Below are 115,343 nucleotides of genomic sequence, written 5' to 3' on the forward strand. Positions count from 1 at the left end.
CTGGCCGCCGCCGCCGTAATAGAAGATCGCGTCGCCGCCGTGGGTGTCGCGGACCGCGGCCAGGCGCGCGGCGACCTCGCGGATCGCGGTGTCCCAGTCGATCTCCTCGAACGTGCCGTCGGCCCGGCGCCGCAGCGGCGCGGTCACGCGATCGCGCCCGTGCTGGTAGTGGTCGAGGCGGTGGGCCTTCTCGCACGCGTAGCCCTGCGAGCCGGGGTGGCGGCGGTCGCCGCGCAGCTTGACCAGGTGGCGGCCGTCGTCGCCGCCGAGCTCGACCTCGAGCCCGCAGTTGCACTCGCACAAGATGCACGCGGTCGGCGTCCAGGTCATGGCGCCCAGTGTGCCCGGGTTGGGCCCGGCGCGCACGACCGGGGCTCCGACGGTTCCGGCTCCGGTTCCGGCGGTTCCGGCTCCGGTTCCTCCGGCTCCGACTCCGGTTCCGACGGTTCCGGCTCCGGTTCCGACTCCGGTTCCGACTCCGGTTCCGACTCCGGTTCCGACTCCGGTTCCGGTTCCGGCTCCGGTTCCGACTCCGGTTCCGACTCCGGATCCGGCTCCGGTTCCGACTCCGGTTCCGACTCCGGTTCCGACTCCGGTTCCGGCTGGCACCTCAGCGGCGGCTGGGGCGCGCCTCGAAGCCGAGGTCGGCGTCGACCTGGCACCGCAGCACGTCCTCGTCGCGATCGCGCGCCAGCAGGCACGGCGCCGCGTCGTCGCCGGTGTCGAGCTTGGGCAGGCGCAGCTCGATGCCGGCGCCGGTGATCGCCCAGGTGCCGCGGAACGTGATCTTGTCGCGCATGCCCTGACACGCCGAGCGCAGCACGATCGTGACCTTGCGATCGCGCCGCAAGGTCAGCTTGATCTCGGGCTGATCGCACGGCACCAGCGCCTGCTCCCACTCGCCGCCGAGCCCCATGATCCGCTCGTACGGATCGGTGCCGGCGCGGTCGAGCCCGACCGCGGTCCGGAACCGCGGCTCACCGACCAGCTTGCCGAACGCCTTGTCGAAGCGCGCCTCGACCAGCCACTCGATCGCGTCGGGCGCCGGCGCGCGGGCCAGGGCCTCCAGCCGGTCGAGCGCCTGGGCGGTGCGCTTGCCGGCGACGTCGAGCGCGGCCAGGCGGTACAGCGCCTCGGGATGATCGGGCGCGAGCGTGAGCACGATGCCCCAGCCCTTGACCGCGGTCTTGCCGCGCGCCTTGCGCGCCGCGGTGACGACGCGGGCCAGCCCCGGATCGTCGGCGACCGGCGGCGGCGCGACCCGCGGCGGCGGCTCGGTCGACGGCGGCGGATCGGCGCCGAGCGTGCGGCCGACGCCGACGTCGAAGCCGATCACGTCGTGCAGCTCGCGCCCGGCCCGGCGCACCACGTACTCGACCACGATCAGCCGGTCGGTCGGCGAGCGCCAGACGTCGACGATCGAGGTGACGGTGTCGCCGCTGTTCCACGCCACCAGCGGCACCCCAGCGGCGGTGGCCACGCGGATCGTGCGGCCGGCGGCGGTGGCGACGACCTCGGCCTTGGCCCCGCGCTGCGGGCTCGGCAGCCGGGTCGACAGCGCGGCGACCTCGGCGGTGTCCGCGGTCCGGCACGCGGCCGCGCCCCGGGCCTCGCCGCCGGTCACGGCCAGCGGCGCGCACACCCGGCTGGCCCCGACCACGTAGCTCTTCTCGTTGGCGGCGATGCCGCCGAGCGAATCGGCCTCGGCCAGGCCGGCGACCAGGACCATCCAGACGGCGACGGCCGCCGCGCTGCGCGGAGCGATCATGATCTGGGAATAGCACGCCGACCGATGCCGCGCCGCGGCGTTCGTTGTACGGTCGCCCGGTGATCCGCGACGTGGTGCGCGCTGTGACCCGGGCCTCGGCCGCCCTCGACCGCGGGGTCGTGCGGGTGATGGAGCGGCGCATGGCGGGCCCGTCCGCCCGGCGCGAGGCGGCGATCCCCGAGGACGCCCACCGCCGCCTGGTCGACCTGGCCGGCCGCTACCGCGACGACACGCTCGGCACGCCCAGCCGGTTCTTCCCGGCGCCGCCGCGGCCCGACGTCCGGGCCGAGGTCGTCGGCGAGGCCTGGGGCGGCACCGTCGAGCACCTGACCTGGGCCTCCGCCTACCGGCCGTTCCTGGCCAGCTACCGCGACGAGCACCACCGCTGGACCGAGAACCACACCGTCCACGCCCGGCGCTACGCCCGGCCCGGCGGGCCGCGGCCGACGCTGGTGCTGCTGCACGGCTGGGGTGGCGGCGCCTGGTGGCTGGAGGAGCGCGCGTTCGTGGTCGGCTACTGGATGGCCCGCGGCTTCGACGTGGTCGTCTTCCAGCTGCCGTTCCACGGCGAGCGCGCGCCCGGCGCCGTCGGGCGCGGCCCGCGCTCGGGCGCGCTGTTCCCGTCGGCCAACGTGGTCCGCACCAACGAGGCCTTCGGCCAGGCCATCTGGGAGCTGCGCGGCCTCGGCCAGCACCTGCGCGACCGCGGCGCCACCGCGGTCGGGGCGATGGGCATGAGCCTGGGCGGCTACACCACCGCGCTGTGGTCGACGATCGACCCCGCGCTCGCGTTCGCGGTCGCGATGATCCCCGCGGTCGACATGAGCGAGCTGATGTGGCGCCACGGCGAGGACAGCCCGGCCCGCCGACGCGCCGCCGCCGCCGGGGTGTCGTCGACGCTCCTGGCCGAGGTGTTCGCGGTGCACGCGCCGACCACGCGCCCGTGCCTGGTGCCGCACGGCCACCGCATGATCGTCGCCGGCCACGGCGATCGCATCACGCCGCCCGATCAGGCCGAGCGCCTGCGCGCCCACTGGGGCGACTGCGCGATCCACTGGTTCCCGGGCGGTCACCTGGCGCAGATCGGCCGCGGCGACGCGTTCCGCGCGGTCCGCCGTCACCTCGCCGCCGCCGGCTTCGGCGCGGCGCCGCGGAGCTCGCGATGAAGCCGTTCCTCCACGCCCTGGCCGAGGGGCCGATCCTGTTCGACGGCGCGATGGGCTCGCTGCTCTACGATCGCGGCGTCCTGCACACCCGCAGCTACGACGAGCTGGTCACCGCGCAGCCCGAGCTGATCGCCCGGGTCCACCGCGACTACCTCGACGCCGGCGCCCAGGTGATCGAGACCGACACCTTCGGCGCCAACCGGATCGCGCTGGCCCGCCACGGCCTCGCCGATCAGATGGTCACGCTCAACAAGACCGCGGTGAAGGTGGCGCGCGAGGCCGTCGCGGGCCGCGCCTACGTCGCGGGCGCCGTCGGCCCGACCGGGGTCCGGTTCGCGATCGCGTCCGAGGCCGAGCGCCGGCGCGCGCGCATGGCCCTGGCCGAGCAGATCGACACGCTCGTGGTCGCCGGCGTCGACCTGATCCTGCTCGAGACGTTCTCGTCGATCCTCGAGCTCGAGCTGGCGATCGCGGTGTCGAAGGAGCGCGGGCCCAAGGTGCCGGTGGTGGCGCAGCACGTCTTCGACATGGCCTGCAAGGGCGACGGCGGCCTGGCCCCGGCCGAGGTCGCCGAGCGGCTGGTCAGCGCCGGCGCCGACGTGATCGGCGCCAACTGCGGCGTCGGCCCGGCCGAGCTGTACACCGTCGCCACCGGCATGATCGGCCGCGGCAAGCCGGTCATCGTCCAGCCCAACGCCGGCATGCCGGCCGCGGTCGAGGGCCGCACGATCTACGTCGCCAACCCCGAGCACTTCGGCGTGTTCGCGCGCCGGCTGCTCAAGAGCGGGGTCCGCGCCATCGGCGGCTGCTGCGGCACGACGCCCGCGCACATCCAGGCCATGCTCGGCGCGTTCCGCATGCTCGGCGGCGCCCGGCTCGACGACGCGCCCAGCCAGGTGCCGTCGACGCCGTCGATCGTCAGCGGCGGCCCCGGCTCGACCCCGGGCCCGGCGGTGGTGCCGCTGGCCGAGCGCAGCCGCCTGGGCGCGCGCATCGCCGCGGGCGAGTTCGCGGTCTCGGTCGAGCTGACCGCGCCGGCCGGCAGCGATCTCACGCGCACCAAGGCCCAGGTCGCCGAGCTGCTCGCCGCCGGCGTCGACATCGTCAACATCGCCGACGGCCCGCGCGCCTCGGCGCGGATGGGCAACCTCGCGGTGTGCGCGCGGCTCGTCGCCGAGACCGCCGTCGAGCCGATCCTCCACGTCTGCACGCGCGATCGCAACTTCCTCGGGCTGGTCGCGCACCTGCTCGGGGCCCAGGCCCTGGGCCTGCGCGACCTGGTGATCATCACCGGCGACCCGCCCAAGATGGGCGACTACCCGTTCGCGACGCCGGTCTACGACGTCGACTCGGTCGGCCTCTTGCGCATGGCCGCGGGCCTCAACGCCGGCGTCGATCCCGCCGGCAAGCCGGCGCCGCCGACCTCGTTCGTGCTGGCCACCGGCGCCGAGCCGGGCGCCGCCGACTACGACCGCGAGCTGCGCCGGCTCGAGGAGAAGAAGGCCGCCGGCGCCGAGCTGGTGATGACCCAGCCGGTCTACGACCCGCGCACGCTCGAGCGCTTCCTCGACGACACCGCCGGCCTCGGCCTGCCGATGATGGTCGGCATCCTGCCGCTGGCCTCGGCCAAGAACGCCGAGTTCCTGCACAACGAGGTGCCGGGCATGGCCATCCCCGCCGACATCCGCGCCCGCATGGCCAAGGCCGGCGCCGGCGCCGAGGGCCGGGCCGAGGGCCTGCGCATCGCGCAGGAGGCGCTGGCCGCGGTCAAGCACCGGGTCGCCGGCGCGTACATCATGCCGCCGTTCAACCGGGTCGAGGCCGCGATCGCGGTGCTCGAGGTCGTGCGCGATCGCTGGCGGCCGGCCGGAGGCGCGGCGTGACCGCGATCCTCGACGGCGCCCCCGGCGCGATGACCCCGGTCGAGGCCCGGGCCTTCCACGGCGAGGCCACGGTCACCGACCTGCACGCCGACACCGCCAAGCTGATGGACAAGCTCGACTTCGAGCTGGCCGATCGCCACGACCGGCCCCTGCCCGGCCGGCTCAACTACGTCGGCCACGTCGATCTGCCGCGGCTGCGCGACGGCGGCGTCGCCGCGCAGGTGTTCGGGCTGTGGACCGTCCCCTACCCCGAGCGCGGCTGCAAGCACGCGGTCGACACCCAGCTCGACGCGCTCGATCGCGCGATCGCCAAGCACCCCGACCAGATCGCCTGGGCGCTCACCGCCGACGAGGTCGCCGCGTGCAAGGCCCGCGGGCAGCTGGCCGCGATGGGCGGCATCGAGGGCGGCCAGGCGCTCGAGGCCGATCCGGCCAACGTCGCGTACTTCGCGCGCCGGGGCGTGCGCGCGATCGGCCTGATGCACTTCTCGGCCAACGCGCTCGGGGCGCCGGCCAAGGGCCGCGGGGCCGATCCCGATCGCGGGCTCACGGCGATCGGCCGGGACGTCGTGCGCGAGATGAACCGGTGCGGCGTGATCGTCGATCTCGCGCACATCAACCGCAAGGGCTTCTTCGAGGCGCTCGCCCTGACCACCGCGCCGCCGATGGTGACCCACACCGGCGTCAGCGGCGTCCACGCCCACTGGCGCAACATCGACGACGCGCAGCTGCGCGCGGTCGCCGATCACGGCGGCTGCGTCGGCATCATCTTCGCGCGCCGGTTCCTGGGCGGCGCCGACGTCGAGGCGGTGGTCGATCACCTGCTGCACATCGTCGACGTGGCCGGGCCCGACGTGCCGGCGCTCGGCTCGGACTTCGACGGCTTCGTCGTGCCGCCGGTCGGCCTCGAGGACGTCGCGTGCCTGCCCAACCTGACCGCGGCCCTGTCGCGCCGCGGCGTCCCCCCCGAGACGCTCGCCAAGATCCTCGGCGGTAACGCCCAGCGCGTGCTGGCCGACGTGCCCCCAACCTGCTACCTGGCCCACCGCGCCCATGCCTGAGCTACCTCCGGGGCTCGTCCCGCCCGCGCGCGCCGTCGCGCTCGCCACGCTGCTCCTCGCCGTCGGGGCCTGCCCGTCGAAGTCCTCGGACAAGCGCGGGGCCGGCGTGATCGCGGCCAGCGACGCCCGCACCGTCGACGCGGTCCCGCGCGGGCCCGACGGCGAGGTGGTGCTGCCGCCGCCGCCGCCGGTGCCGCCGACGCCGGCGGGGCTGCCGCCGCTGCCCGGCGACGTCGCGCCGACCGCGGCCGAGGTCGCGCTCGGCGAGCTGTTGTTCCGCGAGCCGCACCTGGGCGCCGACGGCACCACCGCGTGCGCGAGCTGCCACGATCCGGCCCACGGCTACAGCGGCACCGAGCCACACCCGCGCACCGCCGCCGGGCGACCGAGCCTGCGCCGAGCCGCGGCGCTGGTGAACCTCGCGTGGTCGCCGGAGCTGGGCTGGGACGGGCGCGGCGCCAGCCTGACCAGCTGGCTGCCCAACCACGCGCGCGCGCAGCTCAACCAGACGCTCGACGACGCCGCCCTCGATCTCGCCGCCAGCCCGACCTACGCCGCGCACCTGGCCCGGGCCGGCCACGGCCGCACCGCCGGCGACACCGTGCTCGCGGCGCTGGCGGCGTTCGTGGTGACGCGCTTCGTCGGCGGCAGCCCCTGGGACGCCCACGAGGCCGGCGTCGCCGGCGCGGTGTCCGACGACACCGTCGCCGGCTACCAGCTGTTCAGCGGCAAGGCGCTGTGCGGGAGCTGCCACCCGCCGCCGCTGTACACCGACCACGGCTACCACCGGCTCGGGCTGATCACGTCGCGCGACGACGGGCGCGGCCGGGTCGACGCCGCGCTCGGCGGCGCCTTCAAGACCCCGGGCCTGCGCGGCGCCGCGGCCCGGACGCGGTTCTTCCACGACGGCAGCGCGACCTCGCTCGACGCCGCGATCGACTGGCACCTGGCGGGCGGCCGCGGCCAGGGCGCGGACCCGAGCGTGATCGATCCCGGGCTGCCGCCGGTGACCTTGACCGCGGCCGAGCGTGCGCAGCTCGGGGCGTTCGTCGCGGCGCTGACCGCCGCCGGCGCCCCGGTCCTGGCGCCGCTGCCGACGGACGTTCCGTGACCACGCTGGCCCACCGGCTCGAGATCCAGCTCGGCGGGGTGCAGCTGCGCGCGCTCGAGCGCGGGCTCCGGGCCGCGGCCGGGCTGCGCCGGCGGACGCTCGCCGTCGGCGACCTCACGCTCGCCGCCCTCGAGCGACCCGGCGTCGGCACGCCGCTGGTGATGATCCACGGCTTCGGCGGCGACAAGGAGACCTGGCTCCTGATGGCGCCGTGGGTGCGCCAGCGGCCGCTGCTGATCATCGACCTGCCCGGCCACGGCGCCTCGACGCTGATCGACCGCGGCCGCGCGACCCCGGCGGCGATGGGCGCGGCCATCGTCGGCGCCCTCGACGCCGCGGGCGTCGCCCGCGCGCACCTGTGCGGCAACTCGATGGGCGGCGGCATCGCGCTGTGGATCGCGCGCAACCACCCGGCCCGGGTCGCGTCGCTGGTGCTGGTCGCATCGGCCGCGCCCGAGCTGGCCGAGAGCGAGCTGACCCGGGCCCTGGCCCGCGGCGAGAACCTGCTCATCCCCGGCGCCGAGGACAGCGACCGCTTCATGCGCATGGTCGTCGAGAAGCCGCCGAAGGTGCCGCGCGCGATCCAGCGCTACGTGGCCGCGCGCCGGGCCGCGGCCCGGACCGAGCTCGAGGAGATGTTCCGGGGCTGGGTCGAGGCCACGCCCGCGACCGGGCTGCCGCGCGACCTCGACGCGATCGATCAGCCGACCTTGATCGTCCACGGCCGCTGCGATCGGATCATCCACGTCGACACCGCGCGCAAGGTCGCCGCGGCCGTGCCCCACAGCCGGCTGCGGGTGCTCGACGGCATCGGCCACGTGCCCCAGCTCGAGGCGCCGCGCGCGGTCGCCGAGCTGGTGCGCGATCACCTCGCGCGCGTGCCGCCGTGACGGTGCGCCCGTCGACGGTGTGGCGGCGGGTGCGCTGGGCCCTGGCGTTCGTGGCGCTGTGCACGCTCGCCACCTGCCCGGCCGCGATCCAGCGCTGCTCGGTCGAGCAGACCGCCGACGAGGCCCCGACGCTCCTGCGCTACCTGGTCGGCCAGATCCGCGCCTACGTCACCGAGCACGGCGAGCTGCCGGCGATCGACGTCGGCCCGACGCCGGCGATCGGCACCTGCTGCGCGACCCGGCGGGTGTGCGCGCCCGACGCCGACCTGTGGCTCGAGCCGGGCTGGCGCGCGCTCAAGTTCTCGATCGACGGCCGCCACCGCTTCTCGTACCAGGTGGCGCGGGCGGGCAAGGCCCTCGTCCTCACCGCCACCGGCGATCAGGACTGCGATCAGGTGCGCGCCACGATCACCGTCACGCTCACGCTCGACGGCGGCAACCTGGTCGAGGCCTGGGCGCAGGCGGGCCGGGCCACGCGCTGAGTGGGCCGCGGCGGTCGCGGGGGCGGCGGTGGCCGCGCGCCACCGGCCGGCGCACCACGGCGCGAGGGCGCCGGCCCCGGCCGCGCCCGGGGCGGCGACCCCCGCGCCGCGCCCGCGCCTGGTGCCGGGGCCTGCTGCCCCGGCCGCCGCGCGCCTGGCGCGCCGGCCTGCGCGGGCCTCGCGGCCGAGGACCGGACGGCATCGCGCGGGCCCGGGGCGGCCGGCCGGACCGACCCGGGGCGGCTCTCGGCGCCCGCTACGACGCGTACCAGCGGGCGGACCGGGGGCGCACCTCGCTCGCCCGCCGCGGTGAGCGGGGGGCCGCCGGGGCGCGGCTGATCGGCGACGTAGGGCCGCGGCTCGATGTCGGCGGGGATCTCGGTGGTCAGCGGCGCGCCGGGCTTGGCGAGATCGCCGGCCAGCAGGCCGTCGAGGGTGTCGTCGTCGAGGCCGGTCGCCGCGTACAGGTCCTGCTTGTACGCGGCCTCGGTGGCGGCGATGAGCTGGCGGCGCTCGTCCTCGGACGCGCCCCGGGCCACGGCCTCGTGCATCGCGTCCTTGAAGCCGCCGTTGTGCTTCTGCATGAGCTCGGCGATCTGGCCGCGCTCGGTCTCGGTGAACGTGCGCCCGACGATCTCCTCGACCTCGCCGAGCCGCTGCGTCGCCATCACCAGGTAGCCGAGGTAGGTCAGCTCCTCGACCTCGGCCACGGTGATGCCCTCCTTGGCGGCCTGGGCCTTCGCGAACTCGGCGTTGTACTCGATGAACGCGTGGATCATCGCGCGGAACGCGGCCTCGCCGGGCGGCGTGCCCGCGGCCTTGGCCCGCTCGTAGGCCACGCGCGCGACCGCGTCGACGTCGCGCGGCATCTCGGGCGACGGCACCCGCGTCCGCGGCGTCCCGGGCGCGGGCGGGTGCGCGGGCTTGTTCGGCGCGGTCACGAGCGCCGGATCCGCGGCGGGCGCCGGGCTGGGCGCGCTGCGGGCGTCGCTGCGGCTGCGCAGCAGCAGCACCGCGATCACCACCAGCGCGACGAGCGCGGCGCCTCCGATCGCGCGGCGCGCTACTTGTCGCACGAGATGCCGTTGACCGACGACACCGGCGGCGAGCCCCAGCACCCGCTCGCGGTGTCGACCGTCCAGCCCTGCCGCGAGGAGAAGTTCTCCATCCAGCAGTCGCTGTTGCAGTCCGACAGCACGTTGTAGCTGCAGACGTTCGAGCGGTCCTGGTAGCTGGGCGTGGCGTAGCAGGTGTTGGCCTGGCCGCCGTAGCCGTCGAGGCTGGCCTTGGCCGCCGACACCGTCGAGCCCGCCACGTAGTTCCAGTCGAACCACTCGCCCGACGGCACCGAGTTCGAGCTGGTGCCGGTGCGGCAGTAGTCGTACGTCGTGAAGCCGTCGTACTCCTGCGTGCTCTGGATGGTGGTCCAGTCGGTCAGACAGCCGACCCGGTGGTACGCGAGCCCCAGGAACAGGTTGTCCCGGTAGTACTCGACGTAGTACGCGCTGGCGGTGGTGGGGACCGCGGCGAGGGCGGCGAAGGCGAGAACGACAGCAGCAAGACGGCGCATGGGACCTCCGGGTTCGTCGCCCAGGGGTGAACGCAGGTTGCGTGCCAGACTCGCAATTACTGAGATCCAGGTTACATAGATTGCGACGCCACTGATCCGGCGTCAGAATATCGACCACTTTGTTTACATACAGTAAACATATTATACATACTGACTAAATCGAGTACGGTCTCGATCCAGCCGCGATCGAGATTTCCGACCTGGGCGAAACTCTGATCATCCTTGGCGAGGAGCCGCGGTGGCGCAGCCGCTCACGCCGCTCTGGCACAGCCGCTCACGCCGCGGTGGCGCAGCCGCTCACGCCGCGGTGGCGCAGCCGCTCACGCCGCGCTGGCGCAGGCGCTCACGCCGCGCTGGCGCAGGCGCTCACGCCGCTCTGGCGCAGCCGCTCACGCCGCCTTCCGCAGGCCCCAGTCGCGCGCGGCGTAGTCGGTCAGCTCGCCCTCGAGCTGCCGGCGGGCGCGGAACAGCCGCGACATCACCGTGCCGATCGGCACCGCCAGATCGTCGGCGATGTCCTTGTAGCGCTGCCCGGACAGGTCCGCGCGGGCGACCACCTCGAGGTAGTCGGGCCCCAGGCCGGCCAGCGCGGCCTTGACCTCGTCGGAGAGCTGGTCGGCGGTGAGCGCCTCGGTCGGGTCGGCGGCGTGGTCGTCGGCGGTCCCGTAGACCGCCATGCGGGTGTCGCCGGGCCGCTCGGTGGCGAAGCGCTGGTGGCGGCGGCGCTTGCGGTAGATGTTGATGAAGCTGTTGGTGAGGATGCGGTAGAGCCACGCGCGGACGTTGGTCCCCTCCTCGAAGCGGCCCCACGCCACCATCGCGCGGAGCAGCGTCTCCTGCACCAGATCGCGGGCGTCGTCGGGGTTGCGGGTCAGCCGAAGCGCCGCGGCGTACAGCTCGCCGGACATCGGCAGACACGCCACCTCGTAGGTCGGGTGGGCCGGGCAGCGCAGGCTGCGCGGCGCCGCCTCGGGCCGGCGGCGGATCTCGGAGCGGGCGGGGACAGCGGCAGGCTTGGTGGCGGGGGTGCGCGGCATGAGGAGCGTTAAGAGCAACCCCGATGCCACTCGCAAGATATCGGAACATAAAGAGATTGGATCGCGCGGCGCCCAGGAGACACACGCCGCGTCTCAATCGAGACGCGGCGACATCCGGCCCGCGCCCGCCGATCGGCTGACACCCGACCCGCGCGCCGGCTCCCGATCGGCTGACACCCGACGCCCGCGCCGGCTCCCGATCGGCTGACACCCGACGCCCGCGCCGGCGCCCGATCGGCTGACACCCGGCGCCCGCGCCGGCTCCCGATCGGCTGACACCCGGCGCCCGCGCCGGCGCCCGATCGGCTGACACCCGACCCGCGCGCCGGCTCCCGATCGGGCCGGCTCCCGATCGGCTGACCCCCGGCGCCCGCGCCGGCTCCCGATCGGCTGACACCCGACCCCCGCGCCGGCTCCCGATCGGCTGACACCCGACCCGCGCGCCGGCTCCCGATCGGGCCGGCTCCCGATCGGCTGACACCCGACGCCCGCGCCGGCTCCCGATCGGCTGACACCCGACCCGCGCGCCGGCTCCCGATCGGCTGACACCCGACCCGCGCGCCGGCTCCCGATCCTGATCGACCCGGCGTCGCCGGATCCCCACATCACCCGGGGTCAGCCAGCGCCGCCGCGATCGCCTCGGGCAGATCCGACGCCACCCCCCCCAGGCCCAGCCGGAGCGCGAGGGCGTCGCCGGCGGCGCCGTGGACATAGGCGCCAAGCGACGCCGCCACCCGCGGCGGGTGACCGGCCGCGAGCAGCGCGGCGATGACCCCGGTGAGCACATCGCCCGAGCCCGCGGTGGCGAGCGCCGGGCCGCCGGTCGGGTTGATCGCGATCGTGTCGCCACCTGCGGCGCCGTCGCACACCAGCGTGCGCGGGCCCTTGAGCAGGACGACCGCGCGCGTCGCCGCCGCCAGCGCGCGCACCGCCGCCGGACGATCGGCCTCGATCTCGCGCGGGGTCACGCCCAGCAGGCGCGCCGCCTCGCCCGGGTGCGGCGTCAGCACCACCGGCCCGCGCGCCTGCGCCACGACCTCGAGGCGACCGACCAGGTGCCCCAGGCCGCTCGCGTCGATCACGCACGGCACCGCCGCCGCCAGCGCCGCGTCGAGCCAGGCCCGGCCGCGGGCGTCGTCGAGCATGCCCGGGCCGATCGCCAGCGCCTGCTTCCCCGCCGCCAGGGCCGCGACGTCGGCCGCGGTGGTCGGCGTCGCGGTCATGATCGGATCGGGCGCCGCCAGCTCACCGTCGCCGGGCCCGGCCAGGGTCACCACCCCGGCGCCGGCGCGCAGCGCGGCGATCGCGGTCAGGCGGCCGGCCCCGCGCTTGCCCGGCGAGCCCGCGACGACCAGCACGTGGCCGCGCCGGTTCTTGTGCGCCAGCGGATCGACCGCGCGCCGCCAGCCGGCGACGTCGCTCGGCTCGACCAGCGCGGCCCGCGGCGCCAGGGCCGCCAGCACCGTCGGCGGCACGCCCACGTCGACGGTGATCACCCGCCCGGCCGCGGCGCAGCCCGGCGCGATCGCCAGCCCGAGCTTGGGCGCGGCCATCGTCACGGTGACGTCGGCCTGCACCGCGACGCCGCGGGCGTGGCCGGTGTCGGCGTCGAGGCCGCTCGGCACGTCGATCGCGATCCGCCGACCCGGCGCGGCGTTGATCGCCTCGATCACCGCGGCCAGGTGGCCCTCGATCGGCCGGGTCACGCCGGTACCGAACACCGCGTCGACCACGATCGCGGCCCGGGCCAGCGCGGCGGTCAACGTCGCCAGCCCGGCGCCGTCGAGCGCGTCGAGCGCGACGCCGGCCGAGCCCAGGTACGCGCCCAGGTGCACCGCCGCGTCGCCGCCGATGCGCGCCCGCGGGACCACGACGTACGCGACCGCGTCGACGCCGGCCGCGCGCAGCACCCGGGCCACGACGAAGCCATCGCCGCCGTTGCCGCCGCCGCCGCATACGACCGCCACCGGCCCCGGGCGGCGCGCGGCCTCGTCGGCCACCACCGCCGCGACGCCCCGCCCCGCCGCCTCCATCATGACCACGCCCGGCAGCCCGACCTCGCCCATCGTGGCGGCGTCGAGCGCCCGGGCCTCGGCCGCGGTGATCACTGGTTGCATCGCGACGACGATCGCGCCTGGTGCCCACGCCGTCAACCCGGCGCGCCGACCGCCCCCGACCGACCTCGCGCGACATCCTCGCGCGCTGCCCCGATCACCTCATGCAGCTCGACGACACCGACCTGCGGGCTCAGCGGGTGCCGAGGTGGCCGCTGACCAGCGCGAGCACGCGCGCGGCCAGCTCCGGCGTCGGGGCCGCAGCGCCGTCGAGGCGCGCGTAGTACGAGCGGGCCGCCTCGGCGCTGAGCTGGAGCGAGAGGTGATCACCGAGCGCCCACGCGCGCGCGGCCGACCCGCCCGCGATCCAGTCGCCGCGGCCGCCGCCGCCGATCTCGTACAGCTGGGTGTGGGCCGCGAAGCCGGCCAGCTGCACGCCGGGCACGCCGCGGCGGGCCTCGAGCGTGGCGGCCAGCCGATCCTCGATCGCGAGCGCGCCGTCGACGGTGGGGTAGGCGTCGCGGGTGTAGCTCGCGCTCCACGTGAAGTCGTCGCGGTGCTGCGCCGCCGACACCGTCCCCCGCGGCGTGAACACGTCGCGCTCCTCGTGCAGCTCGTCCATGCCGTCGGCGCCCGCGGTGCGCCGCACGATGCTGCCCATCGCCAGGCCGAACTGGAAGCTCATCGAGACGCCGGCCCCGACGCGCAGGTTGTCGAGGCGCCCGAAGTCGAGGCCGCCGACGGTGAGCTCGTGCTCGCCGGCGGAGGCCGTGCGCAGGAACAGGCCCAGGATGGCGAGCTCGTCGGCCGGGATGTGGACCACGGCGTCGGGCCGGCGCGGATCACCGGTGATGATGGTCTCGGGGGACGTGATGCGCACGCCCTCGACCGAGAAGCCCCACGTGGTCTGGTGGGCGTCGCCCTGCGCGGTCGCGTCGACGTCGACGTGGTACGGGAACAGCGCCGACGCGTACGGCAGCGTCGCGTCGCGCCCCTCGAAGATCGAGCCGTCGATGCGCACGCTCTGGCCGGTGTAGTGGCGGCGCAGCAGGGTGCGGCGCGCCGCCAGCGACGGCTGCACGTCGTAGGCGACGTGGTGTTCGATCGCGAGGCCGGGCGCGGCCACGTCGACGACGTCGTTGCGGAACAGGCACACCGAGGTGGTGACGTCGGCGCTGCGGTGGCGGGCGTCGCCGTCGGCGACGGCGTAGACCGCGCCGCGCGCGCGCAGGTAGCGGCAGCGCTCCGAGATGCCGGGCGTGGCCAGCTGGCCGCCGACCATCACGGTCTGGGCGCGGCCGCCGCGCTCGGCGGCGGCGGCCGCGCTCGCGAACCCGCCCGCGCTCCAGCCGGTGTGGGGCGCCAGCGCCGCCATCGTGGCCCGGGTCAGCTCGACCTCGTACGACATCGGCGGCAGCGGCGGCGCCGCCGCCGGTGTCGAAGGTTCGACGGGTTCGTCGGCGAGCGCCGCGCGGGCGAGCGCGATCACGAGGACATGGACGGGCCAGGAGCGCATCGGATCCCGGTGGAGCAATGGTCGTACCAGGGCCGACGCCGCTGTGAGGCCGCGCTTCTGCCCGACGTTCACCACCCGCCCCTTCGAAGCGCGGCCCAGGATGCCGCCCCCGCGCGGCGTCGCCAGGAAGGCGCACACCACGTCGAGCTCCTCGAGCGAGATCGCGCCACCCTCGCCCTGGCCGAGGTCGTCGCGGTCCGGCTTCGCGGCTTCGAGATCGGGGTAGGCTCAAGCGATGGTGGCATCGCGGGTCGTCTGCGGACTCGTCCTCGGCGCGGTCGGATGTGGAACCAGATCGACGCGCCCCACCGCCGCCGACCGAGCGCTGACCAGCGTCGACGCCGGCGGTGACTCGGGGCGCCGCGCCGTCCTCGATGATCGCCGCGACGCTGCCGCGGAGCCCGCCGATCTGCCCACCGGCTCGGTCGAGATTCCTACGGGGCTGCCCGCGTGCCTGTGGCCGCGGCCGGCGTGGTACGGCTCGCTCAGCGTCACCCGCGACGGCGCGCCGTTCGCGATGGTCCTCGAAGAGGACGCCGATCTGCTCGCGCCAGCCATCGCCGGTGGCATGGTGGCGCGCCTCGCCCGCTCGCACCTGCACGTCACGGCGTGGGTCCACCAGCCATCGCTCTACCTGGCGCGCGCCACCCCGTTGGTGGAGGTGGTGTATCCGCGCTCCGATGCGCGGCTGGGGTGGCGCGGGCTCGGGCGGACCGGCGGGCTCGAGGTGTCGCTCGATGTGAGCGCGACCTTGGCAGCGCCGACCGAGGTCACGGCCGAGCTCCCGTGCGATCGCCTCTCGCCCACCGCGGTCCACTTCGCGCCGCCCGTCGCGCCGCGCGCGGCCGCGCCGCGCCTGATCACCAGCGTCCCCGCGCCGCTCTCCGCCAAACCCCGTGGGGCCGTGGTCGCGACGCTGCGCGCCGACATCGCCGTCGCGACCGGGCGCCGTCGCGGCAGCTACACGCAGGTGTTCGCCGACGGGATCGATCACCTGGTGACCGGGTGGATCCCCTCGCTCATGTTGTCGTCGGGTGTTGTCGGATCCGGCTACGGCATCCACGGCGAGCCCGGACGGTACGGCGCCAAGGTCACCGTGCCTGCACCGCACCGCGGGAGCTGCGCGCGCGCCGTGCCGATCTTCGTCGAGCACGCCGGCGCCCGCACCGAGATCGGCGAGCTCGCCGCTGGCGCCGTCCTCCCCGAGCGCATCGGCGACGCCGACCGCAACGGCGTCGTTGCGATCGAGCCCTACGGGCGACAATGGCTCAAGCTCGAAGATGGCGCGCGGCTGGTGGCGCGCGTCGTCGACCTCGACGCGTGTGTCCGCCCCTGACCCACCCGTCGCGCGCACCGCGGCAGGCTCGGCCGTCGCTGATCGTCAGTGCGCATGTTGTGGCCTGACCTCGGCGTCCAGCGCGCGCTCGCTCAGCTGTGGGCCCCGGCGGCCGCGCGCTGATCACCGGCAGCCACGACGTCAACAGGTACGACGAGCACACCCACGTCCACCTCGGCGGGCTCGCCGAGTCCGGATTCTCGATCGGCGCCGCCAACTTCTCCGGCGGGCTCGCCGATCTGAACACGCTGCTCGGGTCGGTCGACGAAGCCGCGGTGTTCGATCGCGCGCTGCGGGGCGCCGAGCTCGCTTCCCGGCTCGGGACAATAGCCAGCCCCCCTCGGCTGGACCAAGCTCGAGGGCATGGCGCTCACGGCGGCTCGGTGGAAGACGCTGCGGCGGAAGACCGTGACCCGCGACGTCGAGGTCGAGGACCTCCTCGAGGTCGCGCGCCTCGGGAGCCGCGCCGATGCCGCGGGGCTGCGCGCGCTGGCCGCCGAGCACCGCTGGTCGCGCGGCCGCGGTGGCCACGGGCGGCGCCCGCCGCTGGGGCGCTGGGCGGACGTCGTCTGCGCCTTTCTCGAGCGCGGCGCTCCGGGGCTCGACGCCATGCGCCGACGGCCCGGCGGGCTCGCCTTCTGCTGCGGCCTGCTCGCGCGGGTCCAGACGCCGGCGAGCGTGGCGTGGCTGGCCCGCGCCGGCGCGCGCGCCGCGACGCGGGCCGACGCGCGCGCGATCGCGGACGCGCTGAACCTGATCTGCTCCTTCAAGGCCGCGCCGGTGCTTCCCCCCGCCGCCGCTGCGCTCGCCCGGCGCTTCCTCCACCGTCAGCTGACCCGCGACCCGTCGCCGCACGCGCGGGCGTCGGCGATCTGCGCGCTGCGGGGCATCGGCGACCACACGTCGCTCCCGCTCATCGCGGCGGCGCCGCCGCTGCCCGCGATCTATCGCGGCGTCGACCGACTCGCCGTCCGCGCGATCACGAAGCGGAGCCGCCGCTGAGCGGGCGCGGCGACGATTGCGCTCAGCTCGCCCCGCCGGCGTGACGCGCAGGCCACGTGGGATCGTGGTGAGGGATGGCTGCACGTCTCCGGCCGGGCCGACGCCCTGGCAGCGCAGCAGCCAGGCCCGGCGTCCGCATCCGCGCTGCCAGCCCGCGTTCATCGGTCTCGCGCGCCGGCGCAGGTCCGGCGGTCAGGCCCGGCAGGCCGCGACCAGCGCGTCGGCGATGCTGTGGGCCTGGACGCGGATGGCGTCCTCGTCGGGGCCCTCGATCATCACCCGGGCCTTGGCCTCGGTGCCGCTGTAGCGCACCAGCACCCGGCCGTCGTCGCCGAGGTCGCGCTCGACCGCCCGGATCAGGTCGCCGACCGCGGCCAGCTCCTCGAGCGGGCGCTTGCGATCGACCTTGACGTTGACCAGCACCTGCGGCGACCGGGTCATCACCTGCGCCAGCTCCGACAGCGGCTTGCCCTCGCGCACCATCACCGCGAGCACGCGTAGCGCCGCGATGATGCCGTCGCCGGTCGTGGCGTGGTCGAGGAACACCAGGTGGCCCGACTGCTCGCCGCCGAGGTTGTAGCCGTGCCGGCGCATCTCCTCGACCACGTAGCGATCGCCGACCTGGGTCCGCACGACCTTGCCGCCGGCGGCCTTGACCGCGCGCTCGAGGCCGAGGTTCGACATGACGGTGGTGACCAGCGTGCCCTTGGCCAGCCGGCCCTCGGCCAGCATCCGGGTCGCGCACAGCGCCATGACCGCGTCGCCGTCGACCACCGCGCCGTGCTCGTCGCACAGCACCAGGCGATCGGCGTCGCCGTCGAGCGCGACGCCGACGTGGGCGCCGTGCTCGCGCACCGCCCGGCTCATGTCCTCGGGGTGCAGCGCGCCGGCCTTCTCGTTGATGTTCTTGCCGTCGGGCTTGGTGTTGATCGCGATGACCTTGGCGCCGAGCTCCTCGAACACCGCCGGGCCGACGCGGTAGCCGGCGCCGTGGGCCCCGTCGACGACGACGGTCAGGCCGTCGAGCGTCAGGTCGGCCGGGAACGTGGCCTTGCAGTAGACGACGTAGCGACCGCGCGAGTCCTCGATCTTGCGGCTGTAGCCGACGTCCGAGGACCCGGCCCGCTGGCCGTCGAGCTCGGGCGACTCCATCAGCGCCTCGATCTCGGCCTCGACGTGATCGGGCAGCTTGAACCCGTCGCGGGCGAACAGCTTGATGCCGTTGTCCTCGAACGGGTTGTGCGAGGCGCTGATGACCACGCCGGCGTCGCACCGCATCGACGAGGTGATGAACGCGATGCCGGGCGTCGGCAGCGGCCCGGTGACCCAGACGTCGGCGCCCATCGACACGATGCCGGCCGCGAGCGCGCTCTCGAACATGTAGCCCGACAGCCGGGTGTCCTTGCCGATGACGATCCGGGTGTGCCGACCGGGCTGGCGCAGCCGCGCCGCCACCGCCATCCCCAGCCGCATCACCGTGGCGCCGGTCATGGGCTCGAGGTTGGCGACCCCACGGACGCCGTCGGTTCCAAACAGCCTGCGTTGTGCCATGGCCGTGCGTAGCACGACGCCCCGCCCCGACGGAACCCGGCCGCGCCCGACGCTCACTTGGTCCGGGTGACCCGGACCTCGGCACGCCGTCGACCGCGCCCGCGACCGCGACCACGTCGCCGGCGCTCGCCTGCGCGGCACGGGCCCCGGGCGCGCCCGACGCTCACTTGGTCCGGGTGACCCGGACCTCGGTCGGCCGCACCACCACCTGCACGCCCGATGGCACGCCGTCGACCGCGACCTCGACCACGTCGCCGGCGCTCGGCTTCTCGGCCACGCGGGCGGTCGGGTGCACGCCCGCGGTCAGCAGGCGATCGATCGCGTCGCGGGGCCCGGTCAACTCGACCTCGACCAGGGCCGGGCTGAGCGCGAGCTTGGTCGGATCGAGCGGCTCGCCGACCGCGATCACCCGGGCCTGACCGGTCCAGCGGCCGGTGATCGGCACCGCCACGGCGACCGTGCCCTTCCAGTCGATCTCGACCCAGCGCGGCGGGATCAGCGCGGCCTCGGTCTGGAACGTCCGGCTGCGGCCGTCGATCGGCAGATCCTGGGTCCGCACCTGGCTCATCGCCGAGATCACGCCCTCGGGGCCGCGCACCTTGACCCGGCTGGGCTCGACCCGGACCTCGCCGGCGAACACCGCGTAGCCGAGCTCGGGGCGACCGACCAGGCTCGGCGCCACGTCGACCTCGCGCTCGATCCGGTTCTCGAACGCGACCAGCACCGCCTGGGGCGTGACCGACGTCACGACCAGCCCATCCGGCGCGTCGATCAGGTCCGGCGTGATCGGCACCTCGCCGCCGCGGACCTTGGTGACGTCGAGCGTGACCCGATCGAGCTCGCGCTCGTCGAAGCGCTTGATCCGCCGCCACGGCCCCTTGATCGTCACCTTGACCTCGTCGATCCGCTCCGACACCAGCACCTTGCCCTCGGGCAGCACGTACGCGACCCCGACCCGCGCGGTGATCTCGCGCTGCTCGTCGGAGCCGACCAGCAGGAACACGGTCGCGGTCAAGAGCGCCGCCAGCACCTTCACGCCGAGGTGCTCGACGAACATCGACCGCAGCCAGCCCATGCGGGCCGGCGGGCGCTCGGCCTCGCGCGGGGTCACGGGCCCCCCAGGGCGCGCTCGCGTTGCCCCAGCGACGCCACCGCCGACCCGATCTCGGCCGCCGCGACCACCTCGTGCGCGCCCGCGCTGAGCAGCTCGTGCAGGGCCCGGCGCAGGGTCGCGGGATCGAGATCCCGGGCGATGTGGCCGCGGTAACAGATCGACACCTGGCCGCGCTCCTCGGACACCACCACCGCGATCGCGTCGGTGTCCTCGGTGATGCCCAGGGCCGCGCGGTGGCGGGTGCCGAGCTCGGGGCCCAGCTCCGCCGCGCGCGACAGCGGCAGGAGCGCCCGCGCCAGCTCGATGCGCCGGCTCTTGCCGATCACGACCGCGCCGTCGTGGAGCTCGTTGTCGGCCGCGGGCACGAACAGGGTCACGAGCAGCTGCCGCGACAGCCGGGCGTCGAGCCGGGTGGCGTCGTCGACGAAGTTGGCCACGTCGCCCTCGCGCTCGATCACGATGATCGCGCCGCGCCGGGCCCGGGCCAGCTGCGCCACCGCGGCGGTGACCTCGTCGACCAGCTCGCCGGCGTTGTCGCCCTTGCCGCGCGGGATGACGCCCTGCCCGATCCGCCCGAGCGCGCGGCGGATGTCGGCCTGGAACACGACGATGACGATCAGGATCAGGTAGTTGATGACGTTGTCGAGCAGCCACGACACCGCGGTCAGCTCGAGCCGGCGGGCGGCGTAGAAGCCGGCGCCCACGAGGACGATGCCGACGACCATCTGCGCGGCGCGGGTGCCGCGGATCGTCAGGAGCGCCCGGTAGATCAGGAAGTAGACCAGGGCCAGATCGATCACGGTCACCCACGCGGGGCGCGAGCCGAGGCGATCGAGGATCGAGGTCAGGGGTCCAGTCATGACGCGCGGCGCTCGGCGCCTTTTACGTTGCTACACGCGCGCGCCGACCATGGCAACGAAACAGTGCCGCGACGGTGCGTTGATCGCAGGTGCGCACGCGGCGACGCGCCGGTGGCGAGGCGGCGACGCGGTGGCGAGGCGGCGGCGAGGCGGCGACGGGGTGGCGCGCCGGCGGCGCGGCGGCGGGCGGGGGGGGGGGGGGGGGGGGGGGGGGGGGGGGGGGGGGGGGGGGGGGGGGGGGGGGGGGGGGGGGGGGGGGGGGGGGGGGGGGGGGGGGGGGGGGGGGGGGGGGGGGGGGGGGGGGGGGGGGGGGGGGGGGGGGGGGGGGGGGGGGGGGGGGGGGGGGGGGGGGGGGGGGGGGGGGGGGGGGGGGGGGGGGGGGGGGGGGGGGGGGGGGGGGGGGGGGGGGGGGGGGGGGGGGGGGGGGGGGGGGGGGGGGGGGGGGGGGGGGGGGGGGGGGGGGGGGGGGGGGGGGGGGGGGGGGGGGGGGGGGGGGGGGGGGGGGGGGGGGGGGGGGGGGGCGATGGTGACGCGGCTCACCCGCCCGCGACCGCGCGGAAGGCGGTCAGCGCGGCCCGCACCCGGCCGACGGCGTGGACCCGGACGACGTGGGCGCCGGCGGCCACCGCCGCGAGGCAGGCCCCGATCGTGGCGTCGTCGAGCGCCGCCTGCCGCGCCGCCGGCTCGGTCGGCAGCGACGCCTCGCCCAGCACCCGGGCCAGGAACCGCTTGCGCGACGGGCCGACGACGATCGGGCGGCCCAGCGCCGCGGCCAGGTCGCCGGCGCGCGCCAGCAGCGCCAGGTTGGTCGCGGCGTCGGCGCCCTTGCCGACGCCGATGCCCGGATCGACCATCGTGCGCCGCGCCAGGCTGGCGGGCAGCGCCGCGAGCCGGGCGCCGAGCTCGTCGCGGACCTCGGTCCAGGCGGCCGGCGCCTCGGCCGCGAACACCTCGGCCAGAGTGCGCCCGCGCAGGTGCCCGAGCACGTAGCCGACCCCGGCGTCATCGGCGACCGTGACGATGTCGGGGTCGAACAGCCCGCCCGAGACGTCGTTGACCAGGTCGGCGCCGGCGGCGATCGCGGCCCGCGCGACCTCGGCCTTGGTGGTGTCGATCGACAGGAGGGCGCCGGTCGTCGCGGCCAGCCCCATCAGCACCGGCACCACCCGCGCCAGCTCGACCGCCGCGGTGACCGGCTGGGCCCGCCAGTTTGTGGCCTCGCCGCCGACGTCGAGGATGTCGGCGCCCGCGTGCCACAGCGCCTGGCCGTGGGCGATCGCGGCCGCGGCGTCGGCCAGCTGGCCGCCGTCAGAGAACGAGTCGGGTGTGACGTTGACCACGCCCATGATCAGCGGCTCGTCGAGCGCGATCGTCCGCGCGCCGCACGGGTTGCCGCGGGCGCGGATCGCGAACGGCGGCAGGCTCATCGGCCACCCCGCGGACCGGCGCCCCGCCCCACCTCGCCCAGCGCGGCCAGGGTGACGCCCGGCGGCTCGGCCTCGCCCGCTGGCGGCTGCGCGCGCACCCGGCCCGGCGCTAGACCGGCTCGGCGGCCACCGGCGGCATCACCGCCGGGCGCTTGTCGTCGCTGTCCTTGGGCGGCGGGGCGTCGGCCGGCTTCTTGCGCGACACCGGCAGCGGCCGGGTCATCGCCTTGCCCGACAGCAGCACGTCGATGTCGTCGCCGTCGATGGTCTCGTAGTCGAGCAGCGCGTCGCTGACCCGCTCGAGCTCGCCGCGGTGGTGGGTCAGGATCTCGGTGGCCCGCTTGTACTGGTGCATGACGATGCGCCGGATCTCGGCGTCGATGCGCTGCGACGTGTCCTCGCTGTGGCGCTCGCCCGAGGCGAAGTCGCGGCCCAGGAACACCTCCTGCTTGCCGCCGGCGAAGTTGAGCGGCCCGAACTCGTCGGACATGCCCCACTCGGTGACCATCGACCGCGCCAGCTCGGTGGCCCGCTCGATGTCGTTGCCGGCGCCGGTGGTCTTCTGGCCGAAGATGATCTCCTCGGCGACCCGGCCGCCCATCAGGATGCAGATCGTGTTCTGCGCGAACTCGCGGGTCATGCTCAGCCGGTCCTCGACCGGCAGCTGCTGGGTCAGGCCCAGGGCCCGGCCGCGCGGGATGATCGTGACCTTGTGCACCGGGTCGGCCTCGGCGCCGACGAACCGCGCCACCAGCGCGTGGCCGGCCTCGTGGACGGCGGTGGTCCGCTTCTCCTTGTCGGAGATGATCATCGAGCGGCGCTCGGCGCCCATCAGCACCTTGTCCTTCGCCTCCTCGAAGTCGACCATGTCGACCTTGTCCTTGTCGCGGCGCGCGGCGATCAGCGCCGCCTCATTGACCAGGCTCTCGAGATCGGCGCCCGAGAACCCGGGCGTGCCGCGGGCGATGACCTCGAGGTCGACCGACGCCGACAGCGGCACCCGGCGGACGTGGACGTTGAGGATGCCGATCCGGCCGCGCAGATCCGGCCGCGGCACGACGATCCGGCGGTCGAAGCGGCCCGGGCGCAAGAGCGCCGGGTCGAGCACGTCGGGGCGGTTGGTCGCGGCGATGATGATCACGCCGTCGTTGGACTCGAAGCCGTCCATCTCGACGAGCAGCTGGTTGAGCGTCTGCTCGCGCTCGTCGTGGCCGCCGCCGAGGCCGGCGCCGCGGTGGCGGCCGACCGCGTCGATCTCGTCGATGAAGATGATGCAGGGCGCGTTCTTCTTGCCCTGCTCGAACAGGTCGCGGACGCGGCTGGCGCCGACGCCGACGAACATCTCGACGAAGTCCGAGCCCGAGATCGAGAAGAACGGCACGCCGGCCTCGCCGGCGATCGCCCGGGCCAGGAGCGTCTTGCCGGTGCCGGGCGAGCCCATCATCAGCACGCCCTTGGGGATGCGGCCGCCGAGCTTGGTGAACTTCTTGGGGTCCTTGAGGAACGCGATGATCTCCTCGACCTCCTCCTTGGCCTCCTCGACGCCGGCCACGTCCTTGAACGTGATGCGGTTCTGGCTGTCGGTCAGGAGCCGGGCCTTGGACTTGCCGAAGCTCATCGCCTTGCCACCGCCCGACTGCAGCTGCCGCATGAAGAAGAAGAAGATCGCGATCAAGAGCAGCATCGGCAGCCACGACAGCAGCAGCTGCGGCCAGACCGAGCCCTCCTCGCGCTTCTCGATCTTGTAGGGGATGCCCGAGGCCTTGAGCGCGGCGATGTCCTGCTCGCTCCAGGTGCCCTGGACCACGGCCTTCTCGGTCTGGGTGCGGTAGGTGATGACGAACTTGGCGTCCTGGTGCTCGCCCGGGGTGACCCGGATCAGCTCGATCGCCGAGTCGGCGTCGGGCTGGCCGGCGGCCTTGCGATCGGCCCGGGCCTTGGCCTCGTCGGTGAGGATCGCGTTGAAGGTCCTGGCGTCGATCGTCTTCTTGCTGCTCGAGGAGTCGGTGAACATCGAGTAGACGCTCACGAACACGACGATCAGGATCAGCCAGATGAGGATGGTCTTGGTGGACTGGCGCAAGGGACGAACCGCCTAGGCGTCGGGACGACGCTCGTGGGCGAGTATACCCGGCCAGCCCTCCCCGACCACCCACGGATCGTCGAAAGGACCTGACTATTCGGGCAGGTCGGCGCGCACGACGATCGTCGTCTGCCACGCCGGCCCGACGTGCTCGGCCCAGGCGATCGCCCCGCTGGCCGCGATCACGACCCGGGCCCCGGCGCGGAGCCCGCGCGCCACCTTGAGGTCGCCGTACAGATCGGACAGCTTGCGCGAGCCGCCGCGCAGCCGGGCCGGCCGCATGCGATCCCCGGGCTGCCACGGACGGATCTGGTAGGGCCCGTCGGGGCCGAGCGCGCGCAGCGGCGGGGCCGCGGCCGCGGGCCCGGCGATCACCAGCGCGTCGTAGATCCGCTCGACCCGGCCGCCCGGGAGGTCGAGGCCGCGGGTGCCGGCGGTCGGCGCCCGGGCCAGCTCGAGCACCGCGACCACGGCCGCGTGCTCGTAGCTGCGGCCGTGCCGGGCCAGCCACCCCGCGATCACCCGCCGGGCCAGGGCCGCCGGCGCCGCGGCCAGCGGCGCGCACCCCAGGCGATCGTCGGCGTCGACCACCGCGGCCTCCACCGCCGCCACGGCCGGCGCCAGGGCGACGCGATCGTCGGCGGCCTGGGCCGCGAGCTGGGCCAGCGCCCGCTCGATCTGCGGGTTGCGCGCCGCCAGCGCCGGCACGATCTGCTGCCGCAGCCAGACCCGCGTGAACGCCGGATCGTCGTTCATCGGATCGTGCCAGGGCGCGAGCCCGAGCGCGTCGACGTAGGCGCGGATCGCCGCGCGCGGGTGCACCAGCAGCGGCCGGATGAACGGCCCGCGCCGGGGCGCGATCGCCGCGAGCCCGTCGGGGCCGGTGCCGCGCACCAGCCGCAGGAGCACGGTCTCGGCCTGATCGCTGGCGGTGTGGCCGGTGGCGATCAGCTCGTCGCCGGCCAGCGCCACCAGCGCCTGGTCGCGGGCGCCCCGGGCCTGGGCCTCCCACGACGGCCCAGGCGGCACCTCGATCGCGACCACCGCCAGCGCCAGGCCCCGGGCCGCGGCCCAGGCCCGGACGTGCGCGACCGCCGCGGCGCTGGCCGCCGCGCCGTGATCGACATGCAGCAGCCGGACCGCGCTCGCGCCCAGGTGGGCGACCGCGGCGTCGGCCAGCACCGACGAGTCGGGGCCTCCGGAGAACGCGACGTCGAGCCGGCGCCGGCCGTGGCGCGCCAGCTCGGCGGCGACGGTGGCACGGATCGCCGCGACCTCGGGAGCGCTCACCCGGCCAGGATACAGGCGCCGCCGGCGAGTTGCGCTGGGCCCGGCGCGCCACTACGTTGCGCCGACGTGACAAGACCCGACGACGCTGGCCCCCTCGCCTCCCTGCGCGCGCAACTGACCGGGCCCCGCGGTCGGGCGCGGGTCGAGGCGCTGCTCGAGGCCGACGATCCGGCCGCCGCGGTCGCGGCGCTGGCGCCCAACGCGATCCACGAGCTCGTCGTCGACGTCGGCCTGGCCGAGGCCGGCGAGCTGCTGGCGCTGGCGACCCCGGCGCAGATCCAGGGCTGCTTCGACCTCGAGGTCTGGGATCGCGATCGGGTCGACGTGGCCCAGGCCCGGCCCTGGCTCGCGGCGATCCTCGACCTCGGCTTCGAGAAGGTCGGGGAGGTCTGGCACGGGCTCGATCCCGAGTGGCGGGCCCTGTTCATCGCCGCGCACACGATCATCTACGACCTGACCGGCGGCGAGGATCCCGATCACGACTACGAGTACGCCGACGATCCCGATCCGCCCCCGGTCTGGTTCACGCCCGACGGCGCGTTCGCGATCCGGCTGCTCGGCGGCGACGATCAGGCGCGGCTGATCATGGCGCTGGTCGACGATCTGTACCGGGCCGACATGGCCCTGGCGCGGCACACGCTGCTCGCGGCGCGGTCCGAGCCGGCGGCGTCGCTCGAGGAGACCAGCTACCGCTGGCGCTCCGGCCGGATGGCCGACCTCGGCTACGTCGACTTCTACGAGGCGCTCGAGCTGTTCGCGCCGCTGGCGGTCGAGCAGTTCGCCGCCGAGGCCCCGGCCACGACCGAGGTCCTCGACGACGCGCTCGCGCTGCCGCTGGCGGTGATCGAGCAGCTGGTCGCCAAGACCTTCCTGGCCCAGGTCTGGGATCGGGCGGCGACCGACGCGCCGGCGGTCCACGCCCGCCTGCAGCAGGCGCTGGTCACGCTGGTCAACAAGGTGCTGTCGGCGGCGCGGGTCAAGCCCGGCGACGCGACCGCGCTGGCCGGCGCCGCCGAGTACGCGACCGCGACCGTGTCGCTCGGCCTCGAGTCGGTGGCGCGCGGCGACGTCGCGCGCGCGGTCGCGCTCTTGCCGACGGCGTCGCTGACCCGCCTGCACCGGGTCGGCTACACCGTGACCTTGCGCCTGGCCAAGGTCGCCGCGGCGCTGGCGCCCCGGGCCGCGACCGCCGACGACGTCGCCCAGGCGATGGTCACCGCGCTCAACGGGCCGCGGCCGTGGTTCGCGCGCGCCGCCGACCAGCCGCCGGGCGTCGGCGTGCGCCCGTTCGAGTCGACCGCCGATCTGCGGCGCGCGGCCGAGGTGCTGGCGGTGCTGGCGCTGCGGATCGCCGTCGCGGAGCGGCTCGGGATCGTGCTGACCGGCGGCGCCCGCGCCGAGGACCGGCCCCCGCTCGACGCCTACGCCCGGACCGCGCTCGCGCGCTGGCTGGCCGCGGGCGCGCTCGCGCCGCAGGCGCTGTCGATGGCCGAGCTGCGGGCCGCCCGGGCCGCCCTGGTCGCGGGGGTCGATCGCGCCGCCGCGATCGCCGCGGTCCAGGCGCTGCTCGGCGACGATGGCGGCCTGTCGCCGAAGCTGGCCGAGGTCGTCGACGGCTGGCTGGCCGACCTGGCCGAGACCGTGCTCGCCCTCGACCTCGACGACGCGGTCGACGGCCGCTTCGTCGACGGCGTGCTGATCGCGACCGAGGCGTGACCCCCGGGCGCACGGGCGCGCGTGAGGTCGAGCGGGGCGCGGCGCCCCACGGTCGTGCCGTCGGCGCGCGCCGCTGGATCGCCCCGGCGCGGGGGCGCCACGGCGCACGCGCCGCCACGCGTCGACGCGGCGGGAGCGCTGACGCTACGGTGTGCCGGCGCCCTTGCCCTCGAGCTTGAACGCGGCCGCGGCCGCCGCGTTCTGATCGGCGGCCTTCTTCGAGGTGCCCTCGGCCCGCGCGTACAGCTCGTCGCCGATCCACACCTCGACCACGAACTGCTTGGCGTGATCGGGCCCGATCTCGGCCACGACCTTGTAGACCGGCGGGCGCTTGAGCCGGGCCAGCGCCATCTCTTGCAGTCGGGTCTTGAAGTCGTAGAAGCCGGTGTGCTCGACGTTCTCGATCCGGTGGGCCAGCAGCCGCTCGACCATCTCGGCCGCGGCCGAGTAGCCGCCGTCGAGGTAGACCGCCGCGATCACCGCCTCGAACGCGTCGGCCAGGATCGAGCGCTTGGTGCGGCCGCCGCTCTTGTCCTCGCCCTTGCCCAGGCGCAGCCACGTGCCGAGGCTGAGCGACGCCGCGACCTCGGCCAGGCCGGCCTCGCTCACGACCTGGGCCCGGGTCACCGACAGCTCGCCCTCGCGCAGCTGCGGGAACCGGGTCATGAGCCGGTGGCCGACCACCAGATCGAGCACGGCGTCGCCGAGGAACTCGAGCCGCTCGTTGTCGCCGCCGACGGCCTCGGCGTGCTCGTTGAGCCACGAGCTGTGGCGCAGCGCGACGTCGAGCGTGGCGCGGTTGCCGAAGTGATAGCCGAGCACGACCTCGAGCGCGCTGAGATCGGAGGGGTCGGACACGCGCGCACCATAGCAAAGCCCGGGCGCCGGCCGCGCCGCCGCGCACACGCCGATCGCGCCCGGGCGCCGGCTCCGGTAGACTCCCGCCCGTGGAGGCGCCCACTCGCATCGGCCGCTATCATGTGCTCGCGCCGATCGCGCGCGGCGGCATGGCCGAGGTGTTCCGCGTCAAGACCGTGGGCCTGGCCGGGTTCGAGAAGGTCCAGGCGCTCAAGCGGATCGCCCGGGCCCAGGCCCGCGAGCCGCGGTTCATCCGGTCGTTCATCGACGAGGCCCGGATCGCCGCCGAGCTCAGCCACAAGAACGTGGTGCAGGTGTTCGACTTCGGCGAGGTCGACGGCGACCTGTACCTGACGATGGAGCTGGTCGATGGCCTCGACCTCAAGACCGCGCTCGACCGGGCCCGGGCCAGCGGCCGGACGCTGCCGTCGACGCTGGCGTGCCACGTGATCGCCGAGGTCGCGGCCGGCCTCGACTACGCCCACCGGCGCACCGACGCCGCCGGCCACCCGCTCGGCATCGTCCACTGCGACGTGTCGCCGGCCAACGTCATGCTGTCGTCCGAGGGCCACGTGAAGATCCTCGATTTCGGCATCGCCCGGGCCAGCTTCGCCCACGCGGTCGAGCGCCGGCGCCTGCGCGGCAAGCCGCGCTACATGGCGCCCGAGCAGACCCGCGGCGAGCGCCCGACCACCGCGACCGACGTGTTCGCGCTCGCGACGGTGGCGTGGGAGCTCCTGACCGGGCGGCTGCTGTTCGACGGCGCCGACGTCGCGGCCACGCTCGCGGCGGTGCGCGGCCAGCCGATCCCGCCGATCGATCGGGTCTGCCCCGAGGTGCCGATGGCGGTCGCGCGCGCGCTCGACCGGGCGCTCGATCGCGAGCCGGCGCGCCGGGCCAGCGCGCTCGAGGTCGCCCGGGCCGCGACCCTCGGCGCCGCTGGCGCCACCGCGCGCACGCTCGCGGCGTGGCTCGACGACGTCATCGCCCACGCCGGCCCGCCCGCGCCGCCGCAGTTCGCGGCCGCCACCGCCGACACCCTCGCGCGCGAGCCGGTGCCCGAGCCGACCTCGGCCGCGGTGACGGCGCCCATGCGCCCCGGCGCGGCCGCGATCCCGACCTGGACGCCGGGCACCTCGTCGGACACCACGACGCGCCCGTTCGGTGACGACGCCGAGCCCACCAGCACCGACGGGCCGGGCTACGCCTGGCTCGACGAGGAGACCGAGCTCGGGGGCCCGGCGATCGGCACGCTCGACGTGGCCGACCTGCTCGACGCCGCCGATGGCGCCGACCTGGCCGACGCCACGATCGATCAGCCGCTCGACCTCGCGACCCACCCGCCGCCGACGACGCGGTCGCCGTCGTAGATCACCGCGGCCTGGCCCGGCGCCGCGATCAGCGGCTCGGCCAGCGCGACCTGCACCCGCGGCCCGACGGTGATCCGCGCCGGCACCCGGGGCCCGCGGTGCCGGACCTGGACCTGGACCTCGGCCGCGAGCGGCCCGAGCCAGCGCGGCTCGTCGAGCACGAACCCGGCGGTGGCGGCGTCGGCGCGGGCCCCGACCGTGACCGTGCCGGCGACCGGATCGATCGCGGTGACGAACCGGCGATCGTCGGGGCCGAGGCCGCGCAGGTTGCCGAGGCCCTTGTGCTGGCCGATCGTGAACCGGTGGACGCCGTCGTGGCGGCCCAGCGCGACGCCGCGGTCGTCGACGATCGCGCCCGCGGTCGGCAGCGTCCGGCCCCGGGTCAGCGCCGCCGCGGCCACGAACCCGGCGTGGTCGCCGTCGGGCACGAAGCAGATCTCCTGCGACTCGGGCTTGGCGGCGTTGGGCAGGCCGAGCTCGGCGGCGAGCGCGCGCACCGCCGGCTTGGTCAGCTCGCCCAGCGGGAACCAGACCTCGGCCAGCGCGGCGGGCGGCATCGAGAACAGGAAGTACGACTGATCCTTGTCGGGGTCGCGCGCCCGCCACAGCGCCGGCGCGCCGTCGGGACCGGGCGCGATCCGGCCGTAGTGGCCGGTGGCCAGCACGTCGGCGCCGATCGCCCGGGCCCGGGCCAGGAGCGGCGCGAACTTGACGTGCTGGTTGCAGCGCACGCACGGGTTGGGGGTCTTGCCGTCGAGGTAGGTCGTGACGAAGTCGTCGACGACGGTGCGCGCGAACTCGGCCTCGAGGTCGAGCACGTAGAACGGGATGTCGAGGTGCTCGGCGACCCGGCGCGCGTCCTCGACGTCGCGCGGCCCGCAGCAGCGCCCGCGCGCGGTGCCGGTGGTGCGGGCGTCGTAGAGCCGCATGGTCATGCCGATGACGCGGTGGCCGGCGCGCACCAGCAGCCCGGCGGCGGTGGCCGAGTCGACGCCGCCCGACAGCGCCACCACGACGGTGCGCGCGGGCGCGGGGGGGACGGGCGCGGTCATGGCGTGCTACCCATGCCAGAGATGTCAGCCCCCGGCAAGCCGTCCGCGATCGAGGTCTCCGCCACCGATCTCGACGACGACGGCGCCGGGGTCGCCACCGTCGACGGCCGCACGCTCCACGTGGCCGACCTGCTCCCGGGCGAGCGGGCCCGGGTGGCGTGGATCCACCAGAGCAAGCAGCGGCCCGAGGCCTGGGGTCGGATCGTCACCCGCACGTCGCCGCCGTCGCCCGACCGGGTCAAGCCGCCGTGTCCGGCGTTCGGACGCTGCGGCGGGTGCCCGTGGCAGCACCTCGCCTACCCGGCCCAGCTCGCGGCCAAGCACCGCCAGGTCGCCCGCGCGCTCGGCGATCAGGTGACCCCGGCCGCGGTGGTGCCGGCGCCGCACCAGCTCCACTACCGCGCCAAGGGCAAGTACGTGGCCGGGCGCACCGACGGCCACCTCGCGCTCGGCGCCTGGGCCCGCGATCGCCACCAGTTCGTCGACACCGCCGGCTGTCAGGTCGTGACCCGCGCGATCGATCGCGTGCGCGGCGCGGTGATCGCCGCGGCCGCGGGCGCGCGGCTGGCGCCGTTCGACGAGCAGCGCGGCACCGGCCAGCTCCGCTACGCGATCATCCGCCAGGCCCGCGACGGCCGGCTGCTGGTGGCGCTGGTGGTGCGCAGCAACACGCCCGCGGTCGCGGTCGCCGCGGCCGGGCGCGCGCTGATCGAGGACCCGACGATCGTCGGCGTGGTCCGGATCGACAACGACCGCACCGACGGCGCGCTCGCGGCGTCGCCGCCGGTGCTGGTGGCCGGCGACGCCACGCTGCCCGATCGGATCGCCGGGGTCGACGTCGCGCTCGGCGCCACCGAGTTCGCCCAGGTCAACCCGGTCGCGACCGACGCGCTCTACGCCCACGTCGCGGCCCAGGTCGCGCTGGCGCCGGGCGAGCGCGCGGCCGACGTCTACGCCGGCCTCGGCGGCATCAGCTTCGCGCTGGCCCGCGCCGGCGCCACCGTCACCGCGATCGAGCGCGACGCCAGCGCGATCGCCGCGCTCACCGCCGCCGCGACCGCGGCCGGCCTGGCGATCACCGGGGTCGTCGGCGACGCCGAGGTCCTGGCCGAGCGCGGCGCCGATCTGGCGGCGATCGTCGTCAACCCGCCGCGCAAGGGCTGCTCGGCGGCGACCCTGGCGGCGGCCACGGCGTCGACCGCCGGCCGGCTGGTCTACGTCAGCTGCGGCCCCGACGCGCTCGGCCGCGATCTGCGGGCGCTGACCGGCAGCGGCTGGCGCATCGATCACGCGCAGCCGTTCGACCTGATGCCCGGGACCGCGCAGGTCGAGACGGTCGTGCGCCTGGTGCGCTGAGCGGGCAACGGTCAGGGCCGCTTGGGCTTGCGCATGAACGACTCGCGCGAGGTCTCGATCAGCTTGACCGAGCAGGTCGCGCGCACCGGGCGACCGCCCGGCATGAACATCGTGTACTTGGTGCTGACCGACTCGACCACGCCCACGAACTTGGGCAGATCGTCGCCCCACAGGATCATCACCCGCGGCGGCCGACGCCGGTCCTCGTCGCCGGCCTCGTCCATCACCAGCATCATCTTCTGGAGCGGCTCGACGTACTGCTTGTGAACGTCGAACGGCGCGCCCCCCGGCCCGACCGTCTCGAAGGTGTCGAAGAACAGCTCGAGCTGGAGCGTGCGCGCGTTGGACGTGGTGAACGTCAACTCGGGGTGATCGCCCTTGCTGGTGGCGCTCGGGCTCCACGACGCCGACTTGTCGACCTGGATCTCCTTCGGGTTGTACTGCGCCCAGAGCCCCTCGTTCGACTTGTCGAGGTTGGCGATCACCAACTTCTTGAGCACCCGATCTGCGTCCTGTGGGCTGTGCCGGCTCGCCAGCGGGTAGGTCGGTCGCGTGGGCAGGGTCGGAAGGTCGTCGGCGCTCATGGTTGCCCCTGTTCTCGACCGCGCGCGTGCGCGGTTGCGTGATCGGCCGAAAATTTGGACCGCGCCCGGGCCGGGCCTACGGTTTCGGGCATGTGGCGCCTGGCCTTGGTCGTGACGGTGGCGGCGTGCGGCGCCCGGGCGCCGCTGTCGACCCACCGGACCGCGCCGGCGCCGGGCGTGCTGACCGCCCCGCCCGGGGAGGCCCCGCCGGCCGCGGCGGGCCCGGTCACCGAGGCCCTGGCGCCGACGTACCCCCGCGCCGCCGACGGCGGCGTCGTGCTGTCGCGGCTGCCCAGCCCGCACCGCGAGCGCCCGGCGCCGACCCCGCCGATCGACCGCATCGACGACGCCCGCGCGCTGGTCGGCCGCCGCGACCCGCGTCCGCCCCTGGTCGCCGCGCTGGCGTGGTCCAGCCAGCTGGTCGGGCGCCCCGCGCCCCCGGTCGACGACGCCGCCGGGCTGATCGCCTGGGCCCAGGCCGCCGCGGCCTGGCGCTCCGTCCCCGCGCTCGCGCCCGGCGATCTGATCGTGTTCGATCGCGCGGTCGGCGGCGCCCCGGCGTCGCTGGTCGCGGTCGCGCTCGGCGCCGACGATCGCGGCGTCGTCGAGATGATCTACCTCGGCGCCGGGATCGTGCGGCGCGGCTTCCTCGACGTGACCCGCCCGCGGCTGCGGCGCGATCGGGCCGGGCGCGTGGTCAACACCGCGCTCCGCCACAACCGCGATCAGCCGCCCAAGGGCACGCGGTTCATGGCCGGCGAGCTGTTCGCCGGCGTGATCTCGACCGCGCCCGCGCGGTAGGCTGCGCCCGCTGCCCGGGTGGTGGAACGGTAGACACACGGGACTTAAAATCCTGCGAGCGCAAGCTCATGCCGGTTCGAGTCCGGCCCCGGGCACCGCTTCCCTCGCGCCGCCGCGCGCGCGCTACAAGCCGGCATGGCCGAACGCGTCCACCTCCCGGTCGTGCAGCCTCCGGCCGCGGCGCCGGCCGCCGCCGACGCGCCGCCCCGCCGCCGCCACCCCGAGTGGATCCGGGTGCCGCTGCCGACCAAGCCGACCTTCTTCGAGGTCAAGCAGCGGGTCGGCGAGCTCAAGCTCCACACCGTGTGCGAGAGCGCGAGCTGCCCCAACATCGGCGAGTGCTGGAGCCGGCGCGCCCTGACCATCATGATCATGGGGGACATCTGCACCCGCTCGTGCCGGTTCTGCGACGTCACGACCGGCCGGCCGCTGCCGCTCGACCCCGACGAGCCCGGCCGGGTCGCGACCATGCTCGGCGAGCTCGACCTCGAGCACACCGTGATCACCTGCGTCGACCGCGACGACCTGCCCGACTTCGGCGGCGCCCACTGGGCCGCCACGATCCGCGCGGTCAAGGCCGCGTGCCCGACGATGACCCTCGAGGTCCTCGTCGGCGACTTCAAGGGCCGCACCGATCACGCCGACATCGTCCTCGACGCCGAGCCCGACGTGTTCGCGCACAACCTCGAGACCGTGCCGCGGCTGTCGCGCGAGGTCCGGGTCCAGGCCAGCTACCCGCGCAGCTACAAGATCCTCGAGCACGCCCGGGCCCGCGGCGCGGTCACCAAGACCGGCCTGATGATGGGGCTGGGCGAGACCCAGGCCGAGGTGATCGAGGTGCTGCGGGAGATCGCCGGCCTCGGCGTCGACATCCTCACGCTCGGCCAGTACCTGTCGCCGTCGAAGTCGCACCTGCCGATCGTGCGCTACCTGCCGCCGACCGAGTTCGCCGAGCTCGGCCAGATCGCCCGGGACCTCGGCATCGCCCACGTCGAGAGCGGCCCGCTGGTGCGGTCGAGCTACCACGCCGACGGCCAGGCCGCGCTGGTGCGCGGGCTGCGGGCCCAGGCCCAGACGCGCTGAGCGCGGGGGGCGGCGCGCGTCGCGGGGCTCACACGTCGAACACCATCGCGGGCGGCGCTGGCTCGTCGCCGACGGGACGGGCGGGCGCGAAATCCGTCGCGGCGGGCGCCGCGTCTCGGCCAGCGAGATCCGTCGCGGCCAGCGCCGCGGGCGATCGGCCGAGGCGCGCGGGGCCAGCGGCGACCGCGACGCTGGCGAGCGCCGCGAGCGCCGCGAGCGAAATCCGTCGCGGCGGGCGCCGCCGGGCCAGCCCCGTGATCGGCCCCGCCCGCACGCCTGGCTGCTCGCGGTCGGCTGGCGCCGCGGCGGCGGCCTCATCGACGTCGACGACGTCCCCGGGCCGGCCCCGTGAGCCGGGTCCGCGGGGATTCTTGGACAGGGGTGCGGCGACTCCCGAGAATACGTCACGGACGTGTCGATCCACGCGGGGCTGGATTGACGACACCATGCCAGGCCAACTTCGGCCGGCTCAGGAGAGACCCATGCGATTCATGATGCTCATCAAAGCGACCCCCGAGAGCGAGGCCGGCGCGCCGCCCTCACCCAAGCTCATGGAGGTCAGCCACGCGGCGGCCGCCCAGCTCACCCAGGCCGGGATCATGCTGTTCACCGGCGGCCTGTTGCCCAGCTCCGACGGCGTCCGGCTGCGGGTCGCCGACGGCAAGCTGACCCAGATCGACGGCCCGTTCGCCGAGGCCACCGAGCTGGTCGGCGGCTTCGCGGTGTTCGAGGTGAAGTCGAAGGACGAGGCCATCCAGCACGGCCGACGCTACATGGCGATGATCCAGGAGGTGGCCGGGCCGGGCCACGTGGCCGAGATGGAGATCCGTCAGATCTTCGGCCCGAGCGATCTCCCGCAGCCGTAGCCGATGGCGCAGGGCGCGCAGCGAGGTGCCGCCCTTGGCACGGCGGCGGCGCGGTGGTCCCATCGGCCGGTGGCCGACAGCGCGACTCACCGAGCCATCGCCGCGGCGTACCGCATCGAGGCGCCGCGGCTGATCGCCAGCCTGGCGCGCATCGTGCGCGACGTCGGCGTGGCCGAGCAGCTGGCGCAGGACGCGCTGGTGGCGGCGCTGCGGCAGTGGCCCGCCGCCGGGGTGCCGGCCAACCCCGGCGCGTGGCTGATGGCCACCGCCAAGCACCACGCCATCAACCACGTCCGCCGCGACCGGATGCGCGCGCGCAAGCACGATGAGCTCGGCCAGCTCAGCCCCGGCTCGCACCAACCCGTCGACGAGCCCGATCCGGTGGGCGACGATCTGCTGCGGCTCGTGTTCGTCGCCTGCCACCCGGTGCTGCCGGTCGAGGCCCAGGTGGCCCTGACCCTGCGCCTGCTCGGAGGCCTGACCACCGACGAGATCGCCCGGGCGTTCCTGGTCGCCGAGCCGACCGTCGCCCAGCGGATCGTGCGCGCCAAGCGGGCGCTGGCCGACGCGCGGGTGCCGTTCGAGGTGCCGCGCGGCGACGCGCTCGGCGCCCGGCTGGCGTCGGTGCTGGCGGTGGTCTACCTGATCTTCAACGAGGGCTACGCCGCCACCGCCGGCGACGACTGGATGCGCCCGGCGCTGTGCGGCGACGCCATCCGCCTCGGCCGCGTCCTGGCCGAGCTGATGCCGCGCGAGCCCGAGGTCCACGGGCTCGTGGCGCTGATGGAGCTACACGGCGCCCGGGCCGCCGCCCGCGTCGACGCCGACGGCGCGCCCGTGCTGCTGCTCGATCAAGATCGTGGTCGCTGGGATCGCTTGCTGATCGTGCACGGGCTCGAGGCCCTGGCCCGGGCCGAGGCGCTCGGCGGCGCCCGGGGGCCATACGCGCTCCAGGCCGCGCTCTCCGCCTGCCACGCCCGGGCCGCCACCGCCGACGCCACCGACTGGGCGCGCATCGTCGCGCTGTACGGCGCGCTGGCCGAGGTCGCGCCGTCGCCGGTGGTCGAGCTCAACCGCGCGGTCGCGATCGGCATGGCCCACGGCCCGGCCGCCGGCCTGGCCTGGGTCGACCGCCTGGACGCCGAGCCCGCGCTGGCGCGCTACCACCGCCTGCCGAGCGTGCGCGGCGATCTGCTGGTCCGGCTCGGCCGCCTCGACGAGGCCAAGGTCGAGTTCGAGCGCGCCGCGGCGCTGACTCGCAACGGCCGCGAGCAGGCGTTCCTGCGCGCCCGGGCCGCGGCCTGCGCCCGCTGAGCTTCGGCGGGCCAGCGCCAAGGCCCAGGCAGGTGCAGGGGCAAGCCCCGAAGGCCCCGCACACTCACGACGCGAACCTCCGGGCGCGTGGATCAGGTTCCGATCGAGGTTTGTCAGCCCTGAGGGCCGAGGATCGGGATCGGGATCGGGATCGGGATCGGGATCGGGATCGGGATCGGGATCGGGATCGGGATCGGGATCGGATCGGGGACCGGATCGGGATCGGATCAGGTCGGATCGGCATGGATCGGGATCAGGGGATCCGGATCAGGACCGGATCGACGGATCGGTCGGATCGGGGTGATCACTCCGGATCCGGCTCCGGTTTCCCGGCTCCCCCGGTCATCGCGGGTCGCGAGGTAGGTCGCGACCACGGCGGCGACGGATCGGAGCACCAGCGGACAGGAGCGCAGCGCCTGCTGTGGCCGCGGGCGCGACCCCACGGACGCGGCCTCGAGCGGATCGCGGCGACGGCGCCCCGCCGCTCGGTGCGCCGCTCGGCCTCACGCCGGTCGGCCGCGAGCTTGCGGGTGTCCAGCAGCCTCGTGGGATCGTCGTCGCCGACGCGGCCGGCGCCGCGGGCCTCGATCACCGGCGGCATCGGGCGCGACAGCTTGGCGGCGCGCAGCGACACCTCGCGCCCGGCCGGGGGCGGATCGCGCCGGGTCGTGACCTGCCCGACGTCGCTGTCGTCGGCGCCGCCCGCGACCGCCGTGGCCTCGTCGTCGGGCTCGAGGTCCTCGGTCGAGAGCGGCTTGGCCGGCGCGGTCGCCGCCGGCCGCGCGGTCACCGACGCGTGCATGCCGCCGTGGACCCGCTCGTGCGGCACCTCGTCGCCGGCCAGCGCCATCGGCGCCACCAGCGCCTCGCGCAGGCACTTCTCCCAGGCGCCGCGCAGCGCGGCCTCGGCCTCGGCGCCGTCCTTGTAGCGCCGCTGCGGCGACGGATCGAGCGCGACCATGCACACCTCGGCCAGGGGCTGCGGCACCGACGCGTCGTGGTGGGTCGGCGGCAGCGCGTCGCCCTTGCAGACGAAGCCGTTGGTGGTCTTGGTGTCGGGGCCCTCGTAGGGGATGCGCCCGCATAGAAGCTCATATAGAAGCGCGCCCCACGCGAACACGTCGGCGCCGGCGGTGTAGCGGCCCTCGCGGATCGCCTCGGGCGGGGCGTAGCCGGGCGTGCCCATGAAGATGCCGACCTGGGTCAGGTCGCTGTCGGGCATGCGCGCGATGCCGAAGTCGGCGAGCTTCCAGCGCTGCTCGCCGGCGTGGAGCACGTTGGCCGGCTTGACGTCGCGGTGGACGATGCGCTGGCGGTGCGCGAACGCCAGCGCGCTCGCCAGATCGAGCGCGATGTTGACGCCGCGCCCGAGCGGCATCCGGACCCGGTCGAGGCGGTCGGCCAGCGACTCGCCCGGCAGGTACTCGAGCACCATGAACGGCGCCCCCGAGTCGTCGTCGACGCCGACGTCGAAGATGGTCACGATCGCCGGGTGCGGCATCTTGGCCGCGGCCTTGGCCTCGCGCTGGAACCGCTCGAGGTAGGCCGAGCGGATGCGCTTGCCCGAGCCCTGGGGCGACACGATCGTCTTGACCGCGACCGTGCGGTCGAGCAGCGGGTCGCGGGCCTTGTAGACCACGCCCATCGCGCCCTTGCCGAGGACCTTGACGATCTCGTAGCGGCCGATCGTCTTGTGGGCCTCGCCGCCGTCGACCTCCATCCCGGGCGGCGCCACGAACCGGTGGCGCGACACCGTGCGGGGACGGGCGGCGGAGTCTTCTCTCACGGCGGCGTCAGCCTAGCACGCGCGTCGGTGCTCCCGGCGGCGGCGCGACCGCCGATCGCCTGCGCGCGCGGTCACCCCGGACCGACGGCCGACGGCTCGCGGCGCGTGTGCGCGCCCGCGACGAGCGCGCCCCGGGGCACGCTGGCGGTGACCCAGGCGTTGCCGCCGATCACCGAGCCGGCGCCGATCACGGTCTGGCCGCCGAGGATCGTCGCGCCGGCGTAGATCACGACGTCGTCCTCGATCGTCGGGTGGCGCCGGCTGCCGGTGACCGGCCGGTCCTCGGTCCGGGGCACGCTCAGCGCGCCGAGCGTGACCCCCTGGTAGATGCGCACGCGCTCGCCGATCAGCGAGGTCTCGCCGATCACCACGCCGGTGCCGTGATCGATGAAGAACGACCGGCCGATCGTCGCGCCCGGGTGGATGTCGATGCCGGTCTTCTCGTGCGCCAGCTCGGTCATCATCCGCGGCACGATCAGCGCGCCCTCGCGCAGGAGCGCGTGGGCGATGCGGTACACGACGATCGCGTAGAAGCCGGGGTAGCACACGACGATCTCGTCGAGGCCGGTCGCCGCCGGGTCGCCCTCGAACGAGGCCCGGACGTCGGTGGCCAGGACCTCGCGCAGGGCCGGCAGGCGATCGAGGAACCGGGCGACGATGACCTGGGCCCGCCCCGCGCAGTCGGCGCAGTCGACGTCGCGGCGGCCGGCGGCGAGCTGGGCCCGGTGGTTGAGCGCCCGGTACACCTGCCGGCGCAGCGTGACCTCGAGGTCGCCGACCCGCTCGCGGACCAGCTCGCGCAGCTCGCTCGGCGGCAGCAGGGTCGCGCCGCCGGTGAACCCGGGCAGGAGCAGGCCGCGGCACTGATCGACCGCGCGCGCGATCTCCGACGGCGACGGCAGCTCGGCGCCCGAAAGGTGCAGGTCGTCGCCGTCGCGCAGGTAGCTGTCGACCAGACGATCGGCGAGATCAACGACGTCGGAGTCGGCGGCCATGGCCGGGTCTTAGCACGCGATCAGTCGGGCGCGTCGACGGCGGCGGCGGTCGGGGTCGGCGGCGGCGCGTCGTTGATCACGCGCAGCGCCTCGACGAACCGGGTCTCGGGCACGGTCACCCGGGTCGGCATGCCGCCGCCCAGCGCCAGCAGCCGCACGAAGTCCCAGCCCGACCCGAACGCCGCGGCGATCGTCAGCTGGCCCGAGTCCTTGACCATCGACACCGGCGCCCGGGCCTGGCCGGCCAGGAGCAGATCGGTCTTGTCGAACGCCGCGGCCCCGGCGGTGTCGACCCAGGCGACCCGCCCGCGGATCGCGTACCGCTCGGCCAGCGCGGCGGTGCCCTCGGCCCGGACCGCGAACTCGCGCGCGGCGTCGGCGATGATGTCGGACTGGGCGCCCGGGCCGAGGCCGCCGACCAGGAAGCCGATGACCGCGCGCTTGACCGCGTCGTCGCGGAAGCGGGCGCGCAGCGCGTGATCGATCCGGGCGCCGATCGGGCCGGGCGCGCCGATGCGGGTGTCGACCGCTTGGGCGTCGTCGTCGGCGCCGGGGTACGGCTCGTGACCGCCGAGGATCCACTTGGCCGCGGCGTACAGGCCGTCGAGATCGACGTGGGTCATGATCGTGTCGATCGGGCCGACCTCGCGCACCAGCTCGGGCGTGACCATCTCGGGACACGCGCCGTGCTCGGCCTTGGTCGCGAGCACGAACCGGCGATCGTCCTTGTAGTCGGCGTGGCGCTCGTGGTCGTGGTGATCGACCCACGCCGCCAGGCGATCGCCCAGGCCGGTGATCAGCGGCAGCGTGACCTTGTCGAACGACACGGTCGTGCCGACGGTGGCGGCGAAGGCGACGTCGGTGACGACCACCCGCCCCGCCAGCGCGGTCGGCCGCGGCAGCGACCGCGGCGCGGTGAAGTACAGGTGCGGGAGGGCCATCGCCCGCGACCGTAACACGGGCCCCGCGGCCGGCTCGGCGACGCCGACGGCGCTCAATCGTCGGCGGCGCGCGCCGCCAGGCCACCGACGCCGAGGTCGGGATCGGCGAAGGCGGCTCCGTCGGGCGTCGCGCGCAGGACCCCGCTCACCGAGCTGGCCGCGATCGCCTCGAGCTGCGCCGCGCGCGCCCGCACCGACGGAGCCAGCGGCTCGGCCGGCGGCAGGGGCAGGAGCGCGATCGGCACGGGCCGGCCGATCGACGCGGGCGCCGGCGCCGCGCCGCGATCGGATTCGCGCGCGGCCGGCCACGCGACCACCAGCCCGGCCACGCCCGCCGCCACCGCGGCGCCGACCCCGGCCAGCCGACGCGCCAGCGCCCGCCTCACCCCGCGCGCGTCGACGCAGTCAGCGGTGATCACCGAGCCATCGGGCCGTCGGTACAGCCGGCCGCACGCGCGCCCGCCCTCGACCACCCGGGCCAGGAGCGCCTCGACCTCGGCGGTGGTCATCGCCAGGGTGTTGAACACCTGCTGATCGCACACCCGACAGTGGCGCACGCGCGCGTCGCCGACCATCGCCGCCCACGGCTCGGCGCACGGCGTCGCCACCGTCACGCGATCGAGCAGCGGCAGGTGCGCGCCGCGCCGCGGGGCCGCGAGCTCGGGCGGATCGTCGCGGTAGGCCATGCACCCTCGACACCGACGCGCCCCCAGGCGTTGCAGAAATCGTCGTCCCCGACGTCACGGCGCTCGAGCGGCGTGCGTTACTGCCGGCATGCACCGGCTCTCCGTGTTCGCGCTCGCGGCGGTGGTCGCGGGCTGCTCATCGTCGACGCGGGCCCCGCGCGCGGGCGCCGGCTCCGGATCCGGATCCGGCTCGGCCGCCAGCGGCGCGGGGTCGAGCGTCGTCGTCGCGCACATCGGCGACGCGTGCGCGCCCGATCGCGCCAGCCCCCAGTCGACCTGCCCCGACGGCGCGCTGTGCGCCCCGATGCCAGGCGGGTACTGCACCGCGCAGTGCCTCGTCACCGACTGTCCCGGCGGCAGCGTGTGCGTGCCGACCGGCCGCATGGGCGACCTGTGCGCGGCCGCGTGCGCCAGCGACGCCGACTGCCGCGCCGCCGAGGGGTACACGTGCGACCCGGGCCGCCACGCCTGCCTGCTGCCGTTCCAGGCCTCGCCCAGCCTCGCCGCCTGCGCGCCCGAGGCGGCGACCGGGCCGCGCCTGCCGCGCGCCGAGTTCGGGCCGATCGAGGTGCTCACCTCGGCGTCGTCCCCGGGCGCGTACCAGTTCGAGCCCTCGGCCGCGGTCACGCCCGCGGGCGATCTGGTCATCCTCTACACCGGCGGCGGCGCCTCGTTCTTCGAGCCGAGCTTCCTCGGCGTCGTCCGCGTGCCGCTGACCGGGCCCGCGGTCGAGCAGCCGCTGCCGACCAGCAAGCGCATGCACTTCGATCCGTGGCTGACCGCCGACAGCCGCGGGCACCTGCACGCGGTGTGGCTGGGCCACGACGGCGGCGGCGTCGACGCCAACGCCGAGATCGGCTACGCCCGCTCGACCGACGGCGGCGCCACCTGGTCGACGCCGGTCGCGGTCCACGACCCGGCCGACTGCCCGCCCGACACGCCGTTCTGCCTCGACAAGCCGATGATCGCCGCCGGCCCGGCGCCGGGCGCGCGCGGCAAGGCCCCGGTCGCGCTGCGGGTGTTCTACGCCGCCGGCGACGCCGGCCTGCGCATGCGGACCTCGCTCGACGACGGCGCCACGTTCGATCCCGCGGTGCCGGTGGTCGACGGCGCGTACGGCGACGTCGCGATCGACGCCACCGGCGCGGTCCACGTCGTCGCGGCCGCGGGCGCGCCGGCCGGCCCGGCCGCGTGGGGCTCGCCCGACAACACGATCGTCTATACCCGCGCCAGCGACGGCCACACGTTCAGCGCGCCGGTCGTGGTCAGCGGGCCCGGCGAGCCGGTGCCGTTCTTCTTCGTCAACCCCAGCCTGGTGACCGACCCGACCGGCAAGCTGGTCAGCGTCGCCTACGCCGCCGGCGGGCCCCGACGGCGCCTGGAACATCATGCTGGCGTCGTCGACCGACCGCGGCGCCACCTGGACCCGCCAGCGCATCGCCGGCACCGACCCCGCCTGCGCCAACCACGCCGTGCCCGAGCTGGCGCGGCGGCGGTCGGGCAAGCTCGCGCTGACCTGGTTCGAGTTCGTCGACGGCGCCGGCTACCGGGCGTACACCGTGTGCAAGGCCGACGGGACCGGCTGCAAGATCCCGATGCCGATCGGCCCGCCGATGGCGACCTACGAGCTGGTGCGCCACTCGCCGCGCTGGCTGGGCGAGTACGCGGCGCTCGTGCCCGACGAGGCCCACCGCCGCCTCCACGCGGTCTGGACCCAGGTGCTCGGCGACAGCCCGCGCGGCACCGCCCGGATCGTCCACACCGTCGCGCCAGGGCGCTGAGCCGCGCCGCGATCAGCGCCCGCGTCACTTGTCGCGCGGGCAGCGCATCTGCAGCGCCCAGCCGTCGTAGATCTGGACCTCGCGGACCGTGCCGCGATCACCGCAGGTCGCCCGCCCCGGCTGCGGCAGCAGGCACAGCGTCCGGCGTCCAGACGGCGCGACGATCGGGCTCTGCTCGCGCGCGAGCACGTCGCCGACCCAGTCGCCGTCGACGTAGACCGAGACCGGCTCGGCGCACTCGCGGTTGTCGACGACGAACGTCGCGGCCACCGGCGCCAGCTCGGTGCGCACCGGCGGCGGCGCCGACGGGTCGCCCGCCTCGGGGATGCGGTAGAGCCCGGGCTCGGCCGCGGCCGCCGCGAGCAGATCGGCCGTGCAGTGGCGCCGCGTCAGCTCGCGCCCGACCTGGTTGTCGATCGCGACCTTGAGCTCGAGCACGTCCTTGCGCGCCGCCAGGTAGCCCGCGAGCGCGGCCTCGACCCGGCGCCGATCGATCGGCGAGCCGCCGTCGGTCTCGCCGAACCGATCGTAGGTGAAGATGATCCGGTGCGCGTCCTCGAGCTCGACCCCCGCGGCGATGAACTGATCGCGCGCGGCGCCGGCCAGCGCCCAGCGGGTCGCGACCGCGTCGATCGGACATGGCTGGTTGCCGCGGGCCCGGGCCCCCGCGAGATCCTTGCTGGGGCCCTCGCCCAGGGACGTCAGGATCGCCAGCAGGTGGGCCTCGATCTGGCTGCGCAGCGCCGCCATCGTCGCCTGGGCGGTCGCGAACCGATCGAGCGCGGCCACCAGCGCCGCGCGATCGCCGAACGGCAGGTCGATGCGCGGCCGGCCCTCGAACCTCATCGGCCGCCCGCGCCCGAGCGCCGCCAGGTTGGCGCGGGCGTCGGCGTGGGCGGGGTCGCGGTGGGTCGCGAGCAAGAACTCGGCGCGCGCGGCCTCGAGCTCGCCGGCGCGCACGTGCATCACGCCGCGCAGGTACGCGACGTCGGCGTCCTCGGGCAGGAGCTGCTCGACCACGCCGAGCTGGACCCGGGCCGGGCCAGATCGCCCGTCGCCGACGCGGCCAGCGCCAGATCGTAGCGGATCGCCGCGCTGCGCGGCCGCACCAGCGCCGCCCGACGCCAGTAGATCAGCGCCTCGGCGAACTTGCTCTCGAGGTACGCGGCCGCGCCCAGCGCGGTCCACGTGCCGGCCTGGTACTCGGCGAAGCGCTGGGCCCGCGCCAGCACCTCGCGGGCCGGGCGGTAGCGCCCGGCGTCGAGCAAGGTCACGCCCGCGAGCAAGAGCGGCCGCGGATCGTTGGGCGCCAGGCGCGCCGCCGCGTCGTACCAGCGCACCGCCTGATCGACGTCGCCGCGGCGGCGGTACAGGTCGCCGACGCGCTTGTGGGCGTTGGCGTCGTCGGGGCGGGCGCCGGCCACCCGCTCGGCCCACGCGGTGGCGTCCACGAGTCGACCGCTCTCGGCGTAGGCCGCGGCCAGCTCGATCTGCGCGCCGACGTCGGTCGGCGCCAGGCGCGCGACGATCTCGAGCTCGCTGACCCGGGTCGGCAGCTCGCCGCGGGCGCCCGCGATCTCGGCCAGGACGCGGTGCGCGGCGAGATCGTCGGGCCGGCGCGCCACCACCCGCCCCAGCTCGGCCAGGGCCAGCGCGCCGTCGCCGCTGCGCCACGCCGCCCGGCCCAGGGCGACGCGGGCGTCGAGATCCCACGGGCGCGCGCGCACCAGCGCGGCGTTGCCCGCCGCCGCCGCCGCCCACTCGCCCCGGGCGGCGGCCCGCTCGGCGACCGCGCGCACCGCCGCCGGATAGCCGGGATCGAGATCGGCCGCGTACGCGAACTTGCCGGCGGCCTTCTTGGCGATCGCCGGATCCGGATCGGTCGCCCACAGCAGGCCGAGCAACCGCTGGCCCGCGCCCAGCGTGGGATCGATGAACACCGCGCGCGTCAGATCGCGGCCCGCGGCCGCGCGATCGGCGGCGCGATCGCCGGCGACGCGCTCCGCCGCCGCGAGGTTGCCGAGGGCGCGCGCCAGGCCGCGCCCGAGCAAGGTCAGCGCGTACGGATCGGCGCTGATCGGGGCGGCGAGCACCTCGGCCGCGCCGGCGGGCAGCCGCCAGCCGGCGTCCGCGAGCGCGCCGGTGACCGTGGTCCCGACCAGCAGGTGCGGCGCCTCGATCGGCCCCACCGCCTCGCGCTCGCCGGCGACGATCGCGACGTCGCCGTCGACCTTCCAGACCGCGACGTGCAGGCGCAGCTGCCAGTCGGGGCGCTCGACCCAGCCGGTGATGACCCACCGCGCCGACCGCGCCCGGGCGAACGCCGCCACCGCGGTCGGCGTCGCTGGCACCACCGGCCCGGCCGGCACCACCCAGGCGTCGTAGGCCGGGGCCAGGCCGCTGGTCCGCTCGAGCTTCTCGGCGATCACCAGCGGCAGCCCGGCGATCGCCCAGTCGAGCACGTGCACGCCCGAGCGGTTCTCGAACGCCATCGGCGCGAACCGCTCGGGGATCTGCGCCGGCACGTCGGGCAAGGTCGTCGCGGGCACGACCGCGCTCGACGCTGCGCGCGGCGCCTCGACCACGGGCGCCTGGGCGTGCGCCAGCCCCGCGATCACGGCCGCGGCGCAGACCGCGCCGAGGCGCGACCGCTGCCGGCCGGGAGCCGAGGCGCGCATCGCGGCCGATCGTACCGCAACCCGGACGCGACCGCCCACGCGATCACGGGGTGCGCTACGCTGTCCGGTGCGTGTCGAGCGCTGCGCCAGTCGCCCGCCCCCGCCGTCGCCGCATCCGGGCGTTCTCGATCGTGCGGCTCGTGCTGCTGCTGATCCTGTACGGGGCCGCCGCCGGCGCCGGCGCGCTCTACCTGGCGGTGGCCACGATCAACCGCGATCTGCCGACCGACCTCACGGCCGCGTTCGACTACCAGCCCAACCGCAAGAGCCTGGTGCTGGCCGCCGACGGCCAGGAGATCGGCGCGTTCTACGTCGAGAACCGCCAGGTGGTCCGGCTCGATCGGATCCCGTCGCACGTGATCGCCGCGTTCCTGGCGGCCGAGGACAGCCGGTTCTGGGACCACCCCGGCTTCGACGCGGTCGGCATCGTCCGCGCGGCCTGGAAGAACTTCACGACCGGCGGCGTCAAGCAGGGCGCGTCGACGATCACCCAGCAGGTGACCAAGATGCTCCTGCTCGACAGCGAGCGCACCTACACCCGCAAGGCCAAGGAGCTGATCCTGGCGGTCCGCATCGAGCGCGAGCTGTCCAAGCAGGAGATCCTGTCGATCTACTTGAACCACGTCTTCCTCGGCAACAACGCCTACGGCGTGGCCGCCGCCGCCGAGACCTACTTCGGCAAGCAGATCGAGAACGTCACGATCGCCGAGGCCGCGCTGCTGGCCGGGCTGGTGGCGGCGCCGTCGGAGTACGCCCCGCACCGGCACTTCGATCGCGCGCGCACCCGGCAGGTCTACGTGCTCGGGCGCATGCGCGAGGACGGCTACGTCAGCGACAGCGAGGTCGCGGCCGCGCTCGACGAGCCGATCGCGATCCTGGGCGAGGTCGCCGAGAACGATCTCGCGGCGCCGTACTTCGTCGAGCAGATCCGCCAGCGCCTGGTGACCGCGATCGGCGAGCGCCGCGTCCTCAACGGCGGCCTGCGGATCTACAGCACGCTCGATCCGCGCATGCAGGCCGCGGCCGAGCTGGCCCTGCGCCACGGCCTCGAGACCCTCGACCGCCGCCTGGGCTTCCGCGGTCCGGTCGCGCGGCTCGCGCCCGAGGCCCGGGCGAGGTTCGCCGACGGGCCGCCCCAGCGGGTCCGCGCCGGCGCCCTCGAGCCGGTGCTGGGCGAGCTGGTGCCCGAGACCCGGTACGGCGGCCTCGTGGTCGAGCTGCCCAGGAAGGGGGACCTCACCCTCGACCTGGGCCCGCGGCGGCTGCCGCTGGGCGGCAAGGACGCCGCCGACGCCCGGGCCTGGCGCGGCGACGACGGCGCGCGCCTCGCGGTCGGCGACGTGGTCCCGGTCAAGCTGTCCGCCGACGGCGCCGCCGCGGTGATCGATCAGGCGCCGCTGATCCAGGGCGCGCTGGTGGCGATCGAGCCCGGCACCGGCCGGATCCGGGCGCTGGTCGGCGGCTACGACTGGCGCGACAACAAGTTCGATCGCGCCAGCCAGGGCCACCGCCAGGTCGGCTCGTCGATCAAGCCGTTCATCTACGGCTCGGCGCTCGCGGCCGGCTACACCGTCGTGTCGCGCGTGCTCGACGGGCCGGTCGCGGTGCCGACCGCCACCGGCGTGTGGACGCCGTCCAACTACGACAACCGCTACAACGGCGTCGTCACGCTCCGCACCGCGCTGGCCAAGAGCCTCAACACCATCTCGGTCCGGCTCATGCTCGACGTCGGCGTCGATCGCGTCATCGACGTGCTGCGCGGGTTCGGCATCACCAGCGACATCCCGCGCCACATCTCGATCGCCCTGGGCACGCCCGATCTGACCTTGCTCGAGCTGGCCGGCGGCTACGCCGGGATCGCGTCGGGCGGCCGCCGGGTCACGCCGCGGCTGTGGGACGTGGTCATGGACGGCCGCGGCGCGCCGCTGCTCGATCACCGCGCCGATCCGCCCGGGCCCCAGGTCTGGCCGCCCGAGGTCGACTACGCGCTGGTCGATCTCATGCGCGGCGTGGTCGCGCGCGGCACCGCCAAGCGGGCGCTCGAGCTGGGCCGGCCCGCCGCGGGCAAGACCGGCACCAGCGCCAACTTCAAGGACGTGTGGTTCATCGGCTTCACGACCGACCTCCTGTGCGGCGTGTGGATCGGCCGCGACGACTCGACGCCGATCGGCGACAAGATCACCGGCGGCGGCGCCGCCGTGCCGATCTGGGTCGAGTTCATGAAGGCCGCGCACCCGCCGACGCCGATCCGCGACTTCCCGGTGCCGGCCGGGGTCGTGTTCGCGCGGGCCGAGCCCTGGGGCGGCTCGCCGGTGGGCCCATCGGCCAGCGCGGTCTGGGTCCCGTTTGTGCGCGGCACCGTGCCGGCGGCGTTCGGGGCCGGCGGCGCCGGCAAGCCGTTCTCGGCGCTGGTGCCGCCGCTGCCGCCGCCGTGATCGCCGCCGCGCCCAGCCCGCGGGGCCTCGTGGTAGCGTCACGGGCCATGGCCCGCCGTACCCTCGCCATCGCCGCCCTGCTCGCCGCCGCCTGCGACCTCAACAACGCTCCCGGCGCCGACGCCGGCCCCGACGCGATCTCGCCGACCTGCCTGGAGGCGACCACGCACAGCGACCTGACCTGGATCCAGGACAAGGTGTTCCAGCCGTCGTGCGCCGGGTTCCGCGACTGTCACCAGGGCGCGGCGGTCGACGCCGCCCACCTGTCGCTCGAGCGCGGCCAGAGCCAGCCGCAGATGGTCGGGATCGACTCCGAGCTGTTCCCCCAGCTCAAGCGCGTCATCGCGGGCGATCCCGCCAACAGCTACCTGATGATGATCATCGGCAGCTACGTCGGGCCGCTCAAGGACGGCGTCGGCACGATGCCGTACAACAGCGCGCTCCTGTGCAAGGAGAAGCGCGACGCGGTCGAGCGCTGGATCGCGGACGGCGCGCTGCCCGAGATGTAGCGGCCGTCACCCCGGCCGTGATCGCCAGAAATCTCGCCCCGTCGACAGCGGTTAGACAACGGTTAAGTCATCTAATTGGCAACGGAATCCACGGCGGCCAGCTTGACGCGCCCGGATGGCGCTCGGTACAACCGAGTGAGGACACGCCGGGTCCGGAACTCCCGAAGGACGATACATCATGGATTGGCTAAGCGATGTTTTTCAGAAGGGCGGGCCGTTCTTCATCGTCAACACGTTCTTCCTGGCGATCGTCATCGCGCTGATCGTCGAGCGATCGATGTACTTCCTCGGGAAGGGGCACCTCAATGCCAAGGCGTTCCTCGAGCAGATCAAGCGCCTGCTGGCGGCGAACAACGTGGATCGCGCCAAGAAGCTGTGCGAGGCCACGACCGCGCCGGTGGCGCGCGTCGCCAAGGCCGGCCTCAACCGGCTCCACCGCGGCGAGGCGGCGGTCGCGCAGGCCATGGAAGAGACCATGACCGACGCGCTGCCCGAGGTGAAGACCCGCATCGGCGCGCTGTGGTCGATGGCGAACATCGTGACCCTGACCGGTCTGCTCGGGACCATCACGGGCCTCATCAACACCTTCTCGGCCCTCAAGAACTCCAACCCGTCGGAGAAGGACGAGAAGCTGTCGGCCGGTATCGCCGAGGCCATGTACAACACCGCGTTCGGCCTGTCGATCGCGCTCGTCTGCATGATCGCCCACCTGCTGCTCTCGGCGGCGATGAAGCGCGTCGTGTCCGACCTCGAGGCGTTCTCGCTCCGGTTCGAGAACCTGCTCGCCGAGGGCGGCGCCGCCGCGGCTCGCACCGCAGGCGCCGCGCCCGCGCTCGACGGCGACGCCGTCACCACCGATCTGGGCGAGCGCGCGTAGGCCTTCGCCGTGCTCTCCGCGCAGCGGGTCCGACTGAAGCAGCGCAGCGCCGTCGCGCGGCGCGAGGGGCAGATCGAGGACGACGAGCTCGAGTCGGGGGAGATCAACCTCATCCCGTACCTCGACATCGTCACCAACCTGATGCTGTTCATCCTGGCGTCGGTGGCGGCCAACGTCATCTTCGGCCAGATCAACACCACCCTGCCCGACCAGGGCGCGCCGCCCACGGCGCAGCAGAACGACCCCAACAAGCCACCCGACGAGCAGCCGCTCGGCCTCGCGGTGGCCGTGACCCGCGACGAGATCCTGGTGTTCTCGTTCTCGGGCCTCGAGGGCACGCTGGCGGCCCCCAAGGCGCGGATCCCCCGCACCGGCAAGCCCGACGACCAGTGCGACGCCGCGTACCAGTGCGAGACCAACAAGTGCGGCGCCAACCAGCGGTGCGTGCTCGACACCACCGCGGACGTCACGCCGGTGTTCAACTACCGCCAGCTCAACGACGCGCTGGCCGAGATCGCCACCCGGCGCTGGACCGGGCCGAACAAGCCGCCGCGGCGCAAGCTCGAGACCTACCAGGCGGTGCTCATGGCCGACCCGTCGATCCCGTACGGGACGCTGGTGTCGGTGATCAGCTCGATGCGCTGCCGGATGGGCCCGTTCGGCAAGACCACCGAGCCGTGCCTGATGCCGACCGGTGACGAGACGCTCAAGACCGCCAAGGATCCGGTCGACCAGGTCGCCCGGCTGTTCGATCCCGAGCGCGTCGACTACGATCCCACCCAGCACGCCCTGTTCTCGGACGTGGTGTTCTCGACGGGGTTCCGCTGATGTTCACGCTCGCACAAGCCCGCTCGATGGTCCGCAAGGCGGTCAAGCGCGTCCCCGAGGGCGAGGAGATCCGGCACCTGAACATCATGCCGATGATGGACATGATGACGATCTTGCTCGTCGCCTTCGTCGCCCAGATCGCGGTCGCGTCCAACGCCGCGATGGCGAACTCGGTCGTGCTGCCCGCGACGTTCGGCGAGCAGCCGATGCCCGAGACCTCGGCCCTGCTGATCATCACCAAGACCGCGATCGTGGTCGAGGGTGAGGAGATCGTCGCGGTCCGCAACGGCGACGTCGACCCCTCGCAGAAGGAGGGCGGCGCCGACGGTCGCAAGATCCCGCGCCTGTCGAACTTCCTCGGCACGCTCCGGAGCCTCCAGGACCAGGCCCTGCAGAAGCAGGGCAAGCCGATCGCGGCCGTGCCGGAGCTGATGATCGTCGCGGACCGCTCGATCCCCTACGGCCTGCTGATCAACGTGATGTTCTCGGCCAAGCAGAAGGAAGCCGGCTTCAAGCGCTTCCGGCTGATCGTCCAGAAGAGCCACGCGGTCGGCCAGTAGCGGCCTGGGCCAGGTCGGCGGGTCGGGCCCCGCGGCGGGACCGAGCGCGAGAACCGATGGGCTCGGGTCCCGGTTCGGCGCGGCCGAGCGCGAGAACCGATGGGCTCGGGTCCCGGTTCGGCGTGGCGCGACCGAGCCGTGGGCGCGGGTCCCGGCTCGGCGTGGCGCGAGAACCGATGGTCTCGGGTCCCGCCTCGGGTATACTGGTGGCATGAAGGCACTCGTTGGCGAACGTCGTGCGATGGCGGCCGCCGTCCTCTCGTTCTACGGGTTCATCTACGTCCTGCTCGGCTGGTCCGCGCCCCCCGAGTGGTCGGCGCTCCTGACCGCGATCGCCGGCCTGTACGCGGTGGCGTTCGTCGGCGTCGTCGCCGGGTGGTTCTGGGGCCGCTGGTTCGCGCAGGGCCTCGGCTACTGGGGCGTGGTCAGCGGCGTGCTCGGCATGTGGCAGATCGGGCCGGAGCCGGTGCTGGTGTTCCTGACCGCCAGCCACGCGGTGGTCAGCGTGCTGCTCGCGGGCGAGGCGATGGCCGCGGGCTTCGACGGTCGGGCCGAGTGGCGCGCGCGGTTCCACCTCGACGACGGCGGCGTCCACCGCCTCGGCAAGTCGGTCGTGCGCGCGGCGATGAGCCTCCCCATCCTGATCATGTGGGCCCTCGCCCCGAGCCAGCCGAGCTCGCTGGTCGCCAGCGCCGATCTCATGGCGCTGCTGCCGGCCGGCCTGGCCGTCGTCGGCCTGGTGGCGCTGGTGCGGATGCGCACCTGGGGCCTGTTCGCCCTCGCGGGCGCGGGCGTGGCGATGGTGGCCCTGGCGGGCGTCGGCCTGGTGGCGATGATCGCGGCGGCGCTGCTCGCGGCCGCCGTGGCGCCGTTCGCGCGGCCGATGGCCCGCGCGCTCACTGCCTGAGAGCGTCGACCGATCCTCCTCGGGATCGGTCCGCAGAGTCCGGGCTCCGGCTCCGGTTCCGGCTCCGGCTCCGGTTCCGGCTCCGGTTCCGGTTCCGGCTCCGGCTCCGGCTCCGGCTCCGGTTCCGGCTCCGGTTCCGGTTCCGGTTCCGGCTCCGGCTCCGGCTCCGGCTCCGGCTCCGGTTCGGCTCCGCCGGGCGGCGATCGCCCCGTGATCGAGTGAGGTTGCCGTAGCCTGGGTTTGACCGCTCGCGTCCGCAGCGGTAGGTTTCGGGCATGACGTTTCGTCGGGGATTCGCATTCGTGCGCGCGATCGGTCTGGGTGTGGCGCTGGCGGTGGCGGCGTCCGCGGGCGGCTGCTCGGGGCCGTACGCCGGCTCGCCCGAGAAGCTCAAGCGCCCCTCCAAGAAGCCGGAGCCCGAGGAGGTGCCGGTCGACGCCGTCGAGATCAAGATGGTGATGGAGTGCCAGGCCAAGTTCCAGGAGGAGCCGAAGGACGCGCTCAAGATGCACAAGCGCAACGCGACGGCGTCGAGCCGGCTGGTCGATCAGGCCGACACGCTCCTCGACGACGCCCGCGGCGCGACCGACGACAAGGCCCGCGCCGCCCAGACCGTCGAGGCGATCAACAAGCTGCGCAAGGCGCTGCTCGACGCCCCGTACCACGCCGAGGCCACCTACAAGCTGGCCCACGCCTACGCGCTGACCCGACGCCAGGGCTGCGCGGTCGCGCTGCTCAAGCGCCTCAACGACCTGCAGCGCTACGGTGACTTCGCGGCTGAGGCCAAGCGCAAGATCGACGAGGCCGAGGGCGACAGCGTGTTCCAGCCGTTCCGCAAGCAGGCCAACGAGGCGATCAACCGGTGAGCGCGGCTCCCGTAGCTTCTCTATCCGCCCTGCGCTCGCCGCTCCGCTCTGGCAAGAGGTCCTCGCGATGATCACCACTGCTCGCCTCGTCTGTCTCGGCACCCTGACGACCCTGGCCGCGGCTTGCGGCGGTGGCCAGAAGGTCACGCCCCCGCCGGCGCCGTTTCGGCCCGAGCCCATCGAGGTGATGGCGCCGCGCCCGACCCGCACCGATTGCGATCCGCCCGACCCGTCGCTGGCGCGGGACGCGATGACCTACCGCGAGCGCGCGCCGTCGATCGGCGAGGCCGAGCAGCTCGCCGCCGATGGCTTCGCCGAGCTGTCCGCCGCCGAGGGGGGCGCCCTCGACCCACAGACCCGCGAGGACAAGATCACGCACGCCGTCGAGGACTTCCTGTCGGCGCTCGGCGCGGATCCGTACAACGTCCACGCGACCTACAACCTCGCCGCCGCCTACGCGCGCATCGGCCGCAAGCAGTGCTCGCTCAACTTCCTGGTCCGGCTGATCGCGATGAAGGACCACTCGAGCCGCAAGGACGAGGTCTCCAAGAAGATCGATCGCCTGCTCGGCCGCAACAACACGCCGATCGATCCCGACTTCCGCGACATGCGCGACGACGAGCGGTTCCGGTGCGTGATCGCCAACATCGGCGCCACCGCCCCGACCGAGTGCTTCCCGGCCCGCTGAGTTCCAGAGGGTTCGTCGCCGAACCCAGGCAGGTGCAGGGGGGCTCCGACGTCCGAGGTCTCATCCAGACCAGGTCGGTACATCGGGGGCAAGCCCCGATGAGGGCCCCCACCCAGGACGCGAAACTCCCGGCGCGGGGACCGGTGCTCGACCGAAGAACTTACGAGCTCTGAGTTTCAGGGGGCCAGGTCGCCAGGCCCTCCCCCGTCGGGGGCGAGCCCCGATAGGGCCCGCACCCAGGACGCGCTCCCGGCGCGTCGACCGGCGCTCAACCAAAAAAAATAACCAGGCAGGTGCAGGGGACGCCGACGTCCGAGGTCACGCCCGGACCAGGTCGGCGCGTCGCGGGGCCAGCCCCGACAGGACCCCCACCCAAGGGGACGACGACGTCCGAGGTCACGCTCGGACCAGGTCGGCGCGTCGAGCCGACGCGAGGACCGGTGGGTCGATGCCCGCCACCGCCGACGGCCTCCGCGTCGCAAGCGCCGCGACGAGGCGGCAGCAGGTCAGGCCGCGCCAGCGGTTAGCCGCTTGTGCCGGGCGTCCGCCTACCGTACAACCGGGGCCGTGATGCGCCGAGCCGTGCTGTCCTCCGTCGTGACCGTCGCCGCCCTCGCTGCCGCCGCCGCCTCGGTCGCGGCCCAGCCCCGCGGCCAGGCCAAGGTGCCGCGCGCGTGCGGCGCCTCGGCCATCCCGCTGTCGGTCGGCAACGAGTGGACCTACGACATGGCCGGGGTCCCCGCCGAGCGGCAGCTGTCCGAGGCGCAGACCAAGGCGCTGCCGCCGCCGCCCAAGAAGGTCGTCATCAAGGTCACCGCCATCGACACCAAGGACGGCGTCACGACCGTGTCGCTGTCCGAGGATCTCGACGGCCGCGTCCACGCCACGTCGATCACCTGCACCAACGCCGGCGGCTTCCAGATCGGCCCGACGTCGCTGTGGTTCAACGGCGAGGCCGGCGACGTCGTCGGGATCGAGATCAGCGACATCGTGCGCACCGGCAAGACGCTCGATCTGGTCGGCGGCAAGCTCACGGCGCTGGCCGACTGGCACGACGACCTCACCGCCAGGTGGGCCCACGTCGCGGTCGGCAAGGTCTTCCCGAAGCTGCGCAAGGGCACGCTGTCGCTGTCGCGCCACGTCGCGACCCAGCCGAGCGAGATCGTCGCGACCAAGGCCGGCACCTGGAAGGCCGCCAAACTCGGCATCAAAACCACGACGGTGATCACGATCAAACCGCCGACCGAGAATCCGCTGCGCGACGTGCCGCTGCTGGTGAACTTCCTGTATCTGGCCGACGGCGTCGGCGTGGTCCAGACCCTCAACAGCACCGCGCAGTACCTGCTGGTCGACTACAAGGTCCAGTGACCCTGGCCGCGGACGGCGCGCCGTGACCCGGCCCCGACTCCGCCTGCTGCCCGCCCACGCCGCTCGGGTCGCCCGCGCCGTCGCGCTCGGGCACCCGTGGATCTACGACCGCGCGCTGCCGCCGGTCGCGGTGGCCGCCGGCACCGTCGCGGCCATCGACGCGGGCCCCGACCTCGGGGCGATCGGCTGTGGCTTCGTCGATCCCGACGCGCCGATCCGCGTGCGCGTGCTCGCCCGCGATCCCGACCAGGCCATCGACGACGACTTCTGCCGCGCCCGCGCCGAGCGCGCCGCCCGGCGACGGATCGGGGTGCCGGCCCTGGCCGGCACCGACGCCGTGCGCGCGATCCACGGCGAGAACGACGGCCTGCCCGGCCTGACCGTCGACCTCTACGCCGGCACCGCCGTGGTGGTGTTCGACGGCGGCGCGGCCGCCGCCCTGTGGCGACCGCGCCTACCGGCGATCCTGGCCGGCCTCGCCGACGGCGGCCTGATCGTCCGCGCGCGCTGGGTCCGCGGGGTCCGCGGGGTCAAGGGCGGCGGCGAGGGCGACGGCGGCCCCGAGGTCGAGATCCGGGAGCACGGCGCGCGGTTCGTCGTCGACGTCCGCGCCGGCCAGAAGACCGGCTTCTTCCTCGACCAGCGCGGCAACCGCGCCTACGTGGCGGCGCTCGCCGGCGGCGCCCGGGTGCTCAACCTGTTCGCGTACACCGGCGGCTTCTCGATCGCCTGCGGCCGCGCGCGCGCGCGCTCGGTGACCAGCGTCGACATCGCCCCGGCGGCGATCGCCGCCGCCGAGCGCCACTGGCGCGCCAACGGGCTCCCGCCCGACCGCCACCAGGCGGTGACCGCCGACTGCTTCGAGTTCCTGGCCCAGGCGGCGGCAGCCGGGCGGCGCTGGGACGTGGTCGTCGTCGACCCGCCGAGCTTCGCCGCGAGCGAGGCCGCCCGACCGGCCGCGCTGGCGGCCTACCAGCGTCTGAACCTCGCGGCGGCCGCCGTGGTCGCAGACGGTGGGGTGCTCGTCGCAGCGTCGTGCTCGAGCCACGTCACCGAGGCCGACCTGCGGGGCGTGCTGGCCGCCGTGGCGCGCGACGGCCGGTGCGCGCTGCCCATCATCGTGCCCGCGGCGCGGATCCAGATCACCCCACCCTTCCCGGATTCCCCGAAGGACGATATCTCAAGGCGTTGGTCGCCGCGGTCGAGCATCACCCGATCCCTCGCCGTACCGAACGTGCGATCCCCTACACCCCGCGCCGGCCGCCTGGCCGTCCTAGGTAATTCACGGTTGACCACCTCCGCCCACCTCCGCTACGAAGCCACATGCGCCTGATTCGCTTCGTGCAGAGACCGATCCTCGCCCTGATCGTGGTGGGCTGGGGGATCGCCCTGTCGTCCTGTTCTGGTGGTAACAGCGGCCTTGGCCTGCCTGAGTGTGAGGACGGGCGCGACAACGACGGCGACCTGCTCATCGATGAGCTCGACCCCGCCTGCATCGCCGGCTTCGATCGCGAGTCCGAGGATCCCATCAAGCTGTGCGCCGACGGCCTCGACAACGACGGCGACGGCCTGATCGACACCGCCGATCCGGGCTGCACCGACGCGAACGACAACGACGAGTACAACGCCGGCCCGCCGGCCTGCTCCGACAGGGTCGACAACGACGGCGACGGCAAGACCGACTTCCCGTTCGACCCTGGCTGCCTCAACGCCAACCAGGACAGCGAGACCGACAACTGCAACGACGGCGACCCCAGCAACTACTGCCCGCAGTGCGGCGACGGCGCCGACAATGACCGCGACGGCTCGACCGACTACCCCGCCGACAGCGGCTGCCAGAACGCGGCCGACAACGACGAGTTCGTGCTCGACACCAGCGCCTGCGGCGTCGGCACCCAGATCGGCTTCCTGCCGGCCTCGGGCATGGCCATGGGCACCGCCGGCTCCGGCATCTCCAACCTGATCTCGCCGACCTGCCAGGGCCGCGGGCAGGAGACCGTCTACGTGGTCCAGGTCGACCACTCGGTGACGATGGTGGCGTCGACCGACAGCGCCGCGACCAACTTCAACACCGTCCTGTACATCCGCGAGAGCTGCCGCGATGACGCCACCGAGCTGGCCTGCGCCGACGACATCAGCGCGACCAACACCCGGTCCGAGCTGACCGTCGACCTCACGCCCGGCGTGTACTTCCTGGTCGTCGACGCCCGCGACCTGGCGTCGTCGGGCAACTTCGCCCTGACCGTCAACTTCTACAGCGGCCCCGGCGAGGACTGCGTCGGCCCGATGGACTGCGCGCCCGGCTACGTGTGCCGCGCGGTCGCGCCGTCGACCCAGACCACGTGTGAGCACCCGGTGTGCAGCGACGGCCGCGACGACGACGCCGACGGCCACACCGACTTCCCCAACGATCCGGGCTGCACCGACGCCGACGACGGCGACGAGACCGACACCTGCCCGGCCGGCCCCGGCTGCCCGGAGTGCGGCGACGGCATCGACAACGACGGCGACGGCGACATCGACTACCCGAACGACATCGGCTGCCGCTCGGCCAACGGCGCGACCGAGCTCGACTGCTCGAGCGAGATCGACCCGCTGATCGTGATCGACGCGCCGACCTACAACGGCACGACCGTGGGCGCGTCGAACGATCAGCGCCCGACCTGCGGCTCGACCACGACCTTCACCGCCCCCGATCGGGTCCACTTCCTCGACCTGCGGGTGCCGGTCCAGACCCTGACGGTGACGATCACGCCGTCGTTCGACTCGGCGATCTCGTTCGTCGACTCGACCTGCACCACCTCGCTGGCCTGCGCCGATCCCAACACCCTGACGCGCACCGCGGTGCCCCCGGGCGCGTACGGCATCGTCGTCGACGGCTGGTCGAGCGGCAGCGGCACCTACTCGCTCAACGTCCGCGGCGACCTGACCATCGGCGCGGCCTGCAACGACCCGCTGGTCGCCGCCGGCGTGCTGGTGTGCCCCGACGGCTACGCCTGCACCGGCGCGGCCGGGTCGGAGACCTGCCAGCCGGCCGAGTGCAACGACATGATCGACCAGGACGGCGACGGCTTCAACGGCTTCCCGACCGACCCGGGCTGCGCGAGCATCTCCGACGGCGACGAGTCCGACGACTGCCCGGCGGGCCCGACCTGCCCGGCCTGCTCGAACGCGCTCGACGACGACGGCGACGGCATCACCGACTACCCGCTCGATCCCGGCTGCCAGTCGGCCGGCGGCGTCACCGAGATCGATTGCTCGACCGAGACCGACCCGCTGATCCTGGTGACCGGGCCGACCTACAGCGGCACCACCGTCGGCGCCACCAACGATCTGAGCACGACCTGCGACTCGACCACCGCGGCCGCGCCCGACCGCGTGCACTACCTGACCCTGGCGGTGCCGGTCGCGTCGCTGACCGTGACGACCGTCGCCGGGTTCGACGCCGTGACCTCGTTCACCGACGCCACCTGCTCTGCGGTGCAGCAGTGCCAGGACTTCAACCCGATCACGATGGCCAACCTGAGCCCGGGCGGCTACGGCATCGTCATGGACGGCTGGTCGGCCGGCAGCGGCACCTACTCGCTCGACATCCGCGGCACCCTCCTGCCCAACGGCGCCTGTAACGATCCGCTGGTCGCCACGGGCCTCTTGAGCTGCCCGGTCGGGTACTCGTGCGGCGGGACGCCCGGCATGGAGACCTGCCAGCCGGCCGCGTGCAACGACGCGATCGATCAGGACGGCGACGGCTTCGTCGGCTACCCGACCGACCCGGGCTGCACCAGCCCCTCGGACTCCGACGAGACCGACGACTGCCCCACCGGCCCGATGTGCCCGGTGTGCTCGAACACGCTCGACGACGACAGCGACGGCCAGGCCGACTACCCGGCCGACTTCGGCTGCGCCTCGGCCGCCGGCGCCACCGAGGTCGCGTGCGCGATCGAGACCGACCCGGTCCTCCCGATCACCGGCCCGGCCACGAGCGGCACCACGGTCGGCGCGTCCAACAGCCTGCAGCCGACCTGCGGCTCGACCGGCACCACCACCGCGCCCGAGCGCGTCCACCTGCTCAACCTGCGGGTGCCGGTCGCCAACCTGGCGGTCAACCTGGTGTCGAGCTTCGACGCCGCGACCTCGATCCGCGACGCCACGTGCGGCACCACGCTGCAGTGCTCGGACCCCAACGTGTTCGCGCGCGCCAACATGGCGCCCGGGGCCTACTCGATCGTCGTCGACGGCTGGTCGAGCGGCAGCGGCACGTACACGCTGAACCTGCGCGGCGACCTGCTCGCGGGCGGCGCCTGCAACGATCCGCTGGTCGCCGCCGGCGTGCTGTTCTGCCCCAGCGGCTACGCCTGCGGCGGCGCCGTCGGCATGGAGACGTGCCAGCCGGCCGCGTGCAACGACGCGATCGACGCTGACGGCGACGGCTTCCCGGGCTACCCGACCGACCCGGGCTGCACCAGCATCTCGGACGGCGACGAGACCGACGACTGCCCGAGCGGCCCGATGTGCCCGCAGTGCGGCAACGGGATCGACGACGACGGCGACGGCCAGAACGACTACCCGGCCGACAACGGCTGCATCTCGGCGTCCGACGCCAACGAGGTCGGCTGCGGGGCCGAGACCGACGACGTCATCATCATCACCGCCGGGGCCACGATGGGCACGACGGTCGGCGCCTCGAACAGCCTGACCCCGACCTGCGGCTCGACGTCGCACACCGCCCCCGAGCGCGTGCACCTGCTGACCCTGCCGGTGCCGGTCACGACCCTGAGCGTCAACCTGACGTCCAGCTTCGACGCCGCGACCTCGCTGCTCGACAACACCTGCGGCGCGACCTTGCAGTGCTCGGACCCCAACGCGTTCACGCGCACCAACGTGGCCGCCGGGACCTACGCCATCTCGGTCGACGGCTGGTCGACCGGCAGCGGCACGTACACCCTGAACGTCGTCGGCGACGTGGCGCTCAGCGCCCGGTGCGACCCGGCCATGGTCACCGCGGGCCTGCTGCGGTGCCCCGCCGGCGCGGCCTGCGCCGGCGCCGCCGGCGCCGAGATCTGCGTCCCGGCGGCGTGCAACGACGCCATCGACGCCGACGGCGACGGCTTCCCGGGCTACCCGACCGACCCCGGCTGCGCCAGCACCGCCGACAACGACGAGACCGACGACTGCCCGAGCGGCCCGATGTGCCCCGTGTGCGCGAATGGCCTCGACGACGACGGCGACGGGCAGATCGACTATCCGATGGACACCGGCTGCTCGGCGGCGTCGGGCACCACCGAGCTGGCGTGCGCCACCGAGGCCGATCCGATCACGACGGTGATCGGCCCGCTGACCACCGGCACCACCGTCGGCGCCGCCAACAACTTCACGCCCACGTGCCAGTCGAGCTCGCTCGGCGATCGCGTCCACATCCTGAGCCTGTCGGTGCCGGTCGCGACCTTGCGCGTCGACACCGAAAACTCGACGCTCAACGACACCGTGCTGATGGTCATGGACGCCACCTGCGGCACGGTCCTGGCTTGCGACGACGACGGCGGCCTCACGCCGGCGCTGTCGTCGCTGATCAACCTGACCAGCGTCGCGGCCGGCAACTACGCGATCGTGGTCGACACCTACGGGTTCTCGACCGAGGCGGCGTACAACCTGAACGTCCACGGCACGATCGCGTCGGGCAGCTCGTGCAACGATCCGCTGGTCGCGGCCGGCGCGCTGACGTGCGCCGTCGGCACCACCTGCCAGGCTGGCGTCTGCAGCCCGTGATCGGTAGCGCGATCGGCCCGCGCGGTCGTTGAAGGGTGGGATGACGACCGGGATGCAGGGCGGGGTGACGGGCGGGACGAGGGTCGGGACGAGGGTCGTCCTGGGCCTCGCCGTGACCGCGCTCATCGGGTGCGCGATCGGGGAGCGCCCGCTGGTGGCCCCGCGCAACGATCAGGCGACGGTGCTGCTGATCACCGGTGGCCTCGGTCGCCCGATCGAGGCCATCGCCCGGCACCCGTGGTTCGCGGTGCGGCCGGCCGGCGCCACCCAGTGGCAGATCTGGGAGGTGCGCGGCGGCGGCACCCAGGACGACCCGTTCGATCACCCGCCGTACCTCGAGCCGATCCTCCACGGGGTCTGGCGCGGCGCCGAGGCCGAGGCCGCGATCGCGTGTCTGGCCCGCGAGGCGCCGCCGTGGCTGGCCGCCCTGCGACTACCGCGGCTGGCCCGGCCCCAACAGCAACACCTTCGGCGACGTCATGCTCCGGCGCTGCGGGCTGCACGCCAGCCTGCCGGCGACCGCGATCGGCAAGGACTGGCGCGGCTGGGTCGGCGCGTCGTGGACCACCGAGGGCACGGGCTTCCAGATCGAGGCCGCGGGGTTCGGCCTGCGGCTGGGCCTGCGCGAGGGCGTCGAGGTCCACGTGCTCGGCCTGGCGTTCGGCGTCGAGCTGTGGCCGCCGGCGTTGATCGTCCCGCTGGCCGGCGGCCGGCTGGGGTTCGCCGACCGATGATCCGCGGCGCGCTGATCGCCCTGACGCTCGCGGTCACGGCCGGCTCGGCCGCGGCCCGGCCGGGCGTGCCCGGGGGCGCGGCCTGGCTGCACTACGAGGCCAGCTACGCGCACCGGCTCGACCGCGAGCAGCCGGCGCGGGCCGGCCGCGGCGTGGCGATGGCCGGGGTCCGGCTCGACGCGCTGCTCGGCGGCGGGCGCCTGGCCTACGTGGTCGGGGTCGACCTCGCCGCCGGCGCGACGGTGCCGGCCGGGTTCGCGTACCAGACGGACGTGTACCTCGGCGGGGTCGCGGTCCGGATCGGCGCGACCGGCGCGATCGGCGTCGCCGGCGGCGTCGGGGCCTCGGGCGCGGTCGGCACGCTCGACGACGGCCTCGACCTCCCGGTGACCGCGCTGCTCGAGCTGCCGCTCGGCGCGCGCCTGCGGCTGATCGGCCGCGGCCGCGCCACCTGGCTGGTCGGCGCCCCGGGCCGCGCCGGCGGCGCGGTCACCGCGCCCTGGACCGACGAGGTCGACGCGTGGCTCGGGCTGCGCTGGGGGCGGCGCTACCACGGCCTCGGCTTCCCGTCCGGCAACGGCACCTTCGTCGCGGTCAGCTATCGCGAGCGCGAAGGCGCCCGGATGGTCGGGGTCGTGCTGGGGTACTCGGTCGACCTCGGCGCGCCCCGGAGGTGACGAGCGGGGTACGCGGTGCGGCGCCGGCGCCGCCGCGCGTTATGCTGCGCCCGTCGATGCGGACCTGCGTTGTGTGCCGAGCCCCGGCCGAGACCAACCTGTGCGAGGCGTGCGCCGACGACCTCGACACGCCGACCGCGTTCGCGGCCGAGCAGATCCTGTCGACGACCGTGCGCCCCGCCGACGCCGCGCTGATCGACCGCTGGGGCCGCGTGCACCGGCTCGAGGCCACGACCGCGCTCGGGCGGGTGCCGACCGCGCGCGGGATCGCGATCATGCACGGGGTCGTGTCGCGCCAGCACGCCCAGCTCGAGCGCGACGACGGCGGCGCCTGGACCGTGCGCGATCGCGAGTCGTCCAACGGCACCCGCCGCAACGATCAACCGGTGGTCGAGCCGACCGCGCTGACCTCGGGCGACCGCCTGACCTTCGGCGGCGTCGGGCTGTACTTCGTGCGCGACGACGGCCAGCTCGCCGACGCGACGCCCGACGAGATCGCCTCGGTCACGGTGCGGCCCGAGGCCGGCCAGCCGGCGCTCGCGCTCGAGCCCGACGCGCGCGCCCCCGACGACGACACCTTCTCGGGCATGCCCTCGGTCGAGCTGCGCTTCCTCGAGGCGCCGTCGGGCGGCGGTGGCTACCTCGAGGTGCGCGCGCGCCGGGTCCAGCTCACCGACACCCAGTTCGCGATGCTCCTGATGATGGCCCAGCGGATGGCGACCGAGGCCGCCGTCCCCGAGGTCGTGCGCGGGTTCGTGCCGACCGGCCAGCTGATCGCCGATCTGCCGTGGGACACGCACGCGCCGTCGGAGAACCACCTGAAACAGCTGGTGCGGCGCGTGCGCAAGGCGCTCGACCTGGCCGGCATCGGCAACCTGGTCGAGTCGCGGCGCGGCTTCGGCTACCGGCTGCGCGTCATGCCGACCGGCCCGCTGCCGCCGTCGTCGTAGCGCCGCCGCCGATCGCGCCGCCACCGACGGTCGAGTCGCCGCGCGGCATCGACCGCGGGTCCGCGGCCGCCGTCGTCGGCGCGCCGCCGCCGATCGCGCCGCTACAGATCGTGCGGCATCGCCCGCCGCGGCGCGCGGAAGTAGCGCAGCGGCGAGTACGACAGGAAGTTCGACACCCGCGACGTGTACAGGTCGGCGTAGTCGCCGACCTGCTCGCCGAAGCGCGAGTTCTCGTTGCCCTCGCGCAGCACCGACCCCCACGACGGGTTGTACGCCCGCTCGGTGGCGTCCTCGAGCGCCTCGACCTCCTCGGCCATGAGCCGCGCGCGGTCGCGCAGGCGGTCGAGGGTGTCCTTGATCTGGGCCTTGAGCTCGTCGAGCCGGGCCACGATGTCCGGCGCGATCGTCAGCAGCTCGCCACCGCGGCTGTCGTCGGCGCCCTGCCCCGGCGCCGGCCCGGGCAGGCCGAACGAGCCCGGGCTGGCCCCGGCCGCCCGCTCGGCGTGGGCCTGGCTGGCGGCGAGCGCCGCCGCGGCGAGGCCGGGGCCGGCGGTGCCGACCGAGACCGAGGCGCCGGCCGCGACCGCGCCGACCCGCGGCACGCCCGGGCTGATCACCGCGGCCGCGTGCAGGGCCTGGGCGTCCTCGTGCAGGCGCTGGACCCGCTTGAGGCGCAGGGCCTGGAAGTCGATCTCGGACTCGAGGTTGCGGCGGCGGCGATCGAGCAGATCGAGATCGTTGATCTGGTTCTCGAGCCGGTCGGCCACCGCGATCTCGCGATCGAGCTCCTGGATGATCATCGCCGTGCGCCACATGTGCTGCTTGCGCAGCCGCAGGATGTCGCCGTAGATGTGATCGCCGATGTAGAGCGCGTTCTCGCCGTGGACGCCGGTCAGCTCCTCGAACCTGACGACGTTGCCGCCCTGGTAGACCTTGTCGCGCGCGAAGTGCTTGACCTCGCCGGGCAGGGCCCGGCCGCTGACCGGATCGAGCGCGACGAACGGATGGTGCTCGTTGAAGAACCCCGGCTTGGCGCCGCCGACGATGACCACGTCGAAGTACTGGCGCCAGCCCGGGTACGGCAGCGCGCTGCCCTCGAGCAGGAACCGCATGACCGCGTCGGTGTAGTCGTAGAGCGAGTTGGTCAGCAGGAACAGCTTCTTGCCCGAGCTGCGCAGCTTGTGCAGCGTCTCGGGCAGCTCGGGGTCCTTGACGATGTACGCCGCCAGGTCGGCCTTGATCACCGACTTGAGCGTGTCGTCGCGGTGGGCCTCGTCGATCGAGATCCGGATGTCGCCGAAGAGCTTGTCGGGGTCGACGCTGGCGCCCCCGGCCGCGGCGCGCCGCTCGAACCAGTCGATCAAGGTCAGGTACATGACCGCCTCGGGCAGCCCGAACAGCGTGTCGATCCACTCGTAGCGCGCGCTCGACAGGTCGATCTTGGCGTTGCGGTACAGCGCCCGACGCTCGTCCGAGCGCAGCAGCCGGAAGCCGTGGAAGCAGCGCCCGACGTGGCTGTGGCGATCCATCTTGAAGACGTTGCCGAGCTTGCGGTCGACCATCAGCCCGCGGATGGCGCGGTCGGGCTGGTAGGTCAGCGCCCGGATCTCGTCGGGGTAGCCGTGCTTGTCGCACAGCTTGCCCAGGGTCAGCTCGATCGACAGCTGCTCGAGCTTGTCCTGGTGGTACAGCGCCAGCGTGTAGTCCATGTCGAAGCCGATCAGCTCGACCTGGTCCATGCGCAGGTTGCGGTTGCAGAAGACCCGCCGGCGGCGCGGGACGTCGATCTCGGTCGGGGCCTCGGCGACCACGGCGCGGAGCTGAGCCTCGAGGTCATGCGGCACTGACATCCGCGCGCGATTCTAGCGTGGATCGCGCGGGGGCGCCGACCGATGCGCTACCATCGTCGCCATGGCGCCGCCGCCCTTCCCCGCCTGGAACCGCCCCGAGGACCCGTTCGTCGAGCTGATCTCGGCCGACGCGATCGCCGCCCGCGTGGCCGAGCTGGGCCGGACGATCACGGCCGACTACGTCGACGCCGGCGCCACCGATGACGTCGTCGTCCTGGGCGTGCTCAAGGGCTCGGTGCTGTTCATGGCCGACCTGATCCGGCACCTGGCCCTGCCGCTCACCGTCGAGTTCATCGGGGTCGCCAGCTACGGCGACGCGACCGCGTCGTCGGGCGTGGTCCAGATCACCCAGGACCTGACCAAGCCCATCGCCGGCAAGCACGTGCTGGTGGTCGAGGACATCGTCGACACCGGCCACACGCTGTCGTACCTGCTGTCGAACCTGGCGACCCGCGGGCCGGCCAGCCTGAAGCTGTGCTCGCTGTTGCACAAGCCCGACCGCTCGGAGCGGCCGGTCACGATCGACTACCTCGGCTTCACGATCCCCAACAAGTTCGTCGTCGGCTACGGCCTCGACGTCGCCCAGCGCTACCGCAACCTGCCGTTCATCGGGTACGTCGCGGGCACATGAGCGACGCGCCGCCCGATCCGTCGGCGCCGGCCGACGACGGCGCGCCCGGCGACGCGCCGGCCTTGGGTGCGCCGGCCGACTCCGACGCCGCGCCGGTCGACGGCGGCGCCCTCGACGCGGCCCCCGTCGACGCGGCCCCGGTCGGCGGCGACGACGATGCTCCGGCGCTGGCCGCGGCGCCGCCGGCGACGCTCGCGACCTTGCAGGCCGCCGTGGCCGAGCCGGCGCCCGCGCGCCCGGCCGCGCCGCACCACCGCCCGCGCCCGACCACGCGCGACGACGACGACCGCCCCCGGCGCCGACGCTGGCCGCTGGTCGCCGCCGGCGTCGGCACGGTCGCCGCGGCCATCGCGCTGATGGTCGTCTTGGGCCAGGTCCACAGCCAGCGCTACGCGCTGCGCTGCCACGCCAAGGACATCACCGCCGAGCGCGGCCGCAGCTTCCCGCCCTGGGGCTTCGAGCGCCTGGGCGGGCCGGCGTGGAAGCCGATCGGCATCCCGCCCGGCGCCGAGTGCACCGCGCGCGAGACCGACGATCTGGTCCAGCTCGAGGGCTGGTTCCTCGAGTACCTGACCGAGCAGGCCACGGCCAAGCTCAGCGGCGATCACGTCGGCGATCTCGATCGGGCCGAGGCCGAGCTCGAGCAGGCGCTCCTGCTGTCGCGCTCGCCCGAGCGACGGGACGCGCGCAAGGAGCTCGAGCGCCTCCGCGGCGACGTCACCTACTGGCGCGCCGCCGCCAAGGTCAAGGTGGCGGCGGCGACGCTGACCGACGCCGCCAAGGCCTTCGACGACGCAGCGGCCCAGCGGCCGCGCCACGCCAGCGACCCGGCGCGCTGGGGCGTGTTCGTGCGCCGCCTGGCCGCGGACCTGGCGGCCGGCCCCGACGGCAGCGGCGCCCCGCCCCCGAACCCGTCCGGCCCGGCGCGACCGCTGGCGCCGCCGGGCGTCGCGCTGCCGGTCGAGCCGCCGGCCCCCGAGGCCGCCGGGGACGCCGGGGTCGAGCCCGACGCGAGCCGCCGCGATCTGCCGACCGGCGGCGTGCTGATGTGATCGCGCGGCCGCGCACGGCGGCCGACCGAGGTGCTAGCCCGCGGTCTCGTTGAGCGCGCGCTCGACCTTGAGCTTGATGTCGACGAAGCGCCGCAGGAAGTCGTAGTGCTTCTCGCGGAAGTTCTGGGTGTAGCGGCGCTCGCGGGTCTTGGCGCGGAACGCCTCGGCCAGCTCGTCGAGCCGGCTGCCCAGCTCGCCCGCGTCGGCGAACGGCTGCAGGATCGGGCGCTGGCCGGCGACCTCGACCAGGTTGACGTAGCCGCCCGGCCCGGGCCGCGGAACGCCAGCGGCACGGTCTCGGGGCTCTGGCTGCGCACCGTCTGGATCACCATCGACGCCGGCAGGTCCGAGAGCTCCTCGGAGATCAGCGCGTAGTGGAACTTGTCGCTCGAGATCCGATCGAGCGCCTCGCCGCCGCTCATCGCGTGGGCGAACCGGAACCCGGGCAGGCCCACCTGCTTGAGCTCGTCGACCAGCGAGTCGACCTCGTCGACGACCAGCACCGCGAACGCGTCGAGCTCGAGCGAGCGCCCGGGGTCCTTGCCGGCGACCCGATCGGTGGCGTCGAGCGCGCGCCGCTCGGCGTCCATGAACCGCTGCAGGAACTCCTCGTGGACCGCGCGCACGTCGACCAGCACGGTGTCGACCTCGCGCCGCCCGACCGAGCGGCTGGCGGCGTCGAGCACCCGATCCTTCAGGTACGCGACCGACTCCGGCGACTTGAGGATGAGATCGATGGCCCCGGCGCGGATCGCCGCGACGGCGTCGTCGAACGAGCGCCGCGGCGTCAGGCCGATCACCATCGACGTCGGCGACGCCGCCCGGACCGTGCGGATGATCTCGAGGCCCGCGCCCGGGCTCGGCGTGTCGAGGTCGACCAGGACCACCGAGTAGAAGTGGCGGCCGAGCTCGACGACGGCGGCCTCGGGGTCCTTGACGCAGGTGACGTGCAGGCTGGCCGCGGTCAGCAGGTCGGTGACCCCGGCGTGGATGCGCTCGTCGCCGTCGACGACGAGCACCTGGGCCCCGACCAGATCACGGGTCGGCGTGGCCGACCGCGAGCCCGACAGATCGCGCCGCGTGGTCACTGGGCCGGTCCGAACCTGAAGACGCGGGAGAACTGCAGCGGTCCAGCGCCGTCATGAGGGGAGAAGGTCCACGAGCGCACCACGCCGAGGGCGCAGTCCGCCAGGGTCTGGGAGCCGGTAGTGTTGCCTTGGATCCGCACGTTGTCGGTCTGTCCAGTAGGCATGACCGACAGCGCGATGTCCACTTCCCCGACCAGCGGCTGGTCGTCCGGCAAGGCCTTGGTCGCGGTCTGGTAGCAGCGCCCGAAGCGCGACTCGGAGGTGACCGCCAGGTGGGTGAACTCGGCCTGGATCTGGTTGGCCCCGACCTCGTCGCTGGCCGCGGCGTCGATCGGCGGCGGCGTCACGCTCGCGGCGTCGATCAGCGGCGGGGGGGCCGCGGGCGCGGCGTCGAGGGCGGGCGCGACCACCGGCGTCGCAGCGTCAGGCGCCGGAGGCGTCGGCGCCGCGGGCGCGTCGGTGAGCCGGTCGTCGATCGAGCGAGCGTCGATGGCGTCGCCGGTGCTGCCGCTTCCGCTGCTGCCACCGCCAGGGCTGCCGCTGCCGCTGCCCGTGCTGGCTGTGCTGCCGCCGCCGGTGCCGCCGACGCCCGTGCTGGTGGGGTTGCCACCGCCCCCCGTGTTGCCGCCGCCGTGGCCGCCCCCGCCGGTGCTCGAACCACCACCGACCGTCGGCGCGTCGACATCGCCGCTGGCGCCGCCGCTCCCCGTCGCGACCGAGTCCGAGCCGCCCTGCGCGGTCGTCGTCGCCGGCGCCTTGGCCGGTTGGGTCCACAGCGCGACCCCGGCGACCACCAGCCCGAGGTCGAGGCCCAGCACCAGGGCGAGCCGGGCGCCGCGTCCCGAGGCCGGCACCGGCGCCAGGCTGGCCCCGCTGGGCTCGTACCGGACCGGCGCCGCGGGCATCCGCGCCACGGTCGGCGTGGTCGCCGAGGCCGCCGGCGCCCGGCCGCCGCTGACCGGGACCGCCGCCTCGATCCGCGCGCCACAGGCGCCGCAGAACTTCGCGCCGTCGACATTGGCGGCACCACAGCCCGGGCAGAACATGCCGCGACAGGGTATCGCGGAAGCCCGCGACGCGCCACGCACCGCACCGCGTGTCGCGGTCCGCCGGACCGATCGCGATGGGCCGTGTTACGCTGCCCAGACGCGATGAGCCAGATCCTCGACCGGGTGCTGAACGCCGCGCGCCAGCTCGGTGCTTCGGATGTCCACCTGAAGGCCGGGCTGCCGCCCATCTTTCGCATCAAGGGCGAGCTGCGCACCGTCCGTGACGTGCCGGCCCTGACCCGTGAGGCGATCGCCGGGTTCGCCGCGCACATGATGAGCGACAAGCAGCGCGCCGTGTTCGAGGAGCAGCTCGATCTCGACCTCGCCTACGGCACCCCCGACGGGGTCCGCTACCGCGCCAACGTGTTCCAGCAGCGCGGCTCGGTCGGCATGGTGCTGCGCCTGATCCCGCCGGAGGTGCCGCCGTTCGATCGGCTCAACCTGCCCAAGACCGTGCTCGACCTGACCGAGCACTCGCGCGGGGTCATCCTGGTGACCGGGGTCACCGGCTCGGGCAAGTCGACCACGCTGGCGGCGATGGTCGACTACATCAACACCCAGAACGCCTACCACATCGTCACGATCGAGGACCCGATCGAGTACACGTTCCGCGACAAGCGCTCGGTCGTGAACCAGCGCGAGATCGGGTTCGACACCCAGTCGTTCGGGCGGGCCCTGCGCGCCGCCCTGCGCCAGGATCCCGACGTGGTGCTGGTCGGCGAGATGCGCGACACCGAGACCGCGTCGATCGCGATGACCGCGGCCGAGACCGGTCACCTGGTGCTGTCGACGCTGCACACCTCCGACGCCACCGAGACGGTCAACCGGATCATCTCGATGTACCCCGCCCACCAGCAGGGCCAGGCGCGGCTGACCCTGGCGTCGGTCCTGCGCGGCGTGATCTCGCAACGCTTGCTGCCGCGGGCCGACGGCAAGGGCATGGTCCCGGCGCTCGAGATCCTGGTCAACACCGAGCGGGTCCGCGAGCTGATCGAGGATCCGATGCGCACCCGCGAGATCCGCGACGCCATCGCCCAGGGGCTCCACCCCTACGGCATGGTGACGTTCGACCAGAGCCTGGCCGAGCTGGTCAAGCAGCGGCTGGTGACGTACGAGGAAGCGGTCAAACACTCGAGCAGCCCGTCCGACTTCGCGCTCCTGTTCCGGGGCGTCTCGGGCGGCACGACCGGCGGCAACACCGTCGACGCCACCGGAGGAGCCAATGACGAGTTCGCGATCGATCGGTTCGGCAAGTAGGACCGCCCTGGCGGCGCTGATCGCCGCGGTCGCCGCGCTGGTGATCGCGTGGCCCGGCGTCGCCCACGCGCGCAAGCGCGTCGTCGTGCTCGAGTTCACCGGCCCCAAGGCCGAGGAGTTCCAGCGCGATCTCGAGAAGATCCTGAAGAAGAAGCACTCGGTGGTCCCGCGCAGCAAGTGGGAGGACGCCGCCGACGATCTCGGCGCCACCAAGGTCACCGACGCCAACGTCAAGCGCATCGCCGCCAAGCTCAACGTCGACGGCGTGATCGTCGGCAAGACCGAGAAGCGCGGCTCGCGCTACTACCTGCACCTCAAGCTCCGGGCCGGCGCGTCGGGCAAGGTCCTGGCCTCGCCCGAGGTGATCGAGCGCTCGCCCGGGCTGGGCGCGGACGGCCGCGAGACCATCGACGACAGCCTGCTGCCGGTGATCGACGACCTGCCGGCGCTCGGGCGCGGCGACGCGACGACGACGACGACGACGCGGACGACGACGACCGCCGCTCGACCGGCAGGGCAAGCCCACCGGCAAGGGCAAGGGCAAGCTCGCGGACGACGACGACGACGACGACGACGACGATGATGACGATGACGATCACCCGGGCTGGGGCCGCGGGAGCCGCGACGACGACGACGACGCGGACGACGACCGCCGGACCACCGGCAAGGCCAAGCCCACCGGCAAGGGCAAGGGCAAGGCGACGGGCAAGGGCAAGCGCACCGACAACGATGACATCGACGACGACGACGACGACGACCGTCGCGCGAGCAGCAAGGGCAAGGGCAAGGCGACGGGCAAGGGCAAGCCCACCGACGATGACGATGACGATGACGATAGCGGCGACCGCGACCGCGACCGCGACCGCGACGACGGATGATGATGATGATGACGACCGGGTCGCGATGCGCGACGACCGCGACGACGACGACGACGACGACCGCGACCGCCGCCGCGACCGCGACGACCGCGACGACGGCGAGGACGACGACCGCGCCCCCGATCCGCGCCCGGCCGCGGACATCGCCGCCGGGTTGTCGTTCACCGGCCGCAAGCTCGGGTTCACGACCAACCTGGTGCAGAACGCGCCGCAGGGCTACAGCGGCGCGCCGGTGCCGGGCCTCCGCATCACCGCGGACGTCTTCCCGCTGGCCTTCGACAAGAAGAACCGCTCGTTCACGCGCAACCTCGGCGTGACCGGGCTGTTCGATCGCGCGCTCAAGATCTCGAGCGAGCTCAAGACCCCGGCGATGACCTACACCTTGCCGACCGTCGAGCAGCACCTCGCGTTCGGCGTGATCTACCGGCACCCGCTGTCCCCGACCCTCACGATCGACGCGTCGGTCCGCTACAACAAGCGCAAGTTCGTGATCGACAAGGCCGGCGCGCCGATGGACGCGGTCGACATCCCCAACACCGACTACTCCTACGTCGACCCCGGCCTGGGCATCCACTACGTGCTCGGGCCCAAGGCGGCGCTGTCGGGGGACGCGCGGTTCCTGCTCATCACCGACACCGGCGAGATGCAGTCGCCCGATCAGTACGGCGCCTCGACCGTGACCGGCGTCGACCTGTCGATCGCCGTCGACTACCGGGTCGCGCCCAAGATCGTCGTGCGGGCGATGGCCGGCCTGGCGACGATCGGCTACGCGTTCAAGGGCAACGGCGCCCTGACCAACAACCGCGACGGCCAGCCTGGCACGATCGACGTGTCCGGCGCCCGCGACACGTACTTCGGCGGCTCCGCCGGCGCCGCCTACCAGTTCTGACCGCGGCGGCCGTGACCGACCGCACCGAAGGCGGGCGGCCCCGGGCCGCCCAGCTTGCGTCGCCCCCGGCGCCGGGCGACCGTCGGGGCGTGCGCTCCTCCAGCTCCGCCCTCGTCCCCACCGCCCTCGCCCTCGCCCTCGCCGCCCCGCTCGTCGCCGCCTGCGTCGAGACGCCCGCGGTCGACGACCGCGCCCTGCCGGTCATCGGCGGGAGCCGCACCGCCGACGGCGCCTTCCCTGGCGTCGGCGCCCTGCTCTACGATTTCGGAGGCGGCCAGATCGGCGCCGGCTGCACCGGCACGCTGATCGCGCCCGACGTGGTCCTGACCGCGGCCCACTGCCTCGACCCGCAGCTCACCGGCGTCCCCAAGCCGGCGGCGTTCACCCTCGCCCACGACACCCTGTCGGGCACGCCGACCCAGCACCCGGTCGACCACACGCTCCGCCACCCACAGTTCGACATCAACGCCGCCATCGGCGGCGGGCTCGCGCAGTTCTTCGACATCGGCCTGGTGTTCCTCGGCGCGCCGGTCACGGACGTGGCGCCGATCAAGATGCCGACGCCCGACGAGGCGACGGCGCTGGCCGTCGACACCGACCTGACGATCGTCGGCTACGGCCAGATCGCCGACACCAACCCGGTGGTCGGCGTCATGTACGACGCGACCACCGCGATCCGCGAGCTGGCCGCCGCCGAGATGCGGGTCTCGCGCGGCGGCGCCGACCCGCAGAACTGCCACGGCGACTCCGGCGGCCCGGCCCTGACGACGATCGGCGGCGGCGAGCGGGTGGTCGGCGTGGTGTCGCGCAGCTACCAGAGCAACCAGTGCGACAACGGCGGCATCGACACCCGCGTCGACGCCTACCTCGACTGGATCCACGCCAACGTCCCCGCCGGCATCCCGTGCGGCTCGGGCCTGGCCGAGGCCTGCCCGGTCGAGGACGACGCCGGCGGCTGCTGCTCGACCGGCGGGCCCGCGCCCAGCTCGATCGCGCTCGGCGGGCTCGCCGCGGCGCTGGCGCTGCGGCGTCGGCGGCGCTGACTACTTCGAGGTCGCGACCGTGTGGCAGCCGGTGCAGCCGAAGCCCTGCTGCGTCGCGGGATCGTAGGGCTCCTCGCCGAGCAGGTGCGCCATCTCGGGCACGACCACGTCGTGCATCCAGCCCGCGACCTTCTGCTCGTGCTCGTCGAGCTTGTCCATGTTGGCGAAGTCGAGCGGCTTGATGTCGGGGTTGGGCATCTCGAACGACCCGTCCTCGGCGCCGGCGCCGTGGCAGGTCTTGCAGTTCATCTCGCCGAAGTCCGCGGCGTCGAACTCGACGAACTTCGCCTTCATCGTCGGCAGGACCGTCTCCTTCATGAACGCGTGGCGCTGATCGGCGTTCATGTCCTTCCAGGCCAGGTCGGTCGGCGTCGGGGTGTCGACGCCGGGCTTGGACTTCGAGCCGCACGCGGCGGCGGTGACCAGGGCGAGGCAGACGAGCGGGAGCTTCATGCGGCGGACTCTACTCACGGCGGCCGCCCGACGCCAGCTTCGCGGTCCGGCACCGCCCGGCGGCCGCTCCGGACCTGGAATCTTTGCTAGGTTCCGCCGGTCATGAAGGCCGCCGCTGTTCGCTCCGCGTTCCTCGACTTCTTCGCCGCCCGCGGTCACGCGCGCGTGGCCTCGAGCGCGCTGGTGCCCGCCAACGATCCGACGCTGCTGTTCACCGTGGCCGGCATGGTCCAGTTCAAGGACGTGTTCACCGGCAAGGAGGACCCTGGCTACACCCGGGCCACGACCAGCCAGAAGTGCGTGCGGGCCGGCGGCAAGCAGAACGATCTCGACGAGGTCGGCAAGACCCCGCGCCACCACACGTTCTTCGAGATGCTCGGCAACTTCTCGTTCGGCGACTACTTCAAGGACGACGCGATCGCCTGGGCCTGGGAGCTGCTCACCGACGTCTACAAGATCGATCCCGACCGCCTGGTGATCACGGTGTTCGGCGGCGAGGGCAAGCTCGGCGCCGACGACGAGGCCCGCGCCATCTGGAAGCGGGTCACCGGGTTCGGCGACGAGCGCATCATCGGCCTGGGCAAGAAGGACAACTTCTGGTCGGCCGGCGACGTCGGGCCGTGCGGCCCGTGCTCGGAGATCCACTACAACATGGACGGCGCGCCCGGGGTCTGGCCGACCACCGACCCGGCGACGTGGTCGGGCTGGCTCGAGATCTGGAACCTGGTGTTCATGCAGTTCGAGAGCAAGGTCGCCGACGGCCCGCTGACGCCCTTGCCGGCGCCGTCGATCGACACCGGCGCCGGGCTCGAGCGCATGGCGTCGGTGCTGCAGGGCGTGAAGTCCAACTACGACACCGACCTGTTCACCGGCATCCTGGCCACCGCCGCCGAGCTGGCCGGCGTCCGCTACGGCGCCGACCCCGACCAGGACACGTCCTTGCGGGTGATCGCCGACCACGCCCGGGCCGCGACGTTCCTGATCGCCGACGGCGTGTTCCCCGACAAGACCAACCGCGAGTACGTGCTCCGGCGGATCTTCCGGCGCGCGGTCCGCCACGGCAAGCGCCTCGGCATCGAGCAGCCGTTCATGCACACGGTCTGCGCCCGGGTGGTGGCCGAGATGGCCGACGTCTACCCCGAGCTGCGCGAGCGGGCCGCCACGATCGAGCAGGTGGCGCTGAGCGAGGAGCGCCGGTTCCGCAAGACCCTCGACCAGGGCCTGGGCCTGCTCGAGGACGAGTTCGCGCGCATGCGCGCGGCCGGCGAGACCACGGTCGCGGGCAAGGTCACGTTCACGCTCTACGACACCCACGGCTTCCCGACCGACCTGACCGAGATCATCGCCGAGGAGCGCGGCTTCACGGTCGATCGCGCTGGCTTCAAGGCGGAGCTCGAGGACGCCCGCCGGCGATCGGGGTTCGGCGGCTCGGGCCAGGGCGGCGTCGGCGCCGCCTACCACCAGCTGGCGACCGAGCTGGGCGCCACGACGTTCGTCGGCTACGACGCCACCGACGGCGCGGGCGCGGTGCGCGCGCTCCTGGTCGACGGCGAGCGGGTCGAGCGCGCGTCGATCGGCGCCCAGGTCGAGGTCGTGCTCGACCGCACGCCGTTCTACGGCGAGAGCGGCGGTCAGATCGGCGACGCCGGCACGCTGACCACCGCCGGCGGCCAGGTGCGGGTCGACCGCACCGAGAAGCCGGTGCCCGACCTGTTCGTCCACCACGGCGAGGTCGTGGCCGGCGCCGTCGCGGTCGGCGACCCGGTGACCGCCGCCGTCGACGACGACCGGCGCGCGCGCATCCGCGCCAACCACTCGGCCACCCACCTGCTCAACCACGCGCTCAAGACCGTGCTGGGCGAGCACGTCGCGCAGAAGGGCTCGCTGGTCGCGCCCGACCGCCTGCGCTTCGACTTCGCGCACTTCGCCCCGATGACCGACGCCCAGGTGCGCGAGGTCGAGGACCTCGTCAACGCCGAGATCCGGCGCAACCGCGACTCGACGATCGAGGTCCTGCCGATCGCCCAGGCCAAGCAGCGCGGCGCGGTCGCGATGTTCGGCGAGAAGTACGGCGACACCGTGCGCATCGTGCGCATCGGCGCCGACTCGCTCGAGTTCTGCGGCGGCACCCACGTCGGCCGCGCCGGCGACATCGGCCTCTTGAAGATCCTCAGCGAGGCCGGCGTCGCCCAGGGCGTGCGCCGGATCGAGGCGGTCACCGGCGTCGGCGCGCTCGACTACCTGCGCCGGCTCGAGGCCGAGCTGGGCCGGGCCGGCGACCGGCTCAAGGCCCCGATGTTCGAGGTCGGCGACAAGCTCGACAAGGCCCTGGCCTCGGCCAAGGCGCTCGAGAAGGAGCTCGACAAGCTCAAGGCCAAGCTGGCCTCGGGCGGCGGCGGCCGCGATCTCGTCGCCGAGGCGGTCGACGTCGCCGGCGTCAAGGTGCTGGCGGCGGCGCTCGACGTCGACGACGTCAAGGTGCTGCGCGAGACCGGCGACAAGCTGCGCGACAAGCTCGGCTCGGGCGTGCTGGTGCTGGCCGGCGTCAGCGCCGACAAGGTCATGCTGGTCGCGATGGTGACCAAGGACCTGCTCGACCGGTTCCACGCCGGCAAGCTCCTGGCGATCGCCGCCGAGATCCTCGGCGGCAAGGGCGGCGGCAAGCCCGACCTGGCCCAGGGCGGCGGCAAGGACGCGACCAAGCTGCCCGAGGCCCTGGCCGCGGTGCGGGCCGCGGTCGCGGCCACCGCCCGCGGGTAGCGCGGCGCGCGCGGCCACCGCCCGCGGGTAGCGCGGCGCGCGCGGCCACCGCCCGCGGGTAGCGCCGTGCAGGTCTGCGCGGCGGTGGTGTACCGTCGCGGCATGGCGCACCTCCCCCGCCGACTCGCGATCGCGGCCTTGCTCGTGGCCGGCTGCGGCAAGGGCGCGGCGCCGAAGCCCGCGGCCGCGGACTGTCAGGCCGCGTGCGCGCACATGCTCGACCTGGCCATGCAGGACCTCGATCGCAGCGCCGCCCAGCCCGGCGCCGAGGCGATGGCGGCGATGATGGCCGAGCTCAAGGCCAAGGCCCAGGCCTCGCGCGCGTCGGATCTGGCGACGTGCCAGGCGACGTGCATGGAGGGCAAGCTCGACACCGCGTGCGCCCGCGCGACCACGACCATCGACGGCGTCTCGGCCTGCACGAACCGCAACGGCGGGCTGCGCTGAGCCGCGACCGTTCGGGTAGCGCCCAGGCTGCGCCTCGGCGAGCCGTGGGGTAGCTGAGCGCGCCGATCCCTCTGGACGCGCGGCGTACGACCTATTCTCGCGCCCGCGGATCAACCCGCAGGAGGCACCCATGTCACTTGGCAAGAAGCTCGCGGCGGAAGCGCTCGGAACTGCCTGGTTGGTGATCGGCGGCTGCGGCACGGCGATCCTGGCCGGCCAGGGCGTCGGCCTGGTCGGCATCGCCCTGGCCTTCGGCCTGACGGTCGTGACCATGGCCTACGCCATCGGCCACATCTCCGGATGTCACCTCAACCCGGCGGTGTCGGTCGGGCTGTTCATGGCCAAGCGCTTCGACGGCAAGGACCTGGGCCCGTACATCGCGGCGCAGATCGCCGGCGCGCTGGTCGGCGCCGGCGTGATCGCGCTGATCGTCAAGTCCGGCGGCGACAGCACCCACCTCGGCGGCAAGCTCGGCGGCTTCGCGGCCAACGGCTTCGGCGACCACAGCCCCGACAACTTCAAGCTGCTCGCGGCGCTGGTGACCGAGGCGGTGATGACGTTCTTCTTCCTGGTCATCATCCTCGGCGCCACGTCCAAGCGCGCGCCGGCCGGGTTCGCGCCGCTGGCGATCGGCCTGGGCCTGGCGCTGATCCACCTGATCAGCATCCCGGTCACCAACACCTCGGTGAACCCGGCCCGCTCGATCAGCCAGGCGGTGTTCGCCGGGCTCGGCGGCGACTGGGGCTTCCTCAAGCAGATCTGGCTGTTCGTGCTGGCGCCCGCCGCCGGGGCCGCCGCTGCCGGCGTCGTCTACCCGATGATCGACGACGAGTGAGCCGGGCCGCGCCGGCGCCTCACCCGCGGTAGACCCGCGCGAAGTACTCCTCGACCATCCGGTCCGAGGAGAAGCGCCAGCTCGACATCGCGATCGACGCCTCCATCACGCGGACCCAGGCGGCGCGATCGGCGAAGGTCGGCAGCACCTCGCGCTCGAACACGTCGTAGAGGCGGCCGCGATCGCGGACGTCGACCGCGGCCACGTGGGCCTCGTCGACGTCGTCGTCGCCGGGCTCGGGGTCGCCGATCTTCCAGCCGGTGACGCCGTGCTCGCAGCCCTCGGGCCACCAGCCGTCGAGGATGCTGACGTTGGGCACGCCGTTCATCGCGGCCTTCATGCCCGACGTGCCCGAGGCCTCGAGCGGTCGGCGCGGGTTGTTGAGCCAGACGTCGCAGCCGCGGGTCAACGCCGCGCCCAGGGTCATGTCGTAGCTCTCGAGGAAGACCACCTTGCCGGGCCAGCGGCGCGTGGCCTCGGCCAGGCGCGCCACCAGGGCCTTGCCGGTGGCGTCGCGCGGGTGGGCCTTGCCGGCGTAGACGATCTGCGCCCGCTCGAGCAGCGTGCTCAGGCGGTCGTCGTCGCCGAGGATCAGGTCGGCGCGCTTGTAGCCGGCGGCGCGCCGCGCGAACCCGATGATGAGCTTGTCGCGATCGAGCGTGACGCCGGTGCGCGCGTGGACCAGCGCCGACAGCTCGGCGCGCATGGTCCGGTGCGCGGTCCACAGCCCGGTCGCGCGCTCGGCCTCGCCCTTGCCTGGCGCCAGGGCGGCGCGGATGCGCGGGTCCTGCCAGGTCGGCACGTGCACGCCGTTGGTGATCGAGATGATCGGCGCCGCGCCCTCGACGCTCTTCCACATCGCGCGGGCGGTGTCGCCGTGCAGCGCCGCGACCGCGTTGGCCAGGCGCGCCAGGCGCAGGCCGGCCACGGTCATCGAGAACGGATCGCCGCCGATCGAGGCGAGCTCGCCGTCGGTGAAGCCGAGGTCGGCGCTCATGCGGCGCACCGTCGGCAGATCGTGGATCTCGTTGCCGGCCGCGACCGGCGTGTGGGTGGTGAAGACGCAGTGCGGCCGCAGCCGGGCCATGCGCTCGTGCAGCTCGCCGCCGCCGAAGCGGTTCGAGCGCAAGAGCTCGAGGCCGGCGAACACCGCGTGGCCCTCGTTCCAGTGGTAGACGTCGGGGTGGCGGCCCATCGCCGCGAGCAGCCGCACGCCGCCGACGCCGAGCACGATCTCCTGAGCGAGGCGATCGTCGGAGCCGCCGCCGTACAGGCGCGCGGTCACCCACCGGTGCTCGGGCCGGGCCGGCTCGAGCAGGTAGAGCTCGCCCGACAGGTAGCGCCGCACCCGCCACGCGATCAGCGGCACGGTCTCGCCGCGGATGCTGACCTCGACCCCGCCGTGCGGCAGCGTGACCTGCTCGAGCCCGTCGCGATCGGTCGCCATGTACCGATCGACCGGGTAGCCGTGCTCGTCGAGCCGCTGATCGACGTAGCCGTGGTCCCACAGGAGGCCGATGCCGATCACCGGCAGCCGCAGGTCGCTGGCGGACTTCATGTGGTCGCCGGCCAGGATGCCCAGGCCGCCGGAGTAGATGGTGAAGCGGGCGTCGAGCCCGAACTCCATGCAGAAGTAGGCGACGGTGGGGCGGACCGGGGGATCGGTGGCGAACATCCGTCGGCGACGATGCAACGTGTGCGCCCGGGCGATCAAGCGGCGGCCCACGGATCCGACGGCCGCGGCCGCCGATCCGGGCGATCGCCGGCGCGTTGCCAAAGGCAACGACCGTCGCCAGACGCGACGGGCCGCGCCCCGGCGCTACGGTCGGGTGTCGGCCAGGATCATCAGGTTCCGGTTCGAGTCGGCCACGTAGACCCGCCGGCGGGCGACGTCGACGTCGATGCCGACCGCGCCCTCGTAGAAGCTGTAGCCGTAGCCGCGGTCGTAGCCGGGCCAGGTGTTGAACCACGCGACCTCGCGCGGAGCCGCCGGATCGGCGATGTCGATCAGGCGCACGCCGTCCTGGTAGTAGGCGACGTAGACGATCGAGCCGAACGCCATGATGTTGTGGGCGCTGACCTCGTCCCGGGTCTTCCACGCGCCGGTCTGGCCCAGGAAGCCCGCGGTCCCCTCGGTCACGTCGACGAGGCGCAGGTGCGAGCCCCACTGCTCGTCGCCGTGGGCGGCGATGCGGCGGCTCCCGACCTGGGTGACCCAGTTCGAGTGGCTCGAGGTCTCGCCGTAGTTCGCGAAGGTCCCGACCACGGCCGGCGCGGCCGGATCGGCGACGTCGGCGATGACCATGCCGGCCTCCCAGAAGTTGAGGTAGGCGCGATCGCCCTGCACCGACAGGTCGTGCAGGAACACGTCGCCGCTGGCGCTCGGGTTGGCCACCTGCCCGAGCCGCACCGGCGCCGCCGGGTCGGCGAGATCGTAGATCTCGAGGCCGAGGTCGGTGTTGGCGAGGTAGGCCTTGCCGCCGTCGACGAACACCGTATGGACGTTGATCGGATCGCCGCCGATCGAGGTGCCCATGTGCGCGACCAAGGTCGGCGCGGCCGGCGTGGTCACGTCCCAGACCACCGCGCCCGCCAGGTTCGACCCGACGATGGCGTAGCGGCGGCCGTTGGCGCGGGCGAGCTTGACGTCGTTGTAGATCTCGCGGCCCTGGGCGTCCTCGGTGGGCGCGTGGCCGACCTCGACGACGTGGGCCGGGTCGGCGATGTCGAGGATGCGCAGGCCGTCCTGGTAGCGCGCCAGGTACGCGAGGTCGCCGTCGACGCGCACGTTGACGCCGATGCCCGGGGCCCAGGTCGGGTCGCTGTACTCGCCCAGGAGCACCAGGCCCGACGCCGCTGGCTCGGCCAGGCGCCGGACCGCCTTGCCGCGCACCGTGCCCAGGAAGCAGCCCTGGCTGCTGCAGTAGGCGTACTGGCCGGTGACGAAGCCGTCGACCTGCGCGCACAGATCGAGCGTGCGGGTGTTCTCGGGATCGATCTCCCGGTACAGGAAGATGTCGTCGGCCGAGGCCAGCGCCCGGGTCGCGTCGCGGCCGGCCAGGACGCCGCCGAACTGGCCGTCGCCCAGGACGTCGAGCCGCGCCGCCGTCGTCGACACGAACCCCTCGAAGTCGACCTGCAGGTGGTAGATGGCCTGGGGATCGAGGCCCGCCAGGCTGCCGGCCACGCAGCCGCTGCGGTCGAAGTCGGCCGGATCGTCGTAGCGCCCGGGACCGACCACCGGCCCGTCGGGCGCGGCGTCGACCAGCGCGGTCACCTGCTCGGGGTCGCTGCAGCCGAGCACACACACCACCACACCGGCGACGACGCGGACGAGGACCGACATCGCGCGATTCTACGGCCGCTCGACGAAGATCGCCGCGCGACCGGGCTCACACGCGCTCGCCGCATGTGACGCCGGCGCCGCGGCATCGTTCAGAATCGCGGAGTTTTCTGGCCTGCGCGGCGGCGTTGCCCTAGGTTGGAAGGATGGGTCGGCAGTCGAAACCAGCGCGCGCCCCGCGGCCCCGGGTCAGCCCCGAGGACGAGGCGCTGTTCCTGGGCGCCATCGACGGCGCGATCCCCCTGGCCCAGCGCGACCGGGTGCCGCCGATGCCCGTCAAGACCGCGGTGATCCCCGCCGCCGTGCTGCCGCCGCTCCAGGCGATGACGCTCGAGGGCACCGACGACGAGGTCAGCGCACGCGCGCCCGGCGTCAACCGCGCGCAGCTGGCCGAGCTGCGCCGCGGCAGCGTCCGCGTCGAGGCCACGCTCGACCTCCACGGCCTCACCACCGCGGCCGCGGCGCCGGCCCTCGAGCGGTTCCTCCTCGAGTCGGTGCGCCTGCGCCGCCGCTGCGTGCTCGTGATCCACGGCAAGGGCCTGCACTCGGGCGGCGTCGCCACCCTGCGCGACCTCGTCATCCACCACCTGTCGGGGCCGGCCTCGGGGCTGGTCGCGGCCTTCTGCCCCGCCCGTCCCGCCGAGGGCGGCACCGGCGCGAGCTACGTGATGGTGCGCGCATGACCCGCGGCGCGCTCACCCGCCTCGGGCTGGTCGCGGTGCTGTGGGCGCTCGCCGTCGGGCCGTCGCCGGCCGAGGCCCAGCCGCGCACCCGCGGCAAGAAGCCGGTCGTCACCGCCAGCCAGCACAGCAAGAGCGTCCGCGCCAAGGTCCGACCGACGGCCAAGGCCACGGCGACCCGCGGCAAGGCCACCCCACCGCGGCGGCCGGCGGCCACGCCCCGGGTCACCGTCGCGGGCGCCGTGCGCGGCCCCAGCGAGGCCCGGATCCGGCGCGCGCCGGTGGCGGTCACCGCCGCCGAGCGCACCGCCGACGCCCTCGACGCGATCCTGCGCGGCCCGCTGCGGTTCGGCACGACCGGCCTGTACGTCGCCGACGCCGCCACCGGCGCGGAGCTGTTCGCGATCCACCCCGACGATCCGCTCAACCCGGCGTCGAACGTCAAGCTGATCTCGACCGCGACCGCGCTGGCCCAGGTCGGCCCCGACTTCCGCTACTCCACCCGGCTGCTCGGCGCCGCGCCCGACGCCGACGGCGTGGTCGCCGGCTCGGTCTACCTGCACGGCACCTTCGACCCGACGCTCACCAGCGGCGGCCTGAGCGAGCTGGCCGAGGCCGTGGCCGCCGACGGGGTCCGCGTCATCAAGGGCGACGTCGTGGTCGGCGCCCAGCCCAGCCGCGACGCCATCTACCGGGCGCGGTTCTGGGTCGCGGTCCGCGCGGGCACGCCGGGCCGCAGCGCCTCGGTGTCGGTCGGCCCGAACAGCGACTACCTCGAGGTCGTCAACCTCGCGACCACGGGCAAGCGCGCCAAGGTCAAGAAGGGCGCCGGCATCTCGGTCCGCTCGACGGTGGTCGAGCGCGACGGCCGGCCCCGGGTCCAGGTCACCATCACCGGCACGATCGGCAAGGGCAAGTCCCTCGAGCGCGCGGTCGTCGCCAAGGATCGCAACCTGTACACCGCGCACCTCGCGCGCGCCGCGCTGACCAAGGCCGGGGTCGCGGTCGAGGGCGACGTCCACGTCGCCAGCCTCGAGCAGTTCGTGGCCGAGGCCGCGCCCACCGGGCACCTGCCGATCGTGCTCGGCGCGCACCGCTCGGCGCCGCTCGCCGAGATCGTCGCCCGGGTCAACAAGCGCAGCATCAACTGGCTGGCCGACCGCATCCTCACGACGACGACCGCGCTGGCCCACGACGAGCTGCCGGCGATGGACGACGGCGTCGACGCCATGTACGCGTGGCTCGATCGCGCCGGGCGCATCGGTCGCAACGACGCGGTGATCGACACCGGCTCGGGCCTGTCGTACCGGACCGCGCTGTCGCCGCGCCAGATCGTGACGGTGCTGCGGGCGGCGACCGCCGCGGCGACCGAGTCGGCGCCCGTGCCCACGCCGTCGACGGTGACCGCGACGCCGACCGCGACCTTCGACGCCGACCGGGCGCGCGCGTTCCGCGCGTCGCTGTCGATCGGCGGCGTCGACGGCACGCTGCGTGGCCGCTTCCGCTCGCCCCTGCGCGGCCGGGTCCACGCCAAGACCGGGACGCTCACCGGCGTGATCGCCCTGTCGGGCCTGCTCGAGGGCCGCGGCGGCCGGACCCTGGTGTTCTCGCTGGTCACCAACGGCCACAGCCGCCGCCAGAAGCTGGGCGTGCGCGCCGCGCACGAGCAGATCGTCACGGTCCTCGACCGCTACCTCGCCGAGCTGACGCCGGTCGGCGCCGAGCCGACGGCGGCGACCGAGCCGCCGAGCCCCGACGCCGCCGCCGACGCGGCCGACGCCGACGAGGCCGACGCGTCCGAGGCCGACGCGTCCGGCGACGACCTCGGCGACGACCGCGACGACGCCTCGACCGCGCCCTGATCGAGCGGGCCCGTCAGGCGAACAGCGCGACCAGCTCGGCGTGCCGGGCGCGCGCGTCGGCCTGACCGAGCTCGATCAGCGCGCGCGCGAACGCGCCGTCGAACAGCAGGTACGACAGCAGGTCGCCGACGCGGTGGGGGTCGCCGTCGGCGAGCCAGCGCAGCGCGACGCCGGCGGCGCCGCGCCCGGCCGCGAACCGGCTCGTGCCGACGAGCTCGGCCGCCATCGCGCCCACGTCGCGCGACGGCTCGAGGTGGACGACCTCGACCGGCGTCATCGGCGGCACGCCCATCGCGGTCAGCTCGGCGCCGAGGTCGTCGACGAAGCCCGGCCCGTACCGGCGGGTCCCGGCCTCGAGCAGCTGGTTGATCCTGGTCAGGCGATCGAGATCGCTGTCGAGGCCGTCGACGAACAGCGCGTTGAGCGCCTTGCCGGCCAGGTACAGCGGCGACGAGGCCGCCTCGCGCCGGGCCGCGGCCTCGGCCGGCCCGGGGCGCTCGCCGCTGCCGGGGTTGACCAGCAGCACCCGCCGCGCGCCCAGGTTGATCGCCGGCGACAGCGGCACCATCTGGCGCAGCCCGCCGTCGCAGTAGAGATCCCCGTCGAGGGTCACCGCCGGGAACAGCAACGGGATCGCCGCGGACGCGAGCGCGTGCCGGACCGTCAGCGTCGCCGGGACCATCGCGCCCGCCGCGCCGCCGGACCGGACCGGCAACCGGCTCTGGTGGAACACCACCGCCCGGCCGCTCGCGACCTGGGTGGTCGCGACCGCGATCGCCCGCAGGTGGCCGGCCGCGAGGTGCGCGGCGATCGCCGGCGTCGAGACCATCGCCGTGAGGATGCGCTCGAACGGCCGCGCGTCGAGCAGGCCGCCGCGGACGCCGTGGGCCCGCAGCGCGCGCTTGAGCCGCCCCGGGATCCCGGCCACGTCCGCGGTCATCGCCAGCACCTCGATCGCCGAGGGCCGCAGCACCGCGCGCAGGTCGAGGGCCGACCACGCCGCGCACACCCGGTCGACCGCGGCCACGGGATCCGCGGCGGCCGCCGCCAGGGCGAGCGCGTTGATACTGCCGGCCGAGGTGCCCGACAGGATGTCGAACCCGAACGGCCGCGGCAGATCGCGGGCGACCTCGCGCACCAGGTAGCGCAGCACGCCGGCCTGGTAGGCCCCCAGGGCCGAGGCCCCGGCCAGGACGATCGCCGACGGACGGTCGGTCGCGGACAGCATGGGCCATCGTGCCACGGCGCCTGCGCGCCCGCGACGGCGCGGGGCCGTCCTCGACGCGGCGATCGCGCGGTGATCGGTCGCGCTTCGTGGCGCGGCCGGGGTGCGCTACACCCGGGCCATGGCCCCGCTCGATCACGCCGTCGCCCTGCCCCGGCGCGCCGACGGCACCCTGCGCCTGGCGGTCTGGGCCGACACCCACGCCCGGCCCCACCCGGCCGCGCACGCGCACCTGGCCGCGTGGGCGCCCGACGCCATCGTCCACGCCGGCGACATCGGCGCCCAGGCGGTCGTCGACGACCTGGCCGCGATCGCGCCGGTCCACGCGATCCGCGGCAACATCGACGGCGATCTGGCCCTGCCCGACGAGCTGATCCTCGACGTGACTGGCGGCAGCGCGCTGCGGATCTTGCTGGTGCACATCGGCGTGGCCGGGCCGCGGCTGCGCGGTGAGGTCGCGCGGCGCGCCGCCGCGGTCGGCGCGCACCTGGTCGTCTGCGGCCACTCGCACGTGCCGTTCATCGGGCGCGATCGCGGCGTCGCGATCTTCAACCCCGGCTCGGTCGGGCCGCGGCGCTTCGATCTGCCGATCGTCTGGGGCACGATGACGCTGGGCCCGCGCGGCCTGGCCCTGGCCCACGTCGACGCGGCCACCGGCGCCCCCTGGCAGCCGCCCGGCTGATCGCGCCCCCACCGGCGCCCGCGCCGGCGGTACCCTCGCGCCATGCAGCTCTCCCGAGTGATCCTCGCCGGCCTGGTGGCGGCGGCCGCGTGCGGCGGCGACGGCGGCGCGCCCGCGCTCGACGCCGGCGTCGACGCCGGCCAGGACGCCGACCTCGGCACGATCGTCGAGCCCGGCGATCCCGGCGCGGCCGACGTGCGCGTCGACGTCCGGGTCGACCGCGCCCGCGCCACGATCTCGCCGCTGATCTACGGCGTCAACGGCGGCGCCGACGTCGCGCGCGACCGCCCGCGGATCCAGCGCGTCGGCGGCAACCGCCTGACCGCGTACAACTGGGAGAACAACGCGTCCAACGCCGGCAGCGACTACTGCTTCCAGAACGACCGCACCTTCGGCGGCCCCGGCACCCCGCCCGCGGCCGCCTACCGCGCCACGCTCGACGACGCCCGCGCCCGCGGCACCGCGGCGCTGGTGACGGTGCCGATCATCGACCACGTCGCCGCCGACCACGACGACCTCGGCGACGGCGGCCAGGGACCGCCGGCCTGCGTCGGCGACGTCCGCAACTCGGGCGCCAACTTCCTCGACACCCGCTTCGTCGCCAACGTCGCCCGCAAGGGCGGCGCGTTCGCCGCGACGCCCGATCTCGGCGACGGCGCGGTCTACCAGGACGAGGCCGTCGACTTCATCCGGCGCACCTGGAGCGACGTGCGGGTCCTGGTCGATCTCGACAACGAGCCCGACCTGTGGTCGTCGACCCACGCCCGGGTCCACCCGACGCCGGTGACCTACGCCGAGCTGCTCGAGCGGACCACGCGGTTCGCCGCCGCCGTCAAGGACGCGTGGCCCGCGGCCGAGGTGCTGGGCTTCGTCAGCTACGGCTTCGCCGGCTACGAGACCTTGCAGAGCGCGCCCGACGGCGCTGGCCGCCGGTTCATCCCGTTCTTCCTCGACGGCCTGCGCGCGGCCGAGACCCAGGCCGGCCACCGGCTCGTCGACTACCTCGATCTGCACTGGTACCCCGAGGCCCAGGGCGACGGCCGCCGCATCTCCGACGTCGCCGACGGCACCGGCGCGGCCGCGCGGGTCCAGGCCCCGCGCTCGCTGTGGGACCCGACCTACGCGGAGGACAGCTGGATCGTCAACGACTTCCTGCACGCGCCGATCGCGCTCCTGCCGTCGCTGCGCGCCGACATCGACGCCCACTACCCCGGCACCAAGCTGGCGTTCACCGAGTGGAACTACGGCGGCGGCGACCACATCAGCGGCGCGATCGCCACCGCCGACGTGCTCGGCGTCCTCGGTCGCGAGCAGGTCGGGCTGGCCACGCTGTGGCTCCTGCGCCCGACCGCGCGCGAGCAGTTCTTGCTGGCCGGCCTGCGGATCTTCACCAGCTACGACGGCGCCGGGGCCGGCTTCGGCGGCACCAGCGTCAGCGCCACCACCACCGACGCCGCCCGGGTGACCGCCTACGGCTCCGACGACGACTTCGGCGGCCGCCAGGTGATCGTGCTGATCAACAAGTCGACCGGTCCCCTGACCGCCGGCGTCACGGTGGCGGCGCCGCGCACCCTGACGACCGCCGACCGCTGGGTCCTGGCCGGCGCCAGCCCGACGATCACGCCGGGCGCCGCCGTCACGGCCACCGCCACCAACGCGTTCCGGGTCGACCTGCCGCCGTCGTCGGTCACCGTGCTGGTGCCGCGCTGACCGCGGCGCCTGCAACGCCCTGCAACAGCCCTGCGACCGCCGCCGGTTTCACCACGCTGCGCCGGCGCGGACGACCGGCCTGAGTTCGCGCACCTGCGCGCGTCCCGGGGCCGGCACGGCGCGTGCTCATGGTCGAGACACATCCCGAACGCCGAGGTCCCTCATGTGTCGTCGCGTCAACTGTAGCCAATGCAACAAGCCCACCTTCGCCGGCTGCGGCATGCACGTCGAGCAGGTCCTGGGCGACGTGCCCCGGGCCAAGCGCTGCCGCTGCGGCGAGGAGCCCCGCGCCACGGCGCCGGTCGCCAAGGCCAAGGCCACCAAGGGCCACGGCCACGGCAAGAGCGCGGCGCCGGCCGCCCCCGCCGAGCTCGCCGCGGCGCGCCCATGGTGGCAGCTGTTCAAGTGACCGCCGGCGGCGCGTCGCCGGCGTGGCGCTGGGCCAGGCGCGTCAGGACGTCCTGATCCTCGAGCGTCGGCGCCGGCGGCGCGCGACTCGTCGCTGACGTGGCGCTGGGCCCGGCGCGCCCGGACGTCCTGATCCTCGAGCGTCGTCGCCGGTGGCCTGATCCTCGAGCGTCGTCGCCGTCGGCGCGCTACTCGTCGCCGGCGTGGCTCTGGGCCAGGCGCTCCAGGACGTTCTGATCCTCGAGCGTCGTCGTGTCGCCGCGGGCCGTCGAGCCGCTCGCGATCTCGCGCAGCAGCCGCCGCATGATCTTGCCCGAGCGGGTCTTCGGCAGCGCGTCGGCGAACCGGATCTCCTCCGGGCGCGCCAGCGCGCCGATCTGGTCGGCGACGTGGCCGCGCAGCTCCTTGGCCAGCGCCTCGTCGGCCACCACCCCGGACCGCGGCGTCACGAACGCGACGATGGCCTGGCCCTTGAGCTCGTCGGGGCGGCCCACCACCGCGGCCTCGGCCACCTTGGGGTGCGAGACCAGCGCGCTCTCGACCTCCATCGTCGAGAGCCGGTGGCCGGCGACGTTGATGACGTCGTCGACGCGACCCATGATCCAGAAGTAGCCGTCGGGGTCCCGCCGGGCGCCGTCGCCGGCGAAGTACACGCCGGGGATCTCACCGAAGTAGGTCTTCGCGAACCGCTCGTGGTCGCCGAAGATCGTGCGCAGCATCGACGGCCACGGCCGCCGGATCACCAGGAAGCCGCCCTGGTTGTCGCCGACCGACACGCCGTGCTTGTCGACGACGTCGACCTCGATCCCGGGCAGCGGCTTGGTGGCCGAGCCCGGCTTGGTCGGCGTCGCGCCCGGCAGCGGCGAGATCATGATCGAGCCGGTCTCGGTCTGCCACCAGGTGTCGACGATCGGGCAGCGGTCGCCGCCGATCGTGCGCCGGTACCACATCCACGCTTCGGGGTTGATCGGCTCGCCGACCGAGCCCAGCAGGCGCAGCGACGACAGATCGTGCGCGGCCGGGTACTCGTCGCCCCAGCGCATGAACGCGCGGATGGCGGTGGGCGCGGTGTAGAACACCGTCACGCCCCAGCGCGCGATGATGTCCCAGAACCGATCCGGCGCCGGCTGGTTGGGCGCGCCCTCGTAGAGCATGACCGTCGCGCCGTTCATCAGCGGCCCGTAGACCACGTACGAGTGGCCGGTGACCCAGCCGATGTCGGCGGTGCACCAGAAGATGTCGTCCTCGCGCAGGTCGAAGACCATCTTGGTCGTGTAGTACGCGCCGACCTGGTAGCCGCCGGTGGTGTGGACGATGCCCTTGGGCTTGCCGGTGGTGCCGCTGGTGTACAGCGAGAACAGCGTGTGCTCGGCCGGCAGCGGCGGGGCGACGTGGCGCGGGCTGGCCTTGTCGACGACCTCGTGCCACCACTTGTCGCGGTTGACGCGGAAGTCGATGTCCTGGGCGGTCCGGCGCACGACCAGCACGTGCTCGACGTCGGGGCAGCCCTCGCCCTGGGTCAGCGCGCGATCGACGTTGGCCTTGAGCGGCACGATCGCGCCGCGGCGCCAGCCGCCGTCGGAGGTGATGATCAGCTGCGCCTTGCAGTCGCGCACGCGATCGGCGAGGGCCTCGGCCGAGAAGCCGCCGAAGACCACCGTGTGCGGCGCGCCGATGCGCGCGCACGCCAGCATCGCGATCACCGCCTCGGGGATCATCGGCAGGTAGATCGCGACGAAGTCGCCGGCGCGCACGCCCAGATCGTGGAGCGCGTTGGCGGCCTGGCACACCGCGCGGTGGAGCTGGTGGTAGGTGAGCACCTTGGTGTCGCCGGGCTCGCCCTCGAACAGCAGCGCCGCCTTGTTCTTGCGCGGGCCGTCGAGGTGCCGGTCGAGGCAGTTGACCGAGATGTTGGTGCGGCCGCCGACGAACCAGCGCGCGTCGGGCGACTGCCAGTCGAGCACCCGCTGCCACGGCGTCGACCAGCGCAGCTCGCCGGCGATCTCGGCCCAGAACCCGTCGGGGTCCTTGCGGGCGCGGGCGGCGAGCGCCTCGTACGCGGCCATGCTGCCGACCCGGGCCGACTCGGCGAACTCGGCCGGCGGCGGGAACACGCGGTCCTCGGTCAGGACCGACTGGATCGCGTCGCTCACGCGGCACCTCCGACGAACGCGACCAGCTCGATCTCGACCCGGGCGTCCTTCGGCAGCCGCGCCACCTGCACCGTCGACCGCGCCGGCGGCGCGCCGGTGAAGCGCTGGGCGTAGATCTCGTTGACCGCCGCGAAGTCGGCGAGGTCGGTGAGGAAGATGGTCGACTTGACGACGTCGGCGAAGCCGGCGCCCGCCGCGGCCAGGACCGCGCCGAGGTTGTCGAGCACCAGCCGGGTCTCGGCGGCGATGTCGCCGGTGAGCATCTGCCCGGTGGCGGGGTCGAGCGGGATCTGGCCCGAGGTGAACACCATGGCGCCGATGCGGATGGCCTGGGAGTACGGCCCGATCGCGGCCGGCGCCTGGGGCGTGGCGATGGCGGTTCGCTGCATCCCTCGTTGGTACCATGCGTCCCCGGCGCTTCGTCGCCATGGACCCGTTGACACGCGCGCGGGCGACGGCTACACAACGCACGTCTCGGGCGCTTAACTCAGCGGCAGAGTGACGCCTTCACACGGCGTAAGTCGTAGGTTCAATCCCTACAGTGCCCACGAACGATCGAGCCCTCGGTCGATCGACAGCGAGCGGCGGGCAGGTGCGGGAGCGGTCGCGTCGCGTTCAGCGCTTGCGATCGCTGAGACCCTCGGAGCCGGTCTGGGTCTCCTCGGACTGCGACCAGTCGATGAGCTGATCCTCGTCGACGGGCTCGGGCTCCTTCTTCCAGGCCTCGCCGAGATCGGTCTCGATCTCGAAGTCGGTGGCGGTCGAGGCCCGGCCCGGCGCCGGGCGCGGATCGGACTTGCGATGCGACATCGCGGCGGCGGCCTGCGGGCGCCGCACCCCGAGGGTCGTGCGCGGGGTGGCGCCGTTGCTGCGCGGCGGCGCCGGCGGGTCTCCGAGCGGCGGCGGCTCGGCGCTGCGCGTGGTCCGGGCGCCGTTGTCGCCGCTCGTCGGGCGCGCGGCCACGGGTGCGGCGGGCAGCGGCGCCGCGGGCGCGGGCGGCGCGGGCGGCGCGGGCGGCGTCGGCGCGAGCCGCGCGACCTCGGCGGTGCGCTCGTCGCTCGTCGACGCGCGGGTCGGGGCCGCCGTCGCCGCGGTCGCGGTCGGGGCAGCCGCCGGCGCCAGGGCCGCGGCCACCGCGGCGACCGCGGTCGGCGTCTTGGCGGCCGCGACCGCAGGCGGCGGCGCGACCAGCCCGCGGCCCAGCCCGCGGGCGGCGATCTGCGCCAGGCACGCCCACAGGATCGGCAGCGGGATGTGCTCGCAGAGCACCGGCACGGTGATCGTGTCGACCACGAGGCGCGCGTCGGTGCGCGGCGCGGCCAGGCACGCCGTCAAGAGCTTGGTCCACTCGGCCCGCGGCAGGTGCGTCGCCAGCACCTCGGGCGTCGTGTGGGTCAGCACGTCGTCGGGGGTCGCCATCCCCAGCGCCAGCGCGCTGCCGATCGCGGCGGTGAAGAACGCCCGCAGCCCGAGCACCGACGGCGTCGCTACCGCCGTCACGGTCACCTGCCCCCGGCGATCCCGGCCCGCTCGGCCGCAGCAGCGATGCACTCCCAGAGCACGTCGTGTGGCAGGTGTCGGGCCATCACGTCGGGCGTGACCGTCTCGAGCACCCCCTCGGGCGTCATGGCCCCGGCGGCCAGCGACGCGGCCAGGACCTTCGACAGGAGATCGGGCGGCAGGTTGGTCGCGAGCACCTCCGGCGTCGCGTGGCGCAGGACGTCGGCCGGCGCGAAGATCTGCTGGGTCAGCCCAGACTCCATCATCGTCGCGAACCAGCGCTGACGTGCTTCGATCGACATCTCTCGACGGTATCACAACGGCGCAGGGCCCCGGTGCGCGCGGCAGCTGGCCGCGGGTAGCGGCGGGTGCGCCGCCGCTGGATCACTGGCCTGACCAGTACCCGCGACCCACTTTCTGCGCCGCGACGGCTGGACTAGCGGTTGCGCGAGAGCAGTTCTTTGCGCAAGGTGCCTGGTATGACCCGCGGTGAAGTCAGGTCGCGTGAATCGGCGGGGACGGTCCTGTATCGAAGTCGTGGCGACGATCTCGAGGTCCTCCTGGTCCATCCCGCTGGGGCCTACAACCGCCGGGCGCCCTGGGGCATCCCCAAGGGGCAGCCCAATCCGGACGAGGATCTCGAGGCCACCGCCCGCCGCGAAACCATGGAAGAAACCGGCGTGATCGCCGGACCGCTGGTGGCGGTCGGCTACGTCGACTACACCCGCTCGCGCAAGCGCGTCCACGGCTTCGTCGGGGCCGCGCCCGAGGACGCCGCCCCGCGGTGCGCCTCGTGGGAGGTCGACAAGGCGGAGTTCATCGAGATCACCCGGGCGCGGCGAATCATCCACCCCGACCAGGCGTCGCTGCTCGACCGGATGCTCAAGATCATCGCCGGCGAGTCGGTCGGCCTCGCCGCTGGGTGATCCCGGCCGAAATCGGCGGCCCGGCATCGTCGACGCGCGGTCCGCGAACAGTCCTGTCCACGGCCCCTGATTCTTTTTTATTTCAGGCGGTTAAGCAACCCGAACGGCGTTCGGGGACATTTCGATCGATCGCAGGCATTGCGGCGACGGTGGCGGATGATCACTCTGCTGGGAATCGGATCCGATACCGGTTCGGTTGCCCGTCGTAGTAGCAGTACATCCGCTCGCCCGCCCCGCCCGACTTTCTGGGCATTCGCGCGTCCCTCGCGCAACGTTTTCGGCTGGACGAGCGTCGGAACAACGATCGGCACGCACCGCGGCCGAATCGCGGGAGAACGTCATGACCAAGCCCATCCAGACCAAGCTCCGCACCTCCACGCGCACGACCCACGGGCGCGCGAGCGCGCCGGCGCGCACCGCCACCGCCGACGCGCCGGCCCGACCGGCCGGCGCCGACGCCAAGCTCTTGCGCAGCGACTCGGATGACCACCTGTCGACGTACTTCCGCGACCTCGCCGAGCACGAGCTGCTCGGGCCCGAGCAGGAGCGCGAGCTGTCGCAGGGCATCGAGGATCAGGAGATCCTGACCTGGGAGCGCGTGCTCGCGCGCGCCGACGTCGGCCCCGAGGTCATCGCCATGCTGGCCGGCAAGTTCGACGAGCTGATCAAGCCGCAGAAGTACCTCAAGGCCGCCGAGGCGGTGGTCGCGAAGAAGACCGACAAGCGCGCGATCGCGCGCCTCACCGTCGCCGCGCGCGAACTGTCCGAGACCCTGCGCACGCAGGACCTCGATCGCGTGCACATCGACGCGGTCCGCCGCGAGCTGCGTCGGGCCCGCGCGATCGCGCAGGGCAACAAGCGCGGCACCGAGGAGGTGGCGTTCGCCGCCGGCGCCCCGGCGTTCGCGTCGTACCTGGCCGGCATCGACGAGGCCTACCGCGGCTCGTCGGCGCTCCGCGAGGAGTTCGTGAAGTGCAACCTGCGCCTGGTCGTGACCATGGCGCGGCGCTACGACCGCGGCGGCATGCCGCTCGCCGACCTGATCCAGGAGGGCAACCTGGGCCTGATGCACGCGGTCAGCCGCTTCGACTACCGCCGCGGCCTGCGCTTCTCGACCTACGCGTGCTGGTGGATCCGCCACGCGATCGGGCGCGCGCTCGCCGACAAGGCCCGCGCGGTCCGCATCCCGGTGCACATGCTCGAGGCCCAGCAGCAGCTCGAGAAGGTGCGCCAGGGCCTGGTGCGCGAGCTCGGCCGTCAGCCGACGCCGCAGGAGGTCGCGAAGGCCGCCCGGGTGCCGCTGGCCAAGCTGAACCAGATGCACCGCTACCTGATGGGCCAGCCGCTCAGCCTCGATCGGCCGATCCACGACGACGACGAGCGCGCGCTCGGCGACATGCTGGCCGATCCGCTGACCGAGGACGCCAACCCGGCAGAGGACATCACCACGACCGCGCTGTCCAAGCAGGTGCGGTCGCTGATGGGCGAGCTGTCGCCGATCGAGGCCGACGTGATCCGCAAGCGCTTCGGCCTCGGCGACGACGAGGAGCGCACGTTCCGCGAGATCGGGGACCAGTACCACCTGTCGCGCGAGCGCATCCGCCAGATCCAGAACTCGGCCCTCGGCAAGCTCAAGAAGGCGCTCGGCGACGAGCACATCGGCCTGTTCGAGAACTAGCCGGTCCGCGGGCGGCGAAGGTCGTCCGGCCTGCGCCGCCCCGCGCGTCGGACCGGCGCCGCAAGCTCGGGATCTCGAAATTACCGGGTGAACCGTCAGCGTCGGGGAGCCGTGATAGCGTCGGCCGATGGCACAGCGTCGCGGTGGAGTGGTCCTGGTCCTCGCGCTGATCACGGGCTGCGCCCCGGCGCTGACCGGGGGGCCGCATCACCCCCGATGGCGCGCGGCCGGTGACGGCTCGGCGCGTGGCCGGCTGGTGGTCGGCAGCCGCTACGATCCGACCGGGCGCGTCGACGGGTACTTCCAGGGCGATCGGCGGATCTCGCTCGACGAGCTGCTCCACATCACGGGCCACGGCGCCCAGGCCGAGCGCATGGCCACGCGGCGATGGCTCCGACCGACGCTGATGACGATCGGCGCCGCCGTGATCGTGGGCGGCCTGGCCTACTCGTTCAGCACGGAAAGCTGCACGTACGTGCCACCCATGGTCGCCGAGTTCGAGCGGTGCAACGATGACATGCAGGACCAGCGCCTCACCGGCGGCGTCGTCGCCATCGCCGGCGCCGCGATCGCGACGACCGGGCTGTTGATCGGTTCGGGCCGCCCGGCCGGATCGGAGGTCGACCATTGGGCGTCCGAGTACAACCGGGCCAACAACCTCCCGCCCATCACCCGCGCGTCGGTGCAGGTCCGCATCGGCGCCGCGGCCGATCGCCACGGCGCGGGGCTCGTGGTCGCCGGCGGCTTCTGAGCGGCGGCCGCGCGGCGGGTCAGTAGTCGACCGACACGTCCGCGGTCGCGCCGTCGGCGGCGAAGCTGTTCACGCGGATCGTGACGGCGCGGCCTCCGACCATGACGGTCATGCTCGAGCCGGGCAGGCGCTCGGCGCCAGCGGTCGTGATCAGGTACGACGTGCGCTCGCTGTACCGATGCACCAGGACCGTGTCGCGGGCGAAGCCGCGGTCGAAGCCGGTCGCCGTGCGGTACTCGATCGCGTAGTAGTTGTTGTCGTCGGCGCCGATCCGGACCATCAACGCGCCGTTGGCCTCGGGGCGGTTGATCGCGGCCACCGAGACCCGGGCCGTCTGGATCGCGGCGGCCGGCGTGAGGCGCACGACGCGCTGGGCCGGGATGAAGTTGCCGATCGTCCGCTGCGGCGCGTTCATCTCCGGGCCGGCCATGTAGCCGAGCGGGGTGGTGAACGACCGCACGAGCATCGCGCTCATGATGTCCCAGGAGTCGCGGTACTCCCCGGGGCCGGCGTCCGGCATGGTCCGCAACGTGTCGTCGTGCGAGTGCGTCGCCCAGCCGAGCGCGTGGGCGACCTCGTGGGCCAGGTAGGTCGACGACTGCGTGAACGCGGCGGTGTTGCCGACCACCAGCCGGGCCCACGCGCTGCTGTCGCTGTCGGCGTTGACGAAGGTGATGACGAACGGGTACGCGGGCGCGGTCGCGGTCAGCCCATGGGCGGCGATGCAGGCGTTGCCGACGACGGCGCGGTTGCCCGCGTTCGTCGACGGGAGCGCCATCGTGCGCGCGACGTCGATGATCTCGGTGTCGGACATGTCGAACGCGCCGTACGACGTCTCGAACCAGTAGTTGGCGAGGCCGCCCGCCCCCAGCACCAGGCCGCGCAGCGCCTGGGCCGACAGCGGCTCGGCGTCGACGTCGCTGAACTTGCAGCGGAGGACCAGGCCGCGCTTGCTCGTGAGCGGCGCCCACCCGGTGTCGTTGGCGGGCATCGGCGCGGTGTACGCCCACCAGTACGTCAGGCGGGTGCCGTCCCAGCGCGCGTCGCTGCGGACCAGGCCGTTCCAGCCCGACTCCCAGACCAGCGCGTCGTCACGGTACGACGACCCAAGCTCCGACGTCACGGCGTGGAGCGCCCCCCAGTACAGGATGCCGCCGTAGGTCGTGCTGATCTGGCCGCTGGGGACGTCGCTGATCGGCAGGAGCCCGGTGCCCGAGAGCTGCATCCGGTAGAACCGCGTCGCGCCGGTGAAGGGGTTGTGCAGCGCGAGGTCGTCGGCGAGGTCGTTGTTGACGCGCGCGACCGACACCTGATCGAACAGCCCGACAAAGCCGGTCCGGGTCACGAGCGTGCGCACGAACGTCTGGCTGACGCCGTTCCAGCGCGACGCGTAGCCCGCCACCTCGCGGCCGCTGCTCGACGACACCACCAGATCATCGCGGCCGTCGCCGTCGATGTCGCCGGCGCGGAGCTGCAGGTTGCCGGCGGACGCGAACCCCAGGTCCCCCTGGTTGAACGCCGGCGTCGGCGCGAAGAAGTAGTCGGTCTTGATCGAGTACATGCGGTACGCGCCGGCGCCGCGGGGATAGACCAGCACGTCGTCGCGCCCGTCGCCGTCGAAGTCGGCGACCACGAAGTCCTCGCCGTCGCCGACGAACGACCCCTGCGAGAACCACCACCACAGCTCCTTGCGGTCGGTGCTGATGCCCCAGCACACGAGCGCGTTGTCGTCCTGGATCGCGCACACCTGATCGGAGCGGTCGCCGTGGAAGTCGCCGGTGATGAGGCGCTTGATCGGGCGGCGCAGGAACGTGTGGAGGATGCCGGTCTTCGCGGCGTCGGCCTTGCTGACGAAGATGCGGTTCGACGCGACCTGGACGAGGTCGGAGATCCCGTCGGCGTTGACGTCGGCCAGGGTGACGTTGTGCGCCAGCGCCAGCTGGGAGTTGCTGCCGCGGCCGCGCTTGCCGGTCCGCGCCAGCGCGTACAGGTCGTCGGGCGCGGTTGGCACCCGGCCCGCGCAGCGCTCCTCGGAGCAGGTCCCGGTCTCGCCCCAGTGGGCGCCCGCGGCCTCGGCGTCGTCGGCCGGGGGGGCGACCGCGGGCGGGTCGTCCTCGAGCGGACCGCCGTCGTCGGCGGTGAGGCAGCCGGCGAGCGCGGCGGCGAAGGTCAGCGCGGGCACGACCAGGCGTGCGTGGAGGCGAGGGGTCGACATCGTGAGTCCTTGCGTGGGAGAGGCGGTTCGCGCGTCGCGCCCTGCGGCGACGTGGCGACGGCTACAGCAACCCCCACGCCAGCCGGCGTCCCAGCCAGCTCGCGGCCTTGGCGCGCGCGCGGTCACGGTTGTCACGGTCGCTCAGGGTCACGTCACGGGTCACGGCACGCGATCGTCCAGGCGCGGCGGATGCCGCGACCGGGCCGGTCGTGTAGGGTGCGGCCCGTGTTCGTCTGGGTCACCCACCAGGTCGCGACGACGCGCTGGCTCAAGCAGGAGCTGGCCGCGCGCGCGCCGCACCTCAAGTTCGCGTTCGCCCGCCCGGGCCTGACCACGTTCCGCGTCGATGGCCAGGCGCCGACCGGCGCGGTCGAGATGCCGACCTCGTTCGCGCGCGCCTGGGGCCGGTCGCTGGGCCGCGGCGGGCAGGCCGAGGTGCTGGCGACGCTGGCGACGCTCGCGCCCGAGGCGGCACCCGTGCGGCTGCACGTGTTCGAGCGCGATCTCGACGTGCCGGTCGACGAGCAGGATCCGGCCGAGCGCGGGGCCCGGGCCCGGACGGTCGAGGCGGCGCTGCGCGCGGCGGCGCCGGGCGCGTTCCACGACGAGGTCCGGGCGCGCCCCGGCGACCGCGTGCTCGACGTCGTGGTGCCGCACGGGCACGATCCCGACGAGCCGTGGCTGATCGGCACCCACGACCACGACCTGCGCCACGGGCCGTGGCCCGGCGGCGTGACCCACGTGCCGCCGCCGCCCGAGGCGCCGTCGCGGGCGTGGTGCAAGATCGAGGAGGCCCTGCGCTGGGCCGACCTCGAGCCGGCGCCCGGCGAGATCGCGGTCGAGCTGGGCGCGGCGCCCGGCGGCGCCAGCTACGCGATGCTGGTGCGTGGCGCCGAGGTCCACGGCGTCGATCCCGGCGCGATGCACCCCGACGTGCTCGGCTTCCGCGGCCCCCACGGCAACCGGTTCGTGCACCACCACCTGCCCGCGGCCGAGGTGCCCAAGGCCGCGCTGCCCCGACGCTACCAGTGGCTGCTCCTCGACGTGAACCTCGCGCCGATGGTCGCGATGAAGTACGTCGAGCGGTTCGTGGCCCTGGCCCACGGCGGCCTCAAGGCCGCGGTGCTCACGCTCAAGCTCAACGACGACGGCGTCGTCGCCGCCCTGCCCCGGCTGCTCGAGCGCCTCGGCAAGCTGGGCGCGCGGACCCTGCGGGTCACGCAGCTGCCGAGCCATCGCAGCGAGGTCGTCGCGATCCTCACCTGGTAGCGCGGCCGCGCGATCGCCGCGAGGTCGTCGCGATCCTCAACGGGTCGCGGCGCGCCCGCGGGCCGCCCGCGACAGGGCCTCGGTCATCGCCCACAGGCGATCCTGCGATGGCCGATCGAGCGCGAGCGGCGCCGGCCGCCGCGGCGTCAGCTGGTCGAAGTACCGGCCGGTGGTGGCGGCGTGGCGCGGATCGACCAGCAGCGCCCGCAGGCCTCGGGCGGCGACCGCAGGCGCGATCGCCTGGGCGGGCGGCCGATCGCCGTGGAGCGCGGTGCGCACGACGCCGGGATGGATCGCGTTGACGCGCCAGCGCGGCTGGCGACGCGCCAGCGCCAGCGCGTACATCACGTTGGCGAGCTTGGTCTGGGCGTAGGCCGCGCGCGGGTCGAAGCCCCGCGCCAGCGATGGATCGTCCCACGCGATCCGGCCGTGGACGTGCAACCCGGACGCGACGATCACGACGCGGGCGCCGTCGCCGAGCGCGGGCGCGAGGCCGTCGATCAGCGCGGCGTGGCCCACGTGGCCGACCGCGAACCCGAGCTCGAGCCCGGCGCGGGTGACCACCCGCCGCTGCGGCCACACGCCGGCGTTGGCCACCACCGCCGCCAGCGCGATGCGCTCGCGGGCGACCCGGCGAGTCAGCTCGGCCACGCTGGCGAGGTCCGAGAGGTCGAGGGCCCAGGCCTGGGCCCGATCCCCCAGCGCCGGCAGCGCGCCGACCGCGCCGAGGCCGCGCTCGGGCGCGCGGCTCGCGATGATCACCCGCCACCCGTCGGCGACCAGCGCGCCCGCCAGCGCGCGCCCGAGGCCGGCGCTCCCGCCCGTGATCAGGACCCAGGGCTCGGCCACGCCTGACCCTCGCACGCCCGGGCGATCGTCGCGACCGCCCTTGACATCTATCAAAGTGATATCATCCTGATGTCACGGAGGTCGTGCCATGCAAGAGCGTCGTGTCCACACCATGTCGGGCGGCATCGCCCTCGCCCTGTCCCTCGCCGCCGCCGGCGGCGCCATCGCCATCCTGGCGACCCAGCTGCCCGCCAACCCGCACGCGCCCGGCGCGGGCGTCAAGATCGCGATCGGCGCGATCGGCGGCGGCGTGCTCGGGCTGACCTCGCTGCTGCTGCTGATCGGCATGTTCACCGTCGGGCCCAACGAGGCCCGGGTGCTGCAGCGGTTCGGGCGCTACGTCGGCACCGTGCGCGACGAGGGCTGGCGCTGGACCAACCCGTTCAACAACAAGCGCCTGCTGTCGCTGCGCATGCGCAACTTCGAGACGCCGATCATCAAGGTCAACGACGTCGAGGGCAACCCGATCGAGATCGCGGCGATCGTCGTGTGGCGCGTGGTCGACACCGCGCCGGCGTGCTTCGTCGTCGACGACATCGCGTCGTTCGTGCGCGTGCAGTCCGAGGCGGCGGTGCGCAGCCTGGCGATGCACCACCCGTACGACGGCCACGACGAGAACACGATCTCGCTGCGCGGCCACACCGAGGCGGTCGCCGAGCAGCTCCAGCGGCACATCGCGACCCACTGCAAGCACGCCGGCATCGAGGTGATCGACGCCAAGATCGCCCACCTCGCCTACGCGCCCGAGATCGCCCAGGCCATGCTGCAGCGGCAGCAGGCCGGCGCCATCATCGCGGCGCGCCAGCGCATCGTCGAGGGCGCGGTCGGCATGGTCGAGATGGCCCTGGCGATGCTCGCCAAGAACCACGTGGTCGAGCTCGACGAGGAGCGCAAGGCCGCGATGGTCTCGAACCTGCTCGTCGTGCTGTGCGGCGAGCGGACGACGCAGCCGATCATCAACGCCGGCACGCTGCACCAGGGGTAGTGACGCCATGGCGGCCCGCAAGGCGTTCCTGCTCCGACTCGACCCCGCGGTCCTGACCGCGCTCGAGGCGTGGGCGTCCGACGACCTGCGCAGCATCAACGGGCAGATCGAGTTCGTGCTCCGCGACGCGTTGCGCCGGGCCGGGCGCAAGGTCAAGGCCGCCGAGGTGGCGACCGCGACGGCGGCGGCGACGACGGCGGCGACGACGACGACGACGGCGAAGAGGCGGGCGGCGGGCGAAGGCTGAACCGGCACCGGGCGTCGGGCTCCGGGTCCGGATCGGGGTCCGGGTCGGGCTCCGGGTCCGGCCGGGTCCGGGTCGGCTCGGCCGGGTCGGCTCCGGGTCCAGGTCGGTCGGTCGGGCTCCGGGTCCGGCTCCGGGTCCGGGTCGGACTCCGGGTCCAGGTCCGGGTCCGGGTCGGGGTCCGGGTCCGGCTCGGGTTCCGGGTCCGGCTCCGGCTCCGGGTCCGGCTCCGGCCCCGGTTCGGGTTCCGGTTCCGGGTCCGGCTCCGGCTCCGGCTCCGGTTCGGGTTCCGGTTCCGACTCGGGGTCGGGATCCGGATCCCGGCCGGATCCGGTCGGGATCGGGATCCGGGTCGGGGTCGCGATCGGGATCGGGATCGGGATCAGGATCGGGAACAGGGTCAGGATCGGGATCGGGATCGGGATCGGGCCCCGGATCCGACGCCGACGCCGACGCCGATGCCGACGCCGCCCTGCGCGCCCGCCGCCGGGATCCGGTTCTGCGCCCGGCGTCCGAAACGGCGACGGGCGCGGCCGGCGTTTGGCCGGGGCGCCCATCGGGGGACAGCGCGACGCGCCGGGGTGGCGCGCCGTGGGTCAGCGGATCAGGACGACTTGCCGTCGTCGATGCGCATGCCGTAGAACGACCGGTACACGAAGAACGCCGAGATCACGAAGCCGACGCCGGCGATGATGTGGTTGGTCATCGGCGCCAGCTTCAGCGACAGGCCGACGGCGAGCACGCCGAACAGGGTCGTGAACTTGATGACCGGGTTGAGCGCGACCGACGAGGTGTCCTTGAAGGGGTCGCCGACCGTGTCGCCGACGACCGAGGCCGCGTGCAGCTCGGTGCCCTTCTCCTTGAGCTCGACCTCGACCACCTTCTTGGCGTTGTCCCAGGCGCCGCCGGCGTTGGCCATGAAGATGGCCTGGTACAGCCCGAACAGCGCCATCGAGATCAAGTACCCGATGAAGAAGTACGGCTCGAGGCAGGCGAAGGCCAGCGTCGAGAAGAACAGCACGAAGAAGATGTTGATCATCCCCTTCTGCGCGTACTTGGTGCAGATCTCGACGACCTTCTTCGAGTCCTCGATCGAGGCCTTGGTCGCGCCCGAGTCGAGCTTGATGTTGGCCTTGATGTACTCGACCGCGCGGTAGGCGCCGGTCGAGACCGCCTGGGTCGACGCGCCGGTGAACCAGTAGATGACCGCGCCGCCGGTGATGAGGCCGAGCAGGAACGGCGGGTGCAGCATCGACAGGTTGCGGATCTTGTCGGCCTGGAGGCCGTCGGTCAGGAGCATGATGATCGCGAAGATCATCGTGGTCGCGCCGACCACGGCGGTGCCGATGAGGACCGGCTTGGCGGTGGCCTTGAAGGTGTTGCCGGCGCCGTCGTTCTCCTCGAGGAAGTGCTTGCCCTTCTCCCAGTTCGGCTTGAAGCCGAAGTCCTTCTCGATCTCCTCCTCGATGTTGGGCAGGGTCTCGATGACCGACAGCTCGTAGACCGACTGCGCGTTGTCGGTGACCGGGCCGTACGAGTCGACCGCGATCGTGACCGGGCCCATGCCCAGGAAGCCGAACGCGACCAGGCCGAACGAGAACACCGCGGAGGCCGAGGTCGCGGCGAAGCCGGCGATCTGGCCGTGCGAGCCGGCGGTGATCAGCTCGGCGAGCCCGACCGTCGTCGAGACGCCGTAGGCGATGCCCATCAGCGACACGATGGCCATGCCCATCCAGTAGCCCGAGAAGTTACCGGCGGTGAGGCCGGCCAGCACGTTGAGCGAGGCGCCGCCCTGGCGCGACGCGGTGACGACCTCCTTGACGTGGGCCGAGCGGGTCGACGTGAACACCTTGACGGTCTCGGGGATGATCGCGCCGGCGAGCGTGCCGCACGAGATGATCACCGACAGCTTCCACCACAGGCCGTAGCCGAGGTAGGTGCCGATCGTCCCGGTGCCGCTGGGGTCGAACTCCTTGCCCGCGCCCGGGCCGATCAGGAAGTACGAGATGAGGAAGGTCAGCCCGACCGCGACCGCCGAGGTCAGCCACACCAGGACCGTGAGCGGGTGCTCGAAGTCCATCTTGTCGACGTTCTCGAACTTCGGCTTGGTCAGCACGTACTCGTTGATGAGGTAGCTGCCGATCGACGCAACCACCATCGCGATGCGCATCGTGAACAGCCACACCAGCAGGATGGTCTGGAGCTCGGCGACCTGCGACAGGGCGATCAGGATGAAGGTGATGAGCGCGACGCCGGTGACGCCGTAGGTCTCGAAGCCGTCGGCGGTGGGGCCGACCGAGTCGCCGGCGTTGTCGCCGGTGCAGTCGGCGATGACGCCGGGGTTGCGCGCGTCGTCTTCCTTGATGTTGAAGACGATCTTCATCAGGTCCGAGCCGATGTCGGCGATCTTGGTGAAGATGCCGCCGGCGATGCGCAGCGCCGCGGCGCCGAGCGACTCGCCGACCGCGAAGCCGATGAAGCACGGGCCGGCGTAGTCGCCGGGCATGAAGAGCATGATCGAGAGCATGAGCAAGAGCTCGATCGCGATCAGCATCGTGCCGATCGACATGCCGGCCTTGAGCGGGATGGCGTAGGTCGGGTACGGCTTGCCGCGCAGCGACGCGAACGCCGCCCGGCTGTTGGCGAAGGTGTTGACGCGGATGCCGAACCACGCGACGCCGTAGCTGCCGAGGATGCCGATGATCGAGAAGCCGGCGATCGCGACCACCTTGAGCGGCGGCACCGCGTTGCCGGTGTCGGGGTTCTTCTCGAGGACGCCGAAGTAGACGACGATGATCGTGCCGACGAACAACCACAGGAGCGCGATGAACTTGCCCTGGGTCTCCAGGTAGGTGCGGCAGGTCGCGTAGATCAGCTCGGAGACCTCGCGCATCGACTTGTGCACCGGCATGTTCTTCAGCTGCCGGTAGATGGTCATGCCGAAGAAGATGGCGAGCGCGCAGACGAGCAGGCCGCTGGCGAGCACCGTCCAGCCGGACATGCCGAGGAACTTGACGACGCCGTGGCCGCCCTCGGCGACGCCGGTGTGGAAGTTGGGGAGGACGAGATCAGCCTCGGAGTGGATCTTGTGTCCACCACCGCCGTGGCCAGGTCCCGCCGCGGCCTGTGCGGCCGCCGCCTGGAGAATTGCAAACATGGGAATCACCTCAGGGAAGGACGTTTCGTGGGCGCGTTATAGGGAGGTGGCTACCGCTGCGCAAGGGCTGCGCCATTTCGTTGCACGTCGTGCCGATCGTCGCGCAGGTCTGTGATATTCGTGCTACCGGGGGCAGGATGCGCCGCTCCGAGATCCTCGCCCCCGCTGGCAGCGCGGCGTCCCTGGCCGCGGCGCTCGCCGCCGGCGCCGACGCGGTCTACTTCGGCGTCGACGAGGGCTGGAACGCGCGCGCCCGCGCCGACAACTTCCGCGTCGACGATCTGCCCGCGGTCATGCGCCAGATCCACCGCGCCGGCGCCCGCGGCTACCTGACGCTCAACACGCTGGTGTTCGAGGCCGAGCTGCCGGCGGTCGAGCGGATCGTGCGCGCGGCGGCGGCCGCCGGCGTCGACGCGCTGATCGTCCAGGATCCCGCGGTGGCGCTGATCGCGCGGGCGCTGTGCCCGGCCCTCGACCTGCACGCGTCGACGCAGATGACGCTGTCGTCGCCCGAGGCCGCGGCGGTCGCGGCGCGGCTCGGCATCGCGCGCATCGTCGTCCCGCGCGAGCTGTCGGTCGACGAGATCCGCGCGTTCGCGGCGGCGTCGCCGATCGAGCTCGAGGTGTTCGTCCACGGCGCGCTGTGCGTGTCGTGGAGCGGGCAGTGCCTGACCTCGGAGGCCTGGGGCGGCCGCTCGGCCAACCGCGGCCAGTGCGCGCAGAGCTGCCGCCTGCCCTACGACCTCGTCGTCGACGGCGACGTGCGCGACCTCGGCGAGGTCCGCTACCTGCTGTCGCCGCAGGATCTCGCGGGCGCGCCGGCGGTGCCGGCGCTGATGGACGCGGGCGTCGCGAGCTTGAAGATCGAGGGGCGCCAGAAGGGCCCGGCGTACGTCGCCGCGACCGTCGCCGGCTACCGCCGCTGGCGCGACGCGATCGCCGACGGCACCGCCGATGACGCCGCGACCGCGGCCGCGCTCGCCGACGATCTGGCGGCGATGGGCCTGGCGTACACCCGCGGTCCGTCGCTGGGGTTCCTCGGCGGCGTCGATCACCAGCGGCTGGTGGTGGGCCGCGCGCCCAAGCACCGCGGCCTCTACCTCGGGCGCGTGGTCGCGGTCGGGGCCCGCGCGCCCGAGGTCGTGCGCGACGACGACGGCCGCCCCTGGACCGGCGGGCTCGGCCTGGCCGCGCGCCCGGCGACGGCGACGCCCGACCGCGCGCAGCTCCCGCCGCCGGCGCCGCGGCCGCTCACGCCGACCGCCGGGCTGGGCGTGGTCTTCGACGACGGCCACCCCGAGGCCGACGAGCAAGGCGGCCCGATCTTCGCCGTCGACGCGCTCGGCCCCGACCGCTGGCGGCTCGGCTTCGGTACGCCCGGCCCCGAGCTGGCCCGGGTCACGGTCGGCACCCGGGTGTGGGTGACCTCGGATCCGGCCCAGCACCGCGCGGCCGAGCGCCTGGTCGCGACCGTGCCCGACGGGCGGATCGCGGTGGCGCTGGTCGTGGTCGGCGCCGTCGACGCGCCGCTGACGGTGACCGCGACCGCCGGCGGCCACCGCGCGACCGCGACCGCGACCGCGCCGCTCACGCCGGCCAGCGGCCGCGGGCTCGACGCCGCGCTCGTGCGCGACAAGCTCGGCGCGCTCGGCGGCACGCGCTACCACCTCGCCGAGGTCGACGCGTCCGGGCTGGCGCCGGGGCTGCACCTGCCGGTGTCGGCGCTCAAGGACCTGCGCCGGCAGCTGGTCGCGGCGCTCGACGCCGCGCTCGATCGGGTCGAGCGCGCGCTGGCGCCGGGCTCGGTGATCGCCGACGTCGCGGCGACGGCCTGGGCCGGGGTCGCGCCGGCGCCCGCGGCCGCGGCCGCGACGACGGTGGTGCCCCTGTGCCGGACCGACGCGCAGCTCGACGCGGTCCTCGCCGCCGGCGCCGCCGAGGTCGAGCTCGACTGGATGGAGCTGGTCGGCCTGGGTCGCGCGGTGGCGCGGGCGCGCGCGGCGGGCGCGCGCGTGGTGATCGCGACGCCGCGGGTGGTGAAGCCGGGCGAGGACCGCATCCTCGCGCACCTCGTGCGGCTCGAGCCCGACGCGCTGCTGGTGCGGAGCTGGGCCGCGCTGGCGGCGCTCGCGCCCCACGGCCTGCCCTTGCACGGCGACTTCTCGCTCAACGTGGTCAACGGCGTCACCGCCGGCTTCGCGCTCGGCCTCGGGCTCGCGACCGTGACCGCGGCCCACGATCTCGACGCCACCCAGCTCGACGCGCTCGTCGCCGCCAGCCGACCGGCGCGGCTCGCCGTGACCGTCCACCACCACATCCCCAGCTTCCACACCGAGCACTGCGTCTACGCCCACCTGCTGTCGGCCGGCCGCGACTTCCGCACCTGCGGCCGCCCGTGCGAGGCCCACGAGGTCGCGCTGCGCGATCGCACCGGCCAGGTCCACCCGGTCGTCGTCGACGTCGGCTGCCGCAACACCGTGTTCGGCGCCCAGGCCCAGAGCGCCGCGGGGCTGGCCGCGGGGCTGGTCGAGCGCGGCGTGGCGCGGCTGCGGGTCGAGTTCGTGCGCGAGGCCGGCCCCGACGCGGCCCGGGTCTGGATCGCGTACCGCGAGCTCGCCGGCGGCCGCCGGACCGCGGCCGACGTGGTCCGCACCGCCGCCGCGCTCGAGCAGTTCGGCGTCACGCGCGGGACCATGCGGGTCCTGCGCTGACCAGACGCCCGGCGGCGGCCCCGCTCAGGTAGCCAGGTCGAGTTGCGCGGCGCGCGCAGTGTCGCGCAGTCCGCGTCACGCGCGGGACCATCCGGGTCCTGCGCTGCCCCGGGGCCGCCGCTCAGGCGGCGTGGCGAACGTGCGCGGCGCGCGCTCGCCGTGACGCGCGCGACGATGCGGGCCCAGCGACCTGGCGCCTGGGTGCCGCCGCTCAGGCGGCCAGGTGGATCTGCTCGGCGCGCGCGGTGTCGCGCAGGTGCGTGAACTTCTCCGCCCAGCGCATGCACGGCCGCACGCCCTCGAGCCCGGGCAGCGACGCCATGCGCTCGTCGCACTGGGTGAACACCTCGACGGTGCGCTCGCCCGGGAACAGCCGCTCGATGAACGCCGCTTGCTCCGCCGGCGACTTGACGCCCGAGCCGGCGGGGTTCCAGCTGCGCTCGAGGATCGTCCGCACGACCTTCTGCGCCACCGGCTGGCCGTCGAGCCGCTCGCGCGCGGCCGTGTAGTAGTACGCGAAGTGGCGCCGCTCCTGCTTGCCGATCCGGCGGGCCAGCTCGGCCAGCACCGGGTTGCGGGTCGACATGACCAGCTGCTCGTAGCCGTGGCACGTGAGGATCTCCTGGACCGCGCCCCAGGTCATCCACAGCGCCACGAACGTGCGCGGCATCGCGCGCGCCAGGTTGGTCTGGACCGCGTCCTCGATCTTGGCCCGCACGCGCGCGTGGGCGCGCAGCTTGGCCGCGCGGCTCCCCGACGGCGGCACCGGCGAGCCGCACTCGGTCAGCAGCCGCGAGATCGCCTGGGCGTGGAAGTGCTCCTCGTAGTTCCACATGGTGAGGAACGAGATCAGGTCGGGATCGCGCGCGATCTCGAGCTTGGCGACCTCGAGGAAGTAGAAGAACGTCTGGCTCTCGACGTCGGCGAAGAACTCGAGGTTGGCGCGCTCGCGTTCGGTGAGCCCGTGGGCGCGCGCGGCGTCCCAGTCGAGGTCTTCGAACGCGACCTTCTGCGAGACAGAGAGATGTTGCTGGATGTCGGGCACGTAACACTCCTCGGCGACGATGCGGGACGTACCTGAGGCCCGCCCCCGGGTACCGGCGGCGACACAGTTACCACAAGCCCGCGCCTCCGATACGCGCTACCCCCGCGAGAGGATCACTCCCGGCGCGCGCCGAATTCATCGAACCACCGGACCACCCGACGTGCGATCATGACTCCGGGGTGACCGGTGGCGGGGACCGATGGTTCGCCAGGTGTGAACGTCAGATCCGATCCAGGGTACTAAGCGATCTTCTGATCACCGTAGCCGGGTGATTGCCGGCATGGGGCCGTCATGGTTACGTGGTCGGTGTCCGTCGAGATTGGATCGGGGTCGTTCCCGTTTGACACGGCCCCGAAGCGCGGTTATTGAGAAAAACGTGATCCCGGAAACCATCGATCCCGACTCGCTGCTCACCTCGACCCAGGTCGGTAACCTGCTTCAGGTTAACCCCAGTTCGGTCAAGAAGTGGGTCAATGACGGCCACATCGTAGCATTCCGGACTCCCGGCGGCCACCGGCGAATCCGCGCGCTCGATCTCGTCGCGTTCCTCGACCAGCACAAGATCCCGGTGCCGCGCCAGCTCCAGCACGCCGGCCGGCGGCGGATCGTCGCCGTCGACGACGACGTCACGCAGCTCCGCGCCCTCGGCCGCTCGTTCAAGCGCTGGAGCGAGAAGCTCGAGGTCGTGCTGGTCGACAACGGCATCGACGCGCTCGTCGAGGTCGGCTCCACGCGCCCCCACGGGCTGCTCATCGACGTGTTCCTGCCTGGGCTCGATGGCATCGAGGTGTGCCGTCGGCTCAAGGCCAACGCCGCGACGAAGGATCTCGCGATCATCGTGACCAGCGGCCGCCTCACCAGCGAGCTCGAGCAGGCGGCGCGTGCCGCCGGCGCGCGCCGTGTCCTTCGCAAGCCGGTCGACGTCACGGCCGTGATCGAAGAGCTCGGGTTGGGACTCCCGAACCCGAGCAGATAGGACCCCCTTGTCGACGAGCGACCTGCCCGCCTCCATCCCGTCCCCCTCGGCCGCGCCCGCAGAGTCGCACGAGCGTCGCACCGCCGACGTGCTGGTGGAGGTCCTCGCCGCGGCGGGCGTCGAGATCGTGTTCGGGCTGCCGGGGGGGCCGATCTCCCCGGTCCACGACGCGCTCCTGGCGCAAGGGCAGATCCGCCACGTCCAGACCCGCCACGAGAGCGGCGCGCTGTTCGCAGCCGCCGGGTACGCCCACGCCTGCGGCCGCCTCGGGGTCGCGGTCGTGACCTCGGGCCCGGGCATCCTCAACGCGATGACCGGCCTGGCCTCGGCCCACTGCGACGGCCTGCCGGTCTTGCTCCTGGTCGGCGAGGTGCCGCGCAAGATCCACGGCAAGGGCGCGCTGCAGGACGGCTCGAGCCACGGCCTCAACGTCGTCGGGATGACCCGCCACGTCACCAAGATGGCGGTCGAGCTGACCGAGCCGGCCAACGCGCCGATGGTGCTCCACCGCGCCATCACGACCGCGCTGTCGGGTCGGCGCGGCCCGGTCGTCGTCACGATCCCGATGGACGTCGCGGTGGCGATGACCCCGACGCCGCGGATCACCTCGCAGGTCGGCCTGGAGTTCGCGGTGGCGTCGGACGCGATCGACGAGGTCGCGGCGCTGCTGGCGATCGCCGCCCGGCCGTTGATCCTGGCCGGCTCGGGCGTGCGCGGCCACGGCGGCCCCGCCGCGCTGCGCGCGATGGCCGAGCGCTACCAGTGCCCGGTCGCGACCACGCCGAAGGCCAAGGGCGTCTTCCCCGAGGATCACCCGCTGTCGCTCGGGGTGTTCGGGCTGGGCGGGCACCCGTCGGTGCGCACCTACGCCGAGCGCGGCCTCGACGTGCTGATCGCGGTCGGCACCAGCCTGGGCGACGTCGCCACCGACGGCTGGAGCCCGCTGCTCAAGGCCCGGCGCGCGTTCATCCACGTCGACATCGACGGCCAGCAGATCGGCCGCAGCTACCAGCCGACGCACGCGCTGGTGGCGCCGGCCCAGGCCTTCCTGGCGGCGGTGCTCGAGCGCACGCCGGTCCAGCTGCCGCGCCTGGTCGGCTCGGGCGTCGTCCGCCATCGCCTGACCGCCGGGGCCAGCGATCGGCTGGCGCCGCACGACGCGATCACCGGCATCCAGGCGATCCTGCCGCGCGACACCATCTACACGGTCGACTCCGGCGATCACTTCCTGTTCGCCACCCACTACCTCGACCTCGCGCACCCCGACAGCTTCATCGTCATGACCGGCCTGGGCTCGATGGGCCAGAGCATCGGCGGCGCGATCGGCGCCAAGCTGGCGCGCCCCGAGCGGTCGGTCGCGGCGATCTGCGGCGACGGCTGCTTCGCGATGAACGGCTTCGAGGTGGCCACCGCGGCCGCCGAGGGCATCCCGATCGCCCTGTTCGTGATCAACGACCGCCGGCTGGGCATGGTCGAGCACGGCCACAAGACCGTCTACGGCCGCGACGCCAGCTACCCGATCGTGATGGACGTCGGCGCGCTGGCGCTCGGGCTCGGCGCCGACTTCGTCCGGGTCGAGCGCGCCGAGGACTTCGCGCGGGTCGCCGAGCGGCTGCGCGCCCCCGGCGGCCTGCGCGGCCCGCTCGTCGTCGACGTCCTGATCGATCCCGACGTCCGGATGCCCGCCCGCGACCGGATGGTCACGATCGATCCGCTCGGCCCGGCCCGCGGGACCAAGCTGGTCAACTGATGGCCGCGGCGCACCGGCACCCACGTAGCCGATCGACGCTCCGCCGAAAGCGAGGAACCGCCCATGAGGTCCAGCACGCGCGAACTTGCCCGTTGCGTCCCCACGCCGATCAACCAGATGCTGGCGCCCGGGACCGCTGACGCGCCCCAGATCTCGATCGCATACTCGGGAACAATGATCGCCTCAACTCGACGCTGGCGTTCGGCGCTCCCGATCACCGAACTGCCCACGAACTCCGGAGGCGCGCCGTGAGCGGGGTCGGCATCCTCGGGCTCGGCACCTACCTCCCGCCGACGGTCCGGACCAACGCCTGGTGGCCGCCTGAGGAGGTCGCGCGCTGGAGCGAGCGCATGGCGCACCGGGCGACGCAGGCGGCCGCACCGGATGCAGGCATGTCCACGGGCACCCGCCGGACGCTCGCCGCGATGGCCGCCTACGCCGACGACCCATTCCGCGGCGCGATCGAGCGGCGGGTGATGGATCCTGAGATGACCTCGTCGGAGATGGAAGCCCGCGCCGCGCGCGAAGCGCTCGAGCGGGCTGAAGTCGGGCCGGATCAGGTCGACGTGATCCTCTCGCAGACGCCCGTCCCCGAACACCTGATGGTCAACGGCGCGACGATCACGCACCGCCTCCTCGGGCTCGGTCGCCGATGCTTGGCGATCGGCACGGAGGGCGCGTGCAATGCGTTCGCGCTGCACACCAGTCTCGCGACGGCGCTCATCCGGAGTGGCCAGGCCCGGCACGTGTTGTCCGTCCACTCGTCGGCAATCACCCGCGTCCACGGCCCCGTGCAACCGCACAGCGCCTGGTGGGGCGACGGTGCCGCCGCCGCGGTCTTCGGCCCAGTGAGCGAGGGTCGTGGACTGCTCGCGGCGATCCACAACGCAGACGGCTCGCGCTGTGACGCGCTCGTCCTGGGCGTGCCCGAGCGAGCTTGGTGGGACGACGGTGCGATCACGACGCACGCGGTGAATCGCGTGAGCACGCGGGACATGCTGATGGGCATGGTCGATCGCGGCGGCCAGGCCATCGGCGAGGCGCTGACTGCGGCCGGCGTCACCCCGGCCGACGTCGACTACTACGCGTCCCACCAGAGCACGCCGTGGCTGACACGGGAGACCGCGGCCCAGGCCAACCTGAGTCACGCGAGGACCATGATCACATTTCCGCGCCTCGCCAACATGAACAGCGTGAACGTTCCATACATCCTCAGCGAGGGCGCGCGCACCGGCGCCCTCTCCGACGGCGACGTGGCGGTCACCTTCAGCGGCGGCCTTGGCGAGACCTGGTCGAGCCTGGTCTTCCGCTGGGGTCGGTGAGGTCGTGAGCGACGTCTCTTGTCGCTTCTTCGAGACGCCGCTGCGCGATCTAAGGCACCGTGGCTTCGACCTTCGGCGCCTGCTCGACGGCACGGGCTGCACCCTCGAGCAGCTCACCGACAAGGACGAGCGCGTGACCTGGAGCCAACTGGTCCGGATCCTGAAGAATGGTCGCGCCGCGTGGAGCGACGCCGACCTCATCCGGATCGGGGAACAGTCGACCGAGGGGCCTCTCGTGCAGTTCATCGGGGTGATCGCGCGCATCCGCTTCTCGGTCGGCGGCTTCTACCAGTGGGTCGCGTCTGGCAGCGGCGTCGCCAAGCAGATGATCGCGTGCGTGGACACGTCGTTCCGGCCGCTCGGCCCCGGTCGGTGCGAGGTCGACTTCCGGCTGCGCGACGGCTACGCGCCGTCGGACGAGTTCTTCCTGATCACGCGCGGGACCTACGCGGCGATGCCGCGCATGCTCGGTGCCCCGCCCGCGGCGATCACGATCGCGCCGACCTCGACTGGGGTCCGCTTCGAGATCCGCTACGCCGAGCCGACCGGCGCGCTCGCGCGGATCCGACGGACGGTGTCGTGGCCGTTCACCATGCGGCAGGCCGCGGACGAGCTCGCGGACGCCCACGACAGCTTGCTCAGTCGCTACCAGGAGCTCGACGCGGCCCGGGCGCACATGGCGGCGCAGGCGCGGCAGCTCACCGCCGCCAACCGGATCGCGGCGCTGGCCCTGGGTGATCTCGATCCGATCGCGACGATGCACGGCGTGTGCATCGCCCTGGTCGAGCACGCCGCGTGCGCGCAGGCGACGATCACGCCGACCGAGGGCGAGGCGATCAGCGCGACCACCGACGCCGCCGCCCCGGACGCGACCACGCACGAGTACGCGCTCGCCAGCGGCACGATCACGCTGGGCCGGCTGAGGGTCGAGTGCGACGGCGACGCGGCGCTGGTCGAGAGCTTGGTGCCGACGATCGCGCTGGTGGTGCAGAAGGCGCTCGATCAGCAGGCCCTGGCCAACTACCAGGAGGACCTCGAGCGGCGGGTCGCCGATCGCACGGCCGAGCTGACCGGGGCCCGCGACGAGCTGGCGGCCTCGGTGGCGCGGCTCGAGGAGGCCCAGGCGTCGCGCGAGCGGCTGTTCCACAACATCAGCCACGAGATCCGGACGCCCCTGGCGCTGGTGCTGCTGCTGGTCGACGGCGTGCTCGCCCACCACCGCGGCGAGCTGACCGATCGCGCGATCGCCCAGCTCAACTCGATCACCGGCAGCACCCGCAAGCTGGTGCGCCTCGTCGACGAGCTCTTGCTCCTCGCGTCGGGCCAGGAGCGCGACCTGGCGGTGCGCCCCGAGCCGGTCGACCTGACGACCACCCTGCCCGAGCTGGTGGCCGGCTGGACCCTGGCGGCGCGCGAGGCCGGCCTCGCGTTCGAGCTCGACGTCGCCGACGCCGGCGCCGTGATGGTCGATCCGGCCGCGCTCGAGCGCGTGCTGGCCAACCTGCTGTCGAACGCGATCAAGTTCACGCCCCGGGGCGGGCGCATCGACCTGATCGTGACCCGCGCCGACGCGCGCACCCGCGTCGTCGTGCGCGACGACGGGCCCGGCATCGACGCCGAGTTCCGGGACCGCATGTTCGAGCGCTTCGAGCAGGGCGAGGCCGGCAAGCGGCTCCGCGCCGGCAGCGGCATCGGGCTCTCGATCGCGCGCGAGCTGGTGCGGGCCCACGGCGGCGACCTGATCGCCCGCGCCAACCCCGGCGGCCGCGGCACCGAGTTCGAGTTCACCCTCGCCGGCACCGCCGCGACCGCGGGCGAGCACAGCGCCCCGGCGCGGCTGCTGCCGAGCGACTACGGCGTCGGCTCGACCGCGATCGCGGTGACGACGCAGCCGCCGGGGCTGTCCCACGGCCACATCCTCGTGGCCGAGGACGATCCCGGCCTGGCCCAGGCCATCGCGGCGCTGCTCGCCGACGAGTACACGGTCACCGTCGCCCACGACGGCGCCGAGGCGCTCGCCGCCGCGACCCGGCAGCTCCCCGACCTGCTGATCTCGGACATCGAGATGCCCGGCCTCGACGGCCTCGAGCTCGCGCGCCAGGTGCGCTCGCTCCCCGGCGAGACCGCGACGCCGGTGCTGATCATGTCCGCCCGCGCCAAGCTCGGCGATCGCCTGGCCGGCTTCGACGCCGGCGCGGTCGACTACCTGATCAAGCCGTTCGACCCCGGCGAGCTCCGGGCCCGGGTGCGGTCGCAGCTCGGGTTCCGCACGCTGGCCCAGCGCCTGTACCGGACCGAGAAGCTGGCGGCGATGGGGACGCTGTCCGCCGGCCTGGCCCACGAGCTGCGCAACCCCGCCAACGGCATCGTCAACGCGATCCAGCCGCTGCGCGAGCTGCTGCCGCCCGAGGTGCTCAACGGCGACGACGGCGTCGGCGATCTGATCGACGTGATGCAGCAGTGCGCCGAGCAGGTCGCGTACGTGTCGCGCCAGCTGCTCGGGTTCCGACGCTCGGGGGACCTCGATCTGCGCCGGGTGCCGATCGCCGATGTGATCAACCGCGCGCTGGCCAACGCCGGCGCCAGCCTGACCGGGGTCGCCCTCGAGACGACCTACACCTACAGCGGACCGATCCGGTGCGCGGCCCCGCTCCTGACCCAGGTGCTGGTCAACCTGCTCGAGAACGCGGCCCAGGCCGCCGGCCCCGGTGGCTGGGTACGGGTGGACACCGGCTCCGACGACGACAAGGCGCGGATCGAGATCTCGGACAGCGGCCCGGGCGTGCCCGCGGCCCTGCGGGAGAAGGTGTTCGAGCCGTTCTTCACCACCAAGCCCCCGGGCCAGGGCACCGGCCTGGGCCTGGCAACTGCGCGCGACCTCATCCAGCGACATCAGGGTACACTCGACATCCGAAGCCGGGATGACCGGACGACCTTCGTGATCGAACTGCCCCTGGCCAGCGAGGTCCGCCGATGACGCCTCCCAGCGAGATGACGGGTCCCTTGGTACTGTACGTCGATGACGAGCGCCCCAACCGGGTCGTGTTCGAGCGGTCGTTCGCCGGTCGCTTCCGGATCAAGACCGCGTGCGACGGTGACGAGGCCCTCGCGATCCTGCGGGCCGAGCCGGTCGCCGTGCTCTTGACCGACCAGCGCATGCCCGGGATGAGCGGCGACGAGCTCTTGCGGGTGGTCAAGCGCGACCACGCCGACGTCGTGCGCGTCGTCATCACCGCGTACTCCGACATCGAGCCGATCCTCGCCGCGATCAACGAGGGCCTCGTCGCCCGCTACATCGTCAAGCCGTGGAACCGCGACGAGCTCGACCAGCTGCTGCGCTGGGCGATCGCGGCGTGGGAGTTCTCGCGCGACTCGTCGGCCCTGCAGCACCGCCTGCTCGAGACCGAGCGCCTGGCCACGCTCGGCAGCATCGTCGGCTCGGTCGTGCACGATCTCAACCAGCCGGTCGCCAGCATGCTCATGAACTGCGAGCGGCTGCTGTACCTGATGAAGGCGGTGCCGATCGTGCGTCAGCTCGCGACCGACGCGACCGACCTGTCCGAGAAGGAGCGGACGATCCTCGACGACTTCCTCACCGATCTGCCGGAGATCGTCGACGAGTTCCGCCACTCGACCGAGCACATGCGCGGCATGACCTCCGACCTGCACGAGTTCCTGCGCGGGACCCGGCGCGAGATCGGGACGGCCACGGCCACGGCCCCGGTGCCCGTGATCAAGCACGCGCTCGGCGTGTGCCAGGACGTGGCGGTCCGGGCCCGCGGGTTCCTGCGCTACGACGGCCCGGACTCGCTGCCGGCGGTGCGGATGAGCTCGACCGAGCTGACCCAGGTGCTGATCAACCTGGTCACCAACGCGGCCCAGTCGCTCGGCGACCTCCCGGCCGGCGGCGGCAACGTCGTCGTCAACGCCGATCCCAGCGGCGGCCAGATCCGCTTCGTCATCTCGGACAACGGCGGCGGCATCACGCCCGACGTGCTGCAGAAGGTCGGCACGCCGTTCTTCACGACCAAGCGCCAGGGCACCGGCCTCGGCATCGCGCAGTGCCAGCGCCTGGTCGGCAAGGCCGGCGGCTCGTTCCGGATCGCCAGCGAGGTCGGCAAGGGCACGACCGTCACGTTCACGCTGCCGGTGACCTGAGCCCCGGCCCGCGTTGGGCGTCGCCGGCCACCAGGTGATCGTCGCGAGGAAGTTCGATCGGGCGCGCCGAGCTGGTACAAGCGTGGGGTGAGCGCGTCCGAGCTGGCCCCGCCCGCGTTGCCCCGCGGCCTGTCGGTCGTCATCCCCTGCTACCACAGCGAGGGCTCGATCGGCCTCGTCGTCGAGGCGCTGCTGCCGATCCTCGCCGCGGCGGCGCCGGCCCACGAGGTCATCCTGGTCGACGACGCCTCGCGCGACGGCACCGCGGGCGTGATCGCGGCGCTGGCCCGGGCCCACCCGACGGTCACCGCGATCACGCTCATGCGGAACTTCGGCCAGCACGCCGCGCTCCTGTGCGGGATCCGCGTGGCCCGCTACGACGTCGTCGTCACGATGGACGACGATCTGCAGCACCCGCCGGGCGAGCTGCCGAAGCTGCTGGCGGCGCTGACCGACGACCTCGACGTGGTCTACGGCAGCCCGGCCGCGGAGCCGCACGGGCTCTTGCGCGGCCTGGCGTCGCGCGTGACCAAGTGGGTGCTGCAAGGGGCGATGGGCGCGGCGACCGCCGGCAAGGCCTCGGCCTGGCGCGTGTTCCGCACCCGCCTGCGCGACGCGTTCGCGCACTTCCGGGGCTCGTTCGTGTCGATCGACGTGCTGCTCACCTGGGGCACGCAGCGGTTCACCCACGTCACCGTCCGCCACGACCCGCGCACGATCGGCACGTCGAACTACACGTTCCGCAAGCTGGTCACCCACGCCGTCAACATGATGACCGGGTTCTCGACGATCCCGCTCCAGCTCGCGAGCTGGATCGGGTTCGCGCTGACCGGCTTCGGCGTCGCGATCTTCGCGTACGTGCTGATCCGCAGCCTGGTCGAGGGCGGCAGCCCGCCCGGCTTCCCGTTCCTGGCGTGCCTGATCGCGGTGTTCTCGGGCGCACAGCTCCTGTGCCTCGGGATCATCGGCGAGTACCTGGGCCGCGCCCACTTCCGGCTGCTCGATCGGCCGTCGTATCAGGTGCGCTCGGCGGTGGTCGGCGACGCCGGGGCGCCCGCCGGCGGCGACGCCAGCGTCGACGCGTCGTAGATCCGCGTCGCGCCGACGTCGGTGCGCGTGGGCGCGAAGCCGAACGCCGCGTGCAGGCGCAGCGCCGGCCCGTTGGCGAGCGACACGCGGGTGTCGACCACGACCACGCCCTCGTCGCGCAGGCGCGCCAGCACGCCGGCCCAGAACATCGGCGCCAGCGGGCCGAGCTCCGGCCGGGCGCCGCCGAGCA

Annotated in this window: 98 protein-coding genes and 2 tRNA genes (2 of these 100 cut by a window edge); 58 read left to right on the forward strand and 42 right to left on the reverse strand. The window is 74.0% G+C overall.

Annotated elements, in window-relative coordinates:
- A protein-coding gene (locus IPL61_00230) for a molybdopterin-dependent oxidoreductase (GenBank protein MBK9029766.1) crosses the window boundary here: on the reverse strand, positions 1 to 330 show its 5' portion. 1,923 nt of this gene lie to the left of the window's left edge; the window shows 330 of its 2,253 coding nt (coding positions 1-330); it begins with the start codon at positions 328 to 330; its stop codon lies beyond the left edge, outside the window.
- A 280-nt stretch (positions 331 to 610) separates the two neighbouring features.
- Positions 611 to 1,768 (reverse strand): hypothetical protein, encoded by a 1,158-nt coding sequence (locus IPL61_00235; protein ID MBK9029767.1) that lies wholly within the window; start codon positions 1,766 to 1,768, stop codon positions 611 to 613.
- A 59-nt stretch (positions 1,769 to 1,827) separates the two neighbouring features.
- Between IPL61_00235 and IPL61_00240 the strand changes: the two genes are divergently transcribed.
- From IPL61_00240 to IPL61_00265, 6 genes are read left to right on the forward strand one after another with little or no spacing between them, the layout of a single operon-like run.
- Complete coding sequence (locus IPL61_00240) at positions 1,828 to 2,934, forward strand: hypothetical protein (GenBank protein ID MBK9029768.1); 1,107 nt, start codon at positions 1,828 to 1,830, stop codon at positions 2,932 to 2,934.
- The gene (locus IPL61_00245) at positions 2,931 to 4,817 is read left to right on the forward strand and encodes a bifunctional homocysteine S-methyltransferase/methylenetetrahydrofolate reductase (protein MBK9029769.1); all 1,887 of its coding nucleotides are present in this window, start codon (positions 2,931 to 2,933) and stop codon (positions 4,815 to 4,817) included. The genes IPL61_00240 and IPL61_00245 overlap by 4 nt, the downstream gene beginning before the upstream one ends.
- A gap of 29 nt (positions 4,818 to 4,846) precedes the next feature.
- Positions 4,847 to 5,878: a dipeptidase gene (locus IPL61_00250; protein MBK9029770.1), complete on the forward strand. Its 1,032-nt coding sequence runs from the start codon at positions 4,847 to 4,849 to the stop codon at positions 5,876 to 5,878.
- Entirely contained in the window at positions 5,871 to 6,989 is a 1,119-nt protein-coding gene (locus tag IPL61_00255; protein ID MBK9029771.1) for a hypothetical protein, read from the forward strand. The genes IPL61_00250 and IPL61_00255 overlap by 8 nt, the downstream gene beginning before the upstream one ends.
- Positions 6,986 to 7,879: an alpha/beta fold hydrolase gene (locus tag IPL61_00260; protein ID MBK9029772.1), complete on the forward strand. Its 894-nt coding sequence runs from the start codon at positions 6,986 to 6,988 to the stop codon at positions 7,877 to 7,879. The genes IPL61_00255 and IPL61_00260 overlap by 4 nt, the downstream gene beginning before the upstream one ends.
- Positions 7,876 to 8,361 (forward strand): hypothetical protein, encoded by a 486-nt coding sequence (locus IPL61_00265; GenBank protein MBK9029773.1) that lies wholly within the window; start codon positions 7,876 to 7,878, stop codon positions 8,359 to 8,361. The genes IPL61_00260 and IPL61_00265 overlap by 4 nt, the downstream gene beginning before the upstream one ends.
- On the opposite strand, the gene IPL61_00270 is transcribed toward IPL61_00265, so the two are convergent.
- From IPL61_00270 to IPL61_00290, 5 genes are all read right to left on the reverse strand, one after another.
- Positions 8,271 to 9,437, reverse strand: a complete 1,167-nt coding sequence (locus IPL61_00270) for a hypothetical protein (protein MBK9029774.1) — start codon at positions 9,435 to 9,437, stop codon at positions 8,271 to 8,273. The two genes, IPL61_00265 and IPL61_00270, sit on opposite strands and share 91 nt — an antisense overlap.
- Entirely contained in the window at positions 9,425 to 9,931 is a 507-nt protein-coding gene (locus IPL61_00275) for a hypothetical protein (protein ID MBK9029775.1), read from the reverse strand. Before IPL61_00275 ends, IPL61_00270 begins: the two co-directional genes overlap by 13 nt.
- 389 nt (positions 9,932 to 10,320) lie before the next feature.
- Positions 10,321 to 10,968 carry a sigma-70 family RNA polymerase sigma factor gene (locus IPL61_00280; GenBank protein ID MBK9029776.1) on the reverse strand — a complete coding sequence of 216 codons (648 nt, stop codon included), beginning with the start codon at positions 10,966 to 10,968 and terminating at the stop codon, positions 10,321 to 10,323.
- A gap of 605 nt (positions 10,969 to 11,573) precedes the next feature.
- A complete protein-coding gene (locus tag IPL61_00285; protein ID MBK9029777.1) occupies positions 11,574 to 13,085 on the reverse strand; it encodes an NAD(P)H-hydrate dehydratase in 1,512 nt (503 codons plus the stop codon).
- Positions 13,086 to 13,215: 130 nt separating this feature from the next.
- Complete coding sequence (locus IPL61_00290; GenBank protein MBK9029778.1) at positions 13,216 to 14,538, reverse strand: hypothetical protein; 1,323 nt, start codon at positions 14,536 to 14,538, stop codon at positions 13,216 to 13,218.
- A 235-nt stretch (positions 14,539 to 14,773) separates the two neighbouring features.
- Here IPL61_00290 and IPL61_00295 point away from each other — a divergent pair, with 235 nt between their 5' ends.
- Positions 14,774 to 15,874 (forward strand): hypothetical protein, encoded by a 1,101-nt coding sequence (locus IPL61_00295; GenBank protein ID MBK9029779.1) that lies wholly within the window; start codon positions 14,774 to 14,776, stop codon positions 15,872 to 15,874.
- Between the two features lie 92 nt (positions 15,875 to 15,966).
- Here IPL61_00295 and IPL61_00300 read toward each other — a convergent pair whose 3' ends face one another.
- Entirely contained in the window at positions 15,967 to 16,248 is a 282-nt protein-coding gene (locus tag IPL61_00300) for a hypothetical protein (protein MBK9029780.1), read from the reverse strand.
- Between IPL61_00300 and IPL61_00305 the strand changes: the two genes are divergently transcribed.
- The gene (locus tag IPL61_00305; GenBank protein MBK9029781.1) at positions 16,238 to 16,876 is read left to right on the forward strand and encodes a hypothetical protein; all 639 of its coding nucleotides are present in this window, start codon (positions 16,238 to 16,240) and stop codon (positions 16,874 to 16,876) included. The genes IPL61_00300 and IPL61_00305 overlap by 11 nt on opposite strands.
- A gap of 192 nt (positions 16,877 to 17,068) precedes the next feature.
- Here the strand turns inward: IPL61_00305 and IPL61_00310 are convergent, their stop codons facing one another.
- From IPL61_00310 to tilS, 6 genes are all read right to left on the reverse strand, one after another.
- Positions 17,069 to 18,427, reverse strand: coding sequence for a phosphoglucosamine mutase (locus IPL61_00310; GenBank protein MBK9029782.1), 1,359 nt, complete (start codon positions 18,425 to 18,427; stop codon positions 17,069 to 17,071).
- A 163-nt stretch (positions 18,428 to 18,590) separates the two neighbouring features.
- Entirely contained in the window at positions 18,591 to 19,538 is a 948-nt protein-coding gene (locus IPL61_00315; protein MBK9029783.1) for a hypothetical protein, read from the reverse strand.
- On the reverse strand, positions 19,535 to 20,401 hold the full coding sequence (locus IPL61_00320) for a TIGR00159 family protein (protein MBK9029784.1): 867 nt from the start codon (positions 20,399 to 20,401) through the stop codon (positions 19,535 to 19,537). Before IPL61_00320 ends, IPL61_00315 begins: the two co-directional genes overlap by 4 nt.
- A 536-nt stretch (positions 20,402 to 20,937) precedes the next feature.
- On the reverse strand, positions 20,938 to 21,828 hold the full coding sequence (folP, locus tag IPL61_00325) for a dihydropteroate synthase (protein MBK9029785.1): 891 nt from the start codon (positions 21,826 to 21,828) through the stop codon (positions 20,938 to 20,940).
- A 109-nt stretch (positions 21,829 to 21,937) separates the two neighbouring features.
- Positions 21,938 to 23,911 (reverse strand): ATP-dependent zinc metalloprotease FtsH, encoded by a 1,974-nt coding sequence (gene ftsH, locus IPL61_00330; GenBank protein ID MBK9029786.1) that lies wholly within the window; start codon positions 23,909 to 23,911, stop codon positions 21,938 to 21,940.
- A 93-nt stretch (positions 23,912 to 24,004) separates the two neighbouring features.
- Positions 24,005 to 25,201 (reverse strand): tRNA lysidine(34) synthetase TilS, encoded by a 1,197-nt coding sequence (gene tilS, locus IPL61_00335; protein ID MBK9029787.1) that lies wholly within the window; start codon positions 25,199 to 25,201, stop codon positions 24,005 to 24,007.
- A gap of 66 nt (positions 25,202 to 25,267) precedes the next feature.
- On the opposite strand from tilS, the gene IPL61_00340 reads away from it, so the two are divergent.
- Positions 25,268 to 26,917, forward strand: a complete 1,650-nt coding sequence (locus tag IPL61_00340; protein ID MBK9029788.1) for a hypothetical protein — start codon at positions 25,268 to 25,270, stop codon at positions 26,915 to 26,917.
- Positions 26,918 to 27,061: 144 nt separating this feature from the next.
- On the opposite strand, the gene rnc is transcribed toward IPL61_00340, so the two are convergent.
- The gene (gene rnc / locus IPL61_00345; GenBank protein ID MBK9029789.1) at positions 27,062 to 27,775 is read right to left on the reverse strand and encodes a ribonuclease III; all 714 of its coding nucleotides are present in this window, start codon (positions 27,773 to 27,775) and stop codon (positions 27,062 to 27,064) included.
- 89 nt (positions 27,776 to 27,864) lie between these two features.
- On the opposite strand from rnc, the gene IPL61_00350 reads away from it, so the two are divergent.
- On the forward strand, positions 27,865 to 29,145 hold the full coding sequence (locus IPL61_00350) for a serine/threonine protein kinase (GenBank protein ID MBK9029790.1): 1,281 nt from the start codon (positions 27,865 to 27,867) through the stop codon (positions 29,143 to 29,145).
- Here the strand turns inward: IPL61_00350 and mnmA are convergent.
- Positions 29,091 to 30,197: a tRNA 2-thiouridine(34) synthase MnmA gene (gene mnmA, locus IPL61_00355; GenBank protein ID MBK9029791.1), complete on the reverse strand. Its 1,107-nt coding sequence runs from the start codon at positions 30,195 to 30,197 to the stop codon at positions 29,091 to 29,093. The genes IPL61_00350 and mnmA overlap by 55 nt on opposite strands.
- Positions 30,198 to 30,218: 21 nt before the next feature.
- On the opposite strand from mnmA, the gene rlmD reads away from it, so the two are divergent.
- Positions 30,219 to 31,553, forward strand: coding sequence for a 23S rRNA (uracil(1939)-C(5))-methyltransferase RlmD (gene rlmD, locus IPL61_00360; GenBank protein ID MBK9029792.1), 1,335 nt, complete (start codon positions 30,219 to 30,221; stop codon positions 31,551 to 31,553).
- Between the two features lie 11 nt (positions 31,554 to 31,564).
- On the opposite strand, the gene IPL61_00365 is transcribed toward rlmD, so the two are convergent.
- Positions 31,565 to 32,053, reverse strand: coding sequence for a hypothetical protein (locus IPL61_00365; protein MBK9029793.1), 489 nt, complete (start codon positions 32,051 to 32,053; stop codon positions 31,565 to 31,567).
- A 174-nt stretch (positions 32,054 to 32,227) separates the two neighbouring features.
- Here IPL61_00365 and IPL61_00370 point away from each other — a divergent pair, with 174 nt between their 5' ends.
- The 3 genes from IPL61_00370 to lipA all read left to right on the forward strand — a co-directional run bounded on the left by IPL61_00370 (position 32,228) and on the right by lipA (position 34,021).
- The gene (locus tag IPL61_00370; protein MBK9029794.1) at positions 32,228 to 32,938 is read left to right on the forward strand and encodes a hypothetical protein; all 711 of its coding nucleotides are present in this window, start codon (positions 32,228 to 32,230) and stop codon (positions 32,936 to 32,938) included.
- Between the two features lie 12 nt (positions 32,939 to 32,950).
- Positions 32,951 to 33,033 (forward strand) — tRNA-Leu (locus IPL61_00375).
- A gap of 40 nt (positions 33,034 to 33,073) precedes the next feature.
- On the forward strand, positions 33,074 to 34,021 hold the full coding sequence (gene lipA, locus IPL61_00380) for a lipoyl synthase (protein MBK9029795.1): 948 nt from the start codon (positions 33,074 to 33,076) through the stop codon (positions 34,019 to 34,021).
- Between the two features lie 28 nt (positions 34,022 to 34,049).
- Here the strand turns inward: lipA and IPL61_00385 are convergent, their stop codons facing one another.
- Entirely contained in the window at positions 34,050 to 34,469 is a 420-nt protein-coding gene (locus tag IPL61_00385; GenBank protein MBK9029796.1) for a hypothetical protein, read from the reverse strand.
- Between the two features lie 43 nt (positions 34,470 to 34,512).
- Between IPL61_00385 and IPL61_00390 the strand changes: the two genes are divergently transcribed.
- Both IPL61_00390 and IPL61_00395 read left to right on the forward strand, forming a co-directional pair.
- Positions 34,513 to 34,887 carry a YciI family protein gene (locus IPL61_00390; GenBank protein ID MBK9029797.1) on the forward strand — a complete coding sequence of 125 codons (375 nt, stop codon included), beginning with the start codon at positions 34,513 to 34,515 and terminating at the stop codon, positions 34,885 to 34,887.
- A gap of 3 nt (positions 34,888 to 34,890) precedes the next feature.
- The gene (locus tag IPL61_00395) at positions 34,891 to 36,201 is read left to right on the forward strand and encodes an RNA polymerase subunit sigma-24 (protein MBK9029798.1); all 1,311 of its coding nucleotides are present in this window, start codon (positions 34,891 to 34,893) and stop codon (positions 36,199 to 36,201) included.
- A 304-nt stretch (positions 36,202 to 36,505) separates the two neighbouring features.
- Here the strand turns inward: IPL61_00395 and IPL61_00400 are convergent, their stop codons facing one another.
- The 6 genes from IPL61_00400 to IPL61_00425 all read right to left on the reverse strand — a co-directional run bounded on the left by IPL61_00400 (position 36,506) and on the right by IPL61_00425 (position 41,821).
- Complete coding sequence (locus IPL61_00400; protein ID MBK9029799.1) at positions 36,506 to 37,987, reverse strand: serine/threonine protein kinase; 1,482 nt, start codon at positions 37,985 to 37,987, stop codon at positions 36,506 to 36,508.
- Positions 37,988 to 38,058: 71 nt separating this feature from the next.
- Positions 38,059 to 38,982 (reverse strand): serine acetyltransferase, encoded by a 924-nt coding sequence (locus tag IPL61_00405; protein ID MBK9029800.1) that lies wholly within the window; start codon positions 38,980 to 38,982, stop codon positions 38,059 to 38,061.
- A 20-nt stretch (positions 38,983 to 39,002) separates the two neighbouring features.
- Positions 39,003 to 39,923, reverse strand: a complete 921-nt coding sequence (locus IPL61_00410; GenBank protein ID MBK9029801.1) for a hypothetical protein — start codon at positions 39,921 to 39,923, stop codon at positions 39,003 to 39,005.
- Between the two features lie 53 nt (positions 39,924 to 39,976).
- Positions 39,977 to 40,609: a hypothetical protein gene (locus tag IPL61_00415; GenBank protein MBK9029802.1), complete on the reverse strand. Its 633-nt coding sequence runs from the start codon at positions 40,607 to 40,609 to the stop codon at positions 39,977 to 39,979.
- Between the two features lie 54 nt (positions 40,610 to 40,663).
- Positions 40,664 to 41,257: a hypothetical protein gene (locus IPL61_00420; GenBank protein ID MBK9029803.1), complete on the reverse strand. Its 594-nt coding sequence runs from the start codon at positions 41,255 to 41,257 to the stop codon at positions 40,664 to 40,666.
- Positions 41,258 to 41,632: 375 nt separating this feature from the next.
- Complete coding sequence (locus IPL61_00425; GenBank protein MBK9029804.1) at positions 41,633 to 41,821, reverse strand: hypothetical protein; 189 nt, start codon at positions 41,819 to 41,821, stop codon at positions 41,633 to 41,635.
- A 176-nt stretch (positions 41,822 to 41,997) separates the two neighbouring features.
- Here IPL61_00425 and IPL61_00430 point away from each other — a divergent pair, with 176 nt between their 5' ends.
- Complete coding sequence (locus IPL61_00430) at positions 41,998 to 42,390, forward strand: hypothetical protein (protein ID MBK9029805.1); 393 nt, start codon at positions 41,998 to 42,000, stop codon at positions 42,388 to 42,390.
- Between the two features lie 24 nt (positions 42,391 to 42,414).
- Here the strand turns inward: IPL61_00430 and IPL61_00435 are convergent, their stop codons facing one another.
- Positions 42,415 to 43,410, reverse strand: coding sequence for a hypothetical protein (locus IPL61_00435; protein ID MBK9029806.1), 996 nt, complete (start codon positions 43,408 to 43,410; stop codon positions 42,415 to 42,417).
- Positions 43,356 to 45,068 (reverse strand): tetratricopeptide repeat protein, encoded by a 1,713-nt coding sequence (locus IPL61_00440; protein ID MBK9029807.1) that lies wholly within the window; start codon positions 45,066 to 45,068, stop codon positions 43,356 to 43,358. Before IPL61_00440 ends, IPL61_00435 begins: the two co-directional genes overlap by 55 nt.
- Before the next feature lie 140 nt (positions 45,069 to 45,208).
- On the opposite strand from IPL61_00440, the gene IPL61_00445 reads away from it, so the two are divergent.
- The 14 genes from IPL61_00445 (at position 45,209) to IPL61_00510 (ending at position 62,233) form a co-directional block, all read left to right on the forward strand.
- Entirely contained in the window at positions 45,209 to 47,503 is a 2,295-nt protein-coding gene (locus tag IPL61_00445; GenBank protein ID MBK9029808.1) for a PBP1A family penicillin-binding protein, read from the forward strand.
- A 47-nt stretch (positions 47,504 to 47,550) separates the two neighbouring features.
- Positions 47,551 to 48,012 (forward strand): hypothetical protein, encoded by a 462-nt coding sequence (locus tag IPL61_00450; protein MBK9029809.1) that lies wholly within the window; start codon positions 47,551 to 47,553, stop codon positions 48,010 to 48,012.
- Positions 48,013 to 48,190: 178 nt separating this feature from the next.
- A complete protein-coding gene (locus IPL61_00455) occupies positions 48,191 to 48,889 on the forward strand; it encodes a MotA/TolQ/ExbB proton channel family protein (protein ID MBK9029810.1) in 699 nt (232 codons plus the stop codon).
- A 9-nt stretch (positions 48,890 to 48,898) separates the two neighbouring features.
- Positions 48,899 to 49,717 (forward strand): biopolymer transporter ExbD, encoded by an 819-nt coding sequence (locus IPL61_00460; protein ID MBK9029811.1) that lies wholly within the window; start codon positions 48,899 to 48,901, stop codon positions 49,715 to 49,717.
- Complete coding sequence (locus IPL61_00465; GenBank protein MBK9029812.1) at positions 49,717 to 50,277, forward strand: biopolymer transporter ExbD; 561 nt, start codon at positions 49,717 to 49,719, stop codon at positions 50,275 to 50,277. The genes IPL61_00460 and IPL61_00465 overlap by 1 nt, the downstream gene beginning before the upstream one ends.
- Positions 50,278 to 50,488: 211 nt before the next feature.
- Positions 50,489 to 51,184 carry a hypothetical protein gene (locus IPL61_00470; protein ID MBK9029813.1) on the forward strand — a complete coding sequence of 232 codons (696 nt, stop codon included), beginning with the start codon at positions 50,489 to 50,491 and terminating at the stop codon, positions 51,182 to 51,184.
- Positions 51,185 to 51,486: 302 nt separating this feature from the next.
- Positions 51,487 to 52,050 (forward strand): hypothetical protein, encoded by a 564-nt coding sequence (locus IPL61_00475; GenBank protein MBK9029814.1) that lies wholly within the window; start codon positions 51,487 to 51,489, stop codon positions 52,048 to 52,050.
- A 67-nt stretch (positions 52,051 to 52,117) separates the two neighbouring features.
- Positions 52,118 to 52,738 (forward strand): hypothetical protein, encoded by a 621-nt coding sequence (locus tag IPL61_00480; GenBank protein ID MBK9029815.1) that lies wholly within the window; start codon positions 52,118 to 52,120, stop codon positions 52,736 to 52,738.
- A 567-nt stretch (positions 52,739 to 53,305) separates the two neighbouring features.
- On the forward strand, positions 53,306 to 54,106 hold the full coding sequence (locus IPL61_00485) for a hypothetical protein (GenBank protein ID MBK9029816.1): 801 nt from the start codon (positions 53,306 to 53,308) through the stop codon (positions 54,104 to 54,106).
- 22 nt (positions 54,107 to 54,128) lie between these two features.
- Positions 54,129 to 55,439, forward strand: coding sequence for a class I SAM-dependent rRNA methyltransferase (locus tag IPL61_00490; GenBank protein MBK9029817.1), 1,311 nt, complete (start codon positions 54,129 to 54,131; stop codon positions 55,437 to 55,439).
- Positions 55,430 to 59,872: a hypothetical protein gene (locus IPL61_00495; protein MBK9029818.1), complete on the forward strand. Its 4,443-nt coding sequence runs from the start codon at positions 55,430 to 55,432 to the stop codon at positions 59,870 to 59,872. The genes IPL61_00490 and IPL61_00495 overlap by 10 nt, the downstream gene beginning before the upstream one ends.
- Positions 59,873 to 60,069: 197 nt before the next feature.
- A complete protein-coding gene (locus tag IPL61_00500; GenBank protein MBK9029819.1) occupies positions 60,070 to 60,606 on the forward strand; it encodes a DUF3750 domain-containing protein in 537 nt (178 codons plus the stop codon).
- On the forward strand, positions 60,603 to 61,283 hold the full coding sequence (locus IPL61_00505) for a hypothetical protein (GenBank protein MBK9029820.1): 681 nt from the start codon (positions 60,603 to 60,605) through the stop codon (positions 61,281 to 61,283). The genes IPL61_00500 and IPL61_00505 overlap by 4 nt, the downstream gene beginning before the upstream one ends.
- A gap of 56 nt (positions 61,284 to 61,339) precedes the next feature.
- Entirely contained in the window at positions 61,340 to 62,233 is an 894-nt protein-coding gene (locus IPL61_00510) for an FHA domain-containing protein (GenBank protein MBK9029821.1), read from the forward strand.
- A gap of 101 nt (positions 62,234 to 62,334) precedes the next feature.
- Here the strand turns inward: IPL61_00510 and IPL61_00515 are convergent, their stop codons facing one another.
- Positions 62,335 to 64,083 (reverse strand): HAD-IG family 5'-nucleotidase, encoded by a 1,749-nt coding sequence (locus IPL61_00515; GenBank protein ID MBK9029822.1) that lies wholly within the window; start codon positions 64,081 to 64,083, stop codon positions 62,335 to 62,337.
- A 61-nt stretch (positions 64,084 to 64,144) separates the two neighbouring features.
- Here IPL61_00515 and hpt point away from each other — a divergent pair, with 61 nt between their 5' ends.
- Positions 64,145 to 64,714, forward strand: a complete 570-nt coding sequence (gene hpt, locus IPL61_00520) for a hypoxanthine phosphoribosyltransferase (protein ID MBK9029823.1) — start codon at positions 64,145 to 64,147, stop codon at positions 64,712 to 64,714.
- Between the two features lie 721 nt (positions 64,715 to 65,435).
- On the opposite strand, the gene IPL61_00525 is transcribed toward hpt, so the two are convergent.
- Together IPL61_00525 and IPL61_00530 are read right to left on the reverse strand one after the other, a co-directional pair.
- Complete coding sequence (locus IPL61_00525; GenBank protein ID MBK9029824.1) at positions 65,436 to 66,854, reverse strand: response regulator; 1,419 nt, start codon at positions 66,852 to 66,854, stop codon at positions 65,436 to 65,438.
- Positions 66,851 to 67,900 carry a zinc-ribbon domain-containing protein gene (locus tag IPL61_00530; protein MBK9029825.1) on the reverse strand — a complete coding sequence of 350 codons (1,050 nt, stop codon included), beginning with the start codon at positions 67,898 to 67,900 and terminating at the stop codon, positions 66,851 to 66,853. Before IPL61_00530 ends, IPL61_00525 begins: the two co-directional genes overlap by 4 nt.
- A 105-nt stretch (positions 67,901 to 68,005) precedes the next feature.
- On the opposite strand from IPL61_00530, the gene IPL61_00535 reads away from it, so the two are divergent.
- From IPL61_00535 to IPL61_00550, 4 genes are all read left to right on the forward strand, one after another.
- Positions 68,006 to 69,160, forward strand: coding sequence for a type IV pilus twitching motility protein PilT (locus IPL61_00535; GenBank protein MBK9029826.1), 1,155 nt, complete (start codon positions 68,006 to 68,008; stop codon positions 69,158 to 69,160).
- Entirely contained in the window at positions 69,126 to 69,743 is a 618-nt protein-coding gene (locus IPL61_00540; GenBank protein MBK9029827.1) for a hypothetical protein, read from the forward strand. Before IPL61_00535 ends, IPL61_00540 begins: the two co-directional genes overlap by 35 nt.
- Before the next feature lie 245 nt (positions 69,744 to 69,988).
- The gene (locus IPL61_00545; protein ID MBK9029828.1) at positions 69,989 to 70,927 is read left to right on the forward strand and encodes a hypothetical protein; all 939 of its coding nucleotides are present in this window, start codon (positions 69,989 to 69,991) and stop codon (positions 70,925 to 70,927) included.
- Between the two features lie 89 nt (positions 70,928 to 71,016).
- Positions 71,017 to 71,970 (forward strand): trypsin-like serine protease, encoded by a 954-nt coding sequence (locus IPL61_00550; GenBank protein ID MBK9029829.1) that lies wholly within the window; start codon positions 71,017 to 71,019, stop codon positions 71,968 to 71,970.
- Here IPL61_00550 and IPL61_00555 read toward each other — a convergent pair whose 3' ends face one another.
- Positions 71,971 to 72,423 (reverse strand): hypothetical protein, encoded by a 453-nt coding sequence (locus IPL61_00555; GenBank protein ID MBK9029830.1) that lies wholly within the window; start codon positions 72,421 to 72,423, stop codon positions 71,971 to 71,973.
- Positions 72,424 to 72,525: 102 nt separating this feature from the next.
- Here IPL61_00555 and alaS point away from each other — a divergent pair, with 102 nt between their 5' ends.
- The 3 genes from alaS (at position 72,526) to aqpZ (ending at position 76,465) form a co-directional block, all read left to right on the forward strand.
- Positions 72,526 to 75,183, forward strand: coding sequence for an alanine--tRNA ligase (gene alaS / locus IPL61_00560; protein ID MBK9029831.1), 2,658 nt, complete (start codon positions 72,526 to 72,528; stop codon positions 75,181 to 75,183).
- 102 nt (positions 75,184 to 75,285) lie between these two features.
- Positions 75,286 to 75,630 carry a hypothetical protein gene (locus IPL61_00565; protein MBK9029832.1) on the forward strand — a complete coding sequence of 115 codons (345 nt, stop codon included), beginning with the start codon at positions 75,286 to 75,288 and terminating at the stop codon, positions 75,628 to 75,630.
- 130 nt (positions 75,631 to 75,760) lie between these two features.
- Positions 75,761 to 76,465 (forward strand): aquaporin Z, encoded by a 705-nt coding sequence (aqpZ, locus tag IPL61_00570; GenBank protein ID MBK9029833.1) that lies wholly within the window; start codon positions 75,761 to 75,763, stop codon positions 76,463 to 76,465.
- Positions 76,466 to 76,484: 19 nt separating this feature from the next.
- On the opposite strand, the gene glgP is transcribed toward aqpZ, so the two are convergent.
- Together glgP and IPL61_00580 are read right to left on the reverse strand one after the other, a co-directional pair.
- On the reverse strand, positions 76,485 to 78,140 hold the full coding sequence (gene glgP / locus IPL61_00575) for an alpha-glucan family phosphorylase (GenBank protein ID MBK9029834.1): 1,656 nt from the start codon (positions 78,138 to 78,140) through the stop codon (positions 76,485 to 76,487).
- Positions 78,141 to 78,284: 144 nt separating this feature from the next.
- On the reverse strand, positions 78,285 to 79,811 hold the full coding sequence (locus tag IPL61_00580) for a hypothetical protein (GenBank protein ID MBK9029835.1): 1,527 nt from the start codon (positions 79,809 to 79,811) through the stop codon (positions 78,285 to 78,287).
- A gap of 143 nt (positions 79,812 to 79,954) precedes the next feature.
- Between IPL61_00580 and IPL61_00585 the strand changes: the two genes are divergently transcribed.
- Both IPL61_00585 and IPL61_00590 read left to right on the forward strand, forming a co-directional pair.
- Positions 79,955 to 80,491 (forward strand): Smr/MutS family protein, encoded by a 537-nt coding sequence (locus IPL61_00585; GenBank protein ID MBK9029836.1) that lies wholly within the window; start codon positions 79,955 to 79,957, stop codon positions 80,489 to 80,491.
- Entirely contained in the window at positions 80,488 to 82,350 is a 1,863-nt protein-coding gene (locus tag IPL61_00590; GenBank protein ID MBK9029837.1) for a D-alanyl-D-alanine carboxypeptidase, read from the forward strand. Before IPL61_00585 ends, IPL61_00590 begins: the two co-directional genes overlap by 4 nt.
- A 13-nt stretch (positions 82,351 to 82,363) precedes the next feature.
- Here the strand turns inward: IPL61_00590 and IPL61_00595 are convergent, their stop codons facing one another.
- Positions 82,364 to 83,578, reverse strand: coding sequence for a patatin-like phospholipase family protein (locus IPL61_00595; protein MBK9029838.1), 1,215 nt, complete (start codon positions 83,576 to 83,578; stop codon positions 82,364 to 82,366).
- Positions 83,579 to 83,696: 118 nt separating this feature from the next.
- Here IPL61_00595 and IPL61_00600 point away from each other — a divergent pair, with 118 nt between their 5' ends.
- From IPL61_00600 to IPL61_00610, 3 genes are all read left to right on the forward strand, one after another.
- A complete protein-coding gene (locus IPL61_00600; protein MBK9029839.1) occupies positions 83,697 to 84,257 on the forward strand; it encodes a metallophosphoesterase family protein in 561 nt (186 codons plus the stop codon).
- Between the two features lie 42 nt (positions 84,258 to 84,299).
- Complete coding sequence (locus tag IPL61_00605) at positions 84,300 to 85,967, forward strand: endoglucanase A (protein MBK9029840.1); 1,668 nt, start codon at positions 84,300 to 84,302, stop codon at positions 85,965 to 85,967.
- 163 nt (positions 85,968 to 86,130) lie between these two features.
- A complete protein-coding gene (locus IPL61_00610; protein ID MBK9029841.1) occupies positions 86,131 to 86,376 on the forward strand; it encodes a hypothetical protein in 246 nt (81 codons plus the stop codon).
- A 187-nt stretch (positions 86,377 to 86,563) separates the two neighbouring features.
- On the opposite strand, the gene acs is transcribed toward IPL61_00610, so the two are convergent.
- Positions 86,564 to 88,528 (reverse strand): acetate--CoA ligase, encoded by a 1,965-nt coding sequence (gene acs / locus IPL61_00615; protein ID MBK9029842.1) that lies wholly within the window; start codon positions 88,526 to 88,528, stop codon positions 86,564 to 86,566.
- A complete protein-coding gene (locus IPL61_00620; GenBank protein MBK9029843.1) occupies positions 88,525 to 88,917 on the reverse strand; it encodes a reactive intermediate/imine deaminase in 393 nt (130 codons plus the stop codon). Before IPL61_00620 ends, acs begins: the two co-directional genes overlap by 4 nt.
- Before the next feature lie 87 nt (positions 88,918 to 89,004).
- Between IPL61_00620 and IPL61_00625 the strand changes: the two genes are divergently transcribed.
- Positions 89,005 to 89,076: transfer RNA gene (locus IPL61_00625), tRNA-Val, on the forward strand.
- Positions 89,077 to 89,143: 67 nt separating this feature from the next.
- Here the strand turns inward: IPL61_00625 and IPL61_00630 are convergent.
- Positions 89,144 to 90,028 carry a hypothetical protein gene (locus tag IPL61_00630; GenBank protein ID MBK9029844.1) on the reverse strand — a complete coding sequence of 295 codons (885 nt, stop codon included), beginning with the start codon at positions 90,026 to 90,028 and terminating at the stop codon, positions 89,144 to 89,146.
- Positions 90,029 to 90,030: 2 nt separating this feature from the next.
- Positions 90,031 to 90,330 carry a hypothetical protein gene (locus IPL61_00635; GenBank protein ID MBK9029845.1) on the reverse strand — a complete coding sequence of 100 codons (300 nt, stop codon included), beginning with the start codon at positions 90,328 to 90,330 and terminating at the stop codon, positions 90,031 to 90,033.
- 159 nt (positions 90,331 to 90,489) lie between these two features.
- Here IPL61_00635 and IPL61_00640 point away from each other — a divergent pair, with 159 nt between their 5' ends.
- The 3 genes from IPL61_00640 (at position 90,490) to IPL61_00650 (ending at position 93,383) form a co-directional block, all read left to right on the forward strand.
- The gene (locus IPL61_00640) at positions 90,490 to 90,954 is read left to right on the forward strand and encodes an NUDIX domain-containing protein (protein MBK9029846.1); all 465 of its coding nucleotides are present in this window, start codon (positions 90,490 to 90,492) and stop codon (positions 90,952 to 90,954) included.
- A 340-nt stretch (positions 90,955 to 91,294) separates the two neighbouring features.
- Complete coding sequence (locus IPL61_00645; GenBank protein MBK9029847.1) at positions 91,295 to 92,632, forward strand: sigma-70 family RNA polymerase sigma factor; 1,338 nt, start codon at positions 91,295 to 91,297, stop codon at positions 92,630 to 92,632.
- 127 nt (positions 92,633 to 92,759) lie between these two features.
- Positions 92,760 to 93,383, forward strand: coding sequence for a hypothetical protein (locus tag IPL61_00650; GenBank protein MBK9029848.1), 624 nt, complete (start codon positions 92,760 to 92,762; stop codon positions 93,381 to 93,383).
- 19 nt (positions 93,384 to 93,402) lie between these two features.
- On the opposite strand, the gene IPL61_00655 is transcribed toward IPL61_00650, so the two are convergent.
- Positions 93,403 to 95,598 (reverse strand): FG-GAP repeat protein, encoded by a 2,196-nt coding sequence (locus tag IPL61_00655; protein ID MBK9029849.1) that lies wholly within the window; start codon positions 95,596 to 95,598, stop codon positions 93,403 to 93,405.
- Positions 95,599 to 95,823: 225 nt separating this feature from the next.
- On the opposite strand from IPL61_00655, the gene IPL61_00660 reads away from it, so the two are divergent.
- Complete coding sequence (locus IPL61_00660) at positions 95,824 to 96,867, forward strand: hypothetical protein (GenBank protein ID MBK9029850.1); 1,044 nt, start codon at positions 95,824 to 95,826, stop codon at positions 96,865 to 96,867.
- 36 nt (positions 96,868 to 96,903) lie between these two features.
- Here IPL61_00660 and IPL61_00665 read toward each other — a convergent pair whose 3' ends face one another.
- Complete coding sequence (locus IPL61_00665) at positions 96,904 to 97,716, reverse strand: SDR family NAD(P)-dependent oxidoreductase (protein MBK9029851.1); 813 nt, start codon at positions 97,714 to 97,716, stop codon at positions 96,904 to 96,906.
- 88 nt (positions 97,717 to 97,804) lie between these two features.
- Between IPL61_00665 and IPL61_00670 the strand changes: the two genes are divergently transcribed.
- Together IPL61_00670 and IPL61_00675 are read left to right on the forward strand one after the other, a co-directional pair.
- The gene (locus IPL61_00670; protein ID MBK9029852.1) at positions 97,805 to 98,701 is read left to right on the forward strand and encodes an SPFH domain-containing protein; all 897 of its coding nucleotides are present in this window, start codon (positions 97,805 to 97,807) and stop codon (positions 98,699 to 98,701) included.
- Between the two features lie 7 nt (positions 98,702 to 98,708).
- A complete protein-coding gene (locus tag IPL61_00675) occupies positions 98,709 to 98,948 on the forward strand; it encodes a hypothetical protein (protein ID MBK9029853.1) in 240 nt (79 codons plus the stop codon).
- A gap of 601 nt (positions 98,949 to 99,549) precedes the next feature.
- Here IPL61_00675 and IPL61_00680 read toward each other — a convergent pair.
- Positions 99,550 to 102,102 (reverse strand): sodium-translocating pyrophosphatase, encoded by a 2,553-nt coding sequence (locus tag IPL61_00680; protein ID MBK9029854.1) that lies wholly within the window; start codon positions 102,100 to 102,102, stop codon positions 99,550 to 99,552.
- A gap of 137 nt (positions 102,103 to 102,239) precedes the next feature.
- On the opposite strand from IPL61_00680, the gene IPL61_00685 reads away from it, so the two are divergent.
- The gene (locus tag IPL61_00685) at positions 102,240 to 104,813 is read left to right on the forward strand and encodes a U32 family peptidase (protein ID MBK9029855.1); all 2,574 of its coding nucleotides are present in this window, start codon (positions 102,240 to 102,242) and stop codon (positions 104,811 to 104,813) included.
- A gap of 211 nt (positions 104,814 to 105,024) precedes the next feature.
- On the opposite strand, the gene IPL61_00690 is transcribed toward IPL61_00685, so the two are convergent.
- Positions 105,025 to 105,858 carry a ferritin-like domain-containing protein gene (locus IPL61_00690; GenBank protein ID MBK9029856.1) on the reverse strand — a complete coding sequence of 278 codons (834 nt, stop codon included), beginning with the start codon at positions 105,856 to 105,858 and terminating at the stop codon, positions 105,025 to 105,027.
- Positions 105,859 to 106,234: 376 nt separating this feature from the next.
- Between IPL61_00690 and IPL61_00695 the strand changes: the two genes are divergently transcribed.
- The 6 genes from IPL61_00695 to IPL61_00720 all read left to right on the forward strand — a co-directional run bounded on the left by IPL61_00695 (position 106,235) and on the right by IPL61_00720 (position 115,153).
- Positions 106,235 to 106,834 (forward strand): response regulator, encoded by a 600-nt coding sequence (locus IPL61_00695; GenBank protein ID MBK9029857.1) that lies wholly within the window; start codon positions 106,235 to 106,237, stop codon positions 106,832 to 106,834.
- An 88-nt stretch (positions 106,835 to 106,922) separates the two neighbouring features.
- Positions 106,923 to 108,584, forward strand: coding sequence for a thiamine pyrophosphate-binding protein (locus IPL61_00700; GenBank protein MBK9029858.1), 1,662 nt, complete (start codon positions 106,923 to 106,925; stop codon positions 108,582 to 108,584).
- A gap of 248 nt (positions 108,585 to 108,832) precedes the next feature.
- Positions 108,833 to 109,906, forward strand: coding sequence for a hypothetical protein (locus tag IPL61_00705; protein ID MBK9029859.1), 1,074 nt, complete (start codon positions 108,833 to 108,835; stop codon positions 109,904 to 109,906).
- Positions 109,907 to 109,910: 4 nt separating this feature from the next.
- Complete coding sequence (locus IPL61_00710; GenBank protein MBK9029860.1) at positions 109,911 to 112,883, forward strand: response regulator; 2,973 nt, start codon at positions 109,911 to 109,913, stop codon at positions 112,881 to 112,883.
- Between the two features lie 26 nt (positions 112,884 to 112,909).
- Positions 112,910 to 114,064 (forward strand): response regulator, encoded by a 1,155-nt coding sequence (locus tag IPL61_00715; GenBank protein ID MBK9029861.1) that lies wholly within the window; start codon positions 112,910 to 112,912, stop codon positions 114,062 to 114,064.
- Between the two features lie 102 nt (positions 114,065 to 114,166).
- Positions 114,167 to 115,153 (forward strand): glycosyltransferase family 2 protein, encoded by a 987-nt coding sequence (locus IPL61_00720; protein MBK9029862.1) that lies wholly within the window; start codon positions 114,167 to 114,169, stop codon positions 115,151 to 115,153.
- Here the strand turns inward: IPL61_00720 and IPL61_00725 are convergent.
- Positions 115,081 to 115,343: the 3' portion of a hypothetical protein gene (locus IPL61_00725; protein ID MBK9029863.1), read on the reverse strand. It continues 574 nt past the right edge of the window; 263 of the gene's 837 nt are visible here — the last part of the coding sequence; its start codon lies off the right edge, out of view — the gene reads right to left on this strand; its stop codon occupies positions 115,081 to 115,083. The two genes, IPL61_00720 and IPL61_00725, sit on opposite strands and share 73 nt — an antisense overlap.

It is taken from the genome of Myxococcales bacterium, assembly GCA_016717005.1.
GTDB lineage: Bacteria > Myxococcota_A > Polyangia > Haliangiales > Haliangiaceae > UBA2376.

Bases quoted from the DNA above. Each gene is read 5' to 3' on its own strand.
- IPL61_00235 (MBK9029767.1), bottom strand. From the start codon at position 1,768: ATGATCGCTCCGCGCAGCGCGGCGGCCGTCGCCGTCTGGATGGTCCTG.
- IPL61_00245 (MBK9029769.1), top strand. From the start codon at position 2,931: ATGAAGCCGTTCCTCCACGCCCTGGCCGAGGGGCCGATCCTGTTCGAC.
- IPL61_00250 (MBK9029770.1), top strand. From the start codon at position 4,847: ATGACCCCGGTCGAGGCCCGGGCCTTCCACGGCGAGGCCACGGTCACC.
- IPL61_00255 (MBK9029771.1), top strand. From the start codon at position 5,871: ATGCCTGAGCTACCTCCGGGGCTCGTCCCGCCCGCGCGCGCCGTCGCG.
- IPL61_00275 (MBK9029775.1), bottom strand. From the start codon at position 9,931: ATGCGCCGTCTTGCTGCTGTCGTTCTCGCCTTCGCCGCCCTCGCCGCG.
- IPL61_00280 (MBK9029776.1), bottom strand. From the start codon at position 10,968: ATGCCGCGCACCCCCGCCACCAAGCCTGCCGCTGTCCCCGCCCGCTCC.
- IPL61_00285 (MBK9029777.1), bottom strand. From the start codon at position 13,085: ATGCAACCAGTGATCACCGCGGCCGAGGCCCGGGCGCTCGACGCCGCC.
- IPL61_00290 (MBK9029778.1), bottom strand. From the start codon at position 14,538: ATGCGCTCCTGGCCCGTCCATGTCCTCGTGATCGCGCTCGCCCGCGCG.
- IPL61_00295 (MBK9029779.1), top strand. From the start codon at position 14,774: ATGGTGGCATCGCGGGTCGTCTGCGGACTCGTCCTCGGCGCGGTCGGA.
- IPL61_00305 (MBK9029781.1), top strand. From the start codon at position 16,238: ATGGCGCTCACGGCGGCTCGGTGGAAGACGCTGCGGCGGAAGACCGTG.
- IPL61_00310 (MBK9029782.1), bottom strand. From the start codon at position 18,427: ATGGCACAACGCAGGCTGTTTGGAACCGACGGCGTCCGTGGGGTCGCC.
- IPL61_00320 (MBK9029784.1), bottom strand. From the start codon at position 20,401: ATGACTGGACCCCTGACCTCGATCCTCGATCGCCTCGGCTCGCGCCCC.
- folP (MBK9029785.1), bottom strand. From the start codon at position 21,828: ATGAGCCTGCCGCCGTTCGCGATCCGCGCCCGCGGCAACCCGTGCGGC.
- mnmA (MBK9029791.1), bottom strand. From the start codon at position 30,197: ATGACCGCGCCCGTCCCCCCCGCGCCCGCGCGCACCGTCGTGGTGGCG.
- rlmD (MBK9029792.1), top strand. From the start codon at position 30,219: ATGTCAGCCCCCGGCAAGCCGTCCGCGATCGAGGTCTCCGCCACCGAT.
- IPL61_00370 (MBK9029794.1), top strand. From the start codon at position 32,228: ATGTGGCGCCTGGCCTTGGTCGTGACGGTGGCGGCGTGCGGCGCCCGG.
- lipA (MBK9029795.1), top strand. From the start codon at position 33,074: ATGGCCGAACGCGTCCACCTCCCGGTCGTGCAGCCTCCGGCCGCGGCG.
- IPL61_00385 (MBK9029796.1), bottom strand. From the start codon at position 34,469: ATGGTGTCGTCAATCCAGCCCCGCGTGGATCGACACGTCCGTGACGTA.
- IPL61_00390 (MBK9029797.1), top strand. From the start codon at position 34,513: ATGATGCTCATCAAAGCGACCCCCGAGAGCGAGGCCGGCGCGCCGCCC.
- IPL61_00395 (MBK9029798.1), top strand. From the start codon at position 34,891: ATGGCGCAGGGCGCGCAGCGAGGTGCCGCCCTTGGCACGGCGGCGGCG.
- IPL61_00405 (MBK9029800.1), bottom strand. From the start codon at position 38,982: ATGGCCGCCGACTCCGACGTCGTTGATCTCGCCGATCGTCTGGTCGAC.
- IPL61_00410 (MBK9029801.1), bottom strand. From the start codon at position 39,923: ATGGCCCTCCCGCACCTGTACTTCACCGCGCCGCGGTCGCTGCCGCGG.
- IPL61_00415 (MBK9029802.1), bottom strand. From the start codon at position 40,609: ATGGCCTACCGCGACGATCCGCCCGAGCTCGCGGCCCCGCGGCGCGGC.
- IPL61_00420 (MBK9029803.1), bottom strand. From the start codon at position 41,257: ATGACCAGATCGCCCGCGGGCGTGACCGCGGCCGAGGGCTCGAACTGG.
- IPL61_00430 (MBK9029805.1), top strand. From the start codon at position 41,998: ATGCTGGCGTCGTCGACCGACCGCGGCGCCACCTGGACCCGCCAGCGC.
- IPL61_00440 (MBK9029807.1), bottom strand. From the start codon at position 45,068: ATGCGCGCCTCGGCTCCCGGCCGGCAGCGGTCGCGCCTCGGCGCGGTC.
- IPL61_00450 (MBK9029809.1), top strand. From the start codon at position 47,551: ATGGCCCGCCGTACCCTCGCCATCGCCGCCCTGCTCGCCGCCGCCTGC.
- IPL61_00455 (MBK9029810.1), top strand. From the start codon at position 48,191: ATGGATTGGCTAAGCGATGTTTTTCAGAAGGGCGGGCCGTTCTTCATC.
- IPL61_00465 (MBK9029812.1), top strand. From the start codon at position 49,717: ATGTTCACGCTCGCACAAGCCCGCTCGATGGTCCGCAAGGCGGTCAAG.
- IPL61_00470 (MBK9029813.1), top strand. From the start codon at position 50,489: ATGAAGGCACTCGTTGGCGAACGTCGTGCGATGGCGGCCGCCGTCCTC.
- IPL61_00480 (MBK9029815.1), top strand. From the start codon at position 52,118: ATGATCACCACTGCTCGCCTCGTCTGTCTCGGCACCCTGACGACCCTG.
- IPL61_00495 (MBK9029818.1), top strand. From the start codon at position 55,430: ATGCGCCTGATTCGCTTCGTGCAGAGACCGATCCTCGCCCTGATCGTG.
- IPL61_00505 (MBK9029820.1), top strand. From the start codon at position 60,603: ATGATCCGCGGCGCGCTGATCGCCCTGACGCTCGCGGTCACGGCCGGC.
- IPL61_00510 (MBK9029821.1), top strand. From the start codon at position 61,340: ATGCGGACCTGCGTTGTGTGCCGAGCCCCGGCCGAGACCAACCTGTGC.
- IPL61_00515 (MBK9029822.1), bottom strand. From the start codon at position 64,083: ATGTCAGTGCCGCATGACCTCGAGGCTCAGCTCCGCGCCGTGGTCGCC.
- hpt (MBK9029823.1), top strand. From the start codon at position 64,145: ATGGCGCCGCCGCCCTTCCCCGCCTGGAACCGCCCCGAGGACCCGTTC.
- IPL61_00530 (MBK9029825.1), bottom strand. From the start codon at position 67,900: ATGTTCTGCCCGGGCTGTGGTGCCGCCAATGTCGACGGCGCGAAGTTC.
- IPL61_00535 (MBK9029826.1), top strand. From the start codon at position 68,006: ATGAGCCAGATCCTCGACCGGGTGCTGAACGCCGCGCGCCAGCTCGGT.
- IPL61_00540 (MBK9029827.1), top strand. From the start codon at position 69,126: ATGACGAGTTCGCGATCGATCGGTTCGGCAAGTAGGACCGCCCTGGCG.
- IPL61_00545 (MBK9029828.1), top strand. From the start codon at position 69,989: ATGACGATAGCGGCGACCGCGACCGCGACCGCGACCGCGACGACGGAT.
- IPL61_00555 (MBK9029830.1), bottom strand. From the start codon at position 72,423: ATGAAGCTCCCGCTCGTCTGCCTCGCCCTGGTCACCGCCGCCGCGTGC.
- alaS (MBK9029831.1), top strand. From the start codon at position 72,526: ATGAAGGCCGCCGCTGTTCGCTCCGCGTTCCTCGACTTCTTCGCCGCC.
- IPL61_00565 (MBK9029832.1), top strand. From the start codon at position 75,286: ATGGCGCACCTCCCCCGCCGACTCGCGATCGCGGCCTTGCTCGTGGCC.
- aqpZ (MBK9029833.1), top strand. From the start codon at position 75,761: ATGTCACTTGGCAAGAAGCTCGCGGCGGAAGCGCTCGGAACTGCCTGG.
- glgP (MBK9029834.1), bottom strand. From the start codon at position 78,140: ATGTTCGCCACCGATCCCCCGGTCCGCCCCACCGTCGCCTACTTCTGC.
- IPL61_00580 (MBK9029835.1), bottom strand. From the start codon at position 79,811: ATGTCGGTCCTCGTCCGCGTCGTCGCCGGTGTGGTGGTGTGTGTGCTC.
- IPL61_00585 (MBK9029836.1), top strand. From the start codon at position 79,955: ATGGGTCGGCAGTCGAAACCAGCGCGCGCCCCGCGGCCCCGGGTCAGC.
- IPL61_00590 (MBK9029837.1), top strand. From the start codon at position 80,488: ATGACCCGCGGCGCGCTCACCCGCCTCGGGCTGGTCGCGGTGCTGTGG.
- IPL61_00595 (MBK9029838.1), bottom strand. From the start codon at position 83,578: ATGCTGTCCGCGACCGACCGTCCGTCGGCGATCGTCCTGGCCGGGGCC.
- IPL61_00600 (MBK9029839.1), top strand. From the start codon at position 83,697: ATGGCCCCGCTCGATCACGCCGTCGCCCTGCCCCGGCGCGCCGACGGC.
- IPL61_00605 (MBK9029840.1), top strand. From the start codon at position 84,300: ATGCAGCTCTCCCGAGTGATCCTCGCCGGCCTGGTGGCGGCGGCCGCG.
- IPL61_00610 (MBK9029841.1), top strand. From the start codon at position 86,131: ATGTGTCGTCGCGTCAACTGTAGCCAATGCAACAAGCCCACCTTCGCC.
- IPL61_00620 (MBK9029843.1), bottom strand. From the start codon at position 88,917: ATGCAGCGAACCGCCATCGCCACGCCCCAGGCGCCGGCCGCGATCGGG.
- IPL61_00635 (MBK9029845.1), bottom strand. From the start codon at position 90,330: ATGTCGATCGAAGCACGTCAGCGCTGGTTCGCGACGATGATGGAGTCT.
- IPL61_00645 (MBK9029847.1), top strand. From the start codon at position 91,295: ATGACCAAGCCCATCCAGACCAAGCTCCGCACCTCCACGCGCACGACC.
- IPL61_00650 (MBK9029848.1), top strand. From the start codon at position 92,760: ATGGCACAGCGTCGCGGTGGAGTGGTCCTGGTCCTCGCGCTGATCACG.
- IPL61_00655 (MBK9029849.1), bottom strand. From the start codon at position 95,598: ATGTCGACCCCTCGCCTCCACGCACGCCTGGTCGTGCCCGCGCTGACC.
- IPL61_00670 (MBK9029852.1), top strand. From the start codon at position 97,805: ATGCAAGAGCGTCGTGTCCACACCATGTCGGGCGGCATCGCCCTCGCC.
- IPL61_00675 (MBK9029853.1), top strand. From the start codon at position 98,709: ATGGCGGCCCGCAAGGCGTTCCTGCTCCGACTCGACCCCGCGGTCCTG.
- IPL61_00680 (MBK9029854.1), bottom strand. From the start codon at position 102,102: ATGTTTGCAATTCTCCAGGCGGCGGCCGCACAGGCCGCGGCGGGACCT.
- IPL61_00685 (MBK9029855.1), top strand. From the start codon at position 102,240: ATGCGCCGCTCCGAGATCCTCGCCCCCGCTGGCAGCGCGGCGTCCCTG.